Below are 115,343 nucleotides of genomic sequence, written 5' to 3'. Positions count from 1 at the left end.
TTTTTTATCATCAATTTCTAAATAAACTTCATCTGCATAATCTAAATATATGGCAAAGTCACCTATTATTAGACTATTTTGTATATTTCTTTTATTTAAATATACATTTTCAAAGCCATCAGATAAATCAGATAAATAGTATTCTACCATAGATGGTGCCATATTATTTATTACCTTATCTAATGAATTAAAATCATCTACCCCAAAAGTAGAATATAAAGATATTTTATTTAGAAGTAGTGTCATATTATTGTATTAAATCACCTTTATTTATTAAATCCATTTAGTAATGAAGCCATTCTGTTTAAATCAATTTTATCATCTGATTTTTTTTCCAATTGAATATCATCAACACTAACTGATTCTGCCTTTTGTTTAGGAAAGGTGTCGCTAGAAATAGTAGGTGTAGTTGAAAATTCTTCATCATCATCCTTTGATAAAGAATCATTATTATAGTTATTACTAGAATAATTATCCTTTTTCTTATCACCTACTTTTAGTATATTTTCAATTTTATGTAACATTGAATTTATATTACTTCCATGTTTTTCATTTGTAGAGTTTATATCATTTAATTTACTTTTTAAATCTCCATTTGAAGATTCTAAATCTTCAATTGTATTTTTTAATCCTTGGTTTTCTTTTTCTAAATCTTCTTTTTCTTTTTGTAAAGTTTCATATGCATTTATTAAATTAGAAAGAGCATCGCTCAATTTAGAAATTGTATCACTATTATTACTCATTAACTATCCTTATCTGATATTATATCAAGTCGTATTGTGCCAAAAATTAGCTAATAATTCCATCAATTTTTAATAAAGAGTCAACACTTGGCTCTCTTAGAGCAAATTCATAAAAAAGTTCATTCATATCAGAAGAACCCCCTTTTTCTAAAATTGCTTTTTTATATTTTAAAGCTAGTTCTTTATTGAATGTATTTTCTGATTCTATAAACATATAATAAGCATCTGCACTTAAAACTTCTGCCCACTTATAAGAGTAATATCCAGCTGCATATCCTCCTCCAAAAATATGGGAAAATCCATTTTGAAACTTGTTATAAACTGGTGGTTTTATGATCGAGATTTCATCTCTAATTTCATTTAATAATTTTTGCACATCATCTTCATTTTTGTATAATTTTTGATGAAGTTTAAAGTCAAAAAGAGCAAATTCTACTTGTCTAATCATATTTAATGAAGATTGGAAATTTCTAGCTTTTATGATTTTATCTATTGCTTCATCCGATAATATTTCACCTGTTTTATAATGTTTTGCAAACTGTTTTAATACAGTTTTATCATAAGAAAAGTATTCTAAAAACTGTGAAGGGAACTCAACTGTATCCCATGCAACACCAGAAATTCCACTAACAAAAGGTTCAGGAACTTTACTTAATAAGTGATGTAGAGCATGTCCCATTTCATGAAAAAGTGTTACAACATCTGAGTGTCTTAACAGTGATTTGGTATCCTTTGTTGATTGTGGAAAGTTACAAACAATGTAAGCAGTCGGTAAATGAATATTATTATGTTTATCAACATAATAAGAGTGCCAATTGTTCATCCATGCACCACCTCTTTTATCTTTTCTTGATTCTAAATCTATGTAAATTCTAGAAGATAATTTTCCACTTTCATAGATATCATAAGCAGTTGCTTTTTTATCCCAAGTAGGAGTATTTGATACTTTAAATTCAATATCAAATATAGAATTTAGAAATTCAAAAAATCCTTTTAAAACAGATTCTTTTTCAAAATATGGTCTATATAATTCTTCATCTAAATCATATTTTTCTTTTTTTAATTTTTCAGAATAATAAGATAAATCAAAAGATTTTAATTCTTCAATTCCATCTTTTTTAGCGAACTCTTTTATCTCTTCAACTTCATTTTTACCACCTTCTTTTCCTTTTTTAGCTAATTCATATAAGAAATCTATTACTTCATCCTCTGATTTAGCCATTTTAGTACTTAGTGAATACTGTGCATATGAGTTAAATCCTAGTATTTTAGATTTTTCATCTTTTAACGTAAGTATTTCTTCAATGATTTTTCCATTTTCTGGGGCTCTAGTGCAGTATGCTTTATATATCTCTTCTCTTTTATCTCTATTACTACCATATGTTATATAAGCAATATAAGAAGGCATTTGTAGAGTAAATTTATATTTTATTTTACCATCTTCTTCAAATTTGGCAAGTTCTAGGTCAGACTCTGGTATTTCTTTTACATCTTCATAATCTTCAATTATCATTTCATATGAGTTTGTTGCATTTAATAGATTTTGAGAAAACTTATGTGATAACTCACTTTGTCTTAAATTTATCTCTTTAAGTCTATTTTTTAAATTATTATTTAAATGACAACCTGATAATTCAAAGTCTCTAATTTCATTTTCTAAGACTTTTTTTTGTATATTATTTAAAGAGGTATTATCATTATCTTGTATATCTTTTAAAGATATATAAATATTTACATTTTGACTTAACTCAGTTGAGTAGTTTGAAATCAAAGGAAGACATTCTTCATGTACTTTTGTCGTTATTTCTGTATTTTTTACAGAATCAATGTGAAACATAGGAGTTAAGAATTCATTTATGCACTCCCCTATTTCTTGATATGGCTTTACAAAGTTATCATAAGTTTTATTTTCTAGTTTTAAAAGCTTCTCTATTTGCTCTTTTGACTCCTCTAATTTTATTTCTAATAATTTTTTCATTTTTTCTAAATTATTTACATTAAATTCTTCAAACATATTATTCCTTTTATTTAGTATTAAATTCAATTAAAAACCCTCTGTCAAAATCAGAATAGTCTTTATAAAACTCTAGTGATTTTACATTGAATTTTTTCATATAATTTTTTATAGATTCTCTTTGATCATATCCATATTCACAATATAGATATTTTATATTTTTTGATGTAACTTCTTCTATTAAATCTTTTAAAAGTTCATCACCAATTTCTCCTCCAAAAAGGGCATTTTTGGGCTCATATTTAACATTATGTGGTAAAACATAATTATTTGAAATATATGGTGGATTTGAAATACACATGTCAAAATCTCCACTAACCTCTTTTAATAAATCAGATTTTATAAAAGAAATTTGATTTTCTACTGAGTGTTTTTTTGCATTTTCTTTTGCTAATTCTAAGGCATCATCATTTATATCAACTGCAGTAACTTTTAGTTGGGGAAGTAGTTTTGAAAGCATTACTGAAATTATTCCACTTCCTGTTCCAATTTCTACTACTTTTGGATTTTCTATTTGTTTTAATTTTTCGAATGCTTTTTCAACTAATATTTCAGTCTCTGGTCTAGGTATTAAAACATTCTGTTTTATAATAAATGTTTCACCATAAAAAGAAACTCTATTTGTAAGATATTCTAGTGGAAAATGTGTGGCTCTTTTTTTAACTAAAGCTTTTAGTTCTTCCTCTTTTGTAAACTCAAAATTACCATTTAAATGCATCCAAATAACATTTTTTTCTAGTAGAAACATAATCAATATTTCTACTTCTTTTGCTGGTATATGTGTTACTTCTTTTAGCTCTTGTGAATATTTTTTAATGGTCTCTTTTATTGTCAATTAAACTCCTTTGAAAACCGTATTATACATATAGAGTATAAATTATTCTTTAATAGAAGCTAATCTAATATAAATAAAGATATCTCATCTGAGAGTAAAAAATTGTAATTATAGATTTTATTATCTACTTTGTATAGCTTTTTTTCTTCGATTAATATTTCTATTTTTTTTAATTCATTTTCATTAAAAATAGCTAAATTTACTCCCACATTAGATCTAAGACCTAATAGTACTTTCTCTGTTTTAATATCTACTTCATCCATATACTCTTTTTCATAAGAAATAGGGTTTTCTATATATTTTTCTATATTTTTATTGGGATAGTATCTGAAATTATCTACAAAGCCAACAGCGCCTGTTCCAATTCCTAAGTAGTTTGTATATTCCCAATAGCCAAAATTGTGTTTAGATTGAGTGTTTTTAGACTTTGAGAAGTTAGAAATCTCATATTGTTCATAGCCTAAGCCTTTTAAATAGTCAAATAGCTTGTAAGATAGCTCTTCATCATCTATTTTTACATGGGATTTATTAAAGAACTTTGTTCCCTCTTCTAAAGTTAAAGAATATGCACTTATATGATCAATATTTTGTTCATTTATCATATTAAAATCGTACTTTAATTTTTCAAAGTTATCACCTTGTACACCGTAAATAATATCACAGTTAATACTATTAAAACCTATACATTTGGCATTTTGTATAGCACTTATAGCACTATTACTATTATGCGCTCGATTTAAGTATCTTAGTTTTTTATCATTAAAACTTTGTACTCCAAAGCTGATTCTATTTACACCTAAATCTCTCATACCTTGAAGCCATTCTTTTGTTGCAGAATTTGGGTTAGCTTCACTTGTTATTTCGCAGTTTTCAATTAAATATGGTGATATGATTTTAAATATATTTTTATACTCTTTAAAATCTACACAACTAGGAGTCCCTCCACCAATAAATACCGTATCTATCTTTTCATCTTTTAAATAGTGTTCAATGTCGTAAATTAGTTGTTTTTCAATAGCTTTCATATAAGTTTGTTTCAAGTGAAATCTATCTACATATGAGTTAAATGCGCAATAAAAGCATTTACTATCACAAAATGGAATATGTATGTATAAAAGCAATTTTTAATCCTAAGTTTATTATAATATTTCCCTTATTATAAGGGAAAAGATATTTATGATTGATAAAAGTGAGAATATACCTACAAATGTAAGTGGTAAAAATTATAGACCTAATGTAGCAGCAATTGTTTTATCAGCAAAGTATCCTCAAAAATGCGAACTTTTCATAGCTTCAAGAACTGATGTCGAAAATGCATGGCAATTTCCTCAAGGTGGAATTGATGATGGTGAAACAGCCAAAGAAGCTTTATTTAGAGAATTAGAAGAGGAAATTGGTACTAGTGATATCAAAATCATTGCAGAGTATCCTGAGTGGGTAAGTTATGACTTCCCTCCAGCAATTGCCGAAAAAATGAAACCATATGATGGTCAAATACAAAAGTATTATTTAGTAAAATTAAATGATGGTGCTAGAATAGATATTTATACACATCACACACCTGAATTTAGTGAATATAAATTTGTTCCAACAAAAAATATTTATGATTATATAACTTTTTTTAAAAGAACAGTTTATAAGCAAGTATTGAAGTATTTTAAAAAAGAAGGTTATATTTAAAAAGGATTATGAATTAGATGTTAAAAGTATTAAAATTTGGTGGTACTAGCGTTGGCACATTAGAACGAATTCAAAATGTTGCAACTATTATTAAAAAAATTAAAGATGAAGGTCATGATGTTATTGCAGTAGTATCTGCAATGAGTGGTGAAACAAATAAGTTAATTGAATATGCTGAAAGTTTTTCAAAAATGCCTGCTTCTTCTGAAATGGATATGCTGTTAAGTTCTGGTGAACGAGTTACATCTGCTTTACTATCTATTGCTTTAAATGAAGCTGGGTATAATGCTATTTCAATGAGTGGTGGACGAGCTGGTATTGTAACAGATGAAAGACATACAAAAGCTAGAATTGAGTATATAGATACAAAAAATATGAAAGAATCAATAGCTCAAGGTAAAATTGTTGTAGTTGCTGGTTTTCAAGGTGTCACACAAAAAGGTAGAGTAACTACACTTGGACGAGGTGGTTCAGATTTAACAGCTGTTGCGATTGCAGGAGCAATAGAAGCAGATGTCTGTGAGATATATACAGATGTTGATGGTATATATACTACAGACCCTAGAATAGAGCCAAAAGCTAAGAAACTTGACAAAATATCTTATGATGAAATGTTAGAGTTAGCAAGTCTAGGTGCAAAAGTTTTACAAAATAGATCTGTAGAAATGGCAAAAAAATTAAATGTAAATTTAATATCAAGAAGTAGTTTTACTCCAGAAGTAGAAGGTACTTTAATAACAAAGGAAGAGAATATAATGGAACAGCCAATAGTAAGTGGTATTGCTTTGGATAAAAATCAAGTAAGAGTTGGTATGTATGGAGTTACAGATAGACCTGGAATTGCATCATATATTTTTACAGCACTAGCAGATGCAAATATTAATGTTGACATGATAGTACAAACAGTTGCAGTAGATGGAAAAACATCTTTGGACTTTACAATTCCTACAACTGATTTAGAAATTTGTAAAACTATTATGCATAAATTTGAAGATGAAGTTGAAAAATTTGACTACAATGAAAAAATTTGTAAAGTTTCAATAGTAGGCGTTGGTATGAAATCTCACACAGGTGTTGCTTCTAAAGCATTTACTGCTTTAGCTAATGAGAATATTAATATTAGAATAATATCAACTAGTGAGATAAAAATTTCAGTGATAGTTGAAGAAAAATATGCAGAATTAGCAGTTCGTGCTTTACATGATGCATATGAGTTGGATAAATAGAAGTGCAAGAGTTTTTAAATTGGACTGTTGATACAATCAGGGATGATAAGTTATTATCTCCTTGGTTAGAAGAAAAAAAATATGAATGGACACCTTTAGTTGCTAAGTCTGTATTAAGTATTTTAGATAAAGGTTGTTCTGTTATTGTTATAAGTGATGATGAGAGAAATTGGTTTTTAGAGTACATTCTTACAAATATAAATAAAAAAAGTTTAAATAGGCCATATTTGCCTTTTTATGATTTTAAATCATTTTATAAATTAATGGACAATGTTCAAAATGAAGATGATGTAAATTATTTAAAAGATATGTTAAATATCTCTTTTCCAAATGGATATTGTTTTTGGTACATAGGAAGAAGTCAAGATGCAAGAGCTTTTATACCAAAAGTTTCTAAATACTCTTTTCTTTGGCTTTTTGATGAAGAAAAACAAGATGCTTTTAATTTAAAAAGTAGCGATATAGCTTTAGATATGAAACTTTTACAGATGTTTAGATTATATAATAAAACCTTAAGTGCAGCTCTTTTTGCTGAGATTAATGTTGAGAGTTAAAATTGATTAATATTAATAGTTCAAGTATACTAATTGTTAATAATATAGATGAAACTTTAAATAGTCTAATTCCTTCCTTTCCTTCACATAGTTATAGGATTGTAAGAAATGAAGAAAAAGATGATTTTTTAACAGCTCAAGCTCAACAAGTTATTAAAGAAGCTTATATTTCATCAAATGAAACAAAATATATAGTTCTTTGTGGAAATAGCTTTAGAGTTGAGGCTCAAAACTCTTTACTAAAAGTATTAGAAGAACCACCCAGAAATATAGTTTTTGTTATTATCACAACATCAAAATCTAATATTTTACCTACTATTCTTTCACGAATGCCACATAAATATCTTAAAAGTAAAATAGATAGAGTTGATATTGATTTTGATTTTTTTAGAATGGATTTAAAAAGTTTATATCAATTTTTAAAGGATAATCAAAAAATTGGTAAAAAAGAAGCAAAAGCTATTATAGAATCAGTAATGATTAAAATTAATTTACAAAAAATAAAATTAACTCAAAAAGAGTTAGATGTTTTCTCAAATGGAATAAAACTTTTGGAGTTAAACTCAAGACCCATTAATATCTTAACTACTCTACTTCTAACAATTATTCATAGAAAACACAGATAATAAAACTTCAAAAAAGTGAGATTTCATGAAAACTAATAAAACAAAAATTATGGGTATTATTAATGCCAATGAAGACTCTTTTTTCAAAAATAGTAGATTTTACGGTTCAAGTGCAATTTTAAAAATAGAACAAATGATAAGTGATGGAGCAAATATAATTGATTTAGGTGGAGTTTCAAGTCGTCCAGGAAGTATTGCCGTTTCAGTTGAAGAAGAATTAAGTAGAGTAAAACCAATTATTGATTTAATCTATGAAGAAAAGTTATATGAAAAAGTTAAGTTTTCATTGGACTCATATGAACCAAAAGTGTTAGATTATGCATTATGTAAAGGGTTTAGTATGGTTAATGATATTACAGGACTAGAAAATGATGAAGTTTGTAAGGTAGCTTCAAAATATAATGCAGAGGTAATTATCATGCATATGCAAAATAATCCAGAAAATATGCAACAAAGCCCAAAATACAAAAATGTGATTTTGGATATTGATAATTTTTTTAAAAAAAGAATTGAAAAAGCAAAAAGTTTTGGAATAAAAGATATTATTTTAGATGTAGGTATTGGCTTTGGAAAAAATTTAGAACACAATTTATCACTTATCAAAAACTTAAATTATTTTAGTCATTTTGGATTTGAGTTATTAATGGCAGCAAGTAGAAAGTCTATGATAAATACTATTGTAGAGTCAAGTCCAGAAGATAGACTTCCTGGTACTTTAGCTATTCACTTGGAATCAATTAAAAATGGTGCTTCAATTGTGAGATGTCATGATGTAAAAGAACATTTTCAAGCGATAAAAGTTCAAGAAGCTATTAACGCTGTAGAGAGACTTTAAAGTATCTCATGTAAGCTATTAGCTTTTTTCATCCATAGAGCTAATGCTTCATAATCTTCTTTTTCAACCATATCTCTTACTTCTTTCATATGTGTTTCAAATAAATCTATTGATTTAAGTAGATTTTTTCTATTTTGTTTAAAAATATCAGTCCACATATTGGGACTTGATTTTGCTACCCTACTCATATCTTTAAAACCACCAGCAGCTAAGGCAATAATTGATCTTGGATCTTCATGACTCATCACTGTATTAGCTAGAGAGTAAGATATGGCATGTGGCAAGTGTGACATATAACAAGCATGAATATCATGATCAGAGGCTTTCATAAATACAAGTCTCATACCAATATTTTGAAATATTTTTATTGCTCTATTTTTATGTATTTCATCATTTTCCTCTAAATCACACAAAACAACAGTTTTACCTTCATATAAACCATCAATTGCAGCTTTAGGGCCAAAATTTTCAGTTCCTGTCATAGGGTGTGCTGCAATAAAGTTTTTTCTTATTTCTTTTGGAATATTTTTAACAATATACTCTTTTGTTGAACCTAAGTCCATTATAGTAGTATTTTTTGATGTATCTTTTAGTTCACCAAACATAGAAATTATTGAATCAACTGGAATAGCTAAAATAATTACATCTGAGTTCTTTTTTAAATCTTCTAAACTCATTAGTTTATCGACTAGTTTTAAATCCTCTATCTCTTTTGCAGTTTGTTCATTTCTTGCATAACCATATACATTTTTTGCAATTGCATATTTTTTTACAGCTTTCGCAATAGAACCACCCATAAGACCTAATCCAATAATTCCAATATTCACTATATTCCCTCTTGTTATTTATTATGAAAAAAGATTATATCTTAATCATCCTATAAAGTTTATTTAGTTATATTATCTGCTTTAATAAGAATAGTTATAAGGATACACGTGAAAAAAACTGCTTTATATACATCTTTAATGCTTGCTACATTTTTACATGGGCAAGAGATACAGTCAATAAAATATATTAACTTATCTAGAATTTCTCAAGATATCGCGGATGAAACAATAAACTTTAGAGTTGGTGATGACATAAATAATAAATCAATTAATAATGCAATTAAAAAGTTTTATAAATTTGGATATTTTGATGATATAAAAGTTAATAATAACAATGGAAATATTGAGTTTATATTTAAAGAAAAACCATCTATTGCTAATATAGAAATGAATAACTACAAAAGTAGAGATGAAGATAAAGAGGAATTATATTCAAGAATGGGTATAAAAAAAGGGAATATGTATACTCCTTCTAAAATTAAGCATGCAAAAGAAATTTTACTCAAAAATTTAGAAAGAGAAGGTTATGTAAATTCTGTTGTTGAAGTAAATGTAGAAAACTTAGATAATGATGCAGTGGCAGTTACTTTTGATGTAAATGTTGGTGATGAAATTCTAATTAAAAAAGTAAATTATTATGGTGCAACTAAATTAGACTCAGATGATTTTACAGAAGTAACTGCAAATAATGAACGGGATTTTATTCCTTGGTGGTTTGGAAATAATAGTGGAGAAGTTAATTTAGAGCAACTAGATTATGATGCTCCAAGAATTAGAGATCAGTATTTTAAAAATGGTTATTTAGATTCTGTGGTAAAAGATCCTTTTATGAAAGTTAATTTTGCATCAAATGATGCTGTTTTAGATTTCTTTATTCATGAAGGTGAACAGTACAAAACAAATGATATTAAAATATATGTTGATGCTTCAATAATCGATCCTAAAACTTTATATAGTGACTTAAAACTTGAAAAAGATGATATTTTTAATATTGAAAAACTTAGAAAAGATGTTGAATTCTTAAAAACAAAGGTATCTGATTTAGGATATGCATTTACACAAGTTAAGTATGATATAAACAAAAATGAAAAAAATGGTACAGCTGATGTAATATTTAACATAATTCCTGGTAAAAAAGTTTATATAAATGATGTAATTATTTCAGGAAATAGTAGAACATTAGATAGAGTTATAAGAAGAGATGTTTATCTAGCACCTAGTGATTTATTTTCACTTACAGATTTAACAGAATCTAAAAATAAATTAAAAAGAACAGGTTTCTTTGATGATGTAACAATTGAACAAAAAAGAATTACTGATACAACAATGGACTTAATAGTAAATGTAAAAGAGACTCCAACTGGAAATATTACGCTTGGTGGTGGATATGGATCATATGATGGATTATTAGTAAGTGCAGGAGTTAATGAAAAGAATGTATTTGGTTCGGGATTAGCACTTGGAGTAAATGTAGACTTTTCAGAAAAAAACCACAATTATAAAGTTTCGTTATCAAACCCTGCTATTAGAGATAGTAAATATAATGGATCAGTAGAAGTACATCAGTCAGAAGATGAGATAGATTATAGCGGTACTGATGATGGTGATTATGAATTAGATAAAACTTCAAAAGGATTTTCAGTTTCAGCAGGTAGAGAAGTTATAAGAAACTTATATGCAGGTGTAAAATATAGATTTGACATGATTGAAGAAAAATATTCAGATAATGATAAAAGTGATGGAATAGACTTGCCAGATAATGTTAATCAAGACTATATTACAAGTTCAATTACTCCATATCTAAATTTTGATAATACTGATGATTATTTAATACCAAGAAGTGGTATTAAAGCCGGAACTTCTTTCGAATATGCAGGACTTGGTGGTGATTCTGAGTATATGAAAAGTTTAACAAACTTTAAATATTTTCATTCATTAGAAGATTTAACTAATCATGACTGGATTTTTAGATATAGAGCAAATTTAAATTATCTAATAGATAATGGACACTTAAATAGAGGGGACTCATTGTATATGGGTGGACCAAAATCATTAAGAGGATATGAATCATATGCCTTTGGTCCAGATGACAACTTAATAAATAAAACAGTTTATAAACAAATGTTTGCAAATAGTATTGAGTTATCCTTTCCTTTAATTCCTAAATCTAAAATGAGATGGGGAGTTTTCTATGATTATGGTATGATAGGGAAAGATTCCTTTTCAGAAATAAAAAGAAGTGGTGCTGGAGCTTTATTTGAATGGATATCTCCATTTGGGCCACTTCAATTTATCTTCTCTCAAGCATTAGATGATGAAGCTGGAGATAAAACATCTTCATTTGAATTTGCTTTAGGGTCATCTTTTTAAAATTATAAAGAGTAAATTATGGTAAAAAAAATGAGTACAATAAAGAATAGAATTACAAAAAAAGAGGCTTTAGATCTAATTCAAAATACCTCTTTAGTTGAATTAGGAGAAATGGCTTCTAAAATTAAAGAACAATTACATCCCGATAGAATTACATCATTTGTAGTTGATAGAAATATCAACTATACAAATGTTTGTTGGGTAGATTGTAAGTTCTGTGCTTTTTATAGACATGGAAAAGATGGTGATTCATATGTATTAACATATGAAGAAATTGACAAAAAAATAGAAGAATTATTAGAAATTGGTGGAACTCAAATACTTATGCAAGGTGGAGTTCATCCAAAATTGAAAATTGATTATTATGAAGATTTAGTAGAACATATTCATACTAAATTCCCGCAAATCACCCTACACTCTTTTTCTGCAATAGAAATTGTTTATATTGCAAAGGTTTCTAAAATAACTATTTTAGAAGTTTTAAAAAGATTGCAAGCAAAAGGATTAAGTTCTATTCCTGGAGCTGGAGCTGAAATTTTAAGTGATAGAGTAAGGGATATTATTGCTCCTAAAAAAATAGATGCAAGTAAATGGTTAGAAGTTCATAAACTTGCCCATTCAATTGGTATGAAAACAACTGCTACTATGATGTTTGGAACTGTTGAAACAGATGAAGAAATTATAGAACATTGGGATTTAATTAGACAACTACAAGATGAAACAGGTGGTTTTAGAGCTTTTATTATGTGGTCTTTTCAAAGTAGTAATACTAAACTATTAGAAGATATTCCTGATTTGAAACCTCAATCATCAAATAGATATTTAAGACTTTTAGCAGTTTCAAGAATTTTTTTAGATAACTTCCCTAATATTCAAAGTTCTTGGGTGACTCAAGGAAGCTATATCGGTCAAATGGCACTTAAATTTGGTGCAAATGACTTAGGAAGTACAATGATGGAAGAAAATGTAGTTGCTGCTGCAGGTGCTAGTAATTGTATGAATCAAGATGAGATGATTGAATTAATTCGAGATATAGGTGAAAACCCAGCAAAAAGAAATACTGCATATGAGATATTAGAAAGGTTTTAATTCTAATATGAAAAAAATAGCATTAATTTTATTTATAATACAAGGATTTTTAATGGGTGCCCAAATAGAGCATATTAAAATAGAAAATACAAATATACCAATAATTTTTGAAGAACAACACTCTTTGCCAACTTTTAATTTACAATTAGTTTTCAAAAATAGTGGTTCAATAAAAGATAAAGATAAAAATGGATTAGCAGGTTTATCTGCAAGATTATTAAATGAAGGTACTTTAGAAGATGGAAGTACAAAATTTGCACAAAAATTAGAAAATTTAGCAATTTCACTAAATGTTTCTCATGGTTTTGAAACATTTGTTATTGAATTATCATCTATTAAAGATGTTTACAAAAATGGACTAGAATTATTAAAAGAATTGATAAAATCTCCCAACTATAAAGATGAATCATTAGAAAAAGTAAAAACAATTTTAACAGGTTCTTTAAAAAGAAAAGAAAATGATTTTGATTATGTATCAAGAAACGAATTAAATAAAATACTTTTTAAGGGTACTTCTTTAGAAAACCCATCAAGTGGGACAACAGAATCTATTTCAAAAATCTCACTTGATGATGTTAAAAACTTTATTAATTCAAATTTAGTTTTAGAAAATCTAATAATTGTAGCAGGTGGTGATATTACTTTAGACGAAGTAAAAAATGATTTAACCCCTCTTTTAAGCTCTTTAAAACATGGAAAAGAATCAAAAATGATTGATATTGAGGCTTCTGATAAAAAAGTTATAAAAGAACAGATAAAAGAGACAGAACAAGCATATATTTATTTTGGAAGTCCTTTTGATGTAAAAGTAAATGATGAAAATAATTATATTGCAAAAGTAGCTTCATTTATTTTAGGTGGAAGTGGTTTTGGTTCAAGATTGATGGAAGAAATAAGAGTAAAAAGAGGTTTAGCATACAGTGCTTATGGTCAAATTTCCATAAATAAATCTCATACATATTTTACTGGTTATTTACAAACAAAAAACGAAACAGCAAATGAAGCAAAAGACTTAGTAAACAAAATTGTTGATGAATTCGTAAAAAAAGGTATCACAAAAGATGAATTGGAAGCTGCTAAAAGTTTTTTAACAGGAAGTGAGCCTTTAAGAGTTGAAACTTTAAGTCAAAGATTAAATCGAGCGTTTACTCTTTATTATAGAGGTTTAAATCAAGACTATTCAACTAAAGAGTTAGAAAAAATAGAAGAATTAAGTTTAAAACAGATTAATGATTATGTTAAATCTCATACTGAGATAAAGAATTTATCATTTTCGATAGTAAGGAAATAGTTTGTTAAGATTTTCGCAAAGTCTTACAGAGCTTATGACTATAGGAAACCTAAGAGTTGCTTTATTCAATTATATTGTTGCTAAGCAGTTAAATGAAGAACTTTTGGTAAGAATAGAAGATACTGAAAAAGAAAAAAACATTGATGGAAATGAAAAAGAAATACTTGAACTTTTAAATCTTTTTTCTATTGATTATAAATCTGTTGTTTATCAAAGTGAAAATTTTAAATATCACCAAAAATTAACAATGCAATTAATGAGTTCAAAAAAAGCTTTTGTTTGTTTTTGTTCTAATGAAAAGTTAGAAGAAATAAAAGTTAAATGTAAAGAAAAAGGGAAACCAAATAGTTATGATGGTTTTTGCGAAACCTTATCAGATGAAACAGTTTTAAACTGCAATGCACCATTTACTGTTAGAATTAAAAAGCCAGAAAATATTATAGAATTTACTGATTTACTTAAAGGAAATTTTTCTTTTGAACCATCTAATGTTGATTCTTTTATCATTTTAAAACATGATAAAACACCAACTTATAACTTCTCTTGTTCTGTTGATGATATGCTTTATGATATCTCTACTGTAATAAGAGATGAAAGACACATAGAAAATACAGTAAAACAAATACATGTAAGAAATCAATTAAACTATACTAAAAGTATTGAATATATACACCTTTCTTCTATTTTAAATGTAAATAGTAATAAAAAAAATGCTGAAAATAGTGTAAAACAATTTATAGAACAAGGGTTTTTACCAAGTGCAATTGCTAATTATTTAGTCTTATTAGGAAATGAAACTCCAAATGAAATTTTTACAATTGAAGAAGCTATTGAGTGGTTTGATATTAAAAAAGTTTCAAAAGATACAGTTGAATTTGATATAGAAAAATTAAAACTTATCAACAAAAAACATATTGCTGATTTAGATGAAATGAGATTATCCAAAATATTAGGGTTTGCTGATACAGATATTGGAAAGTTAGGAAAACTATATTTAGATGAAGAAAGTACAATAAATGAGATTAAAGCTAAAATAGATTTGATTTTTAGTTCAAAAGTTTCTTTAAAAGGATTTGAAGATGAATTTTCTAACTTAAAAAAATGTTTGTCATATGCTCCTTTTATGGATGATTTTAATGAATTAGAAAAATATATTATAGAAAATACAAAATTAGATGATAAATCCTTATCAATAAACTTGAGATATCTTTTAACAGGAACACATACAGGTCCAAATTTATCAGCTATTTATTCACTAATTAAAAATTATATGGGAGAGATTGTAAAATGACAGATGCATTAATAGGCTCAATTGCTACAGTTGTAATGAGTGTTATATTTTTATATAAGTGGGTGGTGATTATTTCGGCACTTATTTCTTGGGTTAGACCAGATCCTTATAATCCAATAGTTCAAATGCTATATAGATTGACAGAACCTGCATATGCTTTAATAAGAAAGTATATTCCTACAGTATTTGGTGGTATGGATTTAGCACCAATGATTCTTATTTTAATACTTATTTTCCTAGAAACATTTTTAGGAAGATTATTTATGGGAATGTAAGGATTTTTTATGAGATTTAAGACTGTTTTGTGCTTTTTTCTCATAAATTCTTATGTATATTCCTCTGAGAATATTTCAAAAAATGATTTTGACAATTATGTAAAACTATCAAATAGTGAAAAATCATATGAAAATACTATAAATATATTAGAACATATCTCAAATGTAAATAAAATCATTTTTGATGAATATGCAAAAAAAATAGACCTTGATGAGACTTTGGCAGTTTCACAATGTCTAAATGCTCAAGCAAAAGAGTTAATTAATTCATATAGTGATTGTATTGCTATTGGACTTACACTAAAAAAAGCTTTATCTCTAAATGCCTTAGAATTAAATTCAATAATACAAAAGATTCAAGATACTTATCCTCTCTTAGCAAAAGAATTAAAAATTATAAACTCCCCTATTCCTTTTACTAAAGTTGTTTCATCTTCAAAAGATGTGATTTATAATTTATATTTAAATGTTAATAATAATTTTTTAAATGAAAAACTAAACTATAAATTTCCCTCTAAGACTATTGAAAAGATAAAGGATGATAAAAGATTTGAAAAGTTTTTATCAATAGTTATTTCAAATCCCAAGTTAAACTTCTTGCAATCTACTTTTTTAGAATTTGATGATACAAATTATAATTATGAGATATCATTTTTATTAGGTTTAAATAGAGTTTTAAACAAAAAATATGATCTTAAAACAAATATATACTTTGAAAATGCCCTATTAAAAGATATTACTCAAAAAGACAAAGATAAAGCTAACTTTTGGCTTTATTTATTAAACAAAGATGAAAAAAGCTTAAATGCACTAAAAGAATCAAATAACTTAAATATTTATACTTTATATATAAAGCAACAATTGAAAGAAAAAATAAAAGTTGGTGATGAATTTAAAGTATTAGATTATGATTTTTTAAGAAAATATCCTAATGATAAAAAAGTGTTGATTAACTCCTTTGCTAAGACTCTAAGCTCTTTTGATGAAAATAAAGTTTCACCTGATTTTAACTTAGGTTTAATGCAAATAAATCTAAAAAAAGCTGAAAAGATAATTGTTTTAAATAAGTTATCTACAAAAAAAGAAGAACTTCTTGACCCTAAGATAAATATTGATTATTTTACTTATATATTAGATGATTTAAAAACTGATTTTTTTCATCCTTTAATGTACTTTTATTCATATTCTAATAATAAAGAATATTTAAAAGATAAATTAAAATTTGATTTGTTTAATACAAAGAATTTGTATGAACCATACTTAAGTTTAGAGCTTATGGATAGTGAAAAAGCAAAAGATTTTATTGTAAACTTTATTGTTTATACTAAGATTATAGATAAAAAAGAACTAAGTTTAGATGAGTTTTTTAAAAACTTATCTCAACTTTCTGTTTCTCATTAAGACTATATGTTAATACTGGACTTTCTATATTCTTATTTTTTTCAAATTTGATTAAATAATATTTAGCCCATGGATTTTTTAAAGGTATTGATTCAATGATTTTTGAACCTTTTCTTATCTCTTCCATTTTTATATAATTTTCTTTATAACTTATATTATTTTCTTCTTCCTCTTTTGAATAACTTTGTTTATCTAAAGTTATATTAGGTGTTCCAGCTTTTTTATTATTTGCAACATAAACAGAAACTATGAAATTTTCGTACTTATCATCATATTTATCATCAACTTTATTTAAATATGTTGCAGTAAATATAGATATAACTTCATTATTTTCAACAACATCTGCTTTCTTTGTATATTGTAATGAATTAAGAAAAAATTCATCTTTATTAAAATATTTTGTTATAGAATAAGAGCTACAACCAGTTATAAAAAGTAAATAAGTAAATAAAATAATCGACAAAAGTTTGTTCATAAATTCTCCAAATTTATATAATAAGTTCGTGATTTTACACTAAAGATACTTTAACCATCATTTAGATAAAATCCCAAAATGAAATTAAATACAAAAAAACATTTGGCTGTAGCATTTACAGGTCCCTCAAATAGTGGGAAAACAACATTAGTAATAAAAGTATCAAGTATTCTTCAAGATATGGGATACAAAGTTTGCATAGTAAAGCATGATCCTAAAGATAAGGCTAGCTTTGATAGAGAAGGAAAAGATTCTTTCAAGTTTTTTCAAACAGGTGCAGATGTTGCAGTTGTAGGGCCTACTAGAACTACAATGTTTAAACAGACAACTTCTTCATTGGAAGAGATTATAAATATGTTTGAAGAATTTGATTATTTGTTAGTTGAAGGTCTTAAGACTTTACCTCTTCCAAGAATAGCAATATTTAGGGATAAAATTGAAGAATCTTATTTTGAAGTAACAGATGTAATTGCAACTGATGAGAGTATAAAAGATATTCCTGAAGGAATGAAAAAATTAGATTTAAATAATCCAGAAGAGATAATTGAATGGATTGAACAAAATGCGAAAAGAGTAAAGTGATGAATGAAATTTTTGATGCTATAAAAGAATCAGCTATAAAGATAAAATATCTTATAGAGACAGGTGATACAGGAAAAAGTGAACAAGAAAATTCAACTGGAGATACTCAATTAAAACTTGATATCCAAAGTGATGTAATTATTGAAAAGATATTTTCAAAAGTTAAATCAATAAAAGCGATAGTTAGCGAAGAACAAGAAAATATTGTAAATCTACATGATGATGGTAAGTATTTAATTGCTTATGATCCTTTAGATGGATCTTCTTTAGTTGATGTTAACTTATCAGTTGGTTCTATTTTTGGTATTTATTCAAATGAGTTTAATGCTGCTAATATAGTAGCTTCTGTTTATGTAGTGTTTGGACCTAGAGTTGAAATGGTAATTACAACAGATGATGTAAAAATGTATAGATTACTTAATGGAGAATTTAAATTTATTCAAGATATTAAATTAAATGATAAAGGGAAATTAAATGCTCCTGGTTCTACACAAAATTGTTGGGCTCCTTTTCATAAACAACTAATAGATGATATTTTTAATGATGGTTATAGATTAAGATATAGCGGTGGAATGGTTCCCGATCTTCATCAAATACTTCTAAAAGGTGGAGGGTTATTTTCATATCCTGGAACTACAGATAGACCAAAAGGAAAACTAAGACAACTTTTTGAAGTTTTTCCTTTTGCACTTACTTATGAAAAAGCAGGTGGTGGAGCAGTTGATGGGTTTAAAAGAGTTTTAGAAGTTCCTACTACTCATATTCATGATACAACTCCTTGTTTCTTTGGTTCAAAAGAAGAGATAAATAGAGTTTTAAAAGTTTATAGTGAAAATGGAAAATAATCAAAATCCTGATCATTGGGAAGAAGCTTTAGAAGAGCAAATAGTTGGATTAAAAGAGTGTCAAAAGTCTTTTGGTTTAGATTCTTGTAATCCTTGTGAGAAGTTTTTCGATTGTGAAATAAGAAAAAAATATGTTATAGCCGTGTATGAATCTATGAACAAAGGTTCTACAGGTGGATTTGAATTTTAATTAAAGGTAAAAAATGAATTGTCATAAAAATGTTTATATTACTACTCCAATTTATTATGTGAATGATGTTGCACATATAGGACATGCCTATACTACAATCATCGCTGATATGTTGGCTAGATACTCAAGATTAACTGGTAATAAAACTTTCTTACTTACTGGTACTGATGAACATGGACAAAAAATCGAAGAGAGTGCAAAATTAAGAGGTAAAACTTCTAAAGAGTATGCAGATGAAGTTTCTGGTAAATTTAGAGCTTTATGGGATGATTTTGATATTTCTTATGATAAGTTTATAAGAACAACTGATGAAGAACATAAAACTGGTGTTCAATTTGCCTTTGAAAAAATGTTTAACAAAGGTGATATTTACAAGGGTGAGTACGAAGGTTATTATTGTGTGTCATGTGAGACCTTTTTTACTGAAAAACAATTAATAGAAGATGAGTTCTGCCCTGATTGTGGAAAACCTACAAATATAGTAAAAGAAGAGAGTTATTTTTTTAAATTATCTGCTTATGAAGATAAACTTCTAAAATGGTATGAAGAAAATCCAGACTGTATCTTACCTCGTTCTAAAAAGAATGAAATTATAAATTTTGTAAAAAGTGGACTAAGAGACTTATCTATATCTAGAACATCATTTGATTGGGGTGTTAAATTACCAGAATCATTAAATGAACCAAAACATGTTATGTATGTGTGGTTAGATGCCTTATTGAATTATATTACAGCACTTGGATATGGGACAGATGATAAAAATATGGAATATTGGCCAGCAAATATTCATTTAGTTGGAAAAGATATTTTAAGATTTCATGCTATTTATTGGCCAGCATTTTTGATGTCATTAGATTTACCATTGCCAAAACACATTGCAGCTCATGGTTGGTGGACAAGAGATGGTGATAAAATGTCAAAATCAAAAGGGAATGTGGTAAATCCTAAAGAAGTAGCAGATGCTTATGGTCTTGATGCTTTTAGATACTTTATGCTTAGAGAAGTACCTTTTGGTCAAGATGGTGATTTCTCTCAAAAAGCTTTGATGGATAGAATTAACTCTGATTTAGGAAATGACTTAGGAAATTTACTTAATAGAATCATTGGTATGAGTGGAAAATATTTTGAACATAAAGTTACTTCAAAAGATGTAGTTAAATTTCATAATAAAGAATTAGATGAAGTAAATGAGATTTTAGCTGGACTTAAAGATTATATTTACAATATGCAATTAAATAGATATCTTGAAGAAATTTGGAAGGTTTTAACTATTGCAAACAAAGCAATTGGTGATTATGAACCTTGGAGTAAAATGAAAGAAGGAAAAGTTGATGAAGCTATGGCTTTAGTTGCTTTGATTACTAATATTATGGCTAAAGTTGCCCTACTTTTAGACTCAGTTATGCCTGAAAAGATTTCTAAGATAGCTCAATGTATAGGAGTAGAAATAAATACTGAAAACTATACAAAAATTATAGAAAATAAAGAATTACTTGAAGATGTTACTATTACAAAAATAGAACAGCTTTTTCCAAGAATTGAAGAGTTATTATTAGAGCAAGCAAAACCTGCTGATGTAGCTACACAACCTACTAAAAAAGAGGAAGTAAAAGAAGTTATAGAAGAGGATAATTTAATTACAATTGATAAGTTTTTTGAAACTACTTTAAAAATTGGTACAATAGTAGAAGCTGAAGAAGTTCCCAAATCTAAAAAACTTTTAAAACTTCAAGTTGATTTAGGAGAAGGAAGAAATAGACAAATTTTAGCTGGAATAAAAGAGTCTTACAGTGCTCAAGAGCTTGTGGGAACACAAGCTTGTGTTGTAGCAAACTTAAAACCTGCAAAACTAATGGGAATGATAAGTGAAGGTATGCTTTTAGCTGCTCGTGATGAAAATGGTTTAAATTTAGTTCGTCCTGAAAAACCAAAAGTTTCTGGAACGAAAATCTCTTAAGAAATATTGTGAATATTTCTTCTATCATTGATATTATAGATGGCGAGCTTCAAAACTCTCCATCTATTTCTTTTATATACAATATTAAAACTGATCCAAAAAAAGTAATTGAAGGTGATTTATTTTTAGTTAAAAATAAAGATGATATAGAAATTGCTATGCAAAATGGTGCTTTTGCTATTGTTTATGATTTTGAAATTGAAGTGTTAGATAAAGAAATTGCTTGGATAAAAGTACCCTCAGTTTATCAAGCTTTAGTCAAACTTTTTAGATTTAAGTTTTCTACGCTTAATTTAGAAGTTTATTATTGTGATAAAGTTACTTATGACTTAATAAACATATATAAGTCTTCAAAAAAAGAGATTCATCTTATCTCTTCTAATTTATTAAGAAGTACAAAAATTATGGAAAATCTAAGTGAAGAAGAGATATTTTTTTGTGCAGATGAAGAGCTTATCAAAAAAATATATCCAAATTATAAAGTTTTTTCTACAAAAGAGTACAAAATTGATAATCTTATCGAACACTCGTTATTTGAAACATCATTTTCATATGAAGAAAAATATTTTAACAAACTAAAAATCCCATCACTTTATATAAATCAATTTTTAGATGTTTACAATTTTTTAAATATAGATATTGATTTTCATAAACTAATAAAATTAACGCACTTTAAACCTATTTTTGTGGATAAATATTTAAATGTAATAGATTTTGGTAAGAGCAATAAGTTCATTGTTTGTCAAAAAAACTTAGAATTACTGGTAGATGAAATTAAATATTTAGAAAAAAAATATAAATATGGTAAAACTATATTCATAAGTCCTATTTATATTGAAGGTTTAGATGAAGCCCAAATTGTCTTAGAAAATTTAGATAATTTAAAACAAGTTATTAAAAAAGAAAATTTCAATGCAATTTATATAATGGGATATGATAAGTTTAAAGTCGAAGAGACTTTAAAGCTATCTTTGCATGAAAGTGCAGAACTCTTTTAGAATACCATTCCAAAAGAGCCAACAACTTTACCTAAAACCTCTAATTCATCGATTTTCATAACTTGAGCAGGATAGTCTTTATTATCTGAAATAATATCAAGTTTTCCATCAACTCTTTTTTGTATTCTTTTTACAAAAAGCCCATGTGTTGTAGTAAAAGCATAGATTCCATCTCTAAATCCACTTTTTATTGATTTATCTACAAAGATAATATTATTTGAATTTAATGTAGGCTCCATTGAGTCACCAATTACATTTATAGCTTCGATATTTTTTAAGTTTTGCTCTCCACCTAAAGTATCTACAAAATATGGTGGAACTTCAATATTTTCATAATTTTCATCACTATCATATGCCCCTCCCCCTGCACTAACTGAAATTTCCGGAAAATATTTTATCCAATATTTATCTGTTGAGTCCACAAGTGATCCAGGATTTTGATTATATAAAAGCCAATTTATCGAAATCTTTTTTATTGCACAAAAGTCTAGTATATTTGAAAAAGGTATTCTACTTCTGTTTTTCATAGTTGCAAAATTTGCTTGTGATAAATTTAATGCATCTGCAACATCTTTATCAAATATTTTTCCTTTGATACCATCTGTACTTAAAACATCTTTTAGTCTTTCAATTATTTCATTAACTAATAACATTTTGTCTCCTTTTTAAAATTATATTACAAAATGAAAGATTTTTCAATAGTTTTATAAAATTATATTAAGATTTGTCATATTTATAGGAGAATGACATGCAAACAATAATTTTAGATACAAAATCATCAATTTCAAGAGCTATTAAAAGAATAGACTATTTATTATACAAATATGGTAACAAAATATTGTAAATATGTATAAATAATGTAAATTTTAAAATTTTACATATATTTTCCAAAAAATTAATTTTAACAAAGGTTAATTACTATAGAATTTAATTTGAATTCGGTGTTTTGACGGAGAAATATATGGAAACAAATTTAGTCATGGAAGCATTAAAATTTATGGTTTTAGGAATGGGAATAGTTTTTTCTTTCCTTATAATTATGGTTTTAGCTTTGAAAGCTCAAGCAGGGCTTATAAAAAAGTATTTTCCTGAAAAAGAAAATATAAAACCTGCTAGAAAAGTTCAACCTAGTGTTGCAACATCTGATACTACTGCAAAAAAGATTGCTGCTATTACTGCAGCTATTCAACATCACAATAATCAAAAAGGTTAATTTTAATGTCAAAAAAATATATTGATATAATGGATACCACTTTTAGGGATGGTTTCCAATCAGTTTTTGGTGGACGAGTTTTAATGAATGACTTTTTTCCAGCTGTTGAAGCTGCAAAAGAGGCAGGTATAAATCATTTTGAGTTTGGTGGAGGAGCAAGATTTCAATCTCTATTCTTCTATTTACAAGAAAATGCATTTGAAATGATGGATAAATTTAGAGAAATAGTTGGCCCCGATGCAAACTTACAAACTCTGGCTCGTGGAATTAATACTGTTATGTTAGATACAGGTTCTAGAGATCTTATTGATTTACATGCAAAAATGTTTGCTAAACATGGAACAACAACAATTAGAAATTTTGATGCTTTAAATGATGTTCAAAATCTTGAATACTCAGCAGAATGCATCAAAAAATATGGATTGAACCATGAAGTTGTTGTAACACTTATGGATTTACCTCCAGGATGTGTTGGTGCACATGATGTTCCTTTTTACGAAAAAACATTAAGAAAAATATTAGACAGTGGTGTTCCTTATGATTCAATTTGTTTCAAAGATGCCTCAGGAACTTCTTCTCCTCAAAAAATCTTTGATACAATCAAAATGGCTAGAAAGTTAGTGGGTGAAGATACTCATATTAGACTACATACTCATGAAACAGCAGGGGTTAGTGTATCTTGTTATTTAGCTGCACTTGATGCTGGTGCTGATGGTATTGATTTAGCTGCAAATCCAGTTTCAGGTGGTACTAGCCAACCTGATATTTTAACTATGATGCATGCAGTTAAAGGAATGAATTATGATCTTGGTGGTTTAGAAATAGAAAAAATTCTAAAATATGAAGAAGTTTTAAATGATTGTTTAAAAGATTACTTTATGCCACCAGAAGCTACTCAAGTTTCTCCTTTGATTCCTTTCTCACCAATGCCAGGTGGTGCATTGACTGCAAATACTCAAATGATGAGAGATAATGGTACTTTACACAAATTTCCTGAAGTTATAAAAGCTATGAGAGAAGTTGTTGAAAAAGGTGGATACGGTACTTCTGTAACTCCTGTTTCTCAATTTTATTGGCAACAAGCATATGCAAATGTAATGTTTGGTCCATGGAAACAAATAGCACCTGGTTATGGGAAAATGGTACTTGGATACTTTGGTAAAACTCCTGTTGAACCAGATGCCGAGGTTGTAGCATTAGCAGCAGAAAAATTAAAATTAAAACCAACAAAAGAAAATCCATTAGATATTTCAGATAGAGATGAAAAGAAAACTATGAAATATTGGGAAAATAGACTTGTTGAAGAAAATATTGAAACTACTGAAGAAAATATCTTTATAGCAGCTGCTTGTGATGAAAAAGGAATTTCATTTTTAAAAGGAAATAGTCCTTTAAGTGTTAGAAAAAATAGTTTAGATATATGTGAAGATGATAAAGATTGTAAATTAGGAGAAAATAAAGTTATGGGTAATTCAACTGGAAACTATACTGTAGTAGTAGATGGACAAAAATTTAATGTAACTGTTGCAGAAGGAAATGCAGATATTCAAGTAACACCTGTGCAAAATACAACAACAACTCAAGCTGCTGCAGCGCCAGTATCAAGTGGTGATGGGGTAGAAGTTGGGGCAACTGTTAGTGGTAATGTATGGAAGATAACTAAAAATGTAGGTGATAAAGTTGCAAAAGGTGAAGTTGTTGCGATTTTAGAAGCTATGAAAATGGAAATTGATGTTGAAGCGCCAGTTGATGGTACAATAAAATCTTTCTTAGTTACTCAAAGTGAAGCTGTTGAAGAAGGTCAAGTTATTGCCATTATTGGTTAATAAACAAATTGGAGAAAATTTATGAATAAAAAATTAATCGCTTCTTTGTTAATTTCACTTATGTGTATATTTAGCATAAATGCATTTGCTTCTGATACCCAAAGTGGGACAGAAACTCAAACAAAAACTAAAGAGTATCACTCTAAAACTATTGGGCAACTAGTAGTTTCTTTTTTTAATACTACAGGTATTAATGCTTTAATTAATCCAAGTGATGATGTTATGACTTCAGAGCCAAATTCTGCTCATGAAAGACCCATGACATTTTTTGAACAATCATTTGGTAGAATTATAATGTTTATCATTTGTTTTGTACTATTTTATCTAGCAATTGCAAAAGGGTTTGAACCTTTATTACTTCTTCCTATTGCTTTTGGTGGATTATTAGCGAATATTCCTTTGGCCCACATGGGTGGTGAACATGGGATGTTAGGAATTATTTATAATATGGGAATAGCAAATGAATTTTTCCCACTATTGATTTTTATGGGTGTTGGAGCAATGACAGACTTCTCACCACTTTTAGCTAATCCAAAAGCTGCCCTACTTGGTGGTGCCGCACAATTTGGTATTTTTGGATCACTTGTTGGTGCAGTTATGATAGGATTTGACTTACAAACTGCATCTGCTATTTCTATTATTGGTGGAGCTGATGGTCCTACATCAATTTTTATTGCAAATAGACTTGCTCCTGAGATGTTAGGTGCAATTGCTGTTGCTGCATATTCTTATATGGCATTAGTTCCTGTTATTCAACCTCCTATTATGAAAGCTCTTACAACTGATGCTGAGAGAAGAATTAAAATGCCAAAATTAAGAAAAGTACATAAATTAGAAAAACTTTTTTTACCTATTTTGATTTTAATGCTCGCTGTTTTAGTACTTCCAGAATCAACTCCTTTAATTGGTGCATTTGCATTTGGAAATTTCTTAAAACAATCAGGAGTTGTTGAGCGACTTTCCGATACAATGCAAAATTCTTTAATTAATATTGTAACTATCTTCTTAGGTTTAGGAGTTGGTTCAAAATTAGCAGCGGATAAATTTCTAGTGTTAGATACATTAGGGATTATGGTTATTGGATTATTGGCATTTTCTGCAGGTACTGCAGCTGGTGTACTTATGGCTAAACTTATGAATAAATTTAGTTCTGAAGATAATCAAATTAATCCATTAATTGGAGCAGCAGGTGTTAGTGCTGTACCAATGGCAGCGAGAGTTGTTAGTAAAGTTGGTCAGGAATATGACAGATCAAATGTGTTATTGATGCATGCGATGGGTCCAAATGTTGCCGGTGTTATTGGTTCTGCAGTAGCGGCGGGTGTATTATTATCAATATTTTAATTTATTAGGAAAAAAAGAATAATGTCTGATATTAGAAGCCAATTAGGTTTAGAAAACGTTCAAACTGTATATAGAAACAGTGATGTAGATTTATTAATTAATCATGCAGTAAAAAATGAAGGTGCGCAAATATCTTCAACTGGCGCTTTAATGATTGATACTGGTATTTTTACTGGTAGAAGTCCAAAAGATAAATTTTTTGTAAATCAAGATCCTTCAAACAAATATATAGCTTGGGGTGATATAAATAGTGCTGTAACAAAAGATGTTTACGATGATTTATTATTAACTGCAAAAAAGCAGTTAAGCAATAAAGATTTATTTGTTACTGATGTATTTTGTGGTGCTTCTATTGATTCAAGAAGATCAGCTAGATTTATTACAGAAATAGCTTGGCAAGCAAATTTTATACAAAATATGTTTATAATGCCTGACGAATCAGACTTAGATGGGTTCGCTCCTCAATTTACAGTATATAATGCGTGTAAAACAATAGATAAATCATATATGAGCCATGGTCTTCACTCTGAAGTTTTTGTGGTATTTAATGTGGAAGAAAATATTGCAATCATTGGTGGTACTTGGTATGCTGGTGAGATGAAAAAAGGTCTTTTTTCTATGATGAACTATTGGCTTCCTTTAGAGGGAAAATTACCAATGCATTGTTCTGCAAATATTGGCGAAGATGGTGATACAGCTTTATTCTTTGGACTTTCTGGTACTGGGAAAACAACATTATCAACTGACCCTAAAAGAGCTTTAATCGGTGATGATGAGCATGGTTGGGATGATAATGGAGTTTTCAATTTTGAAGGTGGTTGTTATGCTAAAGTTATTAACCTATCTGCAGAACATGAGCCAGAGATTTATGGAGCTATTAAAAAAGGTGCAATATTAGAAAATGTTGTTGCTGATGAAAAAGGTGTTGTAGATTTTACTGATGGAAGTAAAACTGAAAATACAAGAGTTTCTTATCCTTTAAGTCATATCGAAAATCATACACCTGATATGAAGGGTGGACATCCCAAAAATATTATTTTCTTATGCGCTGATGCATTCGGTGTTTTACCTCCTGTTGCAAAACTTACCAAACAACAAGCAATGTACTATTTTCTAAGTGGATATACTGCAAAAGTTGCAGGAACAGAAAGAGGTATTACAGAACCAGTTGCTACTTTTAGTTCATGTTTTGGTGAAGCATTTTTACCTTTAAATCCAACTATTTATGCGGCACTTTTAGGTAAAAAAATTGATGAACATAAAGTAAATGTTTATTTAGTAAATACAGGATGGACTGGTGGTCCTTATGGTATTGGTACAAGAATGAGTATTAAAAATACAAGAGCTTGTATAAATGCTATTTTAGATGGTTCTATCACGCAAAGTGATTTTGAAACACTTCCAGTATTTAATTTAGCTGTTCCAAAAACACTTGATGGTGTTGAAACAAGAGTATTAAATCCTAGACATACTTGGGAAGATACAGAAGCTTATGATGAAATGTCAAAAAAACTTGCAGGAATGTATGTTAAAAATTTCAAAAAATATTTGACATTAGAAAGTGATTATGATTTTACAGCAGCTGGTCCACAATTATAAAAATTTGTAATTTTTATTAAAAAAGGGAGATGACTTTATCATCTCCCTTTTTTTATTTAAGGATAAAATAATGGAATTTAAAAGTATTTTAAAAGATATTGAGAGAAAATGTTCTAAAGTGGCATACTTATGTGCTGTTCATATGATTGATGAGAAGTTTAATAATAAAGATATAGAAAGTATCTCTTTAAAAGATTTTTTTATTGATTATGAGAATTATGAAATTTTTTTAAATGATTATGTAAATGTAATATATAATAAATTTGATTCATCAAAAGAGGAAGTTTATAATGAAATTTGTAGTTTTTTTGAAGAGACGCCTGATAATGAGTATCTTTTTTTATTTAGGTTAAAAAAACTTTCTAGCCAAAATCCATTAAGTTATATGAATATTGAAGATGAAGATACAAGAGCTAGTTCTATATTAAAACTTGAAAATAAGATAAATATAATTGAATCTTCTACATATTATAAAGAAAATGAAAAAGAATTAAGTGAAGATATTATAAAGATAAAAAAATCACTTGAAGTGGTTAAAACAGTAGCAGGGATAAAATAAGTCTCCCTACTACAACTTTTTAGCCCTCTATTTGAATCTCTTCAACAATTTCTAAACCAAAGCCTGTTAGACCTACAAATGAGTGCTTCCCACCACTTGTTAGTAGTTTTATATTTTTGATATCAAACAAGTTAAGTATTTGAGCACCTATTCCATAATCTTTTTTTGATTCTGGATGATTCATAAATTCATTAAGAAAAATTAAAATACCATTCTTTGCTTGTAGGAAATTTATTGTTTTAATCATAGAATTCAATTTATCATCATTTAAAAATAGTTGAATATCTGGAATTACTGAATGAAATTTAACATGTGTTGTATCTTCAAAATCTCCAAATATAATTGCAGTATGTACATTATTTAAATGATCCTTGAATTCTTTTTTTATAACTTCTTTTCCAAAAAAGTTTATATTTGAGGAAGAAACTTCTTCTACTAATATTTCATGTGATAATCTATACTCTACTAGATCAGAGATATAGATTTGTTTTAGATTATGTTTTTGAGCAAAAATATCTAAATCATCTCTTCTTGCCATTGTTCCATCATCTTTCATAATCTCACAAATAACAGCTTCACCATTAAACCCTGCTAGTTTACATAAATCTATAGAACCTTCTGTGTGACCTGTTCTAACAAGAACTCCCCCATCTTTTGCAATTAGAGGAAAAATATGTCCAGGTTTTACTAATTCTTTTGTATTACTTACTGGATTTGCTAATATTTTAATAGTATCATCTCTCTCACCTGCACTAATACCAGTACTTGCACTTGCTGCATCAACTGAAACTGTAAAAGCAGTTTCATAAGATGAAGTATTTGCTGCAACCATTGGATTTAGTTCTAATCTATTTGCTGTATTTTTAGTAATAGATACGCAAACAAGACCTTTCGCATGACTTGCCATAAAATTTACTTTTTGTGGAGTAGATAATGCTGCTGCATAAACTAAATCACCTTCATTTTCTCTATCTTCATCATCTAACATGATTACCATGTTACCTTTTCTTATCTCTTCAATAGCTTCTTGTACTCTTTTAATTGCTGACATTTTAAATCTCTTTTAATTGTTTTTTATATATAAGTGATTATATCAAAATATATAAAAATAAATATTAATTATCTTGACAAAAATGTAAAAATTTACTATAATTCCCATCTCAAAAAATTGGGGTATCGCCAAGCGGTAAGGCCTCGGCTTTTGGTGCCGATATTCGCAGGTTCGAATCCTGCTACCCCATCCAAAATTTTATTGGCGCGGAATAGAGCAGTCCGGTAGCTCGTCGGGCTCATAACCCGAAGGTCGTAGGTTCAAATCCTGCTTCCGCAACCAAAGAATAAAAATAACAAACTAATCAAAACAAATCTAATCTTTAATGTTCAAATGTCCCTTAATATAGTTAATTTCTTTAATAACATAAAAAGAAAATTTAGCAATTGGTAATAAAACTATAGTATTTAATAAACCAATAAAAGAAATAAAAAGCATAAGAAAATCATTGTTCATTTACAATTACATCCTCTACTGAATCATTATCTATAACAATCTTTAAAGAATCATCAACTTCTTTCCATTTATCAAGTGCATATTGATATTTAGTAAAAGGGACTTTCTTAAAAGGATAACTAGACTCTTCTCTCAATTCAAAACCTTTATGAAATTGAACAGCAGAAATTCCAACTAAAGAAACATCAATTTCATGTTGAACACCATCAACTATTACTTGATTATCAAAATAAGTAAATTCTTTAATATCTTTAAAATTCATTTTTAACCTTTCATAATAAATGCTAATTTATAATATGGTGGTAAATTTTTATTTATACCATCTTCACCACTTGAATTGATTGAAAGAGTGTGACTATGATTACCAGCCGAAGCTGTTGAAAAGTTTTTTGCACCAACTGGACCATAAACTTGTGCTATATTGTAGCCTGAACTTCCACTACTGCCACCATAGGTTGTGACACTATGGCTATGATTCCCCGTTGTATTAGTACTACCAGTATGACTATGAGCAATAACAACTGCATTTGCACTTCCACCAGTTTGTCCTATTTCCTCTTCAACTGTAGTTCCATAAATAAATCTATCTTGTAAATTTGGAGTTTCATTATTACCATCACACAAAAACCAACCATTTGGAAGAGTTGCGATACTTCCTGACCACATTGAGATTAAACCTTTTGGAATACCTACAACTAGATTACCCTCACCTAATATAGATTCATTATTAATTGTTTTTAAGGTACCATCAAAAGAACCATCTTTACCATCTTTACCATCAATCCCATCAATCCCATCAGAACCTTTTAGAGATTCTAACCACTCAGTTTCTGTACCAATAAAACCATCATTAACGGCAATTTGATATGCTGATTTACCATCATTTCCATCTATACCATCAATTCCTTTTAGAGATTCTAACCACTCAGCTTCAGTACCAATAAAACCATCATTAACGGCAATTTGATATGCTGATTTACCATTACTTCCATCTATACCATCAGTTCCTTTTAAAGTGGCTTTTTGTTCATCATTAAGTTCTTCAAATATAATTTTGCCATCTTTACCTTTAGTACCTTTTAGAGATTCTAACCACTCAGTTTCTGTACCAATAAAACCATCCTTAACGGCAATTTGATATGCTGATTTACCATCATTTCCTTTTAAAAGTGCTAATTGTGATTGTGAAAACATATCAAAAGTAAAAGGTTTACCATCTTCTCCATCTTTACCATTAAAAGAACCATTATTATATTTACCAACCATTTCATTAATAGTTGTTTCTAAATCTAATAATAAATCAATTTTTTGTTGTTTATTTTCTAAATCTGTTAATAATGATTTTAAATCATCAGAACTAAGACTGGTAAGTGATGTGTCTATTGAAATAAGAAGATTTAAGCAGTCGCCTAACTCTTTGTCTATTTCTTTTAGTTCATCTTTTGTGGTTTCATTTGCTGTTGATTGTTCTTTATATTTATCAACAAGATTAGAGATAGTATCACGGATATTATTTAAAATTTCTATTGATGTAGCCATTTTATACCTTTATATTATTTTGTTATTTATAAAATCTTTTATTTAAAACTTTAGAAATAACAAAGAGCGGTTAAGCTCTTTATTAATTATCCCTCTGAAGTACCTGCGTAAGTTTCACTTCTTTTTACAGTGATCTTAGTTGGAGTTTCTGAAGGAAGTAACTCAAAAGGTTTTGTTGTTCTAAGTGCTGCTGCAATATCATCTACTGAAGCAGTATTTTTAAAATGAATAGAACCTTCATAAGGTCTAATACTCATCATTTGATTTTTAGGACCATTTAAAAATATTGCACTAACTGGATTAGTAGTTGCATTATTAGTATCAACACCAGTAGTATCTGAAAGAGCATCATTAACTTCTTTAACTTCATAGCCACCAGCTAATAAAGCACCTATTGCTGATACATCATCTGCCTCACCAAACATTTGAAAAGGTATAGAAAGACTTTTACCATTTACAGTAACTTTTTGTGTAATTTGAAATTTTTTTGCCATTTTATTTTCCTCACTTATTTTATTTTTTTTAGGTTTATTTTTTGGCTAAATAAATCTGTATTGAAATTATGTAAAAAATAGAAAAGTAAATCAATAGGTAAAAAGTAGAATAAAAATGCCTATTTAAAGGCACTTAGAGAGTTTAAAAATACAATAGTACAAAAATCAATTAAATTTTGTAGCGATTTTTATACTATTTATCTTTTTATTGTTGATTAGAAGATGATTAAAAACTAGATTTTGTATAAGAATATCATTAACAGATTTTTTAATTTTAGGAATTCTAAGAGAATTAAAACCAACATCATTTTTTAGTGTTAAAGTTTTAGAATGAACATAATCTTTATCATCTTTTATAACTCTATTATCTTCATGCACGAATTCTCTTATATCTGTAATTTCACCGTTAATCATAGTCAAAGCAAAATCTCTAGCTTTTTGCCATGAATCGCTATCTAAATTCATAGTATGAGTTTTAGAATTATATTTATATTGTATTTGAAATTTTGGCATATTTTTTATCCTTTCGGGCAAGCCCTCAAATTATTTGTAAAATGTTATTGACGCAATATCAATAATTGGTTCATTGAAAATCATTAATTGTTTTAATTGTTTAATGATGTCCTGGTTAGTCACACTATCTTTAATATTAAAAAATTCAAAGATTTTAGAATAAGTTTTAGATAATGCAATAGCCTTAACAGATTTATGAGAAGTATTATTTTCAATAGTTTGAGGAATATAATTAATATCATATTCTTTTGAAAATACTACTTCTTTTATATTTGATATTACAGCAGTACTAACAGAAGAAAGAAAAGTTAATACATCACTTTTTGTATTTGCTTCTATATAAAAAGTATCTGCCCTACCTTGTGTTAATGTTACATGAAATATTTTAGTCATGACAATTTTGCTCCTTGAGCTTCCAACATCTTAACAGATGCCATTGTATTATTCATAATAACACCCTCAGCAGTTTTGGCAAATTCTGAAAACTGATTAAGTTTTGAATAAAGAACCGACCATGTAGCAGTACCACTTGATTTTACAGTTGTGTTTGTTGCTTTTTCATAGATTCTTTTATCTTCTGTTGTATTTAACCATGTACCAGTCATTGTTTTATGTGTAAATATTGTTATATATTTATTATCGCCATTTTGTTTAAGCCTAATTGCATTTGAGGTATTATTATCAGCTGATTTATGTTGATAACCTCTTATCATAATTTGATTTTGTCTTTCTTGTGACACAACTGTAGTCAAATTATTAGAAGTATTATTTGCCATTGTAGCTATTTGTTGTCTATCAGAAGAAAGAAAAGAGCCAGTAGCACTAACAACATTCCCTAAACCTTTACCAACAAATGGAACAGCACCCAAAGCCCCTGTTATTAATTTTCTTGCTTTTTGTGCAATATATGTAGCTTTTAAAAATGCTATTGTAGCAGTAGCAGTTAATGCAAGTTTAGAAAATGCATATTCAGTAACTGTTATCATAACTGCATTCATTATTCCAAATTGTAAAGTATTAATAGCACCTTCTAATGCTTCTCTTAATATACTATCTTCTTTACCACCTGAAATTTTATTTAAAAGTGGTTCAAAGGCTTGTTTCGTATACCAATATGTATAACCACTCACAGCTTCATCAATAAAATCTTCACTTGTACTACCCGCAATTTGCGAAACTTTACTATTAGCCATTATTTATATCTCCCCAGTTTATTTTTTTTATTTCATCATCTATTTTATTAATAGAATCTTCATCTAAGCTATGCATATTTATAACTTCATCAAGTAAATTACTACCATGATTATTAATTTCATCACTAGCACCCGTAAGAGAATCCAAATGATTACCCCAATCAAATTTATTCATTCTTTCTTCATCTTGTGCCTTTTCTTCATGGTAACGAGCCTTAGCCATTCTTGGAGCTATACGGTTATTACTTGTATCTTTTAAATTTTCAGCACCATTTTTATTAAAGTTATGATATTCATTTTGATTTACATTTGCTTTTACTTTTTCTTGCCTTGGGATTACTGGTTTTCCATTTACATCAACTATATTAGATAATGGTTTTGAGTCATACTCTAATTTATCTATTTGCAAAAAGTTCTTTTGAGTATTAACATTATTATGATAATTTTGAAGTCGATTACCAACTTCTTTATGACCATTTGCCACACTTAAAATATTTGCTAGTAAAGTCATAGCAGAAGTTATACTCTGAGCCATGTTCTGAGTAGCATTTACATGCTCTTTACTAACTAAATTACTTTTATTTAATACTTCTGCTACATTATTCATACTTTTAGAAATCGTATCAGCATTATTTTTCATAGTATTTAGTAAACCGCCACTTACTGTAGAAGTTGGAGCTGTTGGAGCTTCACCAATTCCTGAAATATCATCAAAAAAACTATTATTAAAATCAACAGAACCAAAATTAGAACCTTTTGATTTTACATTAGACATAATGCCTTTAGTAATATTATCTTCTGTTTTATCACCTTTAGAATTGGCAACAATTTCCATTCTATAATCTACACCATCACCCATTATTCCCTCCTAAAATATCAGTATTAATTTTATTCATTATTTCCATTACTTTTTCATTACTATCTTTTATATCATGTAAGCTATCACTAATAGTTGTTAATTTTTCAACCATTTTTTGTAGAAGTTCTTCACATCCCCCGCCTATATTTTCAGCCATTTTTTATCCTTTCTATCTAAAATCTAAATCTATATTTACATTATTATCAACAATTTTATATTTAAACCATCCATGAGAATCTTCAAATTCATTTAAAAAAGGCTTAAGCTTGTCAAATAAATAACTAATTGGACTATTAACTAAATTTTTACCTTCATTAAACATTCGCATAAATGTATCAAGTTTTATTTCTTGAAATTTATTTGATGGTGGTGAATATGGTTCATAATAACTACTATTTTTATACTTCTCAAATTCAATATCATCTTGTGTTTTTTGTTCTGATTCTTTATAAGGAACATCTTTCATTCTGTAATAGTCTTTATTGAAACAATATTCAATACAACAACTAGTTGGTTGTTTAGCATCATAAATTAAACCATTAGCAATTGGTACAAAATTATCACCCGTAACATTTCCAAAAATTGAATTAATAAAACCATCAAGCTCATAAGCTGAAACATTTGATATTGAAATAGGATACTTATTATTTTCAGAACCATTATCAGAACCCTCATATAAAAAAGGACGATTTAAGTCAATTAAAGTTTCACCCAAATTACCAACAAAATTTTGAAAATCCAATTCAGCTTGATTAAGAAGATTTTGAAGATAATTAAGATTTTCCTTTAAATATGGTTTTTGTTGATATTCTCTTGCTGGTAAATTATTTAATGTATTTTGGACAAAATTTCGTCTTTCAATTAACCAAGCGACAGTTTCAACATATTTCATATCTGCATTTTTTAAATAATTAATTGTTTCATCTGAAAGAGTAGTAAAATTCTTACCATCTTTTTGAACTGTAATTAATTCAATCTTCTTTTTATCAAATAACTTTGGATAGCTAGTAGGTGGAGAATGTATATCAGTAGGTACACTATGAGTACCAGGTGGCATAATATATTTTCTATTAGCAGGATCAAAATATTTTGGGTCAGTAAAAAGTGATTTAAAAGCAGGTCTTTCATTTTTTTTAATATATTCACCATTTCCCCAACCACCACTTCCATATGTGGTAGTAAGAGAATGATAACCTGCAGTTACTTGAGAATAAGCACCAGTTCCATATATATCGTAATAACTAGACATAAATTATCCTTGTATCTTACGCATAGATTCATTTTTTAATGAAACAGCAGTATTTGTACTAACAGTATTATTTGGCTTATTAGCTAAATAATTTGCACCAGTTTGAACAAGTTCTAAAACTTTATCATCTTTTTTTGATTCAGTAGAATTAATATAATTTTTAACTAAAGTAATTCCTAAATCTATTAATAAAGATTGCCACATTTTAATATTCCCCCTTTCTTAAGATTTGTGCTAATTCATTTGCTCTATTTGGAGTTTGTTTTGCCCATAAAGAATTAAGCATTTCTTTTGAAGCTTTTTCAAAATCAAAATCATTAATATATTTCAAAGTCTTTTTAAATTTTGAAAATCCCGTAAAACCTAATTGAAAACACATATTTATTAACACTTCTTGCCTAACATCATCTAAAGAATCATAAAAAGGTAATTCTAAAGATAATTTATTATGACATTCAACTATGTCGTTATTCAAAAGATATAAAGCTTCTTTTTTTGTGATACCTCTATCTTCTAAATTCCTACCTACACCAATAGTTAATTTATTTGCAGGGCAAGTATAAACCTTAGTTTGTAATCCCTCATGTTTAATTAACATTCTTTCAGTTCTATCCATTAACATCTTATCTCCTTTAATTTTTTAAGATTTGTTCTAACTGTTTTATAATCTCTTTTGATATGTTTTGAGATTTTAAAAGCATTGATATTTGTTTTTTTATTATTATTTGGTTCACTTTCTCTAATACAAATTAAATCAGAAATTGCGACTATTATCTCATGTTGAATTTTTGTAAGTGGAAGATATAAACTCATGCTATTAACCTTTTTTGGAATTGTTCAAAAGTTAAAATACTTGATGGTTCATTTTCTATTAATGCGAAAGTATGTTGTAGATTATTTGCTAAGTCTTTATTGAATTTATCAAATCCATCTTCTATAATTCCAGTTTTTTCATAGAATACTTTTGCATGGCTCATATAATCTAAGGCTTTTAATCTTGCATTATCAATAATATTTATATCTGTTTTTTCTCGTTGCTCTCTATCTGCTTCAAGTAATATTTCTGTAAGTTCATGTGAATTAAAATCCCCTCTTTTCAATTTTACAAAAGTTGAAATTATGGCTTTAAAAGCATTTTTAACATACTGTACTTCAGGTTTTTTAATATCTTTTACCTTTTGTAATTCATATCCAACATTACCCTCAAATGTTTGAATACTATCCCATACAATAGAAGTATCTGCCCTTTGAAATCTTTTTCTTAATGTTTCAGCTGATAAATATTTAAAAGTACCATTTTTTAATATTTTCATTTGTGTTATTTGTTCTTGTACTTGTGTATTATCTAGATTTTTATGAACAAATCTATTAATACAATAATTCCAAAGATTAGAGATAGATTTAAGAACATTATCAAGAGAATCTAAAAGACCATCATTACCAAGTAAATATTTAAGACTTTCTCTTCTTAATTGAAATTCTAAACGCCATACATTTTTTTTATTATCAAAATCAGGATTATTAGCCCACTTAAGAACCTCTATAAATGCTTTTTGTTTCTTTTGAGTGATTTCTACTGTTTTATTATAAACTCTTAGCATTTCGTCGCCCTTACCTACTGAAAAGCCAGTAAAACGATTACCGAAATAATATTCAGATGAAATATCATTATGAAATATTGTTTTAGTTTTTGAAAGTGTTTTTACTCTATGAAAATCAAAAGTACAAAACTCATAACCTTGTATATCTTTAGCCAAGTGAATTTCACTAACTTTTACATGATAATTTAATAAGAAGTTTTGAATAAGATTTTTAACAGATTGAATTGCTTTTATATAGCCGTATCTACAAAGAAATTCTGCTCTAAACTCTACTTTAATTAAAGGATTATTATGTTTAACTGAATGTTTTAAAAGTGATATTGAAACATCACCATTTTGAATAACTACATTAAAACCACTTTGAGCCGAAGCCATAACACGAAATTTATAACCATGAAATTCATGTGATATAAATCTTTTTTGTGTATCTGCATTTTTTATTTGCATAGCTTCAGATTTTATATCACAGAATAAAGAAACGATTTTATTATAATCTTCAAGTTCCTTTTCATCTGACAAATCAGAAGAATAGAAATGTAGCTTTAATGTATCTACTAAATCATTTAAAACTGTAATTTTTAAATTTCCTAAATGTCCCACTTAGACCCCCTTGTTAATCCAGCAAGGGGACTAACTTTTTTTTCTCTTTTTCTTTTTCGTTCTGCTCTTTTTCTGCATGAAAAATCGTAATATTTTTTGTTACCTGTTAAGACACGCTTACAACCACAAGCACAAAACCGTGACCGATCAGTCACATAAATTTTAATATCAGGATCAGTCACAATATTTTGTTGTGCTGCTAAGTCACTTTTATTTATTTGTACAGTTGTGTCACATTCTTTATAAAAATTAATCATTACTCTTTTTACTTCTTTTGCTAAAACATCACCAATAACAAAAGGTACAGCATTACCTACAAGTTTCTTTTTACCTTTTAATGTAAAAGAATCTAAATTAAAATCTTGTGGTAATCCTTGAAGCTTTAATAGTTCTTTATATGATCTATTATCTGATGCCAAAGCACAAGTATTATTTATATTTTTCATTTGACCCCTTGGAATATTTAAATAAAATTCTTTTTTACAATAAAATTGAATATGTCTTAATCTAGATGTATCAGAGTACCAACCTTGATTAATATCTATTCGTTGATGATAATAACCCTCTATATCTAAATCTGGAACACCTTTTACATTTTCTAAAAGAGCCCAGTCACAAGAACTTTCTAAAACAATTCGTTTAAACTCTTGTAACATTTCTAAAGAGTAATTTTTAGGATTTCGATTAAGTCCTGAAAAGTCTTGACATGGAGGACCACCAACAACACCACCAAATATATTTTTAATAGGTTTAAATTGTCTTATATCTTTTCCCCATTGTATATCACCTGCTGAAACAACACAAAAGCCATTATTTTGGAAAGCTTGGCCTAATAAATCTAGACCACTAAATATTGATAATGTTAAATAATTCACTATTTAAAACCTTATTTTTTATTAAGATAATTAAGATAATTTTCTAGTTGTGAGTCATCAACAGAAAAAAAAGATTCAGGATTATCAGAAGTAAAAACTCTAAAAAAACCATTATTTGATTTATCAATTAATAAAACATTCTCAAAAGAAATAAGAGTAGAACCAACTTCAAAATAATTTTTAGAATCTTTTAAAAGTTCTTTTAAATCTTTCTCAGAAAAATTATGTTTTATTTTTAACTCAAAATATGTATCAATGAGTTTTTTAAATGCTTCATAAACTTCTAATTCTTTTTTTGTCAAAATATATTCCTTTAAATAAACTAATTAAGGCAATTCAAATGATAAATGAATTTAAAAATCAAATTACCAATTTAAAACAGATAACTAAAAAGTTAACACCTGATGAATTAAAAGAGATAAAATCTGAATTAATTCTAGAAATAAATCAATCAACTGATTTAACGGAAAAAGAAAAAATTGAAATACAAAACTTTCTTTTATCGGTTTAGGGGCAAATTCAATCTTCCATTTTTACATTGATTTTCTCTTATGCAAAAACATTAGGATTTAAATTAATTGCGTCCGTTATCCTCAAACAAATTTTACTTTTGATAATTAATCGCCTAGCACATATATTCTTTAAAAAAGAATCAAAACTAGAATCAAAACTTTCAGAAAGTAAATAAAAACAATTAAATTCTACCTTTACAAGTTCGGGCAAGCCCTCACAAAATGACAAAAATAGAATTCAAAGAGACACAAAAGAAAAACATCACATATTAAAAATTCGTAGTAAAAAATAAAATGTTTCTTGTGTGCCTTTTTCAATTCTTAGTAAATAGGCAAAAGCCTAAATACTAAATTCTTGTAAATATTTTAAAAATTGGTTCTAAAACATCATTACCAAACTTATTAACTAAACCAATCCGACCCTCACAAAGGTACATTTTAAATTCTTCTAAAGAATCAAATACATCTTGTTTTACTTCTGTTTCTAATTCTAAACCCATAGTTTCAAGTTTTACGTAATATCTTGTTGGATAACGCATTGGAGAACCATCAACATTAGTTTTTGGTTGATTAGTTGATTTATCAATAATAATAGAACCCTCTTTACTAATTAATTCTTGAATTCTTGCACCTAAAACAATTTTATTTGTTTCTCTTTGTGCTTGTTTTAATTCTAACTCTTTGTTTTGTTGTGCAACTGCTTGTTGCATCATTAACTGAATTTCTGCTTCTTGCTCTTTTGTGAATGCTACTTTAGACATTTGTCTTTCCTTTTTTATTTTTGTTTTAAGGTTTTAACCCTTATATAAAAATTCAAATGAAAATTTATATAAAAATTAATACCAGGATCAGTCACAAAATTTATTATGCTGCCAAGTCACATTTTAATCCTGGTCAGTCACTAAAATTAAAAGATAAATGATTATCAATAACTTCAACTGGTTTTGGTTCTTCTATATAGAAAAAAGTATCATTTAATTTATGTGGGAAAACTTGTTTCATTTTTACTAAATTAAAGCATTGTTCAAATTCTGTATCAAGATTCATATTTAACAATTTAGTTTCAAAATTAACTTGAGTAAAAATATGAGAACAATTAAAAGAAACAAATAAATTTTCTTGATTATAAAATGCTTCAATAGCTTGTTCTTTTGTAATATGTATAAAGCCAGTTCTAAAAACATTGCTCATGTTAAAATCCAAACAATTCAAATAAAGAAGTTAAAACTTTTCTACTGTTTAAACTATCTTTATCACTATATATTTCAGTTGTTGTAACTGAACCATGTGCAAGTACATCTCTTATATTTTCTAGTGGTATACCTAAGTTTTGATATGCGACAGTTCCAACGACATGCCTAAAATCTTGACATCTAAAAGTTTTAGGAATATCTGCTTTCTTTTTGATAGTTTTAAAAAATGTATTTATTGAAGAATAAGGATTTTTAGTTTGTGGATTTATAAATAAAAAATCCTCACCATCATTTGATATAACTTTTAATTCCATCAATTCAAGTCTTAAAAAATCTGTCATTTTATGTTTTTGAGTTTTTTTAGTTTTTGACTTATGAGCGGGAATAATATATAAGTTTGAAATAAAATCAATCTCAGACCAACACAAATTTTGAGCTTCATTCCATCTTCTACCATGAATCATAAGGATCAACATTAATCTTTTTTTTCTATTATCTAAATTTGCACTATGATTAGGGGAACTATGACAATCTATATCAATAATAGTTTGATAGAATCTTATAATTTGCTCTAAAGTTAAAGTCATAGGTACATGATTATCATAGGCTTTAATATCAACATATTGTGCAGGGTTTCCAGTATTTAAATAACCCTCTTTTATACAGAATTTAAAAAATGATTGAATACTTGATTTTAAATTCTCTTGTGTTTTTCTTGCTAGAAGTTTTTTATCATCTATATCGTTTATAAACTTTTGAATATGCGAATATCTAACATCATGTATATTCATTTTTCCAAAGTGTGGTAATATCCATCTTTTAAACCTAGACTTTTTAGTTTTAAGCTCTTGTGTACTCCATTTTTTACCCTCTATATCTATATACTCAAAATATAAAACTTCAATAGAATGCTTATCATGAGTTTTTAAAATTTCTTTATTATAAACAAGTTTAGAAGAATCTTTTTTTGAAATACCTTTTTTTATAAGATTCATTTTTTTTATAGCAGTATTTAAAGAAGAACCTAAAGTAATAGTTTTTTGTTTTCTATCTTTATAATATCTACCAAAATATACTTTTTTATTAGTTTTAGGAGAAATATAATAATATATATTTGGATAACTAGTTGTATAGTTTTTAGGTCTAGTCATTTGATATCCCATTAATTTTAAATTCAAAAATTCTTAAAAGACTTCTAAATTTATAAGCTATTTCTTTTAATAATTTATTTTCATCATGTGATATATTTCCATCTTCTAAAGCTTGAAGAAAATTTGATGATAATTCACCATTAGTCGAAGTGATATTTAATAAAATATGTTCTAATGAAATATTATTGCTTTGAGTTATTGCAGAATCAAGACAAACGAAGTCATATTTTTGGCATAGATTATCTAGTATGATTTTTCTATGTTTTGTATCTAAATTATCTAATATTGAAATTAAATCTATTACTTTTAATTGTTTTAAATCATCATTTGGATTTAAGAATTTTGGTGCTTGTTTTTGCGAACAATTTAAAAACTGATGAAAGTATGTTTTATTAAATCCCAAAGAATCACAAAACTTTTCTATAGAGTAATTAATTGTGTTTAAAAATGTATTAGTCATTTAAAAACTTTACTATTGAAAGTTCATTTGACAATAGAGTTTTAGGAGAAAAATATCTTTTTCCATTGAACCAATTAATACAAATTGTTTTTTTATTTTCATATATGATTTTACATTTATAAGTATTACCTAGTAATGTCTTTACAATGCAGTAAACAAACTTTTTTGAAAATTTGTTATTTTTGTTAATTTTGTTATAATTATCAGTTATAGAGGTTTTATTTTGCATGGATAAACCTTTTTTTATATATTAGATTATGGAATTATAAAACAAAATGAATTATATGTCAAGGGAAATAATTAAAAATGAATTATTTTGATGAAGTCTTTAACAGATTAAAAGAAAAATTAAACATAAAAACAGATAAAGAAATGTACGAATATATGGGAATTATACAAGGTACATTTACCAACTGGAGAAGAAGAGAAAAAATTCCATATAAAGAAATAAATTCAATTTGTATTATTGAAAAATTAGATTTAAATTATATTTTAAATGGAGAAAAATCAGAAAAATTAATAAAAAACATTAATTTTAAAGAAGAAAACCACAAAATAATAGAAGAAGCAGATAATAAAATGAATGAAATTTTTTATCATATATTAAATGCTGAAAGATTAAAAATAAAGGAATAGATTGAAACCTTATAGACCATATTTAACAATACTATATTTAAGTGCATTTTCAGGAATGACTTATATGAGTATAAGAGAAAATGACACATCTATGATGATAATCATAGGAATAATGTATTTTATTTTATGGCTATATTGTTTTATAACTAATTTACTAACAGACTATGTAAAAGAATCTAATAAAATAGTTTGGACTATATCATTAATATTTTTACCACCTACTGCAATATTATTTGATGATATAAAAAGTACATTGAAAATAGAGAAAAAAGAAGAAGAAAAAGAAATTAATTATAATGAAAAGGTTATAAATATATGAAGATAATAATTACTTCAATAATAACAGCAAATATATTATTTAGTTCATCATTAGAAAACTCTTTAATTAATACAGATTTTAAACAAGTAGAAACTAAAAAAATAAAATACTATGTTGTAAGAGAAGAAAGAAGAACAAGAGCAAAAATAGAAACACAAAAAATTGATGAAGATACTATAGTAAAAGGAAGTGCTTTATCAAATAATTTAACTAACTTAGAAACAAGACAAAATAAAATAGATGCACAGCTAAACGAAGAACAAAAAAATAAAAAATATTTAAAACAAAACATAAATGAAATAATTGTATTAAAACATTTAACAATTCCTGAATTGTACAAGGAACATGGATTAAGAGAAAAAATAATAGTAGCTTTTAAAATAGATAAAAATAAAAATATAAGTGAAATAAAATACGAAAAAAAATCAAAATATCCCGAAATAAATAGAAATATAAAAAAAGCAATAATTGATTCAAGATTTGATTTAATTACAAATAATAAAGAAAAAATAACCCTATTCTACGACTTCCAAATATAAATAAATTTGAAAATACCCGTTTTCAATACAGGTAAGTCACAATCAATAAAAACAAATAAATCAATCACAAAACTTATTAAGCAGCTCTGTCACAAATAGATAATTTTTACCTCTTAAAATACCACTTAATGAGTAAAATTATTAAGTTTAAATTAAGTAATAAACAACGATAAAACCTTTATATTTTAAAACCAATAGCGTACTCATAACCCGAAGGTCGTAGGTTCAAATCCTGCTTCCGCAACCAATTATTACTAAAAAAAACTTCTTATTAACTCTTTATTAATTAAAATGTATTATCATCTAAATAAAATATAAAAGAGTATTTAAATGAAAAAAATTGAACAAATTATTCCAACACTTAAACTTATTTATTTTGACTATGATTATAAAAAAAACATTTTTTTAAATGAAGTAGATTATATTAATGAGAATATAAAAAAAGAATTTTTTAAAATTACTTATGTACTTTCAAAAAATAATATAAGATTTGATATTCTCGAAAATAATAATATGATAGTAATTAATAAAAGGTTTTCTATTTTTGATAGAATTAAAAATAAAATAAAAAATAAAATAGAAGATTATAATAATTCAAAAGAAAATATCTATCTATTGAATAATCAAAAGAGAAAATGGGCAAAAAACATTCCTTTATTTGAAATAAAATATTTAAAAAAAGATATAAATCTTACAAAATTTGATGCTTTAGTATTTAGCTCAAAACATGGTGTTATGGGTATTGATAATGTTAATAGTGATTGGAAAAATATCCCTTCTTATGTTATTGGAAAAGAAAGTGCAAAAAAAGTTAAAGAATTAGGTGGATATATTAGTTTAATTGCGAATAAGAGCAATACTTATGAATTTACAAACGAATTGATATATGAATTAAAAAATAAAAAAGTTTTATATATAAGAGGCAATAAAATTACATCAAATATATCAGATGATTTAAATAAAAATGGCATTTTATCAGAAGAAGTGATTATTTATGAAAACAATTATGTAGAACCTTTGATTAAAGAGATTTTGCCAAAAAATTCAAAGATAATATTTTCCTCACCTTCTACTGTAGAATACTTTTTTAAAACCTTTAAATGGCATCATAGCTTTAAGGCAATATCAATTGGAGAAACAACTTTAAAGTATTTTCCTTCTAATATTAAACCAATACTTTCAGAAAAGACTTCGATAAGTTCTTGTATAAAAAAAGCAATACTTTTATAAAATTATTTGAATAGGACAAAATAATATGAAAAAAATATATATTGCTGGATTTGATGTTTTTAAACAAGAATCTATACAAATAGGAGAAAACTACTCTAGCCTTTGTAAAGAGTATGGATATGAAGGATTGTATCCTTTAGATAATGTTGTTGATTTTAATCAAAATAAACAAAAGATAGCACAAGATATTTATAAAGCAAATGTTGAATTAATACATCAATCAGATATTGTTATTGCAAACTTGAATCAATTCCGTGGCAAAGAGGCTGATTCTGGCACAATTTGGGAGTGTGGATATGCAAAGGCTATAGGGAAAGATGTTTATGGCTATATGGAAAACAATCAAAGTTATTTAGATAGCTTTAAAGATGAGGAAAAGAAACTTCTTAATAATGTATATGTTGATAATGCCAATATGATTATTGAAGATTTTGATTATTCTATAAATTTAATGATTGCCTGTAGTGTTAAACAGATTATATCTGGAAATTTCGAAGATGTTTTAAAGTTTATAAATAATAAATAAATATATTTTATTCTTAATAGTTTCATAATAATTATTATTAAAGCATAAATTAATTTAAATTTTATAATAATATATTATTTAAATTAAGGAGAATAAATGAAAATTATTTTGGTACTAGTGCTGTTTTGTTTGGCTTTATTTGCAATTGACATGAATAAAGCTTCTGTTGAGGAATTAAAAACACTAAATGGAATTGGAGCTAAAAAAGCTGAAGCAATCGTTCAATACAGAACTGAACATAAGTGTTTTAAAAACAAAGAAGATCTTTTAAATGTAAAAGGTATAGGGAAAGGACTCTTGCAAAAAAATGAAGGTAAAATCTCATTTTCTACTTGTAAATAATAAAATAGAGTGAATTTTCACTCTATTTCTAAAAAATCACTCATACTTTCTTAAAAAAAGATTAGTTTGTTAATCTTCTGTTAACTAATGGATAATAAAATAATATAATAACAAATTTAAATAAAGTAATAACATGAAAGATATAAAAACACAAATCGATTCACTTAACTTAGCCTACTATGAATTTGACAATGAAAATAAGGTTTTAAAATTTGATTATGATAATGAATACGAATTAGCTAAAAGAGAATTAATAAAAATAACTTACACTTTAACAAAAAATAATATCAAGTTTGATTTTTTACCAAATAAATATATTGTTTTATATAAAAAATTTACTCTACTTCAAAAAATGTCTTTAAATATTTTATTTAAAATAAATAAAGACTATAAAATTTATTTACCATACTTTTAATAGTAAAACAACAAAGTAAACTAACTACTTTGTTGCATCATGAATAGCTTCTTTTGTCGCATCATAGGCATCAGAAGTGTCTTTTTTAACACCATTCCATGTAGCACATCCACTTAATACAACAATAAATGTTACCAATGTGATAAGAGCTAAAAATTTTTTCATTTGTAATCCTTATATTGTAATCTCTTTAATATCTGCGATATTTCTAAAAGCCTGATAAACAAGTCCTATTAGATTTTTTCTATTTGTTTTTATGTTTTCATTTTCATGATTTACAAAAACATTATCGAAAAATTTATCTAATTTTGGCTTTAAAGAAAATAGGGCATCAAGTTCTTCTTCATAAGAATTATATTTTTTATTTATTAACAGAGTATAAGTTTCATATAAATTTTTTTCTTCTTCTTGTTCAAATAAAGATTCATCAACACTTAATAAACTATTTATATTAATATCTTTAATGATATTTGCTACTCTTTTAAAAGTCGTTGATGATTCTTTAAAGTCATCGCTTAATACTATTGGATTAAGAGCACAAATTTTTTGAGAAATTTTATAAATATCCCCTTCTCTACTCCCTAATACTGCTTTTATTACAGATGGGTTTACATCAAATATTTTAAATAATCTTTCATTGAAAAATTCAATTAATTTTTCTTTTTTTAATCCATTGTAAGTATCTAATAAATTATCAATTATATTTGAAAGATTTACTTCAACTTTGTGTTCCATAGCAATTTTTACAATACCAGCTGCTGCTCGTCTTAATCCAAATGGATCTTTTGAACCAGTTGGAATCTTACCAACGCTAAAAAGTCCCATAAGGTTATCAAGTTTATAAGACAAGGCAACTATTGCAGAGAATTTATTTGAAGGTAAATCTGAGTCTTCACCATCAGGTAAATATTGTTCTTTTAAAGCTGTAAAAACTAACTCATCTTCTCCTGCAGCTTTTGCATAGTAATATCCCATAAGTCCTTGTAATTCAGTAAACTCATAAACCATTTCAGACATCAAATCAGCTTTTGAAAGCATCACTGCTTTAGTTAATAACTCTTTTTCTTTTACTTCAAATATTTGGGCTAAATATGAAGCTATTTTTACTTCTCTTTCACATTTTTCATACATAGAACCTAGTCCATCTACGAAAACTAGATTTTTCAAACCTTCATTTGATAATCCATTATTTAAATCATTTTTATAAAAGAACATAGCATCTGATAATCTTGGTCTTAAAACTTTTTCATTTCCAGCAACTATAAAAGAGAAATCTTCTGTTTTAGAGTTTGATACAACAATAAAGTTATTTGATAGTTTTCCATCTTTATAAACTGCAAAGTATCTTTGGTGTTCTTTCATTGAAGTTACAATTACTTCTTCTGGTAACTCTAAAAACTCTTCATCAAAACTACCCAATAGAGCTGTTGGATATTCTGTTATTGCAACAATCTCTTCTAATAATTCAGGATCTATATCTATTTTTAGATTGTTTTGTGATTCTATATCTTTCATTTGATTTAATATAATCTTTTTTCTATCTTCTGGATATAAAATTACTCCATTTTTATCTAACTTACAAAAGTAATCTCCTGCAAAATCAAAGCTAAATGCTTCATAAGAGACCATTCTATGAGCGAAAGATTTATTTGAACTTTTTACACCATAAATTTCACCCTCAACTATTTCTTCCCCTAACATCATTATTAGACTTCGTATAGGTCTTATAAAACTATCCGTTCTACTAGCCCATCTCATAGATTTTCCAAAATCAAGTGCATTAATAAATTCATTTATCATTTCATTTAATAAATCTTTTGAATCTTTTCCTTTCTCTTCTTTTTTAAAGTATAAAACTTCATCTTTTCCATTATTAATTGTTTTAATATCATCTACTTCTATTCCACATTTTTTTGCAAAACCAATTGCTGCACCTGTTGGTTTTCCATCTTTATAAGCAATTGCAATAGGAGCTCCGTATTGTTCAACAGTTGTATCTTCTTGCGTTAAATTAAATTCTCTATGCCAAAGAACCAACCTTCTTGGAGTATAAAAAAAGTCAAAATCAGTTGATAGTTTAAATTTTTCTAAAATATCACTCCATTTTTTTTCAATATTTGGTAACTCTTTTAAAAATGGTATAGCAGGTAGTTCTTCAACACCTATTTCAATTAATAATGGTTTATTCATTTTTCTCTTTTTCCCTTTTCTCGATTTCTTCTAATTTTTTTGTATGTTTTGCAATTTGTTGTTTATTGAAGCCTCTAATAAATCCAAAAACTATTATTACAAAAGCTATAATAACTATTATATCAAGTATATCTTTCATGTTTATCCTAACAAATTTTTATATATTGCACCATCAATTTTATTCATGGCTACTATTTCAAGTTCATCATTAGATTCAATTATTGTTAATATTTTAGAATCAAACATATAATTTTCAGCAATATCTTGAATAGTTTTATCTAGAGGTTTATTACATATAATATACTTAGCATGTAAAGCATTTGCATAAAGTGCTTCTTTTAATGTATGAACAATAACTCCTGTAAACAAGTTATTTTCATAAGAATATTTTAGATAATTTTCATTAAAATCAAATAAAATAGTAGAATTTGCTTTTGTATTTGTTATATTTTCAAGTTTATTTATAAATGAAGTCTCTTCATATGGTACTAAAGCATCGCCAAGTATTATCATTGTAGACACTCCTTTGAACAGTAGTATTTCCCATTACTTAATATGGCTTCTTTTTTTGAGACATAAGTTTTGCAAGTGGGACACTCTTCCATTATATCTGAGATAGATTCTTCTCTTTTTGTCTTTTTATTGCCGATTTCACTCTCTCTTCTTTTTTTAAAAAATAGAATATAAACAATAAATAAAATAATAAGTACTGCTAATGCTTTAAATACCATTACTTGTTTCCTTTATTTATATATAAGTAATTTCTTTTTTCATCTTTTTTGATTATTTCATAGTTATGTATTTTTGCTTCTTCAAGTTCTGATTCAAGCATACTACCTTTATAAAATAAATAAGATGTATTTTCACTTGAAATATCTTTTGTTAAGTCTAATAATAAAGAAGTATTCGTAACTGCTCTTGAAGTGATTAAATCAACTTTAATATCTTTTACATACTCTACTCTATTGCATAATATCTCTACATTATCCAATTTTAGTGAGTTTTTAATAAAATTTAAAAAAGCAACTCTTTTTGCTCTAGGTTCTATTAAATAAAATTTAATATTAGGTCTTGCCATTGCTAAAATAAGCCCAGGATAACCAGCTCCTGTTCCTATATCTGCAACAGTTTTATACTCTTTTATAAATTTTAAAACATAAATAGAATCATATATATTCTTTTCTATTTTCTCATCTTCTAATTCAGCTGAAAGATTATGTACTTTGCCCCAATGCTGTAAAGTCTTTTTAAACTCTTCACATTTTGGTAAAAAATCTTCTTCTAAATTTAACTCTTTTAAATTATTTATTTTCACTATAGCAAATGCCCCATTTCTTCTTTTTTGACTTTTAAATAGCCTTTATTATTCTCATTTTCTCCCACAACTACGGGAATTCTTTTTACAATTTCTATATTAGCTAAACTTTCAATTTTATGCGGATTATTTGTTATTAAATTTATTTTTTTGATATTAAATTTATTTAAAATATATTCTACTATTTCATAAGTTCTTTCATCAGCTTGAAAACCTAATTGATGATTTGCTTCGATTGTATTAAATCCTTTATCTTGTAGGGCATAAGCATTTACTTTATTAAGTAAACCTATATTTCTTCCTTCTTGTCTTAAGTATATAACCATACCACTATTTTTATTTATATAATCTAATGAGAAATTTAATTGGGCTTGGCAATCACACTTTAATGAGCCAATTGCATCTCCTGTTAAGCATTCTGAATGTACTCTTACATTTACAACATCACCTAAATTTTTTGAAAAAATTACTAAATGTTCTTTGTGATGTTCTTTAAAAGATTGTATTTGAAAATTACCATGTGTTGTTGGTAAATTTGCAATATTTGATTCTTCTATATTCATATCTTTTTAAACCTTAAACTGTTAAAATGGTGCAGATTATATCTAAAAGAGGTAAATAGAATGTTTAAAAGATTAAGAAGATTAAGAATTAATGAAAATTTAAGAGCACTAGTGCAAGAAACAAACCTAAGCCCAAATGATTTTATATATCCACTATTTGTAGTTGAAGGAAATGGTATTAAAACTGAAGTTGCATCTATGCCAGGTGTTTTTCAAATGAGTATTGATGAGATTTTAAAAGAGTGTGAATATATTCAAAGTATAGGTTTAAATTCAATTATTTTATTTGGTATTCCAGATGTTAAAGACTCTGTAGGAAGTGAATGTTTGTGTGATGAAAGTATAATAGCAAGAACAATAAGAGCTGTAAAAGAGAAGTTCCCTACTATGTTTGTATCTACTGATTTGTGTTTTTGTGAATATACAGACCATGGACATTGTGGAATACTTGACCCAAAAACTCAAACAGTTGATAATGATAAAACATTAGAAATATCTGCCCAACAAGCTCTTGTTCATGCACGTGCTGGTGCTGATATGATAGCTCCTAGTGGAATGATGGATGGTATTATTGAAACTTTAAGAACTGCTTTAGATGAAAATGGATTTACTGATTTACCCATCATGGCATATTCTACTAAATTTGCAAGTGCTTATTATGGTCCATTTAGAGATGTTGCTGATTCAACTCCATCTTTTGGTGATAGAAGATCTTATCAAATGAATCCAGCAAATAGAAGAGAAGCTATTGAAGAATCAATTCAAGATGAAAATCAAGGTGCAGATATACTTATGGTAAAACCAGCATTAGCATATTTGGATATTGTAAGAGATATTAGAAATAGTTCAAATCTACCATTAGCAGTTTATAATGTAAGTGGAGAATATGCCTTACTTAAAAATGCAGGAATTGCTGGGTTAATTGATTATGAAAGAACTATGATGGAAACTTTAGTGTCTTTTAAAAGAGCGGGTGCTGATATTATTATTTCATATCATGCAAAAGAAGCTTGTGAGCTTTTAAATAGAAAATAAAATGAGCCAAACTTATCAAGAGGCAATTGAAAATTCAAATATAGTATCAAAAACTGATATTAATGGAATAATAACTTTTGTCAATGATGAGTTTTGCAAAATTTCTGGATATAAATATGAAGAATTAATTGGTTCAAATCATAATATTGTAAGACATCCCGATATCCCAAAGAGTAACTTTACTCTACTTTGGGATACTATTTTAAATAAAAAACCATACAAAGCTACAGTTAAAAATCTCACAAAAGATGGGAAAACTGTTTATTTAAATACTACGATTACTCCTATTTTAGATGAAAATGATAAAATAAAAGAGTTTATTGCTATAAGATATGATGTAACAGAAGAAGTTGAATTAAAAAAAAGATTAGAAAAAAAAGAAATAGAGTTAGAAGAATTAAATAAAGATTTAGAAAATAGAGTTTTTTATAAAACAAAAGAGTTAAAAGAATTAAATAAAACTTTGGAACATAGAGTAAAAGAAGAAATTATAAAGAATGAAGAGAAACAAAAACTTCTATTTCTACAATCAAGAATGGCAAGTTTAGGTCAAATGTTAGGAAATATTGCTCACCAATGGAGACAACCTTTAACTGAGCTTAATCTTACACTTTTTAATATGAAAAAGTTCTTTAATACAAATGAAAAAGAGAAACTAGATGAGCTTTATATTGAGAGCAAAAATTTGATATCTAGTATGTCTTCTACAATAGATGATTTTTCAAACTTTTTTAATCCACAAAAAGATAAAAAAAGTTTTGAGATAAAAAAAGCAGTTGATGAAGCTATTTTAATTTTAAAGAAAGTTATAAAAGATATAAACTTAAATATAGATGTACCATTAAATTATCAAGTTCTAGGTGTATTAAATGAACTTACTCAAGTGATTATTAATCTAATTCAAAACTCAAAAGATGCCTTTATACTTAACCATACAGATAAAAAAATCATACAAATAAAGTTAAGTGAAGAAAAATTTTTAGGCAAAAAATATGCAAAGCTAGAAATAATAGATAATGCAGGTGGAATTAGTAAAGATAACTTAGATAAAATATTTGACCCTTATTTTACAACAAAACATAAAAGTCAAGGTACAGGATTGGGATTGTTTATGTCAAAAATGATTATTGAAAAAAGTTTAGAAGGTGAGCTAATTCATAAAAACTTTGAAAATGGTTCTAATTTTACAATTTTTATCCCCTTAAATAATTAGGAAGAATATGAAAGATAAGTTATTAAAATATTTAAAAATACTAATAGTTGAAGATGAAAAAAGATTAGCTCAACTTTTAAAAGATGCTATAAATGATTATTTTTTCTCTGTAATTATTGCTAAAGATGGTAAAGAAGGTTTAAAAAAGTTTAAATCATTTAAGCCTGATATTATAATAACTGATATTATGATGCCACTTTGTGATGGTTTGGAAATGACACAAAAAATAAAAGAGTTTGATGAATCAATTCCTATTATTGTATTAAGTGCTCATTCTGATAAAGACAAGTTATTAAAAGCTATTGATATAGGAATAAATAAATATTTTATTAAACCTTTTGATCCAGAAGAACTTATCGAGCATATTAGGAAAATAGCACCTAAGATAAATAAACAAAAAAGAGTACGATTAAAAGAGAATTTTACCTTTGATAATAATACTATGACTTTGTATGAAAATGGAAAAATTGTAAATATTACAAAGCGAGAAAAGGATTTTCTATATTTATTAATCAAGAATCAAAATACTATTGTAAGTCCTGAAGAAATCAAATCTACACTTTGGAGTGATGAAGTAAGTGATGAGAGACTTAGAACTTTTATAAAAAGATTAAGATTAAAAATGTCTAAAGATATTATTGAAAATGTCTTAGGTCAAGGATATTTAATTTCTCCATTGAATAGTTAAACTATTTTGTATAAGTTCTTCTTTATTTATATCTCTTTGTTTTTGAATATTTCCAATATTTGAACTAGTTTGTAAAAAATTTTGTAAATAGTATGTATTTTGATATCCCAAATTAGTAAGTATATTTATCATATTGTTTAGATCATTTTCATCTAACAAGCTTGAATTAACTGTAGTTCTAAGTTCAAAAGTGAAATTAATAGTTATTAAATATTTTATTATATTAATAAACTTAGTGTATGCATTTATGCCTGTTATTGTTTTGTATTTATATTTTGGTGCTTTAAAATCAATTGCCATATAATCTATAAGTTTTTCTTTTGTGAGTTTTTCTATTAATGTAAAATTTGTGCCATTTGTATCTAATTTTATTTTAAATCCTAATTCTTTTATTTTTTTGCAAAAATCACTTAAATCATAAAGTGTAGCTTCTCCTCCTGATAAAACAACAGCATCAAGCATCCCTACTCTATTTTTCAAAAAAGTTAAAATATCATTTAAAGTGTAATTACCATTTTTAGAAAATACAATATCATCATTATAACAATACTGACATCTCATATTACACCCTTTAAACCAGATTACACAAGATAAATATCCTGTGTAATCTGTAGTTGTAAATTTTGTAAAATCATAAACAATTTTTTGATTCAACAAATTTGAGTCTTTCTTTATGTTCACCTTTTTTACCTATATTAAAGCTTTCAACTGGTCTATGATAACCCATAACTCTAGTATAAACTATACATTTTGTTCTTTTTTCACTATTTTTTTTAAGCAATTCTTGATAATTCATCTTTAATCTCCTGTTTTAAAATTTCTTCATCACATTTTGGACAAAATTCATGTTCTCCACTTATATAACCATGTTTTTCACAAATAGAGAATAAGGGAGTAACTGTTATATACGGAAGCCTAAAGTTTGTAAGTACATTTTTTACAAATTTTCTACAAGCTTCAACAGATGAAATTTTTTCATTCATGTATAAGTGTAAAACTGTTCCACCTGTATATTTACATTGAAGGTCATCTTGTAGAGTTAATGCTTCAAAAGGGTCATCAGTATAATTTGCTGGAAGTTGAGAAGAGTTTGTATAGTAGATATTTTTATCAAATCCAGCTTGAATGATATCTTTAAATCTTTTTTTATCTTCTTTTGCAAATCTATAAGTTGTACCCTCAGCTGGTGTTGCTTCAAGATTATATAGATTACCAGTCTCTTCTTGATATTGAATCATTTTATCTCTCATAAAATCTAATATTTGGATACAAAAATCATTTCCAATATCTGAAGACATATCAACTTTATTAGAAAAATAGTTTTTTAACATTTCATTCATACCATTTACACCAATAGTTGAAAAGTGATTATTAAATCCTTTTAGATACCTTTTTGTATATGGGAAAAGACCCCTTTCATACATATCTTGAATAAAAACTCTTTTTTTCTCTAATGTAGATTTTGCTAAGTCCATTAACTCTTCTAGTTTTTTAAGTAGACTATTTATATCTCCTTTATACAAGTATCCCAGCCTAGCCATATTGATAGTAACGACACCAATACTTCCTGTCATTTCAGCACTTCCAAATAAACCACCTCCTCTTTTAAGAAGTTCTCTTAAGTCAAGTTGTAATCTACAACACATACTTCTAACATGACCTGGTTTATAAGCTTTTTCATTTGGAATTAAATTTCCATTTTCATCTTTGACATATTGGCTACCCACAAAGTTTTGAAAATATGAACTTCCAATCTTTGCTGTATTTTCAAATAATAAATCTGTATTTTCACCATACCAATCAAAATCTTCAGTGATATTAACTGTAGGAATAGGAAAAGTAAAAGGTTGACCTGTTTTATCCCCTTCTGTCATTATTTCATAATAGGCTTTATTTATAAGATTCATCTCATTTTGAAAATCTTTGTAGGTTAACTCTTCAAATGAGGTATAACCTTTAATTCTTAGTTTTTTTAAAAGAATTTCATCTTCAAAGTCTTTAAAAAGATGTTTCTGATTTCGTGTTGGAATTTGATCTTTTAAATCATTTGGAACAGTCCAATCAATAGTGACATTTGTAAAAGGGCTTTGTCCCCAACGCGCTGGAACATTTAGATTATAAATAAAACTTCGAATAGCTTTTTTTATCTCTTTATATTCTAAGTTATCTTTAAATACATAAGGAGCTAAATAAGTATCAAAGCTACTAAAAGCTTGAGCTCCTGCCCACTCACTTTGTAATATTCCTAAGAAATTTGCCATTTGTCCTAAAGCTTCTCTAAAATGATTTGGAGCAGTGCTTTCTACTCTTCCTCTAACCTGATTAAATCCTTCATCAAGTAAAATTCTTAAACTCCAACCTGCACAATATCCACTTAAACAATCCAAATCATGGATATGATAATCAGCATTTCTATGTGCATATCCCTCTTTTTTAGAGTATATTTTATCAAGCCAATAATTTGCAATTATTTTACCTGCACTATTATTTATAAGACCAGCATGTGAATATCCAGTATTAGAATTAGCATTTACTCTCCAATCACTTTTTAAAATATACTCTTCCACAGTTTGTGTTGAGTTTATAAAAGTTGTATCTTCACTTAATCCTAAAACATGCTCTCTTTGAAGTTTATGAGTATGTCTATATACCATAAATGACTTCATTACTTCATAATAATTAAAATTATAAAGTTCTTTTTCTATAATATCTTGAATATCTTCTACAAATAATTCTTCAATTAATCCTAATTTATTAACAACATTAAAAAATACTCTTTCATCATAATTTACTTGTACACTTTTAAATGCCTTTTTAATTGCATCTTTTATTTTATAAGATTGGTATTCCTCTTTTTCTTTATCCCTTTTGAATATATATTTATCCATTTTCTTCCCTTAAATCTAATAAGCAAAGTTTAAGTAATATTGTCTTAATTTGTCATTACTTAAAAAGTCACTAAAGTGTCATTTTAAGGTCTTTTCACAAGAAATTTATTTATATTTTTTAAGTAAACTATATTAATAATTAAGTTTAAAATAAAGCCAATTCTAATATAATATTTGCTTTTATAAAAACAAGGGATTAGAATGAGACATTTCTTAACAATTGCAGATTTTAGTAAAGAAGAATTATTAGAAATTCTAGAACTATCAAAGCAAATAAAAGCTGAAACAAAACAAAGAAATTTTAAAGAGTATTTACCTAAACAAGTACTTGGAATGATTTTTGAAAAAAGTTCAACAAGAACAAGAGTATCTTTTGAGACAGGTATTTATCAATTAGGTGGGATAGGACTATTCTTATCATCAAATGATATACAACTAGGACGAGGTGAACCAATGAGTGATACTTCACGAGTTATTTCAAGAATGGTTGATATGGTGATGATTAGAACCTTTGAACACTCAAAGCTTGAAGAGTTTACAAAATATTCAAAAGTACCTGTTATAAATGGACTAACTGATGATTTTCATCCAGTACAACTTATGGCTGATTATATGACAATTATGGAAGAAGGCAAAGATAAAGATTTGATTGCTGCATATGTTGGAGATGGAAATAATTTAGCCCATTCATGGCTTATGTTAGCATCAAAACTTGGATTTGAACTTAGAATTGCTACTCCTAAAGGTTATGAAGTTAAACAAGAGATTTTAAATAAAGCTTTAGAATTTGCAAAAGAATCAGGTGCAAAAATAATAATTGGAAATGATCCAATTGAAGCTATAAAAGATGCAACTGTTGTTACAACTGATACTTGGGTATCAATGGGACAAGAAGATGAAAAAGAAAAAAGAGTAAAAGATTTTGAAGGTTATATTGTAGATACAAAGCTTATGTCTTATGCAACTAATGATGCTATTTTCTTACACTGTTTACCTGCATATAGAGAATATGAAGTATCTGAAGAGGTATTTGAAGGACCTCAAAGTAAAGTATTTGAAGAAGCTGAAAATAGACTACATGCACAAAAAGGTGTTATGGTTTGGTTAGATGGAAAAAGAAATGATTGATTTTAAAAAATTCGAAAAATACTCAAAGCCAGGACCTAGATATACTTCATATCCAACAGCTCCTGAGTTTACAGAAGAATTTTCACAAGATGATTTAATAGATATTTTTTCAAAACAAGATTCATCAAGAAATCTTTCATTGTATCTTCATCTTCCATTTTGTAGAAGTGCCTGTTATTTCTGTGGATGTAATGTTATTTTCACATCTAAAGAAGATAAAAAAGTAAGATATTTAAAGTACTTGCAAAAAGAGTTAAAACTACTAGAAAAGAAGTTAGATACCTCAAGATTAGTGACTCAAATGCACTTTGGTGGAGGAACACCAACATATTTTTCTCCTGAACAATTAGATGAAGTTTTTACTATGATAAAAAGAAGTTTTCCAAACTTTAGTAGTGATGCTGAAATCTCATGTGAAGTGGATCCAAGATATTTTACAAAAGAGCACATGGATGTTCTTAAAAAAGGTGGCTGTAATAGACTTAGTTTTGGAGTTCAAGATTTAGATGAAGAAGTTCAAAAAACAATTCATAGAATCCAACCATATGAAACAACTCAAAATGTTGTGAATATAGCTAGGGAAGCTGGAATCAAATCTATAAATATAGATTTGATTTATGGTTTACCACATCAAAATAGAGAAACATTTAATGAAACACTTCGTAAAATAGTAAAACTTGATGCAGATAGATTTGCAGTATTTAATTATGCACATGTTCCTTGGCTTATGAAGACTATGAGGAAGTTTGATGAAACTACTTTTGCTCCACCTAGTGAAAAACTACTTATTTTAAAAGATACTATTGATTTTTTTACTAGTAATGGTTATAAAATGGTAGGTATGGATCATTTTGCAAAAGAAAATGATGAACTTTTTAAAGCAATTGAAAAAGGGGAATTACATCGAAATTTTCAAGGTTACACTACTAAAGGTGGAGCTGATTTAATAGGTATTGGTGTTACATCAATTGGTGATGGGGTTGATTATTATGCACAAAATTATAAAGATTTAAAACAGTATGAAGAGGCTTTAGATAATGGTAAACTACCTACATTTAAAGGTTATAAATTAAGTGCAGATGACCAACTAAGACAATTCGTAATTATGGAACTTATGAGTAATTTCTCTTTAAATATTAAAAGAGTTGAAGAGAAGTTCCATATTGATTTTTTTGAATACTTCAAAGAAGATGTGGATGCTTTAGATGAGTTTATTGAAGCTGAACTAATGACATTAGATAAAGAGTTTATAAAAGTAAATCCAACAGGTGCAATGCTAATAAGAAATATTTGTATGCCTTTTGATGCTTATTTGAAAAAAATTCCTGAAAATAAAAGAAGGTTTAGTAAAACTATATAATGAAAGAAATTAATAAATTTGATTATACAAGCATTAGCGATGATTGTGTTAAATGTGGAAAATGTAAACCTGTATGTACAATATTTAATATAAATCAAGATGAAGCAACAAGTCCAAGAGGATTTATTGATTTATTAGGTGCATATGAGAGAGATGAATTAGAGTTAGATAAAACAGCAAAAGATATATTCGAAAGCTGTTTTTTATGTACAAACTGTGTTGAAGTTTGTCCAAATGACTTACCAACAGATATGATTATTGAGCAAGTTCGTTCTGATATTGCAAAAAAATATGGAATAGCTTGGTATAAAAGAGCTTTTTTCTTTTTGTTAAGACATAGAAAGATTATGGACTTTATGTCTAAACTTGGATGGATGTTTCAAACATGTGCTATAAAAATAGAAGAAAAAAGTAGTTCAGCTGTTCCTAGATTTTCTTTACCAATTGTAAAAAAAGATAGAGCCTTACCTTATGCAGATAAAAGAACATTTTTAAATAAATATCCGGAAAATATACCTGCAAATGTTGTAAATAAAGATACTAATATCAAAAATAGAGTTGCTATTTTTATTGGTTGTATGGGAAATTATAGTTATACAAATATTGGTGATAGTTTAGTTGATATTTTAAAAAAATTAGAAATAGATATTTTTATTCCTAAAAAACAATTATGCTGTGGTGCACCTGCATATTTTACAGGTGATTTTGATACTGTTGATTATTTAGTTAAAAAAAATATAGAGTATTTTGAAACATGGATTGATGATGTTGATGCCATAATTATTCCTGAAGCTACCTGTAGTGCTATGATTAATCAAGATTGGGAACACTATTTACATAATCAACCCCAGTGGAAAGCAAGAGCTGTAAAACTATCTAAAAAAGTGTTTATGGCTACAAAATGGCTTGAGAATAATACAAAATTAAAAGAAGTACTAGCAAACTCTGGTAAAAAAATTGATGATGTGGTAACTTATCATGATCCCTGTCATGCTAAAAAGATGCAAAATGTTTGGAAAGAGCCAAGAGATTTATTAAAACAAAATTATATTTTAACAGAAATGAGTGATTCAAATAGATGTTGTGGTTTTGGAGGAGTTACTATGCAAACTGAAAAATATGACTTCGCAAAAGCAGCAGGTGCACCAAAAGCTGCAATGATAAAAGAGACTAAAGCTCAAGTTGTAAGTGCAGAATGTAGTGCCTGTAGAATGCAAATTACAAATTCTTTGTATCAAGCAGATGTTGATGTTGTATTTAAAAATCCAATTGAATTGATAGCTGAGGCATTAGATTAATGGAGTTTTGGCAAAATATTTATTCTCAGTTTAACCCAATAGCATTTCATTTAGGTCCTGTTTCAGTTCATTGGTATGGGATTATGTATGCGCTTGCATTATTAAGTGCAATTTATGTTGCTAAATGGTTTATAAACTATGACAAAATAAATATCAAACAAGAGATTTTCGATTCATATATTTGGTGGGCAGAGATCGGAGTAATTTTGGGTGCAAGAATAGGATATGTCTTATTTTATGATACACATACTAAATATTATTTAACTCATCCATGGCAAATATTTAATCCTTTTGTTGATGGAACATATGTTGGAATTTCAGGAATGAGTTATCATGGAGCTTTTATTGGTTTTTTAATTGCTTCTCTTCTTTTTTGTAAAAAAAATAAAATCTCTTTTTGGTTTATAACTGATATTGCAGTTCTAGGAATTAGTTTTGGATATATATTTGGTAGATTTGGAAACTTCTTTAATCAAGAGCTTGTAGGAAGAGTTACAGACTTACCTTGGGGAATATATGTCGATGGTGTTTTAAGACATCCTTCTCAAATATATGAAGCATTCCTTGAAGGTTTGGTTATCTTTTTAATATTAGTGTATTTTAGAAATAGGAAAAAATTTGATGGACAATTAGCTATTATTTATGCATTGTGTTATTCAACTGCTAGAATAACTGCTGAGTTTTTTAGACAACCAGATGTTCAATTAGGATTTTTATATGGTGGATGGCTTACAATGGGTATGCTACAATCATTTTGTATATTAATTGTAGCAGTTTTAATTTTATTTATTATGAAAAAGAAATTATCATAATTTTTAGATTATTTAAGATTTAAATGCTGATATTTTGTAGTTAATTAGAAACTTCTTTATTCTTTTAATCTAGTCAGTTGGTGAAACCATGTTCTATAGCTAATTCATCAATTTTATTCTTTAATAAATCTAATCGCCAACCATGTCTATCAGCGAAGTTTTCTATTTCTGCTTCTCTTTGTTCAGGATCACAAAACACAAATATTCTTTTTAAGAATGGTTTTGGAACTTGTATTGCTATTAGTTGAAAATAATTCTCTTTACAACTTCTTGAACAAAATGCTTTGCTCATAGCAATCTTTTTTTTACAGAACGGACAGTGTGACATTAATTACCTTTCGGGATTATTTTATAATATTTTGCATTTGTAATATCTTGTAGATATTTAGGTTCAACTTCATGTAAAGCAATAATTTCTACTACTTTTTTATCAAAGAGCCAACCTTTTTGAGTGTCTTCAAGAATATGATTTTCAAACATCTCGACTAATTCATCTTTTGTCAAAATTAGTTCTTCCATTTAGGCACCCTTTATTATTTAGAATCTCTTCATACCTGTTTCGTCAATTACATATCCCTTATTAGAATGATTTCTAATTATTTCATAATAAGTTTTTTGTCTTATTTTGTTTACAATATTCCTCATTGTATAAATAGACATATTTTTACCTTTCCATACAATTTCTTTTATTGTATCATAATCAGTAATTTCTCCTCTTCTTGTAATAAGGAGTTTTAAAAAGCCTTTTTCAAGTCTTGTGAAATCAATTGCTGCTCCACCAGATTTAAAGAACTGATCTCTATATTCATCAAAATAAATTCCATTTTGGAATTCAACTTTGTCACCTCTTTTTGTCTGATTTAAGCACATTATAATTGCTAGTTTTAAATCTTGTAATCGCAAGGGTTTAGAAATAAATGTGTATGAATTACAATTTACAGCTGTAACTATATCTTCACTATTATCCTCACTAGAAATTATTATTTTAGGAAGAGTTTGTGCAATTTCAGCTAATTCAAAACAAAAATCTTTGAAAATCATACCATCACATTGAGTATCTATAATTACAAGGTCATAAGTACTTTGGCTTGACAAGATTAATGCATCTTTATTATTTGAGACAAAACTAACTTCTTTAAAATAATTATCTAAATCTTGCTCTAAAGACTTTTTAACATTTAAATCACTACTTACAACTAATAATTTTGCATTATTTAGTTTTCTAATATTTTTTAATGTTTTAATCATTCATTACTCTTTAATTGATTTATTTAGTTTTATTATAGCTAAATTTATTTTTCTTGTCAAAAGAAAATTATTTTTTAATAAAAAACTTTTTTATTTTACTTTAAATCACCCCAGCTATTACCTATAGCCACAGATACTTTTAAAGGTATCTCTAGTGTAAATATATTTTCCATTATTTTTTTCAAATCATTCGTTATTTCATCCAAATTTTCATTTTTAACTTCAAAAATAAGTTCATCATGAATTTGTAAAATCATTTTTAAATTTTCATTATTTTTATATTTTTCAAAGATTTTTATCATAGATAATTTTATCAAATCTGCTGCACTTCCTTGAAATTTTGTATTAACTGCTTCTCTTAAATAACCTATTCTTTGCATTGTATTTGCTGTGTTAAAATCAAATATTCTTCTTCTTTTGATTAAAGTTTCAACATATCCATTTTCTAAAGCAAAATCTTCAATTGATTTCATATATTCTTTTACATTTGTAAAGGCTTCAAAATAAGAATCAATATAAACTTTAGCCTCTTTGGGAGTTATTTTAAGGGTATCTGCTAGTTTTTTACTTCCCATTCCATAAAGTAATCCAAAATTAATTGTTTTTGCAATATTTCTTTTTTGCTTTGCTTCTTCTTCTCCAAATATTTTTACAGCTGTTTGACTATGAATATCTAAATCACTATTAAAAGCATCTACTAAGGCTTTATCTTTACTAAAGTGAGCCAATAATCTTAATTCTATTTGAGAATAATCAATACCTACAAGTTTATATCCATTTCTTGCAATAAAGGCTTTTCTTATCTCTCTACCTGCACTACTTTTTACTGGAATATTTTGTAAGTTTGGATTTTTTGAGCTAAGTCTTCCTGTTGCTGTTCCTGTTTGTAAAAAAGAAGTATAAATTTTATTTTCTTTATCTTTAGAAGCCAATTCTAAAAGGGGTTCTATATATGTAGATTGTAGTTTATAAGCTTCTCTATAATCTAATATTACTGAAATAATTTCATGTGAGTCTACTAATTTATTTAATACAACTTCATTTGTGCTATATCCAGTTTTCCCTTTTTTAGAAGCAGTTAATCCTAATGTTTCAAAAAGTATTACACCTAATTGTTTTGGAGAATTTATATTAAATTTAGTTCCAGCAAGTGCATGAATCTTTTTTGTAAGCTCTTGAATATATTCTTGATTTTGAATTTTAAGATTTTCTAAGATTTGCGTATCTATTTTCACACCATTATTTTGCATATTTATTAACACATCAATAAATTTAAACTCATAATCATCTGCTATTTTTAAAAGATGTTCACAATTTTGTTTTTTAAACTCTTCTAATAGTTTAAAGTATATTTTATATGTCATTAAAGCATCTTCCGCTGCATAATTACAAGCATTTGAAATATCAACAGTAGAAAAGTCATCACCTTTTTTAACTACATCTTTAAAGGCAATCATTGTATATTCAAAATAGTTTTTTGCTAAAGCATCAAGTCCTACTTTTGAACTACTATCTAATAACCAAGCTAAGATAATAGTATCAGCGAATAGTTTTAACTCAATATCAAAATTAAATTTTATAATGTCAAAATCATATTTAAAGTTTTGAACAATTAATTTAAACTTGTTTAATTTATTAATAGCATTTTTAGCATCAGATAGTGAAACTTGTTCTGGAACACCTAAGTATTTGTGAGCTATTGGGATATAGTATGCTTTATTATCTTCATAAGAAAAAGAAAAACCAACTATTTTGGCTATTTTTGTATCTAAACTAGTCGTTTCTGTATCAAAAGCTACAATTGAATCTTTAGGAATAGCATTTATTACTTCTTCTAGTTTTTCTTTTGTATCTAATAATATAAAATCATAATTTATTTTTTCTTTTACTTTTGGAAGTTCTGTTTTATAGTTAAGACCATTTTGATGAACTCTTTCTACTATTTTATTTAAATCATATTTTAGTAAAGTATCCTGGATTATCAAGATTGGGTTCTCTTTTGGTAATTCAAATTCATCTAAAATATCTATGCAATGACAATCTTTTTTTAAAGTTACCAATTCTTTTGAAATAAACGCCATCTCTTTATTTTCTAAAAGAAGTGTTTTCCATCTAGGCTTTGGTACACTTTCAATATTCTCATAAATATTTTCTAAAGTTCCAAACTCTTTTATTAAAGCTTCTGCTGTTTTAGCACCTACTCCTTTTACTCCTGGAACATTATCTGCACTATCGCCTAAAAGTGATTGGTAATCCGTAAATTGTTTAGGATGAACACCATATTTTTCATAACATTTTCCCTCATTTATTATCACTTTTTTTATAGGGTCAAATAAATAAACTGTATCATCATCAATCAATTGGTATAAATCTTTATCATGACTTACAATTCTAACTTCAAGGTTTTTTTCTCTTGCATCATGAGCAATTGAGGCAATAATATCATCGGCTTCAAAGCCACTTTTAATTGCCGTTTTAAATCCCATCTGTTCTATCCAAGAGATTGCGATGGGAAGTTGTTTTAATAAGTCTTCTGGTACATCTGGTCTATGAGATTTATATTGATCGTATATTTCATTTCTAAAAGTATTACCTTTTGAGTCAAGTGCAAAAACAATATAATCAGTTTGAAAATCTTTTCCAACATTTGATATAAAATTCATAAATCCTGTTAATAATCCTGTTGGAAAGCCATCTTTTGATTTTAAAGGTGGTAGTGCGTAAAAACTTCTAAATAAAAAGCCAAATGTATCTATTACAGTTATCGTTTTTTTTGCACTTAAATTATCATTATCCATTAAATTTTCCCTAGTTTTAAAGTTTTTATATTATAATGAAAAGATATAAAAATAAGTTTATTTAGGTTTTTAATGGGTTCAGATTTAGAAAAATTGAAAAATACAAACTATGAATTAAAAGAAATAATTAATAACTCATGGGATGGAATTGCTATTATTGATTTTAAGAGTAAATTCTTGTATGTAAATGATGCTCTAAGTCCAATACTTGGATATACAAGTTTAGAATTACTATCTTTAAATTTTGTTGATTTAGTTAATGAATCATACAAAATCTCGTTTTTACAACTTTTAAAAAATAATATGATAAATTCATATGATACAGATATGAATCTTGTTTGTACAAGAAAAGATAAGAAACCAATTTATCTTAAAGTGACTGTTTCTCTTATGTTAAATAAAAAGCTTTTTGTTTTAAATACTAAAGATATTACAAAACAAATCTCAGATGACCAAATTTTAAATGAATATGTTATCTCAAGTCATACAGATAAGTTTGGTTTTATTACTGAAGTCTCTGATGCTTTTTGTAAATTAACAGGTTATTCAAAAAGTGAACTATTAGGAAGATCACATGCAGTTATTCAACATGAAGACTCTCCTAAAGAACTTTTTGAAGATTTGTGGAGTAGTATAAAAAGTGGCAAAGAATGGACAGGGAAAATCAAAAATGTAAAAAAGAATAATGACATTTTTTGGGTAGACCTTAAAATAAAACCAATTTATAATAAATATGGTGATATTACTGGATTTACAGCTCTTATGTTTGATATTACTCATACTTTAGAACAATCTGAAAAACTATTAGTTCAAGATAATAAGCTAAATATTATGACAGATACTATTAGAACTATTTCTCATGAATGGAGACAACCACTTAATACAATTTCTATTATTGCTCAGAAACTGTCTCTTGACATAGATGATAATGGACCTTTTTATGAAGGCTTAAAAAAAATAAATGAAAGTGTAAAAACTTTATCAAATACAATAGAAGAGTTTAAATCCCTAATAGAGTTTGAGGGACAAAAAGAGGTAGTAGAATTAAAAAAATTGTTTGAAACTTTAATCAAACCATATAAAAGGGTCGTTAACTTCGAAATAATATGTGATGAAACTTTAATACTAGAAACCTATCAAGATAGATTAGTAACTGTATTTAATAATCTTGTTCAAAATTCTATTGAAGCAATGCAAAAAAATATGATGGAAGATAATAAAAGGATATTTATAGAAGTTAAAAAAATAAACGATTTTGTTGCATTATCCTTTCACGATAATGCAGGTGGAATCCCTAAACATAATATTTCCAAAATATTCGAACCATATTTTTCAACAAAAGATGAGAAACATGGTGTAGGATTAGGATTATACATTGTTAAAAGTATTATCGAAATGCATTTAAAAGGTACAATAGAAGTTAACTCAGTCTCAAATGAAACAACTATTAAAATAAAATTGCCTATAATAATTTAAAGGAAACAAAATATGATAATAATACCTGCAAGATTAAATTCTAGTAGATTTCAAAATAAAATCTTAGTTGATATACTTGGTTTACCTATGGTTATAAGAACTGCAAAACAAGTAAGTAGTTTAGATGATGTAACAATCGCTACAGATTCTGAGGATGTAATAAGATTAGCAAAAGAACATGGAATAAATGCTATTATCACTTCAAATGAACATCAAAGTGGAACGGATAGGATAAATGAAGCAGCCAAAAAACTCAATTTAAAAGAAGATGATATCGTTATTAATGTTCAAGCTGATGAACCTTTTATAGAAGTTGATGTGATAAAAGCTGTTATTAGTAGAGTAAAAGAAGTTAGAGACAATAAAGAAGATATTATGATTGTATCTTGCCATAAAAAGATATCTTCACAATTAGCAGATGATCCAAATCATGTAAAAGTATTATTAAATGACAAGGGAAATGCCACATATTTTTCTAGAAGCAAAATTCCATACTACCGAGACCACTATGAGAATGCCACATATAATGGACATTTGGGAATTTATGGTTTTACTGTCAAAAGTTTAGATGAGTTTTGTAAACTTCCTGCAGCACAAACTGAAAGCATAGAAAAACTTGAACAATTAAGAGCAATTTATCATGAAAAGAAAATTGCGATGGTTGAAGTAGAGTCTAAATCCTTTGGTATTGATACAGAAGAAGATTTAAAAAATGCACTTAATATTTTTGCAAAATAAATTAATCTCAAACAAAATTTTAATATAAAATAGAAGGTATTATGAATAAAGATTTTTTTAAACAACTAAATATACTTTATGTGGAAGACCAAGAAGAAATAAGAAATTTCACTTCTAATATTTTAAATAGTATTATTGGTAAATTGTTTGTCTGCAACGATGGAGAAGAAGGTCTTGAATCATTTAAAAATAATCCTGATATAGATTTAATTATTGCTGATATTAATATGCCTAAAATGAATGGGTTAGAGATGATAAAAAGAATTAATGAAATTAATTCAAATATACCTAGTATCGTAACAACAGCACATACTGATTCTAGTTTTTATAAAAAATCTATTGAATTAGGTATTAGTTCATATTGTTTAAAACCTTTAGACTTATATGAATTAATAAAAAATATTACAAAATGTTTAGAACACAAGTTTTTAAAAAATATTATATATACTAGTAACAATAAATTTGATGACTCTATTCTTGAGTTACTAAATAAACAAGATAGTTTGGTAGCTATTATAGAAGATGGGGAAATAGTTGCACAGAATGATATATTTTCAAAAAACTTCAAAGTATTTGATATAAATTTAGAAAAAATATTATTAGACAAAGAACAATTTTCTACGAAAGAAGAGTTGAAAACTACTCCTTGGTATGAGTTTATATCTAATTTAGATAATGAAAATGTCTTAATAAAGATAAAAGTAGTTGATGTTACAAGAACTTTTAAATTAAATGTTACAAAAATAGAAAAGGAAAAGATATATTTTCTAGTCTCTTTATTTGATATTACAAATTTAAATGAAAAATCAAATCTATTCGAATATAAATATAACCATGACTTAATAACAGGCTTATACAATCTAAATAAATTTCACAAGATTTTTTCAATTGAATCAAAAAGAGTTAGAAGATATAGAAAAGATTTATCTTTAATAAAACTAAGCGTAAAAAATATAGATGAAAAAATTATCTCTTATGAAGACTTTTTAAATGATATTAGTGAATTAATTAAAAATAATATTAGAGAACATGATATTTGTTTTAAAGCTGAAAAATCACATTTTATAGTTTTACTTCCAGAAACTGATTTAGATGGTGCATTAAATGTATCTTATAAACTTGAAAATATTTTAAATACAATGCTTATGAATAAAAAACTTTCTCAACACAGTTTTTTTGGAGTCGTTGAATTGAAAAATGATGATAATGAAGATCTTATTTTACAAAGATTAAGTTCTGCTTTAAACAAAGCACTAGAAAATGAAGAAGAGAGAATTTTTTACTTCTAAAAAGTAAAACTTTCTCCTAGGTAGTGTTCTCTTACGCTTACATCATTTCTAATCTCATCACTATTTCCAGAAGCTAATAATGTCCCACTTTTCATAACATATGCCCTATCACATATTTGAAGGGTTTCTCTTACATTATGATCTGTTATTAATACGCCTATACCTCTAAGTGTCAATTGATTGATAATCTCTTGAATATCTTTAACCGCAATTGGATCAACCCCTGCAAAAGGTTCATCAAGCAATAAAAAAACTGGTTTTGATACTAAAGCTCTTGCTATTTCTGTTCTTCTTCTTTCCCCTCCTGATAAAGAAATTCCTTTTCTTTGTCTAATAGGTTCAATATTAAAAACTTCAAGTAACTCTTCTACTCTTTTAAATTGTTCTGCCTTATCATTTGTAACAATTTGTGCTGCAAGCATTAAATTATCTTCTACACTTAAGTCTTTAAAAATAGATGACTCTTGTGGTAAATAGCCAATTCCTCTCAATGCCCTTTTATGCAAAGGTAGATTTGTAATATCTGTTTCATCAAGAAAAACTTTACCTGAACTTGGTTTTACAAGTCCACAAACTGTATAAAAAGTTGTAGTTTTCCCTGCTCCATTTGGTCCTAGTAAACCAACTATTTCTCCAGATTTAACTTCAAGTGAAATACCATGTAAAATTTGAGTTTTTTTAATGTTTTTGGTTATGTTTTCTATTCTTAATTTATGCATTAATTATATATCGCCTTTTATTTTCTAATTTTTCAATATCTATTTTAATAGTATGGAAGCCATAAGAGTTAAGAAGTTCATTTAATCTATCATCCCCCCACTCTACAAAATGAATACCTTCTTTTTCAAACTCTTCTAATAAGCCTAAAGATATAAACTCTTCTAAACTCTTATTATAAACATCATAATGGTAAATATTTTCCCCATAAATTGTTTGAATTGAAAAAGTTGGTGATGTAACTAAATCATCGATTTTCAAAAACTTTACATAGTTTTTAACTAAAGTAGTCTTACCACTTGCTAAATCACCTCTTAATAAAATAATTGACTCTTTTTTATCAATTATTTTATCTAATTTATTAATGATTTTAATTAAATCATTTTCTTCTAAAACTAATTCTATTTTTTCCAAAATTATCCTATTTCATACTTTTAGAAAAATTAATGATTTGATCAAGTTTTTCTTTTGCTTTTCCAGAACTAATAGCCTCTCTTGCTATTTCAGTACCTTCTTTTATATCTTTTGCTTTATTATCAATAAATAGTGCTGCGCCAGCATTAAGTAATACAATATCAAGTTTTGCGCCAGTTACTTTGCCTTCTAAGATATCTCTTGAGATTTGAGCATTTTCTTTTGCATCACCACCTAAAATATCATCTTTTGAATACATACCTAAGCCAAAATCTCTAGGATCTATTATAAAATCACTTGTTCTTTGATCAATTAATGTAGTTGCATAAGTAACATCACTAATTGAAATTTCATCCATTCCATCTTTAGAACTGACCACCATAGCTCTTCTTGTATCTAAAAGACTTAGAGCTGTAATCATTCTATGGATATATTCATCACTAAAAACACCAATTAATTGTTTTGACACTGTTGCAGGATTACTTAAAGGTCCTAAAATATTAAAAATAGTTCTATGTGGTATTGATTTTCGTATAGGCATAATATTTTTCATAGAAGGATGATGATTTTGGGCAAACATAAATACAAAACCAGTATTTTCAAGCATTTTTACTTGATTATCAATATTTAAATTTAGATTTATACCAAGCTTTTCTAGCATATCAGCACTTCCTGACTTACTTGTAATACTTCTATTCCCATGCTTTGCTACTTTTGAACCACAAGCAACCAAAAGTAATGAAACTGTTGTTGAGATATTAAAACTATTTGATTTATCTCCACCTGTTCCACAATTGTCAATTAACTCATCTTTTAAAGAATAATCAACTGGTAAAGCAATAAGATGATCTCTCATTGCATCAGCTGCTGCTGCTATTTGTTCAGCGGTTTCTCCATCTTCATATAATTTGATTAAATATTCTCTAACTTCTTCCACTGGAAGTCTATTTTCAAATATATCATCAAATTTTAGTTTGTCTTTACTAAACATCATCTTTTCCTTTTAGTTTTTCTATATATTCTGTTTGTTTTGATTTTGGAGTTGATTTTGTTTGTGGAATTTGTAGTACTTTATACTCTTCTATATACTCTAAGTATTTAATTTCAATTAAATCCCCAACCTTAACTTCTTTTGCTTTTTTGACTGGCATACCATTTATATGAACTACTTTATGCTCCAGCATATCTTCAGCAACTGCTCTTCTTTTTGTTATATTAACTGCGTTTAAAAATTTATCTATTCTCATAAACAAGATTATAGCTAAGATAAGATAAAATAACTCCTTAAAATTACTATGATATAGGATATAAAAATGAGTAAAAAAGAAGTAAAAAAAGTAGTATTAGCCTATAGTGGTGGACTTGATACATCTACAATACTAAAATGGCTTCAAGATGAATATAATGCTGAAGTTATTACATTCACAGCTGATTTAGGTCAAGGTGAAGAAGTTGAACCAGCTAGAATTAAAGCTTTAGCTTGTGGAATTAAACCTGAAAATATATTTATACTAGATATCAAAGAAGAGTTTGTAAAAGATTATGTATTTCCTATGTTTAGAGCAAATGCAATTTATGAAGGTGAATATTTATTAGGTACTTCAATTGCAAGACCTTTAATTGCAAAAAAACAAATTGAAATTGCACATAAAATGGGTGCAGATGCTGTTTCTCATGGGGCAACAGGAAAAGGAAATGACCAAGTAAGATTTGAATTAGGTTATCTAGGACTTGATTCTGAGATTACTGTTATTGCACCTTGGAGAGAATGGGATTTAAATTCTAGAGAAAAATTATTAGCTTATGCTAAAAAAAATGGAATTGAAATAGACAAAAAACATCTTGATAAAGATGGAAACCCAGCTATTAGCCCATATTCTATGGATGCAAATCTTTTACATATTTCATATGAAGGTTTACATTTAGAAAATCCAAATAATGAACCAGAAGAATCAATGTGGTTATGGACAACTTCTCCTGAAAAAGCTCCTGATGAAGCTGAATACATTACTATTGGGTATAAAAATGGTGATCCAATATCAATCAATGGGGAAGAATTATCTCCTGCAACATTACTTAAAAAATTAAATGATTATGGTAATAAACATGGAATTGGAAGAGTTGATATTGTAGAAAATAGATATGTAGGTATGAAAGCAAGAGGATGTTATGAAACTCCAGGTGGAACAATTATGTTAAAAGCTCATAGAGCTATTGAATCTATATGTTTAGATAGAGAAGCTGCTCATTTAAAAGATGAAATGATGCCTAAATATGCAAAACTAATTTATCAAGGATATTGGTTTTCTCCAGAGAGAGAAATGCTTCAAGCTGCAATTGATGCAACTCAAGTAAATGTTGAAGGTACTGTAAGATTAAAACTTTACAAAGGTAATGTTATGGTTGTAGGAAGAGAATCTGTTAACTCTTTATATTCAGAAGCTCACTCTACATTTGAAGAAGACGAAGTATATAATCAAAAAGATGCAGAAGGTTTTATTAGACTTAATGCTCTTAGATTTATCATCGCAGGTCAAAAGAAAAAAAATAATTAACTAAGGTGGTTAAAAAATAACCACCTCTCCCCTTCCCAAATATATATTCTGTGCTATCATCTATATTATTAATTATATAAAAATTATTATATAACTCAAGATTATGATTTTCTATTAAATAGTTTAATTCTAGATCATTTGTAACTAAAATGCTACTATCTTATAATAAAATTATATATTAAGGATATTAAATGAACTATTTAAGCGATTTGATCACTATAATGAGTATAAACTCTTATACAAAAAATAAAGATGGTGTTGATAAAGTTGGCAAACACATGTCAAGATGGCTGGAAGATTTAAACTTTCAAAAAAATAGTTACTCTCGTGAATTAATAGGTGATCACTTACTTTTTTTATCAAAGAAAAGAAATGGCACAAAAATTCTACTTTTAGGACATAATGATACCGTATTCCCTCCTGATACTTTTGAATCTGTTACAGAAGATGAAGATTGGATTTATGGGCCTGGTGCTTGTGATATGAAAGGTGGGAATATTGTTGCTTTACAAGCTCTTAGAAATATTTTTATTACAAATAAAGAAATTCATAATATAGATTTTTTACTTGTATCAGATGAAGAGTCTGGAAGTGATGATTCTAAATTTGTAACTTCATATATTGCAAAAAATTATGATATATGTTTTGTTTTTGAAGCAGCTGGTGAAAATATGGAAGTTGTTACTCAAAGAAAAGGAGTAGGAACTTTTACAATATTAATTGAAGGAAAGGCTGCACATGCAGGGAATAGTTATGATAAAGGAATAGATGCAAATTTAGAAGCTAGTTTTAAATTACAAGATTTAGTTAAATTGACAAACCTTGATTTAGAAACTACTGTAAATGTTGGAAAGATTAATGGTGGAATTGGAGCAAATACAATATCCCCTAAATGTGAAATTACTTTAGAAATAAGATACACCTCAAATGATGAAAAACAAAGAGTTTTAAAGGGTATAGACAAAATAGTAGATAAATCTTATATAAATGGGACTATATCTACAGTAGCAGGTTCAATCCAAAGAGATGTTATGCAAGAAAATCCTAATCAATTAGATTTAATTACTCAAATAGAAAAAATTACCAATAGTAAAATATTAACTGAAAAAAGAGGTGGTGTAAGTGATGCAAATATTGTTGCCTCCTGTGGAGTTACAACCTTAGATGGATTTGGTCCATTTGGAGATGGTGATCACACAGTAAAAGAAAGAGCCTTGAAAAGTAGTTTTCAAGCTAGAATTGATTTAATGACTAAAATTTTAGCTCATTTTCAAAATAATGATTAAAAGGAATTATTATGGATAGAAAAATAGGTATGTGGCTTTATCAAAATGGTGGTGGAGATGTTATAGAAACAAAAATGATAGAAAAATTAAAAGAGAGAAATATAGAAACAATTTCTAATTTAAATTTGCGAAATGCAATTGCAAAAAATGGTCATATTGTTTATGATAAAATGAAATTAGATAAACTTGACTTGTTTTTTTCATATAATGCTGGAGAACAAACCCAATATCAAATGTATTTGTATAAAGCCTTAAATAGAGTTATTCCTATGATTAATAATTATGATTCTTTTGAATTAACAGAAGATAAGTTTCATACATCATTTTTGTTAAGAACAAATGGTGTAAAAACTGCAGATTATAAACTTTGTCATAGGGATGATACTCATCATTTAAATACTATTATGAAAAAATGGTCAAAAATGGTTTATAAACCAACTGATGGTTGGGGTGGAGTTGGTCTTACTAAAATAGAAAATGAAGAAACATTAGATATGCTTATTCCTTTTTTAAATCAAATGGATTTAAGATACTTTTATGTTGAAAAGTTTATTGAATATGATAATACTGATTATAGAATTGATATTGTTGATGGACAATTTGTAGGATGTTATGGTAGAAAAGCAGGTGGGAATGATTGGAGAACAAATGTCACAAGCGGTGGAAGTATATTTCTAAGAGAACCAAATGATGATGTAATCAATTTGGCACTAAAAGCAGCTAAAGTTACAGGACTTGATATTGCAGGTGTTGATATAATTTATGATAGAAAAAAAGAAGAATTTGTTGTTTTAGAAGTAAATGGAATACCTGCTTTTGCAACACCAGAACAAGAAAAATTAGGGTTAGATTTCAATGATAAAAAAATAGATTTGATTGTAGATTTAATTGATAGAAAAACTAAAAAAGGGGATAAAAAATGAAAAAATTGCCAAAAATAGGATTATTATATCTTGATTATGTAATGAGGTTTTTTGATAAATCAAATTTTAAAGGATGGCCTGATAAAATTGAAACTGTTACTTATCATTGGAAAAATGATAAAGCAAGGTTCATAAAAGAAATCAAAAGAAAAAAAATTAAAATATTAATAGGTAATATTCCTGCAACTGCTTATGAGACTTTTGTTCAAATATCAAAAGAACTCCCCGATGTGAGATTTGTACCTTCAATTGAAACACAATTTTCAAATAGATCAAAAGAGAATGTTACCCTCTTTTGTAAAAAGTATAAAATTTCTATTCCTAAAACAAAAATCTTTTATGATAAAGATGAAGGTTATGAATATTTAAAAAATAAAGCAACTTATCCTCAAATCATAAAAAGAAGTTATGGTCCATCAAATTATGGTGGTTATTTTGTCCATAAAGCAGATAGTTTTAAAGATGCAAAAAAACTTTTAGATGAAAAAAAATATAACCCAATTTATACTCAAAATGCTATTGATTTAAAGGATTCTGGAGATATAAGAGTAATGCTTATTGGGCATAAGCCAATTTGTGCCTTTTGGAGATATTCAGGTAAAAATCAATGGATAACAAATACTTCACAAGGAGGTTCGATGTCTTATGAAAATATCCCTATGAATGCTCTAGAACTTGCTGTAAAAGCAAGTAAAGCTGCAAAAGCAGAATACTGGGCTTGCGATATTGCAATTAGTGCAAAAACTGGAAAAGCATATATTTTAGAGTGTGCGACAGCATTTGCAGCATTTCCTTATATAAGAGATTGGATTTGTCAATATTTGATGTGGGATTTTTCAAAAGGAAGATTTAAAAAACCTCATGTTCCATTATTTTCATGGGAAGAATTAGGAAAAATTGATTCCTCTTTATTACGAACTATGAGAAACATTGGATTTAGTAAATATAAACCAAGCTTTGATGGAGAATATTATCTAAATGATACAAAAGATAATTTTGATATGTCTTTGACTGAAATAAGTAATAATGGGGATGTTCCAGATTCAATTGCACCTGATAAAAATGCTAATCAATCTAAAAATAGTAAAAAAACTGAAGATGAATATGAAAAGAAAAGAATAAATTTAAATGAAGCTACTTTAACTGATTTAATGTCTTTGTATGGGATGGAAGAGGATTTGGCTATAGAAATAAAAGAGTATTTAGAAGAAAATATTATCACTGATAGTTCTGATTTACTTGAATTAGAATCAATAGATTCTCAGATGTTAAAATCTTGGGATGAAAGTATCGATGATATGAGAATAGATATTAATACTGCTACTATAGAGATTCTAAAAAAAATAAATGGAATTGGGCCAAAACTTGCAAAAATTATTCTTGATTATAGAAAAAAAGTGACAAGTTTAAAAGATATCAATGAATTAAAAGAGCTAGAAGGTATTGGGAAAAATAAATTTAGTCAATTGAAGTCTAGATTAAAAATAGGAGAATGATTTTTTGAAAAGATTATACAGATCATACGAGGCTTCAACAACAATTTTTAAAGAATTAGAAGCAAAATATCCAGAATATTTCAAAATAGAATCCATTGGTCAAACTTGGGAAAAAAGGAATATTAATTTAATAACAATATCAAAAAATATTGAAACTGCAAATAGTAAACCTGCCCTATTTTATACAGGAACAATTCACGCTAGAGAGTGGATTGGACATGAGTTAGCTATAGAGTTTGCATCTTATATATTAAAAAACTTGGAAACCGATCCGACTTTACAGACATATTTAAATGAAAGTACTATTTATATGGTACCTTGTGCCAATCCTGATGGTTATGAATATTCAAGAAAGCATTTTTCTTTTTGGAGAAAGAATAGAAGACAGAATTTAGATGGAACATATGGAGTTGACTTAAATAGAAACTTCCCTATTGGATTTGTAAAATCTACAAATACCTCTTCAAATGTATATGGAGGTCCTGAACCTTTTTCTGAGCCTGAAACTCAAAGTTTAAGAGAATTTGTTTTATCTCATCCTAATATTACTATTGCCTTAGATTACCACAGTCAAGGTAATGTTTTCTTTCCAGCACATGACTTTAGACATGAAGATACAATTGATACAATTGATATGAATACTTTATGTGCAAATATGGCTGAAGAGATTAGAAAGATATCAGGGCGGGAATATGGTATACATCAAGGTAAACCACCTGCAAAATTGATATCAGGAAGTGGAAGAGAATTTTATTATTCACAAGGAATACTCTCTTCAGTTGTGGAAGTAGGAACTAGAAATATTAGTGATTATATGGAAGATATGAATGAAAATATAAGAGAACATATTCCGGCACTAATATATGCTTTAAAAGAAGTAGATAATTATGATAAAGCATCTTTAATGAAAAGAGTAGATAGTTTTGAAGCTAGTGAAATTGGTTCAAATCATGTAACATTAAAATGGAATTATAAATTAAACAAAAATATATATTTTGAAATATTTAGAAGCCAAAAAGATAAACAATTTTGTAACTCTTCTAACTTAATTGCCAAAACTCAAGCTTTAGAATTTAGCGATATAAATTTAGCTTCAAATAAAGATTATTATTACAACATTAGAGTTGTAAATAAAAAAACAAATCAAAAGTCACCTTTTTATCCTCAAATTAAGATTAGAACATTAGTTGAATATGATGAGTATAGTAGAACTTATTATGCTAATGCAAAAGGTACTGGTTATGTAGCAGAGAATTTAAACAATAATCCTAAACATTTTGGTGTCAATTCTTTATTTGTAGGAATTGATGAAAACAAAGGTATTTCATATGCTATTATTTCTATAAATGTAAAATCACTTCCTCAAAATGCACTTATAAAATTAGCTTCATTTAATCTATATCCTATAAACAGAGTTTCAACTACAATTGAAAAGTATGGTGAATGGAATGTAGGACTTGTTAATCAAGATACAATGGGTGATATTACAAATTTTGAAGATGTAAATAATATGGAGATAATCAGATATATTGGTCGCCCTACTGAGTCTCATCAACTTACACAAGGTATTTGGAGAAATTGGCATTTATCAGGTTTAGAGTGTGATGATTTAAAAAAATCTATAAAAGATGATACTATTATCTTAAGAGTTGAAGGTCCAAAAGAGTTAAAAATTGGACGAAATAAACAGATGATGCAATGGGATATTGGATATGGAAAGTTTGGTTTTGGATTAACATATAGACCAAGACTAGAATTAACTTATACTATTGAACCTACAAGTATAGCTTTGTTTCCAAAGTCTATTTATACAGTAAGTAAGAATGAAGTATTAGAAGATGTTATTGCTCCAGGTTTTGATGAAAATGGAAATAAAATATATTCTACCTTTCAATTTAATCTTTCATCTCTTCCTCCTTATAATGATACAATGATTACTAAAGCTTATTTTGAATTAAACTCTACAAAGATTTATATCAAAGATGACATTAGGTTCCATTTGGAGTTTGTAGACGATGATATAAATAAAAGTTATAGAAATATTACATCTAGGGAAGTTATTCAAAATATTGGTTATGATGTAAGTGCAACTGAACTTAAAAATAATCAAACCCAATACTTTATGTTTGATTCTTTTTCTGAAATCACTTTAAACGAAAAATTAAAAACTAAATCAGACATCTCTTTTGTATTAAAACCAACATCTGCCTTTAGAGTATTAAAAGATAAAACTGTTTCATGGGAAGCAAGTAATAATAGTACTTTATGTCCAAAACTTATTCTTGAATATATACCAAAAAGAAGATTTCCTGTTGAAAAAGTAACAAATGCTCAATTAACAATGGAAAATGGAAAAATAAAAGTCTCTTGGAATAATCCAAAAGATTCAGATTTTGTAGGAGCAAAAGTTATTAAAAATCCTTTTAGAAAACCTTTATCTGCACAAGATGGACAAAAACTTTATGCTGGGGTTGATGAGTATACTTTAGATGATTTTGGAGCAACTGATATTGATAAGTATTATGCAATATTTACTTATGATGATGTTCCAAATTACTCAGAACCAGTTATTTTAGAATATAAAGCTAAATAAATTTTTATTTAGCTTTTAATTTGTGTAGATATAATATTTCAAATTTATCTACAGGATATTAATATGATATTAAAATTTAAAGAGTTTTATCCAAAAATTGCCCAAAGTGCATGGATTGCTCCTAGTGCTGATTTAATCGGTAATATTGAAATTGGAGAAGATTCATCTGTTTGGTTTCAATGTGTTATAAGATCAGATGTAAATGAAGTAAAAATAGGTAAAAATACAAATATACAAGATTTGTCTTGTATTCATACAGATACAGATAGTAAAACGATAATTGGTGATAATGTAACAGTTGGTCATAAAGTTATGCTTCATGGTTGTAAAATAGAAGATAATTGTCTAATTGGTATGAGTGCAACCATTTTAGATAATGCTGTTATTGGTGAAGGAAGTATAGTTGGAGCTAATTCTCTTGTAACTTCTGGAAAAGTCTTTCCTCCAAGAAGTTTAATTATGGGTAGTCCTGCAAAAGTAGTAAAAGAGTTAAGTGAAGAAGATGTTGATAAGCTTATCAAACATGCAGCTCACTATGTTGAGTATAAAAATGACTATAGATAGAGTAAGTTTATTCTTACTCTTATGCTGAAGGGAAAGTCATAATAAATTTAAGCCCTTTATCACTATTCTCAACTTTCAATTCACCTTTAAAGCTATTTATTATTACTAATTTAACCATATAAAGACCAATCCCTGTTCCATCACTTTTTGTAGTAAAATATGGATCAAAAAGTTTTTCCATATTATTTTCATCAATTCCACCTGCAAAGTCGCCAATTGTCAAAATAACTTTGTCATTTTCTTTGTATACTTTTATTTCAATAGGCCTATTTTCTATCTCTCTTTCATTATATGCTTGAATTGAATTAGTAATAATATTTATAAAAACTTGTGCTAATTCCATCTCTACACCTACTATATAAGCATCTTCAATGTCAACTTTTAAGTCTATACCACTTTTTCTAATTTGAGCTTTCATTAAGTCAATAAAAGTAACAATTGCTTTTTTTATAGGTATTGTTGTGAGTTTTTTTTCAGAGTTAAAGAAGTTTAGAAAACTATCAATTGTATTTGTCATATGTTTAATTTGTTGCTTTGTATCTTTATCAAATTTATCTATTGTTTCCCTATCTAAATCATCTGTATCATATGAATATTTTATATCGTTACAATATAATGACATAATATTTAAAGGTTGTTTTAATTGATGTGATATAACACCAATCATTTCTCCCATACTAGCCATTTTTGCATTATGAACGAGAAGTTTATTTGCTTGGTCTAACTCTTCTTTTGAACTCTTTTTTTCTTCAAATATCTTTATAAATACTTTTAACTTTGATGTTAATAGATCATTATCAATTGGTTTTGAAATATATTCAATAACTCCTAAATCATAACCTTTTTTTTGATATGAGTCTTTATCATAAATTCCTGTAATAAAAATAACTGGAATATCTTTTGTTATTTCTAAACTTTTTATGTAATCAACAAATTGGAATCCATCTACATCAGGCATTTGAATATCACTTAGTATAAGATCTACTTTGTTATTCATAAGTATTGAAATTGCATCTTGTGCATTTAAGGCAGTATAAATTTCTGTATCAAAGCTATCTTCTATCATAAGTTTTAATGAATATATATTTTCTTCTACATCATCTAATATAAGAATACTAAACTTTTCCATCATGTTTTCCTTTTATTTAAATTAAAGAGTAATCAATATTTTCAAGCGATTTATCTATAGACAAAATTACTAAATCATCCAACTCTTTATTTATCTTTCCTTCTGTAATTAGAATTAAGTTATTTATTTTATACTCTTTTATATATATAATATCTTCTTCTTTTAAAGAAGATGCTTCCAAAATTATTTTTGTATCCTTACTTAAATTAATCTCTTTTAAATCTTTAATATAAATTATATTATATTTTGAAGATATTTGACTTATAATTTTAAAAAATAAAATTGGATTACTATTTAGAATATAAATTTCTTCATTGGGAGAAGTGTCTTTTATTGAATTAGAAGTTTCTGTACTTAAACTTAAAACTTCTAAACCTTGGATTAAATCAATATTTTTGCAAATAATAAGCTCAAAAGTAGAACCTTTACCAAGTTCACTAGTAACAGTAATATCACCTTTTAATAAATGTGCCAGTTCTTTACATATAGCAAGTCCTAATCCTGTCCCTCCATACTTCCTTGTAGTACTTCCATCTACTTGTTTAAATCTATCAAAAATATTTTCTAATTTATCTTCTGGTATTCCTATTCCTTCATCTTTTACTATTACTTTTATATCTTTATCTTCATCTTTTACTATTAAACTTATTTTACCACTTTCAGTAAACTTCAATGCATTACTCAATAAATTCTTTATTATCTGTTTTATCCTATCTTCATCGCTATACATTGTCTCTAAACTATCATCTACTTTTAATACAAAGTCAATCTCTTTTGCTTTTGTCTGTGGATAAAACATATCATAAATACTCATTATCAAATCTTTTATATTTATCGCATCATTATTAAGTATTATTTGCCCTGCTTCTAGTTTTGAAATATCTAATACATCATTTATTAAGTATAATAAATCTTTCCCACATTTATTTATTATTCCTATATTTTTGATTTGTTTCTCATCTAAATTCTCTGTTTTATTTCTCATCATTACATCACTAATTACATTTATTGAGTTTAATGGTGTTTTTAGTTCATGGCTCATATTTGCCAAAAAATCATCTTTTGATTTGGCTAACTCTTCTGCAAGTATTTTTGATTCATATAATTTATTTGTTCTTTCCTTTAACTCATTCATCATTCTTTCAAAGTTATTGTTTAGTTGTTGTATCTCCAATATATTAGTACTAATTAAATTGACTTTGGCACTTGTTGTTTTTATTTGAGAAGTTTGATTTGACAATTTTTTTATAGGCTTAGTTATTGTGTATGAAAATTTATTTATTTTATTAATTAGAAAATAGAAGAAAATAATATATAAGAACACTAATATGATGATAGTTATATATCCGATTTTATTAGATAAATTTTGTAAATAGACAATAGAACTAAATATTTCATCTTTATCTATTAAAATCATTAGTTTCCAATTAGTCTCTTTAATATCTTGTTTTAAGGTTAAGTATTCTTTATCTTTAATATTTAATGTAGAGTTATTCAAATTACTTTTAATAAGATTTTTAAAGTGTTCAGCAAAAGGACTTTTACTTTTAAGTATATTAAATTCTTCAGGTTTTTCTATTTTTTCTGACATAGCTATTATCATTGCATTTTCATCCATCAAAAACAAGTTTGCATTATATGATAGCTTTCTATTTAATATGTTCTTAACAAAACTATCAATTGTTATATCTAATCCTGTAACTCCTTCTAAAAAATCATTTTTATAAATTGGAACTATACATGATAACATCCAACCATTACCTGCTGGATCTAAATAAGGAGTTGTCCATACAGGTTTATGACTAGGATTGTGCTTATTATCTGCAAGATAATAAAAATTATAATCTTCCATTTGTATATGATTACCATATTGTTCATAAACTTTATTTATGAAAGGATAAAGTCGATTCATATTATCCCAACTATTAAAATAAGCTGCTACAATATTAGGATTAAAATTAACTATACTTTCTAAAGAGGTATCCATAGATTCTGTAAATAGTGCTTTATATTTTGTTTTTTTAGTCATTTTTGTTTTAGATGAATAATATAAACTAGCACCAATATGGTTTGTTTTGTAATAAACTCCATTACTAGCAACTTCAAAAGTAGGTTCTCCATTTGGGAGTATAAATTTTTTTGGATCTTGAAATAATTTTTCGTGCTCTCTTTGCAATATTTGGGCTAATCTTGAAACTTCTAACAATTTATCATTTATAAAATTTGCTTCATTTTTTAAAAGTTCATGACTATGAAATTGGGCTTCATTTAAAAGTAGATTAGTATTTTTTATCGAAATATATTGATTGATAGAAAAATACAATATTAATAAAGTAACTTCAACTATAATTATAGGAATCAAAGAAAATTTTAAAAAATGTGATGACAATATCTTTTGAAGTTTAATCTCCTTACTCATCTTAACTCTTTTTTATATTAATGATTTTTTCATAATTCAAAGGTTCTTGAATAACTTTGTATACTTTTTTACTTAATTCTAAATCAATTTCATTTTTATATATTAAAATTAAATTCTCTGCAAAAGTCTGTACAATATTATCTACTTCATAAGAATTTAAACTACTAATATCAACTATAACTTTTGATGTTTTTTTATTATAAAGTTCCTTTATTTCTGACAAATTGGCACTTTGTTTCACTTCATATAATTTATTTAAATCCATAATTACACTAAAGAATTTTATTGGTTCATTATTATAAACCAAAATTAACTCTTTTTTTATATCTTCACTATCATCAAAGTTAATAAATATATTTTCTCCATCAATTTCTTTAAGTACTGATGTTGAATTAGTACTTTGAGTTGATTCATCTTTTATATCCAGTAAGTTTAAAGTATTCATTAAATCAATATTTTTGCAAATAATAAGCTCAAAAGTAGAACCTTTACCAAGTTCACTAGTAACAGTAATATCACCTTTTAATAAATGTGCCAGTTCTTTACATATAGCAAGTCCTAATCCTGTCCCTCCATACTTCCTTGTAGTACTTCCATCTACTTGTTTAAATCTATCAAAAATATTTTCTAATTTATCTTCTGGTATTCCTATTCCTTCATCTTTTACTATTACTTTTATATCTTTATCTTCATCTTTTACTATTAAACTTATTTTACCACTTTCAGTAAACTTCAATGCATTACTCAATAAATTCTTTATTATCTGTTTTATCCTATCTTCATCGCTATACATTGTCTCTAAACTATCATCTACTTTTAATACAAAGTCAATCTCTTTTGCTTTTGTCTGTGGATAAAACATATCATAAATACTCATTATCAAATCTTTTATATTTATCGCATCATTATTAAGTATTATTTGCCCTGCTTCTAGTTTTGAAATATCTAATACATCATTTATTAAGTATAATAAATCTTTCCCACATTTATTTATTATTCCTATATTTTTGATTTGTTTCTCATCTAAATTCTCTGTTTTATTTCTCATCATTACATCACTAATTACATTTATTGAGTTTAATGGTGTTTTTAGTTCATGGCTCATATTTGCCAAAAAATCATCTTTTGATTTATTTGCTTGGATTAATTCTGCTTTTTGATCTTCTAGCTTATTTTTTTGAATCTCTTTTATCATGGATAACTGTTCCATATTGATATAAGCTTCATTGATTCTTTTTGACATTTTATTAAATACATTTGAAAGCTTATAAAACTCATTATTTTGTAAATCATCTAAGTTTATTTCAATAAATTCATGTTCTTCAATATCAAATTTATTTGTAGCATCAATAATTGTATTTAAAGGTTTTATTAAATATTTTGCAGTAAAAATAGAAAAAAGTACCCAAAGAATAATCATTCCAAAAATCATATTTAATAAAATAAGAAATACTGTATCCCAAACAAGGTTATAAATATCAGTTTTTTTGATAAATAGAATTAATTCTAAATCTTTTTTATCATAAACATCAATTTTTATTCTATGTTTAAAAAAATAATTATCTTCATAAAAGCTTACATCTTTATTTTTTTCATTTACATCTTTTGTAAATGATGTACCAATAGCTCCTTTAAAGAACTTAAAGTTTTTTGAACTATCAATTGCTACAAGTCCAGAAATATTACTAGTTTTAAAAATAGTTTTTGTTATTTCATCAAATGCAAAATTATCTTTATCAATATGATATTTTGAGAATAAATCTTTGTAAACTTTTTCTACTTTATAAAATTGTTTATAAGCCTCTTTTTTATTATTATCATATTCTGAGAATATTTGATAAAACATGAAAATTATCATGATAATAAAATATGTAAGATATACCTTTTTAATAAGAATATACCCAATGCTTTTTTTAAAATTTTTTATGAACTCTAACATTATTGACTCACATTTTAAATTTAATAGTAAAATACATTATAATACAAGACATTATATTTTATTATTATTATTTTAAATTAGCAAGTTTTTAGTTTAAGAATAATAAAATTAATAACTTTTATATTACAAAAGGATATCTATATGGAAAACATTAAAGACTTTATCAAAAAATTAAAGGTTTTATATGTTGAAGATGAAGACCAAGCAAGAATGATTTTTGGAAAATATTTAAATAAAAAATTTGATACATCAATCTTATGTAGCAATGGTTTTGAAGCCTATGATGCCTTTATTAAAGCTACAAATGATAAAGAACCTTTTGATTTAATTATTAGCGATATTAATATGCCTAAAATCGATGGCATAGAACTTCTTGAAAAAATAAGAGAATTAAATAAAGATATTCCTTTTATTTTTACAACAGCAAGAAGTGAATCTGAACAGATGATTAAAGCAATAAACTTAAATGTAAGTTCCTACTTATTAAAACCATTAGATTTTTCAATAATTGATAAAAGTGTAGAAAAAATTTGTAAAGAAATATATTATAAAAAGAATTTTGAATTACAAAAGAAAGAAATGGAAGCTTACTTATCTGTTTTAAATAAAGAAGCAATAGTTGTAAAAACTGATTTTGATGGAAATATCACCTTTGTAAATGATGCTTTTATTGATATATCAGGATATCTAGAAGATGAAATATTAGGTAAAAATCATAGTATTCTAAAACATCCAGATGTTCAAGCAAGTTTATACGAAGAGATATGGGAAACAGCAAGAAAAGGTAAAATATGGGAAGGAACGCTAAAACATCTATCTAAAGACAATGAAACATATTTTGTAAATACAAAAATAATTCCAATTTATGATGATGCAGGTAAAGAAATTACTCAATTTATTAGCATACGGTTTTTAGTGACAGAAGAAGAAAACCAAAGAAGAGCACAAAATAAAAAATTTTTAGAACAATTGACCTTATATAAAAAAGAGATTGCAAACCATAAAAAAGAAAAAGAAGATATATTATCAAAAGCAACTAGTTGTAATGATAATACAAAACTTTATAAAGACAAAATTATTACTTATGAAAATAAGATACGAAATCTTTTATCACAACTGGAGATTTATGAAACCCAAAACATTGAATATAATAAAATGGATTTAATGATGAAACAAGATAAAAAGAAACAATTTGACATAATGACAAAACAACTATTAATAATAAAAAATCATAACAAAACTATTACAAAAGAACTTGAAGATTTAAAAGCTATTATTCAATACAAAGAAGAACAAATAAAAGCTCTTGATAAAAAAAGAGTAGATCATGAAAAAAGAATAGCATCTTTATTAGATTTAGTGACTAATTTACAAGAGGAACTTAAAACATTTAAGAATGAAAATAATGAATAAAGATAAACAGTTTGATATTTTATATCCAATATTAAATAATATATCTCCCCTTTCAGATGAAAATTGGGAAATAGCAAAAAAATATTTTAAAACAAAAACATTAAAAAAAGGTCAACATCTTTTTTATGTAGATGACCATATTGATGATTTTTATTTTCTTATTAATGGACTAGCTAGATATTATTACCTTACTGATGATGGTAAAGAGTTCAATAAATCTTTTGCAGAAAAACAAGGACATCTATTAAGTAGTATTTCTTCAGTATCACAAGGAATTCCCTCTCCTTTTAGTGTGGAAGTTCTTAGTGACTTTATAACTTTACACATACCCTATAAAAAACTTTTAGAACTAGGTATGCAATATAAACAATGGAATGATTTACTTTTAAGAATATACGAAAATCTTGTAATCAAAAAAGAGAGACGTGAGGCTGATTTTCTACTTTTAAGTGCAAGAGAGCGTTATGAAAAGTTTTTGAATGATTATTCTATGATTGAAAATGCAGTTGCAAACTATCATATTGCTTCTTATTTAGGCATTACGGATGTTGCTTTATCAAGAATTAGAAAAGAGATGAAAAATTAACATAGGTTAATGAAAATATTTTTTTTTGGTTGTATACTTTCACTATTAATTTTACGGAGAAAAAAATGCAATTAAAAATCGCAGAACTTAAAGATATAGATAATATATTAAAACTACATGCAAAATACCAATTAGCAACTATAGCCCAAGAAGATAAAAAAGATGGATTTGTAACCACAGGATTTTCAAAAGAAGAACTTACTGCAATTATTGAAGAAGAACAAGGAATATTTATAGCAGTTGAAGCAGACACAGTTTTAGGATATGTTATGTCAGCTTCTTGGCAATTTTGGTCAAAATGGCCGATGTTTGTACATATGATAAAAGACTTACCAAAATTAAACTATTTAGGACAAACTTTAACTGTAGATAATTCTTACCAATATGGACCTGTGTGTATTGATAAAAGTGTTAGAGGAAGTGGTCTTTTAGAAAAGCTTTTTGATTTTGCTTTAGAGTCTATGTCTAAAAGATATCCTATTTTGGTAACTTTTGTAAATGTAATCAATGAAAGATCATATGCTGCTCACAAAAGAAAACTAGGACTTGATGTTATTCAAGAGTTTGAATTTAATAATAACAGATACTATGAAATGGTTTTTGATACATCAAAAAGAGTTTTAGGAAAATAATGATAAACAACAATTTAAAAAACAAAGATTTATGTAAAATAAGAACTATAACTTCTTTTTTAACTCTTACAAAAGATAAATCAACTTGGGAAAAGAAAATAAAAGAGGCTTCATTATTTGGGGGAAAATTATCAAAAGAATTTAACCAAAATGAATATACAGTTCAAAGTATAAGAATAGTAACAAATGCTTTTGGAGAGTATCTTGATACATCAACTTTGCAAAGTGCTATAAAAGATATGCAATTTTTATCTGATTTGCTAAAAAGTGATTCTATGCCTGATATTAGAATACGATTTGCCATCGGTGAAGCAAAAACTTCAAATGAAATACAAATGTTGCCAATACTAGTCCAAAAATTTGGAGACTTATGTAATGTTTGTGTTAATATTGGAGTTGATGATTTGGGAATTCCAGATGCAGTTAAGACCTTGGAATGTGCAAAAGTAGTCAAAGAAATAGCCAAAATAACACCAAATGGTGAAGGTAATTTTAACTTTACTATAAATTATAATTGTAAACCATTAATTCCCTACTTTCCAGCTTCTTATCATAATAGTAGCGATGAAGATTGTTTTGCTTTAGGACTTGAAACACCTGATTTACTAGTAGCTGCTTTAAAAAGTCTGCCTGAAGAAAAAGACCATAATAAAAACTGGCAAAAATCATATGAAATCATGAGTAATTCTTTACAATATCATATAAATGATGTTTTAAAAATTCTTAATAATTTTAAACATGACTTTAAAAGAAAGTTTGCAGGAATTGATACCTCTGCTGCTCCTTCTAAAAACTGTTCATCTATGGTAGATGTATATAAACTTTTGGGTGTTCCATACTTTGGAGCTTCTGGTACTATTGAAGCATCTGCACTTTTAACAAAAGTCTTTAAAGGTCAAAAAGGCTGTGAGCTTATTGGCTTTTCTGGACTAATGCTAGCAGTTGTTGAAGATGAAGGTTTAGCACTTGCCACAAAGAATAATGAGTTTGAGATACGCTCACTTCTTACATATTCATCAGTTTGTGGAATAGGACTTGATACTGTTCCTATTGAGGGAGATATTAGCGTTGAAAAGATTGCTGATATTTGTAGAGATACTGGAACTATGGCATTTAGATTAAATAAGCCATTAACTGTAAGATTATTCCCCGTTCCAGGATTAAAAGCTGGAGATATTACAAACTTTGAAAGTGATGATTTGTGCAATAGTGCAGTTTTATTGGTACCTTAAAAGGTAAGAAACTGCACAAGACCCATATAAAAAAGAGTTCCTAATATAATTGATACTAAATAGTTATTAAATTTTAGGTGTAAAAATACTGTAAATCCTATAGCTAAAAGTTCTTTTAATCCATAGGGAGCTGATTTAAAATCTACACTTGTAAGTGTATAAAATATCAAAATAGTCATAATTATTGGAGGAAAGTTTTTCTCAATAAATACAACCCAAGCTGGTGGTTCATGCTTTACAAAAAATAAAAAAGGGAATACCCTTGTAATATAGTTTGCTATTGCCATTACTGCTATTGCTAAATATATTTCATTATTTGTCATTATTTAGCCTTTTTCTAAGAATAAACATTCCTAATAAAGAACAAACAATAGCAAATATAAGCATATTATTTATTGGTACAAGAATAATTGCCAAAATAGAAGTAACAGCTCCAATTACAAAAGGTGTAATATTTTTATTTGTTTTATATTGTTCGATAGCTAATATAACAAATAGTGCTGTTAAGGAAAAATCTAAACCTTTTGTATCAAAAGATATATTTGTTCCAAAAACAGCTCCCAAAAGTGTCCCTATCACCCAATAAAATTGATTAAGACCGCATAAATATAAGTAATAATATTTTTTCTTTAATTGCTCATCATCTTTTATACTAGTAAGTAAAGCGTAAGTTTCATCGGTAAGTCCAAAAATTAAATAGGGTTTGAGCTTTCCAGATTTTTTAAACTTTTTAAGCATTGATAAGCCATAAAAAGATTGTCTTATATTTACAAAAATAGAGGTAATAAAAATATCAATCAAGCCAAGTTTTGAACTAAAAAAACCAATAGCCAAAAACTGTAAGGCACCTGCATAAATAAATATTGACATCAAAAGTGCCAAATACCAAGGATAATCTAAACTAGTAATTAATAAACCAAAAGCAAAACCAAGTACACAATAACCCATCATAACGGGAATTGATACTTTAAGGGCTGTTTTAAATTCTTTTGATTTTATCATTATGTAGATTCACAGTAAAGAGAAAATCTCTTTACAGTTTTGAATAAGCTTCTGTTAGTTTTGTATATAAAAGGTTAAAATCAATATTTTCATACTCTTCTAATATTGATACCATAATTACATTATCTTCTTTTCCATTCCATTCTTTGATATATGTTCCTTCTTTATAACCATTGTCTTGTCTAAATTTATTTAAACAGTTTTTTCCAATATAAAGTTTTTGCAACCAAGTAAATGATAATCCAGAAATCTTACAACATCTAAAATATTGATCGATAAATCTCTCAATCCCTGAAAAAGATGGCATATTCCCAGTTTGAATAGCTAGTGAAATATAAGAAAGCTTTTCAGATTCTTTTACCATAAGTTTTACATCTACTTCACTATTTGCTTCATAAATACAATGTGTATTTACCAATGAAACGGCTTTTGGAATATTTGTTTCTTGTAAAATATAAGACATTAAAAAGTGCCAAATATCGACTAACTCTACATGAATATTATTCATATCAGGTGCTGCATTGATATTTTTCCAGTGTTTCCAAGGAGTTGATTCAATTAGTTCTGAAACTTCCATGTGAATACATCTTAACCAATTAATCTCTTTACCATATTTATTAGTTCCTAATTCCCAATTTTTACCATTTGTTGAGTCATTTAATTCTTTTTGTAATAAAAACATCTCTTCTAATTTATGTGGAAAACTAGATGCTTCTTCTAATAGTGTTGCAAGAGGCAAACACTCTTCTACTAAAGTATCTAAACTAGTACTTTCTGGTAATTTTTCTTCACCTTTTAATAAATGAATAATAAAAGAGATAGTATATGGTATTTCATCTTTCTCTTCCCATTTTAAAATTTCTGATGTTGTAACACCTATATATTTTGCAAAATCTTCAATAGTATAAAATCCTAAAGATTTTGTAGCAATTTTTAAATCCTCATATAACAATATTAACTCCTATTCCCTTGGTAATTCAATTTTAAATAATGCACCATCTGAACCATTTTTTACACTTAGTTTCCCTAAACTATGGTCTTCAATAATAATTTTATTCATATACAATCCAAGACCGGTACCTTTTTCATCATTTTTAGTTGTAAAATATGAATCAAAAACTTTTTTTAAATTTTCTTTAGGTATTCCGCCTGCATTATCTTCGATTTCAATTATTACATAATTTTCGTTAAAATCACATCTAATAATTATTTTCTTTGATTGGATATTTCTTTCTAAAAGTACATCAATAGAATTTTTAATAATATTAATTAAGACTTGAATTAAATTATTTTCAATTATACTGATTTCATAATCTTTTTTTATATCTAACTCAAAATCAATATTATTAATAGTTAATACATAATGCAAAAATTTTACAGCTTTTTCTATAATAGTACTAGGTTTAGCGTTAACACTAATACTTTCTGGTTTAAAAAAATTTCTAAAATCATCAATTGTTCTAGACATATAGTTTACTTGAGTATCTATTTCTTTAACCGATTTTTCTAATATCTCATTATTAATATGTCCTTCTGTCGTTTTAGTTATGATTAATTTTTGTGCTAATATTGAAACAGTCTGTAATGGTTGTCTCCATTGATGAGCTATCATTGATATCAATTCACCCATAGCTGCCGTTTTTGATTGTTCTAAAAAGGCTTTTTTATGTTTTTCTAGGTTTTTTTTATAAGTTATATCTTTAAAAATTAGTGTGAGGGTATCTTCTTTTCTAATAGAACTTATATTTACCCAAAAAACTGTTTTATCACATTTTTGGACTTCTACTTCACTAACAAAGTTGTTATGTTTTAAAATATTATTTAAAAAATTTATAGCATTTTTTTTATAAATAATTAAATCTAAAATATTAAGATTTGAGCTTTCTTCTTTGTATAAAAAAAGTTCATCAAAACTTTTACTTGATTCTATAACTTTTCCATCAAGTGATATATCAACTAATGGTAGATGCTCATCTAAAAGAGTTAATAAATAAGTTATTTTTTCTTTATCTTCTACTTTTATTTTATCATCATTTTTATTTAGTAAATATAAGTAGAAAGAATCAAAGATTTCATCTGTAGTTTTTCTAAAAAGATAATCATCAAGTTTCTTATTTTTCATATGCAAATGTATAGAATTTTTTAGATTTCGTAGAATATAAAAGTACTCACTTTTATCAAATTTCATCTTAGATAAAAAAGATAATTCATTTGTTTGTTCATTTAAATATGAAACTATATTCTCAAAAATCTTACTTAAAAGTTTTTTTATAAAATCATCAATACTAATTTCATATTTATCAAGAATATTTAGGATTTCTTCATTAGCAAGTATGTATCTAAAAATTTTGATTTTGTTAATTTCTAAATATAATATATGCTCCTTAAATGACAATAAAACTTCCTATTTAGTATTTGGTTTTTTTTGATAAAACTTACAGTCTAATCTACTAGAATTTTTTACAACTATGCTTGGCAGTGTTTGTGATTTAAAGCCATATGCTTTACATCCATGTGCTCTACCACCCTGCCAAGTAACATAATAGTAAACACACTTTTGACAAATAATTCGTTCTTCCATTTTAAATTAACACTTTACTTTGTATTGCTTTTGCTAATGATAAGATATCAACATTTTCTAAACTAACCCCTGTTGGGACACCTTGCGCTATTTTTGTAAAATTTATATTAAATTCTTTTAATTTATCTTCAATAAATAAAATAAAAGCATCATTGGATAATGAAGGAGATATAGCAAAAAGAATATCTTTTACTTTATTTGTTTTTACATATGAGATTAATTGGTCAAGAACTATTTCATCTAAATGTGATATAACAAAATATTTTCCATTAAATTGTTTTGATTCTTCAATTGTAAAAATATCTTTTGCAGATTGAACAACACAAATAAAACTAGACTCTCTCTCATCATCTAAACAAATTTCGCAAATTTCATGTTCACTCATGCAACCACACTTTGAACATTTTCTTATTGATTTTAATGCATTTTCTATGCTATGTGCAATTTTAATCCCACAATAATTATCATTCATAATAATATGATAAGCTAGTCTTTGTGCTGATTTTTTACCTATTGTAGGTAAGTTTTCAAATGCTTCTACTAAGTCGTAAAATTTATTTAATCCAAGTTTCATTTGGCGATTATATCAAAGATTTATGATTAATTAGATAAAATCGCGCAGTTTTTAAAATAATTTGAGGAGAAATACTTTGTTAGACATAGATTATTATGAATTATTAGAAGTGACAAAAAGCGCTGATAAAAGTACGATAAAAAAAGCTTATAGACAAATGGCAATGAAATATCATCCTGATAAAAATCCAGATGATAAAGAGGCTGAAGAAAAATTTAAAGCAATTAATGAAGCTTATCAAGTTTTAAGTGATGAAGAAAAAAAAGCTTTATATGATAGATATGGAAAAGCTGGATTAGAAGGACGAGGACAAAGTAGAGGTGGTTTTAGTGGTGGTTTTGACGACTTAAGTTCTATTTTTGAAGAGATGTTTGGACAATCAGGTTTTGGCGGTGGTCAAAGAAGACAACAAAGAAAAACATATAGTTATAATTTAGATATTGGGGTTGAATTAAAAGTTGAATTTAATGAAGCAGCTTTTGGTGCTAAAAAAGAAGTTGTATATAAATACAAAACTGCATGTAAACCTTGTAAAGGAACTGGAGCAGAAGATGGTAAATTATCTACTTGTAAAACTTGTGCAGGTCAAGGACAAGTTCATACAAGACAAGGTTTTATGACCTTTGCACAAACATGTCCTACTTGTAACGGAAGTGGAGAATCAATAGCTAAGAAATGTAAAAAATGTTCTGGAACAGGATATGAAACTCATGAAGAGAAGTTTAATGTTGATATTCCTGAAGGTGTAAATGATGGGAATAGAATTAGAGTATCAAATAAAGGAAATATTGCCCCAGATGGTACAAGAGGTGATTTATATTTACAAATAAATGTAAAAGAAGATCCTCATTTTATAAGACATGATGATGATATTTATATTGAAGTTCCATTATTCTTCACACAAGTAGCTCTTGGTGATAATATTACTATTCCTGGGTTAAGAGGAAAATTATCTCTTGATATTCCAATGGGAACAAAAGATAAAGAACAATTTAAGTTCAAAGGTGAAGGTATCAAATCTGTTCAAGGATATGGTAAAGGTGATTTAATTGTTCAAGTAAAAATTAAATATCCTAAAAGCATAAATGAAGAACAAAAAGAGTTATTAGAAAAACTTCAAGAAAGTTTTGGAATTGAGAGTAAACCACATGAAAGAAATTTTGAAAGTATGTTCGATAAAGTAAAAAAGTGGTTTAAGTAAAGTAAGGAACTCTCCTTACTTTAATATTTACAATTAAATAAATATTATTCAGTTATATTTTATATTTTATGTTACAATTATTAAATTTTAATAAAAAGATTTATTATGAAATATTTATTATTTATTTTATTATTTTTAATTAATATTTTTGCAAATACAATAAATAAAGACATTAAAAAAGAAAATATATATTTTACTTCTGATTTAAATTGGATTCCCTACAGCTTTTATGACAACCAAGTAGCCAAAGGTTATATTCTCGATTATATTAAATTATTAGGCGAAAAAGGAAATTTTAAACCTATATTTTTACCTGATGAATGGTCTAATAATATAGAAAAATTAAAATCACAAAAAGCAGATGTATTAACTGGCGTTTTATATAAAAAAAGTAGAGAAGACTTTTTACTATTTACAAATGTGTTTTTGAAACAGAAACTAGCCATAGTTACTAGTATTAATAGATTAGAACTAAAAGACATAAAATCATTAAATAATAAAACTATTGGAATGATTAGAGGCTGGGCTAATACAAATTTAATTTTAAAAAATTATCCGGAAATAAAAATTAGATTTTATAACTCATTGGATGATATATTTGCAGATATAAAAAATCAAAAAATTGATGGAACAATTCAATACAATCTTACAGCAAAACACTATATTAATAATGCATTTTTAAATACATTAAAAGTTTCACTAATACCTAAAATAAAAGACTTTAATGAAAATATATTTTTAGGTGTAAGAAAAAACCGTCCAGATTTAGTTGAGACATTAAATAAGGCAATTAAAAGTATTACTCCTGATGAAATTGAATATCTTAATGAAAAATGGGAATCAAATAAAGATGCAATATATTTAACTAAAAAAGAGAAAGAATTTATTAAAAATCATACAATAAGAGTATCTTTTACAACCAATTGGGCACCAATTAGTTTTATTGACAATGGAAAAGCTTATGGACTAGGATTTGATTTTTGGTATAACATAGTAAAAAAAACAAATTTAAAAGTTGAATATAAAACTGAAGATAAATTTTATAAATCTTTAAATGAGATTAAAAATAAAACTCAAGATGTTATTGTTACAACTTCAAAAACAAAAGATAGAGAAAAATATGCAATTTTCTCAAAAGTTTATTTTAAAATTCCTATTGGAATTGTTACAACCAAAGATCAAAATTATATACCAAATGTGGAATCTTTAAAAGACAAAAAAATAGCAGTTGGAAGAAATTATACTGCTTACAAATTACTTCACGAAAATTATCCTTATCTAAATTTTGTCTTTGTTGATAATATAACACAAGGATTAGAACTTGTTTCATCTAATAAAGTGTTTGCAGTAGTAGATAGTATGCCTGTGCTTGCTTATAATATTAAAAAAAATAGTTTGCACAATCTTAAAATTTCGGGTAACACTAATATTGACTATAACTTACAAGTAATGATAAGAGATGATTATGTAATTTTAAAAGATATTATAAATAAAGCATTAGATAGTCAAAAACTAGAAGAAAAAGAGAATATATATAATAAATGGTTAGACTTAAAATTTGTTAAACCTTTTGATTATGAACTTATGTTTAAAATCTTAATTCCTATAATAATCATATTTTTTATAATTATTTACAAAAATAGACAATTAACTAAATATCAAAAAGAGTTAAATTTGGCTAAATCAGAACTTGAACTTTCATTAGAAAGTTTTAAAAGTTTACTTGATTTTACAGTAGATGGAATTTTTATTTTAAAAGATAGAAAAATTATTTTTGTAAATAATCAAGCTATAAAAATGTTTCAATATCCTAAAGAAGAATTATTTTATTTTCCTATAGAAAAACTTTTTATTTTAGATAAAGATATAGATCTTATAATAAAGGACTCAAGAGAAAATTCAATTGAACTAAATGCCATAAATTCTAAAAATGTTACTTTCCCAATTATGCTTAAATCAAAAAATATACTTTTTGAAAACAATAATACAATTATATTATCAACTATTGATATGACAGAAATAAGACAAAGAGAAAGACTTTTACTACAACAATCTAAAATTGCAAGTTTAAGTGAAATGTTAAGTAATATTGCCCACCAATGGAGGCAACCACTTAGTTTCATTTCTACTGCAGTTACAGGGTTAAAGATTCAAAAAGAGTATAATCAATTAGATGAAGAATTATTTTTTAAAACAATAGATGAGATAGAGGATAAGACACAATATTTATCTAAAATCATTAATGATTTTCAAAATTATTTAAATGGAGAAAAAACTATTAAAGAATTTGATTTATCTAAATGCATAAACCAAGTTCTAAGTATTTTAAATGATAGCTTTCTTGAAAATAGAATAAAGATAACAAATAATTCAACAAATAAATTAACAATTATTTCAAATGAGAATGAGTTAAATCAAGCTTTAATTTATATCTTAAATAATGCAAAAGATGCTTTGGTTGAAAAAAATATAGAAGATAAAAATATTGAAATTAATACTTATCTTAAAAATACTGATTATGCAATTATTGAAATAATAGATAATGCAGGAGGAATTGATAATAAAATTATAGATAAAGTCTTTGAACCATACTTTACTACAAAACATAAATCACAAGGAACAGGTCTTGGCTTATATATGACTCATAAAATCATAACGCAAAACTTAAAAGGTAATATAGACATCCAAAACTACAAGACTACTTTTACTAAAGTAACTATTGAATTACCACTTAAATAATATAATCTTTATTTAACTCCTATTTCCTTATAATACGCATAGTAATTAAAAAAATGAGGTAAAAATGAAAGATTCATATTTAAGTTCATATCCTGATAAAAAAGGGTATTTCGGTAGATTTGGTGGTTCTTATATTCCAGAACAACTAATAAAACCATTTGAAGAAATTACTAAAGCATATAATGAAATTAAAAACTCAGAAGAATTTATAAATGAGTTAAAATATGTAAGAAGACATTATCAAGGAAGACCCACTCCTATTTCATATGCCAAAAATTTAACGCAATTTTGTGGTGGTGCGAAGATATATTTAAAAAGAGAAGATTTAAACCATACGGGAGCCCATAAACTAAATCACTGTATGGCTGAAGTAATATTAGCTAAGCATTTAGGTAAGAAAAAAGTTATAGCAGAAACAGGAGCTGGACAGCATGGTGTTGCACTTGCAACTGCAGCTGCATATTTTGGATTAGAGTGTGAGATTCATATGGGTGAAGTTGATATAAAAAAAGAGCACCCAAATGTACTTAGAATGAAAATACTGGGTGCAAAAGTAGTACCAGTAAGTCACGGTTTAAAAACTCTAAAAGAAGCAGTCGATTCAGCTTTTGAGGCATACTTAGCAGATACAGAAAACTCTATTTATTGCATTGGTTCAGTTGTAGGTCCGCATCCTTTTCCTATGATGGTTAGAGATTTTCAAAGTATAATTGGAATTGAAGCTAGAGAACAGTTCTGGGGGCATGAGAATAAACTTCCTAATTATGTAATTGCCTGTGTTGGTGGTGGTTCAAATGCTATGGGAATATTCTCAGGTTTTATTGATGATGAAGGTGTTAATTTATATGGAGTTGAACCTTTAGGTAGAGGTGAAAATTTAGGTGAACATGCAGCTAGTTTAACATATGGAAGTGAAGGAATTATGCATGGATTTAATTCTATTATGTTAAAAGATGAGAATGGGGAACCAGCACCAGTTTACTCTATAGGAAGTGGAATAGACTATCCATCTGTTGGACCAGAACATGCATTTTTAATGGATAGCGGAAGAACAAAAGTTGGATTATGCGATGATAAAGAAGCTGTAAATGCCTTCTATAAATTATCTCAACTAGAGGGAATAATTCCAGCATTAGAATCTGCTCATGCAGTTGCATATGCTATGAAATTAGCACCAAGTTTAAGTAAAGACGAAACAATATTAGTTAATTTAAGCGGTAGAGGAGACAAAGATATCGATTTTGTTATTGAGAACTACCCTCTTTGTGATTTTCAATAATTTATTAACTAACATATAAAGCATACAAAAAAATATAAAACACAGTTAAACTTCTCAAATAAAGGTTTAACTATGAAAAATATTTGGATAATAGGTTCTAGTAGTGGCATTGGATTAGATCTTTTAAATATATATTTAAAACTAGATTACAAGATAATAGCCTCTTCTAGAACAATAGAATCATCAAAAGAATTACTAGCTTTACAAAAACAATACCCAAAAAAATTAAATTTATTAAATATTGATGTGTCTAATACACAAAGTGTAGAATCATCTGTAAAAAAAGTTTTTAATATATTTGATACAATTGATATTACTATTTTTAATGCAGCTGTTTATGAAGTTATGTCTATGGAAAATTGGAATATTAAACATTATGAAAATATGACAAATATCAATTATCTAGGAGCATTAAGAGTAACTACAACCCTTATACCTTTTTATGAAAAACAAGGATATGGACGATTGGTTTTTAATGCCAGTTTATCAAGTTATTTTGGTCTTCCTTATGGTGGAGGATATAGTGCAAGTAAAGCTGCTCTTGTAAACTTTGCCCAATCTATTCAAGCAGAACTAATCGTAAAAAATATTGAAGTTCAAATTATCAATCATGGTTTTGTAAAAACTAGATTAACCAAAAAAAATGATTTTGATATGCCTGATTTAATTACTAGTGAAGTTGCTGCAAAGAATATTTATGAAGGAATAAATAAAAAATACTCTTTTGAGATAAGATTTCCTTTTAAGATATCTTTATTTTTAAGATTAATGGCAATGTTACCTTATAAAATATCACTAGCAATAAATAAGAAGTTATTAAAATGAATTATAAACAACATGCCCAAAATTACGCTTTATTTTTTGAAAATTTGAATAAAGATTTAGATATAAATGATTATAAAATTATATTTGCAGAAGATATCTATTTTGAAGATCCCTTTCAAAAAATAAATGATTTAAGTTCTTTAATAAGAATCTTTAATCATATGTATCAAACATTAGAAGAACCAAGTTTTAATGTTACTGAAATAATTACAAAAGATAATATTGCATATCTTAGATGGATTTTTAAATATAAAACTTCAAGAGAAAGTAAAGAATATGAACTGTTCATAGGTGTAAGTAGAGTTGAATTTTCTTCAAAAGGTAAAGTTATCTCACATATTGATTATTGGGATAGTGGAGTAAACATTTATGAAAAGATACCGCTATTAAAATATATTATTAAATATATAAAAAATAAGCTAAAAGCATGAATAAAATATTTGAAAAGATTGCTTATGGAATACTAGCTATTCCAGTAGCTTTTTTGGGACTACCTATATATATTTATTTACCAAATTTTTATGTAAATGAAGTAGGATTGAATATTGCACTTGTGGGTATTGCACTTTTTTTATCAAGATTACTTGATATGATTAGTGATCCTTTTATTGGACTTATTAGTGATAAAAAAATAAAAAAAAGCTATTTAATAGCAGGAGGAAGTATAGTTTTACTTTTCAGTTTTTATTTTCTTATTCATCCTGCAAGTTCAAACTCCTTTTGGTGGTTATTTCTTTTTTCTGCTTTAACTTATATCTCTTGGAGTTTTATAAATATTCCCTATCTTGCTTTAAATGCAGAACTTGGAAAAGATTATTATGATAATACAAAACTATCATTTTCAAGGGAAGTTTTTACAATAGTTGGTGTAGTTATAGCACTTCTATTACCTTACATTTATAGTATTTCTGAAGATGCAAAGCAGAGTTTGAATTTACTTTTAAAAAGTTCTGTAATAGTTTTTCCTATAGTTATATTAATTTTTATTTTATCTATAAAAGAAGATAAAGATAAAATTGAAACCTTAGCTTTTTTTGATAGTTTGAAAAAGTTTAAAAAAGACTTTTCAAAAGCAAATAATATTTTTATAGCTTTTATATTAAATAATCTCGCAAATGCTATTCCTGCAACTTTGTTTTTATTTTATGTGCAATTAGTACTTAAAACACCAGAATACACAGGAGCTCTTTTATTAGTTTATTTTTTATCAGCTGTAATTGCTTTGCCTTTTTGGATATATTTATCTAAGAAAATCAATAAACAAAAAGTTTGGATAAGTTCAATTCTTTTTGCAGTTATATCTTTTTCTTTTGTTCCATTTTTAGGAGAACAAAACTATATATTATTTGGAATAATCTCATTTTGTACAGGAATAAGTCTAAGTGCAGATATGGCAATACCGGCTTCCATTCAATCTGACATTGCTCAAAAATCAAAAACCTTAGGCAACCAAATATCAGGTGTACTCTTTGGTTTTTGGAATATGATTACAAAACTATCTTTAGCCTTAGCTGTATTTATAACTTTTATTGTGTTAGAATTAGTTGGTTTTGATGCAAATAATGTCTCTACCATAGCTTTAAATACTCTTATAATGCTTTATTCTATTCTTCCCATATTATTTAAACTTTTAGCAGTATTCTTTATAAAAAAGTACAAAGACCAATAATAATTTATGAAATGACAAAAACTAACTATTAAATTATTTATTCTATTTATATAATCATAATAATAGAATTTTAGGAGTTAATATGCGTATGGTTTTTGTATTAATGTTTTTTTTCATTTATTTATATTCAAAAACTCCACAAAGTGTTAGTTTTGTTGACCCTAAACTTTTTAGTGGCACTTGGTTTGAGATTGCACGCACATATAATTATTTTGAGAAAAATTGTTTGTCACCTACTGTTGAATATAAACTAGTCGATAGCAATGCGTTTAAAGTATTTAATAGGTGTTATGACAAAAATGATACTAATAATATTATTCAGTATGAAGGCAAAGCAGTTCCAAAAGAAAAAGATTCTATGTCAAAGATAGATATGACATATTTTTTCATATTTACAAGTGAATACAGAATTATTTATATAAATGACTATCAAACTGCCGTAATGGCAAGTAGTGATTTTGAGAATATTTGGATAATGAGTAAATCAAAAGATATAGAAAAAGAAGAACTAAATAAGATTTTGGATTTTTTAGGTAGCTTTATGGATACCTCAAAACTTATTTACTCAAAACATTCATAAGGATTAAATATGAAAATTGCCGTATTAGGTGCTGGAATAAGTGGACTTGGAAGCGCTTATTTATTAAGTAGTAAACATGAAGTTGATTTATATGAAAAAGATAATCGATTTGGTGGACATGCAAGAACTACACAAGTTGAAGAAGATGGTAAGAAATTTGGAGTTGATACTGGATTTTTAGTATTTAATTATGCAACCTACCCTCTTCTTACAAAACTATTTGAGGATCTTGATGTAAAAATAGAAAACTCAGATATGAGTTTTGGCTTTTGGGATACTAAATCAAATGTAGCTTACAATGGAGAATCACTAAAAGGAATGTTTTTTCAAAAGAAAAATCTATTTTCTCTAACCCATTATAAAATGATAAAAGATATATTAAATTTTAATGAAAGAGCAAATTTTGATTTAGAAATAAATTCACCACAATTAAACAAATCATTAGGTGAATATATAGAAAACTACTCAGAAGCATTTAAAAATAGATATCTAATTCCTATGGGGGCAGCTATTTGGTCAACGCCTAGTGATAAAATGCATGACTTTCCAGCTTATACATTTATAAACTTTTTCAAAAATCATGGATTACTGGGAGTAAATAGTCATCATCAATGGTTAACTGTATCAAATGGAAGTATAAATTATGTAAATAAAATCATTGAAAAAATCTCAGGAAAAACAATATTAAACTCTGATGTTATTTCTGTTACAAGAGAAAATAACAAAGTAGTATTACACCATGCAAATAATACAAAATCAATCTATGACAAAGTAATATTTGCAATGCATGCTCCTGAAGCTTTAGAGTTAATAAAAGATACAACTTCTATTGAAGAAGAGATATTAGGTACTTTTAAATATAAAAATAATAGTGCCCTACTTCATAATGATAATAATGTTTTATATCCAAATAAAAAAATCTATGCAGCTTGGAATTATAAAAGTAATAATGGAAATGCAAATGTTACTTTATCATATTGGATAAATAGATTGCAAAATTTAAAAAGTAAAAAAGACTATTTTGTATCTTTAAATGAGATAGATAATGTAGAAAATATTATTGAAAAAATTGAATATTCTCATCCTCAATTTGACATAAATACAATAAATATGCAAAAAAGAAGAGAAGAAATAAATGGAGTAAACAATACATATTTTGCAGGTGCTTATTGGAGATATGGCTTCCACGAAGATGGTTTATGGAGTGCTAATACTATTGCTCAAGATTTAGGATGTGGATTATGAGTCATAAATTTTTTGATGGAATAATATATCATAAAAGATTTTTACCAGTTGAACATACTTTTAAGTATAAATTTTTTATGTTAGACATTGATTTAAGCGATATAAATTCATTAAAAAACACCCTGTTTTCGACTAATAAATTTAATTTATTTTCTTTTTTGTCAAAAGATCATTTTGGACAAAAGAAAAGTTTTTTAGATAATGTGGAGTATCTATTAAAAGCCCATAATGTGGAAAAATCTTTAAGAATGCATTTTATAACACTTCCTAGAATAATGAATTTTGTTTTTAATCCAATAAGTCTTTTAATTATAAATGATGAAAACAATAAACCAAGTAAACTTTTAGCAGAAGTACATAACTACAATGGTGGTAGAGTTATTTATAATCTTGACTTAGAAGAAACAAAAGGAAATAAATATAAAGCAATAGTAAAAAAAGATATGTATGTCTCTCCTTTTTTTAGTAGAGTTGGAGAGTATGAATTTACTTTTAAGTATGCTGAAAAATCGATGTTAGTAAAAATCGATTTATATGAAAATAAAAATCGAGTACTTTGTGCATATTTTAATGGAAACTCATTGGAGTTTTCATCAAAGAATGTATTAAAACTATTCTTAAAACATACATTTTTAACTTTTTTTGTAGTAACCCGAACAATCTGGCAATCAATAAAACTAAAAAGATTGGGACTAGTTTGGAAAAAACCTATAAAAGAAGATCAAATAAGGAGATACTAGTGAAAAAGTTATGGCATAAATTTGGTGAGAATTTATTATCTAAAATCCAAATAGGAAATTTAAAAGTAATATACCCAAATAGTCAAATAAAATATTATGGGAATAAGTTAGATGAAGAAATTTGTTTAGAAATACATGATTATAGTTTCTTTAAAAACCTTCTTTTTTATGGAGATATAGGTTTTGCGGAGAGTTATATGAATAAAGAATTTTCTGTAAGTAATTTAACAAATTTAATAAAAATAGCTTTATTAAATTCAAAACACATAGGAATAAAAAGTGAAGATAATGCAAAAAATTTCTTAATAAATCTTCTTCCTCATTTTAACAAAGTAAAACATCTCCTAAGAAAAAATTCAAAAAAGAATTCGAGAAAAAATATCTCAGAGCATTATGATTTATCAAATGACTTTTATAAACTTTTTTTGGATGATACAATGATGTATTCAGCTGCAATATTTAAAGACAAAGATGAAGATTTATATACAGCACAAAAAAGAAAAATAGAACACCTTGCCAATAAATTAAACCTAAAAAAAGGTGATAATGTACTTGAAATTGGCTCAGGTTGGGGTTCTATGGCTTTACATTTAGCAAAAGAAAAACAATGTAAAGTAACAACAGTAACACTTAGTACTGAACAAAAAAGACTTTGTGAGGAGAAGTTTAAAGAACATAAAGTGGAGGAAAGCATAGATATTTTGCTAAAAGATTATAGGGATTTAGAAGGTAAATTTGATTCAATTATCGCTGTAGAGATGTTTGAAGCTGTAGGAAAAGAGTACTTTGATATTTTCTTTAAAAAGTGTGAATCATTACTAAAACCAAGTGGTGTTGTTGTTTTACAAATAATAACAATGCCAGACCAAAGATATAAACACTATAGTAATAGTACAGACTTTATTCAAAAATATATATTCCCTGGTGGACATTTGCCAAGTGTTTCTAAAATATTAGAAACAACTACAAAACATACAAACCTAAATTTATTACATATGGAAGAGTTTACAGAAGATTATGCAAAGACTTTAAATATCTGGTATCAAAACTTCTTAAATAAAAAAGAAGAGATAAAAAAACTAGGATTTGATGAGTACTTTTTAAGAATGTGGGAAATGTATCTTAATTATTGTGAAGCTGCATTTTTAACTAGAAATGTAAACTTAGTACAAGTTACACTAACAAGAGATCAAAATATAGATTTAAACAAAGGATTAGTAGCATGAGATTTATAAAATACACTTTACTTATCGTTTTAACTTTATTAATTACAGGATGTACTTCTATGAAAATGAGTGACTTTAAAGATACAAAACCAGTGTTTATTCCAAAAGATTATTTTAATGGAGATTTAAAAGCTTATGGAATAGTAAAAGATATGGGTGGAAAAATCATAAAAAGCTTCAAAGCTGATATGCATGGTTCTTGGGATAAAAATGGTGTAGGAACTTTAGATGAAAGATTTGTTTATAGTGATGGTACAAAACAAACAAGAATTTGGACTTTAACTCCCCAAAAAGATGGTACTTACATAGGAACTGCTTCTGATATAGTTGGTGATGCTGTTTTAAGAAGCTTAGGAAATACAGTTATGATGGACTACACTATGAGAGTTCCTTATGGAAGTGGAACAATAGATATAAATGTAAAAGATTGGTTACATTTACAAGAAGATGGTATAATAATAAATCATTCGAAAATGAAAAAGTTTGGTTTTACGGTTGGAGAGTTAGTTATTACAATCATAAAACAGTAAAGAATTATAATGAAAGACCTATCTAAATTAAGACAAGAGTATACAACAAAAGGTTTAAGAAGAGAGGATTTACTTAACTCTCCAATCAAACAGTTTGAAGTATGGTTTGAACAAGCATTAAGTGCAGAAATTTTAGAACCAAATGCTATGAGTTTGGCAACAGTTGGAAAGGATATGAAACCATCTATTAGGACAGTTTTATTAAAACTGTATGATGAAAATGGTTTTGTATTTTTTTCAAATTATAAGAGTAAAAAAGCGTGGCAAATAGAAGAAAATCCATATGCTGCAATTCATTTTGCTTGGTTAGGATTAGAAAGACAAGTTAAAATAGAAGGAACAATTGAAAAGATTAGTAAAACTGATTCTTTAAAATACTTTCTTTCTCGACCTAAAGGTAGTCAAATAGGAGCTTGGGTCTCTCACCAAAGTGAAATTATTACTTCAAGAAGTCTACTTGAAGCAAAATTTGATGAAATAAAAAATAAATTTGTAAAAGGAGAAATACCTTTCCCCTCTTTTTGGGGTGGATATATAATAAAACCAAAAGTTTTTGAGTTTTGGCAAGGTGGTAAAGATAGGCTTCATGATAGATTTGAGTATAAATTAAATGAGAAAAATAATTGGGAAATAAATAGATTAGCACCATAAAGGAGATACTATGATTCAATGTTCGTGTAAAGAAGAGTTTAATATTTGTGGAAGTGAATCAACTGTTCATTTTATTTCAAATATAGATGAGTTATTAAAAAAAACACAGATGTATGTGAATGAATTAGGACTAGAAACAAATATAAATGAAAATATATGCTCTTTTATCTCTTTAAATCCAAATTTGTTTTTTGAAGAAAATGCTAATTTATTAATTGAAAAGTTCTCAGAAGAAGAACAAAAAGAGATAAGAGTTTTTATAGAAAATCATAGACATCCACTTACTATAAATACTGTATTAAAGTCAAAACCACTCTTCTTATATCTAAATTTTATAAAAGATGCTTCTTTTTTTGATATATTATATAATAAAAGTTTTACTTCACATTTTCAACCAATCATTGATATGAAAAAAAACTCTATTTTTGGATATGAAGCTTTGATAAGAGGTGTTTACCCAGATGGATCACTAATGTATCCAGATGAAATTTTTAAAAAATCAACTAGAAATAATACAAACTTTAAACTTGATCAAATATGTAGAGAAACAGCTCTTAAAACAGCTGCAACTAAAAGAATAAATAAAAAAATATTTATTAATTTCTTGCCAACTTCTATATACGATCCTGAATTTTGTCTTCAAGCCACAGTTAAATGGGCAAAACAATTAGATTATGATCCCAAAAATATCATTTTTGAAGTAGTTGAAACAGAAAAAGTACAAGATAAAGAGCATTTGAAAAAAATACTTAATTTTTACCGAGAAAAAGGCTTTTTAATTGCATTAGATGATGTAGGGGAAGGATATTCATCTTTAAATATGATTATCGATATAAAACCAGATATTCTAAAAGTAGATAGAAATATAATTGACAATATACAAAATGATACTATGAAACAATCTATTTACAAAGCTCTTAGACAAATATCACATGAAAATGGAATAAAACTTCTAGCAGAAGGTGTTGAAACGATTGAAGAGTTAAATACCGTAAAAGAAATTGGAGTTGATTATATACAAGGGTACTATTATGCAAAACCTTTAGCTGAGCCAATTAGAAGATTGAACTTGTAAACTACTTCTTATTAAAATCAAAAAGTCCTTTTTTTGATTTCTCATTTTCTTTATTTAGAAGTATTTCATTTAAATCATTTATTTTAATATTTTTATTTTTTATCTCTTCTTCTAAATTAGTATTTTTTTCTTTTAAATTATTTACTAATTCTAAAAGTTCATCATATTTAAATATTAATTTTTCATTTTTTTTCTTTTCAATATTTAAGCTTTTAATATAAACTTCTACTTCTTCTTTTTTTGAATTCATAAATTTTTCATATTTTTGAGTTAAGTTATCACCTTGAAGTTCATAATGATTTAATTGTCTTACATTTGATATGTTTTTGTCTTTAAGGACTTTTAATGCATTTAATGTGCCTTCATACAAATTTTTTAATTTTTCAAATTTTTCTTCTAATTCACTATTTTGAGTCTTTAATTCAAATTCTCTTTTATTTGATTCTTGAAATTTCAATATTACTTTTCTTTGAAAATCTCTTTTTTCTAAATTTTCTTTTGTTGTTAAAAAAGCTATAGTAATAAAATCTTCCATATTTGTCTTAAAAATAGTGTTATTTAGGTAAAAAGTTTCACCCTCTTTTGTTATAAATTTTGTATTTCCTTTCCATAATTTTCCATTTTTCAATTCATCCCATGTTCTATTAATATATTTTTTAGGTATTTCAGGATGAATAATATCATCAAAATTTAATGATGTAATTTCTTCTTTATCATATCCACTAACTTCACACATTGCAGTATTCATGTATGAAATTTCACCTTTAGCATTCATTCTAAAAATAAGAGCTGCAACATCCACTGCTTCAAGTAAATAAGCTATTTCTTTTCTCTTTTCTTCTAATCTTGATTCAAAGTGTTTATTCTCACAAAGTGAATCTATTTTTTGTAGTAGAATTCCTATATCTATTGGCTTAGGAATATAAGAACTAACATTTAAATTTATAGCTTCAATCATTGTATCTACTTCAATTCTAGCAGTTGTAACAATAAATGGAATATTTAAATTAGATGCTCTTATTAACTTAAGAAAATTTATTCCAGATAATTTTTCTACATTTAAATCTGAAATTATAATATCTATATTTTTATTCTCTTTGTAAATTTCGTAACCTTCTTCACCATTTGAAGCTTCTAAAATATTTGGAAAATATTTTTTAAGAGCATCAACTAATATTTTTCTATCTATTTGTGAATTTTCTACAATTAATATTATTATTTTATTTAAAAAATTATTATTCATAAGTGACCTTTTCTAAATTCATTATATTATTTTGATTAACTTATATAAATTTGAAATTATTATATAGAGTTTAATATTAAGTGATTATTATATTTCTTTTTATTATTTAATATAAAATATTAGTTGCATTCATTTCTATTTGATAGTCTTTTTAATTCATCACAAGAAAATCCAGCTTTTTTTCTAGCTTCAAAATTCATATCTAGTTTTTTTCCTTGTGTACTTCCTGGATAATATTTTTCTAATAATTCCAAATATGTATTTTCAGTATCAAGATTATTTTTTTTACAAGCATATTTAAACCATTTATCACCTTTATATACATGATCAACTTCTTCTTCTAATATAATACTAAGTGCTTTTAAAATCTCATTATTAATTTTATCAGGGTTTGATTCTAGTTTTTTCATAATTTTGGGATTTTGGTCAAGTCCATTTGCTTCTAAATATCGTGGAACAATTGCCATCCTTTCAACTAATGTATTAGTTTTTTTCATAGCTTCAAAAAGATTTGTATGCACTTCAAAATCTCCATATTTATACCCTATCTTTTCCATAAGTTCTTCTATCATTAAAAAATGTCTAATTTCATCACTTGCAACTTCTAACCAATCTTTATAATACTCTCTTGGTAAGTTTTTAAACCTTAATGCAGCATCAAGAGCTAAATCAATAGCACTATATTCAATATGAGCTATAGTGTGAAGTAAACTAGCTTTACCTTCATCTGTATTAAAATATTTTCTTATTTTTACATTTTTTGGAAGAACAATTTTCATAAAATCTTTATACGACGGTTCATTTAACTCAACAACTTTATAATTATCATTAAAATCTACATCTTCATTTATAAATTCTTTGTAAAAAAAATTAAATTTTCTAAACTTTTCATTTGGATTAACTGTTAATAAAATCTCTTCTAAATCCCTAAAATAATTCACTTATTACCTCTAAATTGATATAATCACAAAAATAAAATAGATTCTATCTAATAAGGTTTAAAATGGATATAAAAAGAAAACCAATGGGTGAGTATCAAACAAATTGTTATATTGCGACAGTTGATAATAAAGACTTTATAATAGATCCAGGTGTTGATGCAATAGAATGGATAAAACAAAATGTTACAAATCCTGTTGTTATATTAAATACTCATGGACACTTTGATCATGTGTGGTCAAACTATGAAGTTAGTCAGGAATTTGGGTTGAAAATTTATTGTCCTAAAGATGATGCATTTTTACTTGAAAAAGATCCATATGGATTTGGAATGACACCAAGTCATCCAGATATTTTAGTAAATGAAGATGAAGAGTTTGATTTTGATGGTACAATTGTAAAATATCATTTTTTTCCAGGACATACACCTGGTTGTTCTGCTATAGAAATAGATGGTAATCTTTTTAGTGGTGACTTTATATTTAAAGGCACAATTGGAAGAGTAGATTTTCCTTTTTCAAATCCTCAAGATATGAAAAATAGTATTAAAAAAGTTTTATCTTGGGAAAGAAATATTAAGATTCATCCAGGACATGGTGAAAGTACAACATTAAGGGATGAAAATCATTCATTAAAAGGTTGGTTAAATTATTTATAAATAGGATTAAAATTAAGTTTTAATCCTATTTTCAATAAAAAATACTTATAATATATATAAAATTAGAGAAAGAAGAGTCATGTTAAAAAATTCTATACTAAATTTGATTAAATCATCATGCAATCGTGAAAAAGATTTTACTTCTTTAGAAAAGATTTATGAATTATATGAACAACTACAATACTCTTCAAACCTAAAACAAATGGCAGAAGATATTTATTTGTGGCTAAATAGAAATTATAATGTCGACAATGTGACATTTTCTTTATTTGATATGAAAAACAATAGAAAAGAAAATATTTATGTAAAAGGAGAAGAGTTTTATTTAGATGACGATAAATCTTTTTTCTTTATAATTAATACTCACACTTCTCAAAATGCTATAGTGTCTTTCTCTTCTACTTCAAAAACTCATTTTACAGTACTAGAAGCTGAATATAATGCAATTGAGTCAGCATTTTTTCAAATATCACCTATTATCCAAAGTGGTATTTTAAAGAAAAACTATGTTCAATCAAACTCAATTGATTCTGTTACAAATGTTTATAATAGACAATATTTAACAGAGCATGTTAATAAATTGATTAACTTATCACATACTGATACAAGTGATATATTCTTTTTAATGATAGGAATAGATAGATTTAAAGCTGTAATTGATGAATTTGATTATGATATTGGAGATAAGGTTTTAATAGAACTTGCGAAAGTTATTCATACAAATATCTCAGAATTTGATTTAGTAGCAAGACTTTCAGGAGATGAATTTTTAGTTTCTATTTTAAGTAGTGACAATGAAAATGAAATCAGAGTTATATGCGAAAAGATTATTGAAGACTTTGCAAATGTTGAAATACAAATAAATGAAAAAGCTACTCTTAAAAAAACAATATGTATTGGTTATGATAAGTTTAATACAAAACATTCATCACTAGATCAAATTATAAAAAATACTGATACAGCACTTTATGAAGCTAAAAATAAAGGAAGAAGTTCATTTTTAGCTTTTACTGATATAAAAGAAGAAGATAATATAGATTTATTCTAATTCTTTCTTCTTGCTTTTACATATACCCTTTTAGGTGCTGGATAACCTTCCACTGTTTTATTTTTGTCATTTGGGTCTAAAAAGTCTTCCAAACTTTGATCAAAAGACCATTTTGTTTTTCTTTGCTCTTCACTTGAAGTAGTTGTGACTGCAAGAACTTCAATATCACAGAACCCTGCTCTATTTAACCAATTTTTAAGTGCTGGGATTGTAGGTACAAAATAGATATTTGGTATTTTTGAGTATCGTCCATTTGGAGTTAAAGCAACTTCATCTTCACCATCTATCATAAAAGTATCAATTAAAACTTCACCATCTTTATTTAAAGAGTTTCTTAAAAGCTTTAATGTCCCAACAGGATCAGCTCTGTGGTACAAAACACCTAACATAAAAATAAAATCAAAACTATGATTATATATTTCTAAATGTTCAACTCCAAGTTTTTCATAAACTATATCACTTTTTATAAAATGATTAATAAACTCAAATTGAAGCATAGTAAGTGGACTTGGGTCAAATCCTATAAGTTTTTTAGGCTTATCCTCAAGCATTCTAAACATATAATAACCATTGTTACAACCTATATCAGCGACAACTTTATCTTTTAAATTAAAATGTGGTCGAATAAGATTATACTTTATATTACTTTGCCATTCACTATCAATTTCCAATCCAAAAAGATTAAAAGGTCCTTTTCTCCAAGGTATTAATGTTTTTGCTGTTTGTAAAATAATCTCTTTTTCTTCATCATTTAAATCTGATTCTTTTCCAATAGTAAGCCAATCTTCAAGTTTAACTTCACAAGGTCTTTTTTGGATTTCTTGTGCTTTTAAAAGTTGCTCATGCCATGGTTTAATATTTTTCCAAGAAAGACACTCTATTCTCTTTTTTTGTAATTCTTCTAATTGTTTATTTTGTTCATTCATAATGCAATTATAATCATAATTTCTTAAATATCTTTTGATATAATTACAAAATCTTATTATACTTGAAATAGTTAATATTTTATTAATAATGCATCATTATAATGAAACAGAAAAAAGATACAAAAGGACTTATATTTTGAATAAGATATTAGATATATTATTTTCATTTAAAACTACACTTTCCCTGCTTGCTTTATTAGCAATTGGTGCAGCTGTAGCTACATTTATTGAAAATGATTATGGAACTTCAACTGCTAGAGTTTTAGTTTATGATAACTTGTGGTACGAAGCTATTTTAGTTCTTACAACAGTTAATTTAATGGGAATTATATACAGAAGAAAAATGTGGAGACAAAAAGCAAAATTTTTGTTTCATTCATCTTTTGTTTTGATTTTAATAGGTGCCGCAGTTACAAGATTTGCAGGATATGAAGGTATTATGCAAATAAGAGAAGGTCAAACTCAAGATTTAATGTATTCTTTAAATCCATACTTACAAGTACAGATTAAACAAAAAGATGGAAGTTCTTTTTACAAAGAATATCCATTAGAATTTGCAGCATCAACTTTAAGAAAAGGTATGGATGATGGTTATAATACAGGCTTAGTTGAATATTTTGCCCAAAAGTTAAATAATTTTAGTTATGACATAAAATTTAACAATAAAGATTTGAATTTAAATTATATTGATTATACTGTAAGTAAAAAAGGCAAATCAGAAATGGGTATCTTATCTGTTGATTTAACTTTAAATGGGGTAACAAAAACAGTTAGATTACCAGGGAAAAGAGGACAAAAAGGTTTTCCAAAAATTGAAGACTTTGGTGATACTATTGTAACTTTAGAATATGGTTCTAAATTATTAAAATTACCTTTTTCAATTAAACTAAATGACTTTCAACTTGATAGATATCCAGGAAGTATGTCCCCTTCTTCTTATGCTTCAGAAGTTACAGTTAATGAAGCAAATGGAAAATCATATGATTATAGAATTTTTATGAATAGAACACTTCACCAAGGCAATTTTTTATTCTTCCAAAGTTCTTATGACCCAGATGAAAAAGGAACAGTTTTGTCAGTAAACAATGATCCAGGTAAATGGCCAACTTATGCAGGATATTTTTTCTTAACTTTAGGACTTATTTTAAACCTATTTAGTAAACAATCGAGATTTTGGATACTTGCTAATAAATTAAAAAATAAAAACTTTGCATCGTTGGTTGTTGCTCTAAGTTTATCTTTTACGGCCTGTAATCTACATGCAGCAGAACAACAAACACAAGAAGAACAAATATCTCAATCTCAACATCAAGTAGTAATAAAAGAGTACAAAAATCCAGAAGAATATATAAATATGCTTAAAAAAGATTCATCTTCTGTTGCAAATAAATTTGGATTACTCACTGTTCAAAGTAATGCAGGAAGAATGAAACCTATTGATACATTAGATAGAGAAATACTTTTAAAATTATCAGGAAAAACAAGTATGTTTGATCTAAATGCTGATCAAATAGTTCTAGGAATGATTTCTCGACCAGAAATCTGGAGAGATGTGAAAATGATAAAAATCACTACTCCAAGATTAAAAAAATTCTTAGGAATTGATAATTCACGAAAATATATTGCATTTTCGGAAGTTTTCAAAGATGGAAAATATATTTTAGCTAACGAAATAAATAAAGCAATTACAACAAAACCTTCTGATAGAGGTACATATGAAAAAGATGTAATTAGAGTTGATGAAAGATTAAATATCGCTTATATGACTTATAATGCAAACTTATTTAACATGTTCCCTAACCCTGATGATAATAAGTCAACAAAATGGCTTAATCCGGTAGATGCAATGCAAACTTTTCAAGGAAGAGCTCAAAAAGCTGTTGAAACGATGGTTAGAGGATTTATTAATACAATAATTATTGAAGATTGGGAGAATGCAGGAAAATATTTAGATTTTATTAACTCTTATCAAAGAAAAGTTGGTGAGAAAATTATTCCTAGTGAAAGAGAAATCTCTAATGAAATATTATTTAATAAAATTGATATATTTCCAAAACTAACACTAGCTTATTTATTTGTAGGATTTATTATGTTAATTACATCATTTATTGTTGTATTTAACCCTAAAATAAAACCTAAGAAAACTACATTAGTGGCATTTATTGTTTTAGCAATATTATTTGCGACTCACACTTTTGGAATGGGATTTAGATGGTTAATTGCTGGGCATGCTCCTTGGTCAAATACATATGAATCTTTACTTTATATATCATGGTCTGGTGTTTTTGCAGGTGTAGTTTTCTTTAGAAAATCATTACTTGCTTTAAGTGCCTCAGTTATAGTGGCTGCTATATTTATGTTTACAGCTCACTTAACAAGCATAGATCCACAAATTACAAATTTGGTTCCAGTACTTAAATCATATTGGTTAACAATCCATGTTTCAATTTTAACAGCATCTTATGGTTTCTTTGGATTAAGTGCTATTATTGGATTTATGACACTTATACTCTTTATATTTAGAAAAAATAGACCTCACTTAGATGAGACAATTAAACATATAACTTATATAAATGAAATGTCTTTAATCATTGGATTAAGTGCAATTACAATTGGAAACTTCTTAGGTGGAGTTTGGGCAAATGAATCTTGGGGAAGATATTGGGGCTGGGATCCAAAAGAGACTTGGGCTTATGTATCAATAGTTGTTTATGCCATAGTTATTCACTTAAGATTTGTTAAATCATTAAATAATCCATTTGTTTTAACAACTGCTTCTGTTTTAGCATTTAGTACGATTTTAATGACATATTTTGGAGTAAACTTCTATTTATCTGGAATGCATTCATATGCGACAGGAGATCCTGTGCCAATCCCTATGTGGGTTTATGTTGTAACAACTTTTGTATTAGTTACAATTGCAGCTGCATATAGAAATAGAAATCTAAAAGCCTAAGTTTTTACTTAGGTTTTTATGAATTTTCTTTTGATATTTTAACTAACTCTTCAAAGCACTCTTCAAAAGCATCTACAATTTTTGGATCAAAAAATGTACCTTTTCCTTTTAAAATAATATCTTTAGATTTATTTTCACTAAATGCCTCTTTATAACATCGTTTAGACATCAAAGCATCAAAAACATCTACAATAGATACAATTCTAGCAAATAATGGTATTTCTTCTGCTTTTAAGCCTTTTGGATAACCAGTCCCATCCCATTTTTCATGGTGATATAAAGAGATATCTCTTCCCATTTTCATAATATTAGAAGTAGGATTCTTCAATATAGCAGCTCCTATTGCAGGATGTGTTTCAACTATCTTTCTTTCTTGCTCATCTAATTTCCCTGGTTTTAACAATATTCTATCTGGAATACCAAGCTTTCCAATATCATGCATGGCACTGGCATGTTTTAATATATATATTTCATCTTCAGACAATCTAAGCCTTCTAGCTATTGTTTCTGAATATAATCCAATTCTATTTATATGTTCTGCTGTATCACTATCTTTATATTCAGAAGCTACAGCTAATCTGTACAAAGTATCTAAATATGACTCTTTTAGATTTATTTTCATCTTATTAAATGAAGTAATTAACTCATTTATTTCTTTTATTGGATTTGGATGAACATCTGATTGATTTAGATTTAGTACCTCAATTTTTTTAGTCATATTTCTTAATTTTAATATTGGACTTGAAATATAGTTTGATATTTTAAGACTAATAAATAAAGATATAAATCCAATAATTATTATAAATAAAATATTAAAAATATTGTTATTTTTTAATATTCCTAGAAAATCATCTTCTAGAACATACATACCAACCGTCCATTGTAATTCCCCAATTTTAAAAGGTAAAAACATGGCTTGATAAGTATCATCACCTTTTTTAAGTGTTAAAAAAAGTTTATTTTTTATAGACTTAACATCTGTTTGTTTTTTTAGTTCATTATATGCAAGTTTTATAATACTATTTTTTTCTAAACTATCCATTGTAATAATCTTATTTTTTTCTGTGGGCAATGATAATATTTTTAAGGCTTTATTTATTAAAAATACTTTTCCATTATCTCCTAGCTTTAGATTATTAATAAAAGTAGATAAACTTTCTATTTCTATATCAATCCCTATTACTCCTAAAAGTACATTTTTATTATTATAAATTGGTGTTGATATTGTTATTCCAGTTTTTTTTGTAGTATAAAAAATATACGGCTCGGTCCAAGTTGATTTTTTATGTTGAATCGCATTTATATACCAAGCCCTAAGCCT

At 26.7% G+C, this 115,343-nt stretch carries 125 protein-coding genes and 2 tRNA genes (2 of these 127 cut by a window edge); 67 read left to right on the top strand and 60 right to left on the bottom strand.

Going from position 1 to position 115,343, the window contains the following annotated elements; translation table 11 throughout:
- The 5 genes in view from CRU95_RS01060 to hemW are tightly spaced (at most 59 nt apart) and all read right to left on the bottom strand, a layout consistent with a single transcriptional unit that may run on beyond the window.
- Positions 1-246, bottom strand: the 5' portion of a protein-coding gene (locus CRU95_RS01060) for a hypothetical protein (RefSeq protein WP_129099296.1). 30 nt of this gene lie to the left of the window's left edge; the window shows 246 of its 276 coding nt (coding positions 1-246); its start codon is at positions 244-246; its stop codon lies off the left edge, out of view.
- 20 nt (positions 247-266) lie between these two features.
- Positions 267-743, bottom strand: a complete 477-nt coding sequence (locus CRU95_RS01055; RefSeq protein ID WP_129099295.1) for a hypothetical protein — start codon at positions 741-743, stop codon at positions 267-269.
- 46 nt (positions 744-789) lie between these two features.
- Complete coding sequence (locus CRU95_RS01050) at positions 790-2,757, bottom strand: M3 family metallopeptidase (RefSeq protein WP_129099294.1); 1,968 nt, start codon at positions 2,755-2,757, stop codon at positions 790-792.
- A 10-nt stretch (positions 2,758-2,767) separates the two neighbouring features.
- Positions 2,768-3,592, bottom strand: a complete 825-nt coding sequence (gene prmC, locus CRU95_RS01045; protein ID WP_129099293.1) for a peptide chain release factor N(5)-glutamine methyltransferase — start codon at positions 3,590-3,592, stop codon at positions 2,768-2,770.
- Between the two features lie 59 nt (positions 3,593-3,651).
- Positions 3,652-4,713, bottom strand: coding sequence for a radical SAM family heme chaperone HemW (hemW, locus tag CRU95_RS01040; RefSeq protein WP_129099292.1), 1,062 nt, complete (start codon positions 4,711-4,713; stop codon positions 3,652-3,654).
- A 55-nt stretch (positions 4,714-4,768) separates the two neighbouring features.
- Between hemW and CRU95_RS01035 the strand changes: the two genes are divergently transcribed.
- Genes CRU95_RS01035 through folP form a run of 5 tightly spaced genes read left to right on the top strand, consistent with a single transcriptional unit; the run spans position 4,769 to position 8,513 of the window.
- Entirely contained in the window at positions 4,769-5,272 is a 504-nt protein-coding gene (locus CRU95_RS01035; protein ID WP_129099291.1) for an RNA pyrophosphohydrolase, read from the top strand.
- 17 nt (positions 5,273-5,289) lie between these two features.
- Complete coding sequence (locus tag CRU95_RS01030; RefSeq protein WP_129099290.1) at positions 5,290-6,498, top strand: aspartate kinase; 1,209 nt, start codon at positions 5,290-5,292, stop codon at positions 6,496-6,498.
- A gap of 2 nt (positions 6,499-6,500) precedes the next feature.
- Positions 6,501-7,052, top strand: coding sequence for a HobA family DNA replication regulator (locus tag CRU95_RS01025; RefSeq protein WP_129099289.1), 552 nt, complete (start codon positions 6,501-6,503; stop codon positions 7,050-7,052).
- 2 nt (positions 7,053-7,054) lie between these two features.
- Positions 7,055-7,678, top strand: coding sequence for a DNA polymerase III subunit delta' (locus CRU95_RS01020; RefSeq protein ID WP_129099288.1), 624 nt, complete (start codon positions 7,055-7,057; stop codon positions 7,676-7,678).
- Between the two features lie 25 nt (positions 7,679-7,703).
- Positions 7,704-8,513: a dihydropteroate synthase gene (gene folP, locus CRU95_RS01015; RefSeq protein ID WP_129099287.1), complete on the top strand. Its 810-nt coding sequence runs from the start codon at positions 7,704-7,706 to the stop codon at positions 8,511-8,513.
- Here the strand turns inward: folP and CRU95_RS01010 are convergent.
- Entirely contained in the window at positions 8,510-9,340 is an 831-nt protein-coding gene (locus CRU95_RS01010) for a prephenate dehydrogenase (RefSeq protein WP_129099286.1), read from the bottom strand. The two genes, folP and CRU95_RS01010, sit on opposite strands and share 4 nt — an antisense overlap.
- A gap of 108 nt (positions 9,341-9,448) precedes the next feature.
- Here CRU95_RS01010 and bamA point away from each other — a divergent pair, with 108 nt between their 5' ends.
- Genes bamA through CRU95_RS00980 form a run of 6 tightly spaced genes read left to right on the top strand, consistent with a single transcriptional unit; the run spans position 9,449 to position 17,057 of the window.
- Complete coding sequence (bamA, locus tag CRU95_RS01005; RefSeq protein ID WP_258238580.1) at positions 9,449-11,710, top strand: outer membrane protein assembly factor BamA; 2,262 nt, start codon at positions 9,449-9,451, stop codon at positions 11,708-11,710.
- Between the two features lie 18 nt (positions 11,711-11,728).
- A complete protein-coding gene (locus tag CRU95_RS01000; RefSeq protein ID WP_129099285.1) occupies positions 11,729-12,799 on the top strand; it encodes a dehypoxanthine futalosine cyclase in 1,071 nt (356 codons plus the stop codon).
- A 52-nt stretch (positions 12,800-12,851) separates the two neighbouring features.
- On the top strand, positions 12,852-14,090 hold the full coding sequence (locus CRU95_RS00995) for a pitrilysin family protein (RefSeq protein ID WP_129099427.1): 1,239 nt from the start codon (positions 12,852-12,854) through the stop codon (positions 14,088-14,090).
- Position 14,091: 1 nt separating this feature from the next.
- Positions 14,092-15,381, top strand: a complete 1,290-nt coding sequence (gltX, locus tag CRU95_RS00990; protein WP_129099284.1) for a glutamate--tRNA ligase — start codon at positions 14,092-14,094, stop codon at positions 15,379-15,381.
- Positions 15,378-15,656 (top strand): YggT family protein, encoded by a 279-nt coding sequence (locus CRU95_RS00985; protein WP_129099283.1) that lies wholly within the window; start codon positions 15,378-15,380, stop codon positions 15,654-15,656. The genes gltX and CRU95_RS00985 overlap by 4 nt, the downstream gene beginning before the upstream one ends.
- Positions 15,657-15,665: 9 nt before the next feature.
- A complete protein-coding gene (locus CRU95_RS00980) occupies positions 15,666-17,057 on the top strand; it encodes a transglycosylase SLT domain-containing protein (RefSeq protein WP_129099282.1) in 1,392 nt (463 codons plus the stop codon).
- Here the strand turns inward: CRU95_RS00980 and CRU95_RS00975 are convergent.
- Positions 17,023-17,532 carry a hypothetical protein gene (locus CRU95_RS00975; protein WP_129099281.1) on the bottom strand — a complete coding sequence of 170 codons (510 nt, stop codon included), beginning with the start codon at positions 17,530-17,532 and terminating at the stop codon, positions 17,023-17,025. The genes CRU95_RS00980 and CRU95_RS00975 overlap by 35 nt on opposite strands.
- Positions 17,533-17,610: 78 nt before the next feature.
- Here CRU95_RS00975 and mobB point away from each other — a divergent pair, with 78 nt between their 5' ends.
- The 5 genes from mobB to CRU95_RS00950 are packed head-to-tail and all read left to right on the top strand — an operon-like array spanning position 17,611 to position 22,104.
- On the top strand, positions 17,611-18,114 hold the full coding sequence (gene mobB, locus CRU95_RS00970) for a molybdopterin-guanine dinucleotide biosynthesis protein B (protein WP_129099280.1): 504 nt from the start codon (positions 17,611-17,613) through the stop codon (positions 18,112-18,114).
- Positions 18,114-18,959 carry a class 1 fructose-bisphosphatase gene (locus tag CRU95_RS00965; protein WP_129099426.1) on the top strand — a complete coding sequence of 282 codons (846 nt, stop codon included), beginning with the start codon at positions 18,114-18,116 and terminating at the stop codon, positions 18,957-18,959. The genes mobB and CRU95_RS00965 overlap by 1 nt, the downstream gene beginning before the upstream one ends.
- Positions 18,949-19,149 carry a hypothetical protein gene (locus CRU95_RS00960; protein WP_129099279.1) on the top strand — a complete coding sequence of 67 codons (201 nt, stop codon included), beginning with the start codon at positions 18,949-18,951 and terminating at the stop codon, positions 19,147-19,149. The genes CRU95_RS00965 and CRU95_RS00960 overlap by 11 nt, the downstream gene beginning before the upstream one ends.
- A 13-nt stretch (positions 19,150-19,162) precedes the next feature.
- On the top strand, positions 19,163-21,106 hold the full coding sequence (metG, locus tag CRU95_RS00955; protein WP_129099278.1) for a methionine--tRNA ligase: 1,944 nt from the start codon (positions 19,163-19,165) through the stop codon (positions 21,104-21,106).
- A gap of 8 nt (positions 21,107-21,114) precedes the next feature.
- A complete protein-coding gene (locus tag CRU95_RS00950) occupies positions 21,115-22,104 on the top strand; it encodes a peptidoglycan synthetase (RefSeq protein ID WP_129099277.1) in 990 nt (329 codons plus the stop codon).
- On the opposite strand, the gene CRU95_RS00945 is transcribed toward CRU95_RS00950, so the two are convergent.
- Positions 22,101-22,757, bottom strand: coding sequence for a S24 family peptidase (locus CRU95_RS00945; protein WP_129099276.1), 657 nt, complete (start codon positions 22,755-22,757; stop codon positions 22,101-22,103). The genes CRU95_RS00950 and CRU95_RS00945 overlap by 4 nt on opposite strands.
- A gap of 308 nt (positions 22,758-23,065) precedes the next feature.
- On the opposite strand from CRU95_RS00945, the gene CRU95_RS00940 reads away from it, so the two are divergent.
- From CRU95_RS00940 to CRU95_RS00920, 5 genes are all read left to right on the top strand, one after another.
- Positions 23,066-23,317, top strand: a complete 252-nt coding sequence (locus tag CRU95_RS00940) for an OadG family protein (protein WP_129099275.1) — start codon at positions 23,066-23,068, stop codon at positions 23,315-23,317.
- Positions 23,318-23,322: 5 nt separating this feature from the next.
- Positions 23,323-25,143 carry a biotin/lipoyl-containing protein gene (locus CRU95_RS00935; protein WP_129099274.1) on the top strand — a complete coding sequence of 607 codons (1,821 nt, stop codon included), beginning with the start codon at positions 23,323-23,325 and terminating at the stop codon, positions 25,141-25,143.
- 21 nt (positions 25,144-25,164) lie between these two features.
- Positions 25,165-26,487 (top strand): sodium ion-translocating decarboxylase subunit beta, encoded by a 1,323-nt coding sequence (locus CRU95_RS00930; RefSeq protein WP_129099273.1) that lies wholly within the window; start codon positions 25,165-25,167, stop codon positions 26,485-26,487.
- Positions 26,488-26,508: 21 nt separating this feature from the next.
- Positions 26,509-28,086 (top strand): phosphoenolpyruvate carboxykinase (ATP), encoded by a 1,578-nt coding sequence (pckA, locus tag CRU95_RS00925; protein ID WP_129099272.1) that lies wholly within the window; start codon positions 26,509-26,511, stop codon positions 28,084-28,086.
- Positions 28,087-28,156: 70 nt separating this feature from the next.
- Positions 28,157-28,645 carry a hypothetical protein gene (locus CRU95_RS00920; RefSeq protein WP_129099271.1) on the top strand — a complete coding sequence of 163 codons (489 nt, stop codon included), beginning with the start codon at positions 28,157-28,159 and terminating at the stop codon, positions 28,643-28,645.
- Between the two features lie 19 nt (positions 28,646-28,664).
- Here the strand turns inward: CRU95_RS00920 and CRU95_RS00915 are convergent, their stop codons facing one another.
- The gene (locus CRU95_RS00915) at positions 28,665-29,696 is read right to left on the bottom strand and encodes a bifunctional 3,4-dihydroxy-2-butanone 4-phosphate synthase/GTP cyclohydrolase II (protein WP_129099270.1); all 1,032 of its coding nucleotides are present in this window, start codon (positions 29,694-29,696) and stop codon (positions 28,665-28,667) included.
- Between the two features lie 118 nt (positions 29,697-29,814).
- Here CRU95_RS00915 and CRU95_RS00910 point away from each other — a divergent pair.
- Positions 29,815-29,889: transfer RNA gene (locus CRU95_RS00910), tRNA-Gln, on the top strand.
- Positions 29,890-29,901: 12 nt separating this feature from the next.
- A tRNA-Met gene (locus CRU95_RS00905) sits at positions 29,902-29,978 on the top strand.
- A gap of 163 nt (positions 29,979-30,141) precedes the next feature.
- On the opposite strand, the gene CRU95_RS00900 is transcribed toward CRU95_RS00905, so the two are convergent.
- The 15 genes from CRU95_RS00900 to CRU95_RS00825 form a co-directional block, all read right to left on the bottom strand.
- Positions 30,142-30,414: a hypothetical protein gene (locus CRU95_RS00900; protein WP_129099269.1), complete on the bottom strand. Its 273-nt coding sequence runs from the start codon at positions 30,412-30,414 to the stop codon at positions 30,142-30,144.
- A gap of 2 nt (positions 30,415-30,416) precedes the next feature.
- A complete protein-coding gene (locus tag CRU95_RS16750) occupies positions 30,417-31,691 on the bottom strand; it encodes a hypothetical protein (RefSeq protein WP_258238578.1) in 1,275 nt (424 codons plus the stop codon).
- 86 nt (positions 31,692-31,777) lie between these two features.
- Positions 31,778-32,185, bottom strand: coding sequence for a hypothetical protein (locus CRU95_RS00880; RefSeq protein WP_129099268.1), 408 nt, complete (start codon positions 32,183-32,185; stop codon positions 31,778-31,780).
- Positions 32,186-32,350: 165 nt separating this feature from the next.
- Positions 32,351-32,698, bottom strand: a complete 348-nt coding sequence (locus CRU95_RS00875) for a hypothetical protein (RefSeq protein ID WP_129099267.1) — start codon at positions 32,696-32,698, stop codon at positions 32,351-32,353.
- Between the two features lie 30 nt (positions 32,699-32,728).
- Complete coding sequence (locus tag CRU95_RS00870; protein ID WP_129099266.1) at positions 32,729-33,091, bottom strand: hypothetical protein; 363 nt, start codon at positions 33,089-33,091, stop codon at positions 32,729-32,731.
- A complete protein-coding gene (locus CRU95_RS00865; protein WP_129099265.1) occupies positions 33,088-33,891 on the bottom strand; it encodes a hypothetical protein in 804 nt (267 codons plus the stop codon). The genes CRU95_RS00870 and CRU95_RS00865 overlap by 4 nt, the downstream gene beginning before the upstream one ends.
- On the bottom strand, positions 33,884-34,750 hold the full coding sequence (locus tag CRU95_RS00860) for a hypothetical protein (RefSeq protein ID WP_129099264.1): 867 nt from the start codon (positions 34,748-34,750) through the stop codon (positions 33,884-33,886). The genes CRU95_RS00865 and CRU95_RS00860 overlap by 8 nt, the downstream gene beginning before the upstream one ends.
- Positions 34,743-34,907 carry a hypothetical protein gene (locus CRU95_RS16545; RefSeq protein WP_164969694.1) on the bottom strand — a complete coding sequence of 55 codons (165 nt, stop codon included), beginning with the start codon at positions 34,905-34,907 and terminating at the stop codon, positions 34,743-34,745. The genes CRU95_RS00860 and CRU95_RS16545 overlap by 8 nt, the downstream gene beginning before the upstream one ends.
- 12 nt (positions 34,908-34,919) lie before the next feature.
- Entirely contained in the window at positions 34,920-35,999 is a 1,080-nt protein-coding gene (locus CRU95_RS00855) for a hypothetical protein (protein ID WP_129099263.1), read from the bottom strand.
- 3 nt (positions 36,000-36,002) lie between these two features.
- Positions 36,003-36,203: a hypothetical protein gene (locus CRU95_RS00850; RefSeq protein ID WP_129099262.1), complete on the bottom strand. Its 201-nt coding sequence runs from the start codon at positions 36,201-36,203 to the stop codon at positions 36,003-36,005.
- A 1-nt stretch (position 36,204) separates the two neighbouring features.
- A complete protein-coding gene (locus CRU95_RS00845) occupies positions 36,205-36,621 on the bottom strand; it encodes a glycoside hydrolase family protein (protein WP_013135496.1) in 417 nt (138 codons plus the stop codon).
- Positions 36,615-36,812, bottom strand: coding sequence for a hypothetical protein (locus CRU95_RS00840; protein WP_129099261.1), 198 nt, complete (start codon positions 36,810-36,812; stop codon positions 36,615-36,617). The genes CRU95_RS00845 and CRU95_RS00840 overlap by 7 nt, the downstream gene beginning before the upstream one ends.
- Positions 36,809-38,200 (bottom strand): hypothetical protein, encoded by a 1,392-nt coding sequence (locus CRU95_RS00835; RefSeq protein ID WP_129099260.1) that lies wholly within the window; start codon positions 38,198-38,200, stop codon positions 36,809-36,811. The genes CRU95_RS00840 and CRU95_RS00835 overlap by 4 nt, the downstream gene beginning before the upstream one ends.
- Positions 38,188-39,075, bottom strand: a complete 888-nt coding sequence (locus CRU95_RS00830; protein ID WP_164969693.1) for a DNA cytosine methyltransferase — start codon at positions 39,073-39,075, stop codon at positions 38,188-38,190. Before CRU95_RS00830 ends, CRU95_RS00835 begins: the two co-directional genes overlap by 13 nt.
- An 11-nt stretch (positions 39,076-39,086) precedes the next feature.
- On the bottom strand, positions 39,087-39,377 hold the full coding sequence (locus CRU95_RS00825) for a hypothetical protein (RefSeq protein ID WP_129099258.1): 291 nt from the start codon (positions 39,375-39,377) through the stop codon (positions 39,087-39,089).
- 38 nt (positions 39,378-39,415) lie between these two features.
- Here CRU95_RS00825 and CRU95_RS16540 point away from each other — a divergent pair, with 38 nt between their 5' ends.
- On the top strand, positions 39,416-39,586 hold the full coding sequence (locus CRU95_RS16540) for a hypothetical protein (protein ID WP_164969692.1): 171 nt from the start codon (positions 39,416-39,418) through the stop codon (positions 39,584-39,586).
- A 348-nt stretch (positions 39,587-39,934) separates the two neighbouring features.
- Here CRU95_RS16540 and CRU95_RS00820 read toward each other — a convergent pair whose 3' ends face one another.
- The 5 genes from CRU95_RS00820 to CRU95_RS00800 form a co-directional block, all read right to left on the bottom strand.
- A complete protein-coding gene (locus CRU95_RS00820) occupies positions 39,935-40,348 on the bottom strand; it encodes a hypothetical protein (RefSeq protein ID WP_129099257.1) in 414 nt (137 codons plus the stop codon).
- A gap of 133 nt (positions 40,349-40,481) precedes the next feature.
- Positions 40,482-40,778, bottom strand: coding sequence for a hypothetical protein (locus CRU95_RS00815; RefSeq protein WP_129099256.1), 297 nt, complete (start codon positions 40,776-40,778; stop codon positions 40,482-40,484).
- 1 nt (position 40,779) lies between these two features.
- On the bottom strand, positions 40,780-41,931 hold the full coding sequence (locus CRU95_RS00810; protein WP_164969691.1) for a tyrosine-type recombinase/integrase: 1,152 nt from the start codon (positions 41,929-41,931) through the stop codon (positions 40,780-40,782).
- On the bottom strand, positions 41,924-42,391 hold the full coding sequence (locus tag CRU95_RS00805; RefSeq protein ID WP_129099254.1) for a phage regulatory CII family protein: 468 nt from the start codon (positions 42,389-42,391) through the stop codon (positions 41,924-41,926). The genes CRU95_RS00810 and CRU95_RS00805 overlap by 8 nt, the downstream gene beginning before the upstream one ends.
- Entirely contained in the window at positions 42,384-42,620 is a 237-nt protein-coding gene (locus CRU95_RS00800) for a hypothetical protein (protein WP_129099253.1), read from the bottom strand. The genes CRU95_RS00805 and CRU95_RS00800 overlap by 8 nt, the downstream gene beginning before the upstream one ends.
- Positions 42,621-42,697: 77 nt before the next feature.
- On the opposite strand from CRU95_RS00800, the gene CRU95_RS00795 reads away from it, so the two are divergent.
- The 7 genes from CRU95_RS00795 (at position 42,698) to CRU95_RS00765 (ending at position 46,398) form a co-directional block, all read left to right on the top strand.
- Positions 42,698-43,027: a helix-turn-helix domain-containing protein gene (locus CRU95_RS00795; protein ID WP_129099252.1), complete on the top strand. Its 330-nt coding sequence runs from the start codon at positions 42,698-42,700 to the stop codon at positions 43,025-43,027.
- A 1-nt stretch (position 43,028) separates the two neighbouring features.
- On the top strand, positions 43,029-43,346 hold the full coding sequence (locus CRU95_RS00790) for a hypothetical protein (RefSeq protein ID WP_129099251.1): 318 nt from the start codon (positions 43,029-43,031) through the stop codon (positions 43,344-43,346).
- A complete protein-coding gene (locus CRU95_RS00785; protein WP_129099250.1) occupies positions 43,343-43,885 on the top strand; it encodes a hypothetical protein in 543 nt (180 codons plus the stop codon). The genes CRU95_RS00790 and CRU95_RS00785 overlap by 4 nt, the downstream gene beginning before the upstream one ends.
- Before the next feature lie 330 nt (positions 43,886-44,215).
- The gene (locus tag CRU95_RS00780) at positions 44,216-45,115 is read left to right on the top strand and encodes a uroporphyrinogen-III synthase (RefSeq protein WP_129099249.1); all 900 of its coding nucleotides are present in this window, start codon (positions 44,216-44,218) and stop codon (positions 45,113-45,115) included.
- 25 nt (positions 45,116-45,140) lie between these two features.
- Complete coding sequence (locus CRU95_RS00775; RefSeq protein ID WP_129099248.1) at positions 45,141-45,641, top strand: nucleoside 2-deoxyribosyltransferase; 501 nt, start codon at positions 45,141-45,143, stop codon at positions 45,639-45,641.
- 96 nt (positions 45,642-45,737) lie between these two features.
- A complete protein-coding gene (locus CRU95_RS00770; RefSeq protein ID WP_129099247.1) occupies positions 45,738-45,983 on the top strand; it encodes a ComEA family DNA-binding protein in 246 nt (81 codons plus the stop codon).
- 133 nt (positions 45,984-46,116) lie between these two features.
- Entirely contained in the window at positions 46,117-46,398 is a 282-nt protein-coding gene (locus tag CRU95_RS00765) for a hypothetical protein (RefSeq protein ID WP_129099246.1), read from the top strand.
- A gap of 24 nt (positions 46,399-46,422) precedes the next feature.
- Here the strand turns inward: CRU95_RS00765 and CRU95_RS00760 are convergent, their stop codons facing one another.
- Genes CRU95_RS00760 through ribA form a run of 7 tightly spaced genes read right to left on the bottom strand, consistent with a single transcriptional unit; the run spans position 46,423 to position 50,466 of the window.
- The gene (locus CRU95_RS00760; RefSeq protein ID WP_129099245.1) at positions 46,423-46,563 is read right to left on the bottom strand and encodes an entericidin EcnAB; all 141 of its coding nucleotides are present in this window, start codon (positions 46,561-46,563) and stop codon (positions 46,423-46,425) included.
- A 9-nt stretch (positions 46,564-46,572) separates the two neighbouring features.
- On the bottom strand, positions 46,573-48,588 hold the full coding sequence (gene glyS / locus CRU95_RS00755; RefSeq protein ID WP_129099244.1) for a glycine--tRNA ligase subunit beta: 2,016 nt from the start codon (positions 48,586-48,588) through the stop codon (positions 46,573-46,575).
- The gene (locus CRU95_RS16535) at positions 48,581-48,727 is read right to left on the bottom strand and encodes a hypothetical protein (RefSeq protein WP_013135477.1); all 147 of its coding nucleotides are present in this window, start codon (positions 48,725-48,727) and stop codon (positions 48,581-48,583) included. The genes glyS and CRU95_RS16535 overlap by 8 nt, the downstream gene beginning before the upstream one ends.
- 2 nt (positions 48,728-48,729) lie before the next feature.
- A complete protein-coding gene (locus CRU95_RS00750) occupies positions 48,730-49,101 on the bottom strand; it encodes a hypothetical protein (protein ID WP_129099243.1) in 372 nt (123 codons plus the stop codon).
- Positions 49,098-49,319, bottom strand: coding sequence for a PP0621 family protein (locus CRU95_RS00745; RefSeq protein WP_129099242.1), 222 nt, complete (start codon positions 49,317-49,319; stop codon positions 49,098-49,100). Before CRU95_RS00745 ends, CRU95_RS00750 begins: the two co-directional genes overlap by 4 nt.
- Positions 49,319-49,903 carry a 16S rRNA (guanine(527)-N(7))-methyltransferase RsmG gene (gene rsmG, locus CRU95_RS00740; RefSeq protein WP_129099241.1) on the bottom strand — a complete coding sequence of 195 codons (585 nt, stop codon included), beginning with the start codon at positions 49,901-49,903 and terminating at the stop codon, positions 49,319-49,321. Before rsmG ends, CRU95_RS00745 begins: the two co-directional genes overlap by 1 nt.
- Positions 49,903-50,466 (bottom strand): GTP cyclohydrolase II, encoded by a 564-nt coding sequence (ribA, locus tag CRU95_RS00735; RefSeq protein WP_129099240.1) that lies wholly within the window; start codon positions 50,464-50,466, stop codon positions 49,903-49,905. The genes rsmG and ribA overlap by 1 nt, the downstream gene beginning before the upstream one ends.
- A 60-nt stretch (positions 50,467-50,526) precedes the next feature.
- Between ribA and hemB the strand changes: the two genes are divergently transcribed.
- Genes hemB through CRU95_RS00720 form a run of 3 tightly spaced genes read left to right on the top strand, consistent with a single transcriptional unit; the run spans position 50,527 to position 53,402 of the window.
- Positions 50,527-51,501, top strand: coding sequence for a porphobilinogen synthase (gene hemB, locus CRU95_RS00730; RefSeq protein ID WP_129099239.1), 975 nt, complete (start codon positions 50,527-50,529; stop codon positions 51,499-51,501).
- A gap of 1 nt (position 51,502) precedes the next feature.
- On the top strand, positions 51,503-52,714 hold the full coding sequence (locus CRU95_RS00725) for a PAS domain-containing sensor histidine kinase (protein ID WP_129099238.1): 1,212 nt from the start codon (positions 51,503-51,505) through the stop codon (positions 52,712-52,714).
- 7 nt (positions 52,715-52,721) lie between these two features.
- Positions 52,722-53,402 (top strand): response regulator transcription factor, encoded by a 681-nt coding sequence (locus tag CRU95_RS00720; protein ID WP_129099237.1) that lies wholly within the window; start codon positions 52,722-52,724, stop codon positions 53,400-53,402.
- On the opposite strand, the gene CRU95_RS00715 is transcribed toward CRU95_RS00720, so the two are convergent.
- From CRU95_RS00715 to CRU95_RS00705, 3 genes are read right to left on the bottom strand one after another with little or no spacing between them, the layout of a single operon-like run.
- Positions 53,379-54,056, bottom strand: a complete 678-nt coding sequence (locus CRU95_RS00715; RefSeq protein ID WP_129099236.1) for an anaerobic ribonucleoside-triphosphate reductase activating protein — start codon at positions 54,054-54,056, stop codon at positions 53,379-53,381. The genes CRU95_RS00720 and CRU95_RS00715 overlap by 24 nt on opposite strands.
- Positions 54,034-54,198, bottom strand: a complete 165-nt coding sequence (nrdD, locus tag CRU95_RS00710; RefSeq protein ID WP_129099235.1) for an anaerobic ribonucleoside-triphosphate reductase — start codon at positions 54,196-54,198, stop codon at positions 54,034-54,036. Before nrdD ends, CRU95_RS00715 begins: the two co-directional genes overlap by 23 nt.
- Positions 54,176-56,290 (bottom strand): ribonucleoside triphosphate reductase, encoded by a 2,115-nt coding sequence (locus CRU95_RS00705; protein ID WP_129099234.1) that lies wholly within the window; start codon positions 56,288-56,290, stop codon positions 54,176-54,178. The genes nrdD and CRU95_RS00705 overlap by 23 nt, the downstream gene beginning before the upstream one ends.
- Positions 56,291-56,491: 201 nt before the next feature.
- On the opposite strand from CRU95_RS00705, the gene argF reads away from it, so the two are divergent.
- Genes argF through lgt form a run of 4 tightly spaced genes read left to right on the top strand, consistent with a single transcriptional unit; the run spans position 56,492 to position 60,888 of the window.
- Complete coding sequence (gene argF, locus CRU95_RS00700) at positions 56,492-57,418, top strand: ornithine carbamoyltransferase (RefSeq protein ID WP_129099233.1); 927 nt, start codon at positions 56,492-56,494, stop codon at positions 57,416-57,418.
- The gene (gene hemN / locus CRU95_RS00695; RefSeq protein ID WP_129099424.1) at positions 57,411-58,778 is read left to right on the top strand and encodes an oxygen-independent coproporphyrinogen III oxidase; all 1,368 of its coding nucleotides are present in this window, start codon (positions 57,411-57,413) and stop codon (positions 58,776-58,778) included. Before argF ends, hemN begins: the two co-directional genes overlap by 8 nt.
- Positions 58,778-60,076 (top strand): (Fe-S)-binding protein, encoded by a 1,299-nt coding sequence (locus tag CRU95_RS00690; protein WP_129099232.1) that lies wholly within the window; start codon positions 58,778-58,780, stop codon positions 60,074-60,076. The genes hemN and CRU95_RS00690 overlap by 1 nt, the downstream gene beginning before the upstream one ends.
- The gene (gene lgt, locus CRU95_RS00685; RefSeq protein ID WP_129099231.1) at positions 60,076-60,888 is read left to right on the top strand and encodes a prolipoprotein diacylglyceryl transferase; all 813 of its coding nucleotides are present in this window, start codon (positions 60,076-60,078) and stop codon (positions 60,886-60,888) included. Before CRU95_RS00690 ends, lgt begins: the two co-directional genes overlap by 1 nt.
- Before the next feature lie 73 nt (positions 60,889-60,961).
- Here lgt and CRU95_RS00680 read toward each other — a convergent pair whose 3' ends face one another.
- The 4 genes from CRU95_RS00680 to polA all read right to left on the bottom strand — a co-directional run bounded on the left by CRU95_RS00680 (position 60,962) and on the right by polA (position 64,934).
- Positions 60,962-61,216 carry a DUF2116 family Zn-ribbon domain-containing protein gene (locus tag CRU95_RS00680; RefSeq protein ID WP_129099230.1) on the bottom strand — a complete coding sequence of 85 codons (255 nt, stop codon included), beginning with the start codon at positions 61,214-61,216 and terminating at the stop codon, positions 60,962-60,964.
- Positions 61,216-61,407 carry a hypothetical protein gene (locus CRU95_RS00675; protein WP_129099229.1) on the bottom strand — a complete coding sequence of 64 codons (192 nt, stop codon included), beginning with the start codon at positions 61,405-61,407 and terminating at the stop codon, positions 61,216-61,218. The genes CRU95_RS00680 and CRU95_RS00675 overlap by 1 nt, the downstream gene beginning before the upstream one ends.
- An 18-nt stretch (positions 61,408-61,425) precedes the next feature.
- Positions 61,426-62,136: a response regulator transcription factor gene (locus CRU95_RS00670; RefSeq protein WP_129099228.1), complete on the bottom strand. Its 711-nt coding sequence runs from the start codon at positions 62,134-62,136 to the stop codon at positions 61,426-61,428.
- 95 nt (positions 62,137-62,231) lie between these two features.
- Positions 62,232-64,934 (bottom strand): DNA polymerase I, encoded by a 2,703-nt coding sequence (polA, locus tag CRU95_RS00665; RefSeq protein WP_129099227.1) that lies wholly within the window; start codon positions 64,932-64,934, stop codon positions 62,232-62,234.
- Positions 64,935-65,006: 72 nt separating this feature from the next.
- On the opposite strand from polA, the gene CRU95_RS00660 reads away from it, so the two are divergent.
- Genes CRU95_RS00660 through CRU95_RS00650 form a run of 3 tightly spaced genes read left to right on the top strand, consistent with a single transcriptional unit; the run spans position 65,007 to position 68,437 of the window.
- The gene (locus CRU95_RS00660; RefSeq protein ID WP_129099226.1) at positions 65,007-66,410 is read left to right on the top strand and encodes a PAS domain S-box protein; all 1,404 of its coding nucleotides are present in this window, start codon (positions 65,007-65,009) and stop codon (positions 66,408-66,410) included.
- A 12-nt stretch (positions 66,411-66,422) separates the two neighbouring features.
- A complete protein-coding gene (kdsB, locus tag CRU95_RS00655; protein WP_129099225.1) occupies positions 66,423-67,148 on the top strand; it encodes a 3-deoxy-manno-octulosonate cytidylyltransferase in 726 nt (241 codons plus the stop codon).
- 41 nt (positions 67,149-67,189) lie between these two features.
- Entirely contained in the window at positions 67,190-68,437 is a 1,248-nt protein-coding gene (locus tag CRU95_RS00650) for a response regulator (protein WP_129099224.1), read from the top strand.
- Here the strand turns inward: CRU95_RS00650 and lptB are convergent.
- From lptB to CRU95_RS00630, 4 genes are read right to left on the bottom strand one after another with little or no spacing between them, the layout of a single operon-like run.
- Positions 68,434-69,156 (bottom strand): LPS export ABC transporter ATP-binding protein, encoded by a 723-nt coding sequence (gene lptB, locus CRU95_RS00645; RefSeq protein ID WP_129099223.1) that lies wholly within the window; start codon positions 69,154-69,156, stop codon positions 68,434-68,436. The two genes, CRU95_RS00650 and lptB, sit on opposite strands and share 4 nt — an antisense overlap.
- The gene (gene tsaE / locus CRU95_RS00640; protein ID WP_258238577.1) at positions 69,149-69,568 is read right to left on the bottom strand and encodes a tRNA (adenosine(37)-N6)-threonylcarbamoyltransferase complex ATPase subunit type 1 TsaE; all 420 of its coding nucleotides are present in this window, start codon (positions 69,566-69,568) and stop codon (positions 69,149-69,151) included. Before tsaE ends, lptB begins: the two co-directional genes overlap by 8 nt.
- Before the next feature lie 7 nt (positions 69,569-69,575).
- Positions 69,576-70,559, bottom strand: coding sequence for an anthranilate phosphoribosyltransferase (gene trpD / locus CRU95_RS00635; RefSeq protein WP_129099221.1), 984 nt, complete (start codon positions 70,557-70,559; stop codon positions 69,576-69,578).
- Positions 70,552-70,815 carry an RNA-binding S4 domain-containing protein gene (locus CRU95_RS00630; RefSeq protein ID WP_129099220.1) on the bottom strand — a complete coding sequence of 88 codons (264 nt, stop codon included), beginning with the start codon at positions 70,813-70,815 and terminating at the stop codon, positions 70,552-70,554. Before CRU95_RS00630 ends, trpD begins: the two co-directional genes overlap by 8 nt.
- A 66-nt stretch (positions 70,816-70,881) precedes the next feature.
- Here CRU95_RS00630 and CRU95_RS00625 point away from each other — a divergent pair, with 66 nt between their 5' ends.
- The 6 genes from CRU95_RS00625 to CRU95_RS00600 all read left to right on the top strand — a co-directional run bounded on the left by CRU95_RS00625 (position 70,882) and on the right by CRU95_RS00600 (position 78,985).
- A complete protein-coding gene (locus CRU95_RS00625; protein ID WP_129099219.1) occupies positions 70,882-72,123 on the top strand; it encodes an argininosuccinate synthase in 1,242 nt (413 codons plus the stop codon).
- Positions 72,124-72,314: 191 nt separating this feature from the next.
- Positions 72,315-73,409, top strand: a complete 1,095-nt coding sequence (locus CRU95_RS00620) for a M20 family metallopeptidase (protein ID WP_129099218.1) — start codon at positions 72,315-72,317, stop codon at positions 73,407-73,409.
- Between the two features lie 8 nt (positions 73,410-73,417).
- On the top strand, positions 73,418-74,332 hold the full coding sequence (locus CRU95_RS00615; RefSeq protein ID WP_129099217.1) for a RimK family alpha-L-glutamate ligase: 915 nt from the start codon (positions 73,418-73,420) through the stop codon (positions 74,330-74,332).
- The gene (locus tag CRU95_RS00610; protein ID WP_129099216.1) at positions 74,329-75,828 is read left to right on the top strand and encodes a helix-hairpin-helix domain-containing protein; all 1,500 of its coding nucleotides are present in this window, start codon (positions 74,329-74,331) and stop codon (positions 75,826-75,828) included. Before CRU95_RS00615 ends, CRU95_RS00610 begins: the two co-directional genes overlap by 4 nt.
- 4 nt (positions 75,829-75,832) lie before the next feature.
- Complete coding sequence (locus tag CRU95_RS00605) at positions 75,833-78,421, top strand: M14 family zinc carboxypeptidase (RefSeq protein ID WP_129099215.1); 2,589 nt, start codon at positions 75,833-75,835, stop codon at positions 78,419-78,421.
- A gap of 63 nt (positions 78,422-78,484) precedes the next feature.
- The gene (locus CRU95_RS00600; protein ID WP_129099214.1) at positions 78,485-78,985 is read left to right on the top strand and encodes a gamma carbonic anhydrase family protein; all 501 of its coding nucleotides are present in this window, start codon (positions 78,485-78,487) and stop codon (positions 78,983-78,985) included.
- A gap of 19 nt (positions 78,986-79,004) precedes the next feature.
- On the opposite strand, the gene CRU95_RS00595 is transcribed toward CRU95_RS00600, so the two are convergent.
- The 3 genes from CRU95_RS00595 to CRU95_RS00585 are packed head-to-tail and all read right to left on the bottom strand — an operon-like array spanning position 79,005 to position 84,379.
- Complete coding sequence (locus CRU95_RS00595; RefSeq protein WP_129099213.1) at positions 79,005-80,114, bottom strand: hybrid sensor histidine kinase/response regulator; 1,110 nt, start codon at positions 80,112-80,114, stop codon at positions 79,005-79,007.
- Between the two features lie 16 nt (positions 80,115-80,130).
- On the bottom strand, positions 80,131-82,533 hold the full coding sequence (locus tag CRU95_RS00590) for a sensor histidine kinase (RefSeq protein ID WP_129099212.1): 2,403 nt from the start codon (positions 82,531-82,533) through the stop codon (positions 80,131-80,133).
- Position 82,534: 1 nt separating this feature from the next.
- Entirely contained in the window at positions 82,535-84,379 is a 1,845-nt protein-coding gene (locus CRU95_RS00585; RefSeq protein WP_164969689.1) for a HAMP domain-containing sensor histidine kinase, read from the bottom strand.
- A gap of 234 nt (positions 84,380-84,613) precedes the next feature.
- On the opposite strand from CRU95_RS00585, the gene CRU95_RS00580 reads away from it, so the two are divergent.
- From CRU95_RS00580 to CRU95_RS00565, 4 genes are all read left to right on the top strand, one after another.
- A complete protein-coding gene (locus tag CRU95_RS00580; RefSeq protein WP_129099210.1) occupies positions 84,614-85,885 on the top strand; it encodes a response regulator in 1,272 nt (423 codons plus the stop codon).
- Positions 85,869-86,471, top strand: a complete 603-nt coding sequence (locus tag CRU95_RS00575) for a Crp/Fnr family transcriptional regulator (RefSeq protein WP_258238576.1) — start codon at positions 85,869-85,871, stop codon at positions 86,469-86,471. The genes CRU95_RS00580 and CRU95_RS00575 overlap by 17 nt, the downstream gene beginning before the upstream one ends.
- Before the next feature lie 65 nt (positions 86,472-86,536).
- Positions 86,537-87,103: a GNAT family N-acetyltransferase gene (locus tag CRU95_RS00570; protein ID WP_129099208.1), complete on the top strand. Its 567-nt coding sequence runs from the start codon at positions 86,537-86,539 to the stop codon at positions 87,101-87,103.
- A complete protein-coding gene (locus CRU95_RS00565) occupies positions 87,103-88,335 on the top strand; it encodes a DUF711 family protein (RefSeq protein WP_129099207.1) in 1,233 nt (410 codons plus the stop codon). Before CRU95_RS00570 ends, CRU95_RS00565 begins: the two co-directional genes overlap by 1 nt.
- Here CRU95_RS00565 and CRU95_RS00560 read toward each other — a convergent pair.
- From CRU95_RS00560 to recR, 6 genes are read right to left on the bottom strand one after another with little or no spacing between them, the layout of a single operon-like run.
- Positions 88,332-88,658, bottom strand: a complete 327-nt coding sequence (locus CRU95_RS00560) for a branched-chain amino acid transporter permease (RefSeq protein ID WP_129099206.1) — start codon at positions 88,656-88,658, stop codon at positions 88,332-88,334. The two genes, CRU95_RS00565 and CRU95_RS00560, sit on opposite strands and share 4 nt — an antisense overlap.
- Positions 88,648-89,337, bottom strand: coding sequence for an AzlC family ABC transporter permease (locus CRU95_RS00555; RefSeq protein WP_129099205.1), 690 nt, complete (start codon positions 89,335-89,337; stop codon positions 88,648-88,650). Before CRU95_RS00555 ends, CRU95_RS00560 begins: the two co-directional genes overlap by 11 nt.
- A gap of 31 nt (positions 89,338-89,368) precedes the next feature.
- The gene (locus CRU95_RS00550; RefSeq protein ID WP_129099204.1) at positions 89,369-90,289 is read right to left on the bottom strand and encodes a dUTP diphosphatase; all 921 of its coding nucleotides are present in this window, start codon (positions 90,287-90,289) and stop codon (positions 89,369-89,371) included.
- A 9-nt stretch (positions 90,290-90,298) separates the two neighbouring features.
- Positions 90,299-91,732 (bottom strand): sensor histidine kinase, encoded by a 1,434-nt coding sequence (locus tag CRU95_RS00545; RefSeq protein WP_129099203.1) that lies wholly within the window; start codon positions 91,730-91,732, stop codon positions 90,299-90,301.
- A 9-nt stretch (positions 91,733-91,741) separates the two neighbouring features.
- Entirely contained in the window at positions 91,742-91,918 is a 177-nt protein-coding gene (locus CRU95_RS00540; RefSeq protein WP_129099202.1) for a uracil-DNA glycosylase, read from the bottom strand.
- Between the two features lies 1 nt (position 91,919).
- Entirely contained in the window at positions 91,920-92,492 is a 573-nt protein-coding gene (recR, locus tag CRU95_RS00535) for a recombination mediator RecR (protein ID WP_129099201.1), read from the bottom strand.
- A 76-nt stretch (positions 92,493-92,568) separates the two neighbouring features.
- Here recR and dnaJ point away from each other — a divergent pair, with 76 nt between their 5' ends.
- The 13 genes from dnaJ to CRU95_RS00470 all read left to right on the top strand — a co-directional run bounded on the left by dnaJ (position 92,569) and on the right by CRU95_RS00470 (position 106,252).
- Positions 92,569-93,693 (top strand): molecular chaperone DnaJ, encoded by a 1,125-nt coding sequence (gene dnaJ / locus CRU95_RS00530; RefSeq protein WP_129099200.1) that lies wholly within the window; start codon positions 92,569-92,571, stop codon positions 93,691-93,693.
- Positions 93,694-93,798: 105 nt separating this feature from the next.
- Positions 93,799-96,432 carry a transporter substrate-binding domain-containing protein gene (locus CRU95_RS00525; RefSeq protein ID WP_129099199.1) on the top strand — a complete coding sequence of 878 codons (2,634 nt, stop codon included), beginning with the start codon at positions 93,799-93,801 and terminating at the stop codon, positions 96,430-96,432.
- A 64-nt stretch (positions 96,433-96,496) separates the two neighbouring features.
- Positions 96,497-97,711, top strand: coding sequence for a tryptophan synthase subunit beta (gene trpB, locus CRU95_RS00520; RefSeq protein WP_129099198.1), 1,215 nt, complete (start codon positions 96,497-96,499; stop codon positions 97,709-97,711).
- A gap of 72 nt (positions 97,712-97,783) precedes the next feature.
- Positions 97,784-98,536, top strand: a complete 753-nt coding sequence (locus CRU95_RS00515; RefSeq protein WP_129099197.1) for an SDR family oxidoreductase — start codon at positions 97,784-97,786, stop codon at positions 98,534-98,536.
- Entirely contained in the window at positions 98,533-98,967 is a 435-nt protein-coding gene (locus CRU95_RS00510; RefSeq protein ID WP_129099196.1) for a nuclear transport factor 2 family protein, read from the top strand. Before CRU95_RS00515 ends, CRU95_RS00510 begins: the two co-directional genes overlap by 4 nt.
- Complete coding sequence (locus CRU95_RS00505) at positions 98,964-100,205, top strand: MFS transporter (protein WP_129099195.1); 1,242 nt, start codon at positions 98,964-98,966, stop codon at positions 100,203-100,205. The genes CRU95_RS00510 and CRU95_RS00505 overlap by 4 nt, the downstream gene beginning before the upstream one ends.
- Positions 100,206-100,287: 82 nt before the next feature.
- On the top strand, positions 100,288-100,785 hold the full coding sequence (locus CRU95_RS00500; protein ID WP_129099194.1) for a lipocalin family protein: 498 nt from the start codon (positions 100,288-100,290) through the stop codon (positions 100,783-100,785).
- Between the two features lie 9 nt (positions 100,786-100,794).
- The gene (locus tag CRU95_RS00495; RefSeq protein WP_129099193.1) at positions 100,795-102,030 is read left to right on the top strand and encodes an NAD(P)/FAD-dependent oxidoreductase; all 1,236 of its coding nucleotides are present in this window, start codon (positions 100,795-100,797) and stop codon (positions 102,028-102,030) included.
- Positions 102,027-102,770, top strand: coding sequence for a DUF1365 domain-containing protein (locus CRU95_RS00490; protein ID WP_129099192.1), 744 nt, complete (start codon positions 102,027-102,029; stop codon positions 102,768-102,770). The genes CRU95_RS00495 and CRU95_RS00490 overlap by 4 nt, the downstream gene beginning before the upstream one ends.
- Positions 102,770-103,996: a cyclopropane-fatty-acyl-phospholipid synthase family protein gene (locus CRU95_RS00485; RefSeq protein ID WP_129099191.1), complete on the top strand. Its 1,227-nt coding sequence runs from the start codon at positions 102,770-102,772 to the stop codon at positions 103,994-103,996. The genes CRU95_RS00490 and CRU95_RS00485 overlap by 1 nt, the downstream gene beginning before the upstream one ends.
- A complete protein-coding gene (locus CRU95_RS00480; protein WP_129099190.1) occupies positions 103,993-104,526 on the top strand; it encodes a DUF3833 domain-containing protein in 534 nt (177 codons plus the stop codon). Before CRU95_RS00485 ends, CRU95_RS00480 begins: the two co-directional genes overlap by 4 nt.
- 9 nt (positions 104,527-104,535) lie before the next feature.
- Positions 104,536-105,177, top strand: a complete 642-nt coding sequence (gene pdxH / locus CRU95_RS00475; RefSeq protein ID WP_129099189.1) for a pyridoxamine 5'-phosphate oxidase — start codon at positions 104,536-104,538, stop codon at positions 105,175-105,177.
- A 10-nt stretch (positions 105,178-105,187) separates the two neighbouring features.
- On the top strand, positions 105,188-106,252 hold the full coding sequence (locus CRU95_RS00470; protein ID WP_129099188.1) for an EAL domain-containing protein: 1,065 nt from the start codon (positions 105,188-105,190) through the stop codon (positions 106,250-106,252).
- 1 nt (position 106,253) lies between these two features.
- Here CRU95_RS00470 and CRU95_RS00465 read toward each other — a convergent pair whose 3' ends face one another.
- Together CRU95_RS00465 and CRU95_RS00460 are read right to left on the bottom strand one after the other, a co-directional pair.
- Positions 106,254-107,495 (bottom strand): response regulator, encoded by a 1,242-nt coding sequence (locus CRU95_RS00465; RefSeq protein ID WP_129099187.1) that lies wholly within the window; start codon positions 107,493-107,495, stop codon positions 106,254-106,256.
- A 119-nt stretch (positions 107,496-107,614) separates the two neighbouring features.
- On the bottom strand, positions 107,615-108,436 hold the full coding sequence (locus CRU95_RS00460) for a ferritin-like domain-containing protein (RefSeq protein ID WP_129099186.1): 822 nt from the start codon (positions 108,434-108,436) through the stop codon (positions 107,615-107,617).
- Positions 108,437-108,498: 62 nt separating this feature from the next.
- Between CRU95_RS00460 and CRU95_RS00455 the strand changes: the two genes are divergently transcribed.
- Both CRU95_RS00455 and CRU95_RS00450 read left to right on the top strand, forming a co-directional pair.
- Positions 108,499-109,092: an MBL fold metallo-hydrolase gene (locus tag CRU95_RS00455; RefSeq protein ID WP_129099185.1), complete on the top strand. Its 594-nt coding sequence runs from the start codon at positions 108,499-108,501 to the stop codon at positions 109,090-109,092.
- Between the two features lie 79 nt (positions 109,093-109,171).
- On the top strand, positions 109,172-110,140 hold the full coding sequence (locus tag CRU95_RS00450) for a GGDEF domain-containing protein (RefSeq protein WP_129099184.1): 969 nt from the start codon (positions 109,172-109,174) through the stop codon (positions 110,138-110,140).
- Here CRU95_RS00450 and cmoB read toward each other — a convergent pair.
- Positions 110,137-111,066 carry a tRNA 5-methoxyuridine(34)/uridine 5-oxyacetic acid(34) synthase CmoB gene (gene cmoB, locus CRU95_RS00445; protein ID WP_129099183.1) on the bottom strand — a complete coding sequence of 310 codons (930 nt, stop codon included), beginning with the start codon at positions 111,064-111,066 and terminating at the stop codon, positions 110,137-110,139. The two genes, CRU95_RS00450 and cmoB, sit on opposite strands and share 4 nt — an antisense overlap.
- Positions 111,067-111,202: 136 nt before the next feature.
- Here cmoB and ccsA point away from each other — a divergent pair, with 136 nt between their 5' ends.
- Entirely contained in the window at positions 111,203-114,022 is a 2,820-nt protein-coding gene (ccsA, locus tag CRU95_RS00440; RefSeq protein ID WP_258238575.1) for a cytochrome c biogenesis protein CcsA, read from the top strand.
- Between the two features lie 16 nt (positions 114,023-114,038).
- On the opposite strand, the gene CRU95_RS00435 is transcribed toward ccsA, so the two are convergent.
- Positions 114,039-115,343, bottom strand: the 3' portion of a protein-coding gene (locus CRU95_RS00435) for an HD domain-containing phosphohydrolase (RefSeq protein WP_164969688.1). The gene runs 483 nt beyond the window's last position; only the last 1,305 of its 1,788 coding nucleotides appear in the window; the start codon falls outside the window, past its right edge; its stop codon occupies positions 114,039-114,041.

This window comes from Arcobacter sp. F2176 (assembly GCF_004116465.1).
In the GTDB taxonomy this organism is placed as follows: Bacteria; Campylobacterota; Campylobacteria; order Campylobacterales; family Arcobacteraceae; genus Arcobacter; species Arcobacter siniprincipis.
Note: the sequence above shows the minus strand (reverse complement) of the source record. Positions and strands in the feature narration are given on the sequence as shown.

Coding starts and splice junctions, on each gene's coding strand:
- CRU95_RS00465 (WP_129099187.1), bottom strand. CDS start 107,495: ATGAATAATAATTTTTTAAATAAAATAATAATATTAATTGTAGAAAAT.
- CRU95_RS00585 (WP_164969689.1), bottom strand. CDS start 84,379: ATGTTTTATCAAATATTCTCAGAATATGATAATAATAAAAAAGAGGCT.
- CRU95_RS01055 (WP_129099295.1), bottom strand. CDS start 743: ATGAGTAATAATAGTGATACAATTTCTAAATTGAGCGATGCTCTTTCT.
- CRU95_RS00570 (WP_129099208.1), top strand. CDS start 86,537: ATGCAATTAAAAATCGCAGAACTTAAAGATATAGATAATATATTAAAA.
- CRU95_RS00975 (WP_129099281.1), bottom strand. CDS start 17,532: ATGAACAAACTTTTGTCGATTATTTTATTTACTTATTTACTTTTTATA.
- CRU95_RS00840 (WP_129099261.1), bottom strand. CDS start 36,812: ATGAGTTTATATCTTCCACTTACAAAAATTCAACATGAGATAATAGTC.
- pdxH (WP_129099189.1), top strand. CDS start 104,536: ATGAAAGACCTATCTAAATTAAGACAAGAGTATACAACAAAAGGTTTA.
- CRU95_RS00610 (WP_129099216.1), top strand. CDS start 74,329: ATGAAAAAATTGCCAAAAATAGGATTATTATATCTTGATTATGTAATG.
- trpD (WP_129099221.1), bottom strand. CDS start 70,559: ATGTTTAGTAAAGACAAACTAAAATTTGATGATATATTTGAAAATAGA.
- CRU95_RS00960 (WP_129099279.1), top strand. CDS start 18,949: ATGGAAAATAATCAAAATCCTGATCATTGGGAAGAAGCTTTAGAAGAG.
- CRU95_RS00650 (WP_129099224.1), top strand. CDS start 67,190: ATGAATAAAGATTTTTTTAAACAACTAAATATACTTTATGTGGAAGAC.
- CRU95_RS00810 (WP_164969691.1), bottom strand. CDS start 41,931: ATGACTAGACCTAAAAACTATACAACTAGTTATCCAAATATATATTAT.
- CRU95_RS00495 (WP_129099193.1), top strand. CDS start 100,795: ATGAAAATTGCCGTATTAGGTGCTGGAATAAGTGGACTTGGAAGCGCT.
- argF (WP_129099233.1), top strand. CDS start 56,492: ATGAGACATTTCTTAACAATTGCAGATTTTAGTAAAGAAGAATTATTA.
- CRU95_RS00480 (WP_129099190.1), top strand. CDS start 103,993: ATGAGATTTATAAAATACACTTTACTTATCGTTTTAACTTTATTAATT.
- kdsB (WP_129099225.1), top strand. CDS start 66,423: ATGATAATAATACCTGCAAGATTAAATTCTAGTAGATTTCAAAATAAA.
- CRU95_RS00660 (WP_129099226.1), top strand. CDS start 65,007: ATGGGTTCAGATTTAGAAAAATTGAAAAATACAAACTATGAATTAAAA.
- pckA (WP_129099272.1), top strand. CDS start 26,509: ATGTCTGATATTAGAAGCCAATTAGGTTTAGAAAACGTTCAAACTGTA.
- CRU95_RS00775 (WP_129099248.1), top strand. CDS start 45,141: ATGAAAAAAATATATATTGCTGGATTTGATGTTTTTAAACAAGAATCT.
- CRU95_RS00900 (WP_129099269.1), bottom strand. CDS start 30,414: ATGAATTTTAAAGATATTAAAGAATTTACTTATTTTGATAATCAAGTA.
- CRU95_RS00875 (WP_129099267.1), bottom strand. CDS start 32,698: ATGCCAAAATTTCAAATACAATATAAATATAATTCTAAAACTCATACT.
- CRU95_RS00455 (WP_129099185.1), top strand. CDS start 108,499: ATGGATATAAAAAGAAAACCAATGGGTGAGTATCAAACAAATTGTTAT.
- CRU95_RS00795 (WP_129099252.1), top strand. CDS start 42,698: ATGAATTATTTTGATGAAGTCTTTAACAGATTAAAAGAAAAATTAAAC.
- CRU95_RS00945 (WP_129099276.1), bottom strand. CDS start 22,757: ATGTTATTAGTTAATGAAATAATTGAAAGACTAAAAGATGTTTTAAGT.
- CRU95_RS00820 (WP_129099257.1), bottom strand. CDS start 40,348: ATGTCTAAAGTAGCATTCACAAAAGAGCAAGAAGCAGAAATTCAGTTA.
- folP (WP_129099287.1), top strand. CDS start 7,704: ATGAAAACTAATAAAACAAAAATTATGGGTATTATTAATGCCAATGAA.
- CRU95_RS01030 (WP_129099290.1), top strand. CDS start 5,290: ATGTTAAAAGTATTAAAATTTGGTGGTACTAGCGTTGGCACATTAGAA.
- CRU95_RS00565 (WP_129099207.1), top strand. CDS start 87,103: ATGATAAACAACAATTTAAAAAACAAAGATTTATGTAAAATAAGAACT.
- CRU95_RS00880 (WP_129099268.1), bottom strand. CDS start 32,185: ATGGCAAAAAAATTTCAAATTACACAAAAAGTTACTGTAAATGGTAAA.
- CRU95_RS16540 (WP_164969692.1), top strand. CDS start 39,416: ATGATAAATGAATTTAAAAATCAAATTACCAATTTAAAACAGATAACT.
- CRU95_RS00760 (WP_129099245.1), bottom strand. CDS start 46,563: ATGAAAAAATTTTTAGCTCTTATCACATTGGTAACATTTATTGTTGTA.
- CRU95_RS00850 (WP_129099262.1), bottom strand. CDS start 36,203: ATGTGGCAATCTTTATTAATAGATTTAGGAATTACTTTAGTTAAAAAT.
- CRU95_RS00780 (WP_129099249.1), top strand. CDS start 44,216: ATGAAAAAAATTGAACAAATTATTCCAACACTTAAACTTATTTATTTT.
- CRU95_RS00690 (WP_129099232.1), top strand. CDS start 58,778: ATGAAAGAAATTAATAAATTTGATTATACAAGCATTAGCGATGATTGT.
- CRU95_RS00745 (WP_129099242.1), bottom strand. CDS start 49,319: ATGGTATTTAAAGCATTAGCAGTACTTATTATTTTATTTATTGTTTAT.
- CRU95_RS00580 (WP_129099210.1), top strand. CDS start 84,614: ATGGAAAACATTAAAGACTTTATCAAAAAATTAAAGGTTTTATATGTT.
- hemB (WP_129099239.1), top strand. CDS start 50,527: ATGTTTAAAAGATTAAGAAGATTAAGAATTAATGAAAATTTAAGAGCA.
- CRU95_RS00800 (WP_129099253.1), bottom strand. CDS start 42,620: ATGCAAAATAAAACCTCTATAACTGATAATTATAACAAAATTAACAAA.
- CRU95_RS01000 (WP_129099285.1), top strand. CDS start 11,729: ATGGTAAAAAAAATGAGTACAATAAAGAATAGAATTACAAAAAAAGAG.
- CRU95_RS16545 (WP_164969694.1), bottom strand. CDS start 34,907: ATGGCTGAAAATATAGGCGGGGGATGTGAAGAACTTCTACAAAAAATG.
- CRU95_RS00540 (WP_129099202.1), bottom strand. CDS start 91,918: ATGGAAGAACGAATTATTTGTCAAAAGTGTGTTTACTATTATGTTACT.
- CRU95_RS00935 (WP_129099274.1), top strand. CDS start 23,323: ATGTCAAAAAAATATATTGATATAATGGATACCACTTTTAGGGATGGT.
- CRU95_RS00630 (WP_129099220.1), bottom strand. CDS start 70,815: ATGAGAATAGATAAATTTTTAAACGCAGTTAATATAACAAAAAGAAGA.
- CRU95_RS00845 (WP_013135496.1), bottom strand. CDS start 36,621: ATGTTAATGGATAGAACTGAAAGAATGTTAATTAAACATGAGGGATTA.
- lptB (WP_129099223.1), bottom strand. CDS start 69,156: ATGCATAAATTAAGAATAGAAAACATAACCAAAAACATTAAAAAAACT.
- CRU95_RS00575 (WP_258238576.1), top strand. CDS start 85,869: ATGAAAATAATGAATAAAGATAAACAGTTTGATATTTTATATCCAATA.
- CRU95_RS00500 (WP_129099194.1), top strand. CDS start 100,288: ATGCGTATGGTTTTTGTATTAATGTTTTTTTTCATTTATTTATATTCA.
- CRU95_RS00620 (WP_129099218.1), top strand. CDS start 72,315: ATGAACTATTTAAGCGATTTGATCACTATAATGAGTATAAACTCTTAT.
- CRU95_RS00815 (WP_129099256.1), bottom strand. CDS start 40,778: ATGAGCAATGTTTTTAGAACTGGCTTTATACATATTACAAAAGAACAA.
- CRU95_RS01035 (WP_129099291.1), top strand. CDS start 4,769: ATGATTGATAAAAGTGAGAATATACCTACAAATGTAAGTGGTAAAAAT.
- CRU95_RS16750 (WP_258238578.1), bottom strand. CDS start 31,691: ATGGCTACATCAATAGAAATTTTAAATAATATCCGTGATACTATCTCT.
- CRU95_RS00670 (WP_129099228.1), bottom strand. CDS start 62,136: ATGATTAAAACATTAAAAAATATTAGAAAACTAAATAATGCAAAATTA.
- cmoB (WP_129099183.1), bottom strand. CDS start 111,066: ATGAATGAACAAAATAAACAATTAGAAGAATTACAAAAAAAGAGAATA.
- CRU95_RS01050 (WP_129099294.1), bottom strand. CDS start 2,757: ATGTTTGAAGAATTTAATGTAAATAATTTAGAAAAAATGAAAAAATTA.
- CRU95_RS00725 (WP_129099238.1), top strand. CDS start 51,503: ATGAGCCAAACTTATCAAGAGGCAATTGAAAATTCAAATATAGTATCA.
- CRU95_RS00720 (WP_129099237.1), top strand. CDS start 52,722: ATGAAAGATAAGTTATTAAAATATTTAAAAATACTAATAGTTGAAGAT.
- CRU95_RS00625 (WP_129099219.1), top strand. CDS start 70,882: ATGAGTAAAAAAGAAGTAAAAAAAGTAGTATTAGCCTATAGTGGTGGA.
- CRU95_RS00750 (WP_129099243.1), bottom strand. CDS start 49,101: ATGATAATACTTGGCGATGCTTTAGTACCATATGAAGAGACTTCATTT.
- CRU95_RS00510 (WP_129099196.1), top strand. CDS start 98,533: ATGAATTATAAACAACATGCCCAAAATTACGCTTTATTTTTTGAAAAT.
- glyS (WP_129099244.1), bottom strand. CDS start 48,588: ATGAATAAACCATTATTAATTGAAATAGGTGTTGAAGAACTACCTGCT.
- CRU95_RS00985 (WP_129099283.1), top strand. CDS start 15,378: ATGACAGATGCATTAATAGGCTCAATTGCTACAGTTGTAATGAGTGTT.
- CRU95_RS00980 (WP_129099282.1), top strand. CDS start 15,666: ATGAGATTTAAGACTGTTTTGTGCTTTTTTCTCATAAATTCTTATGTA.
- nrdD (WP_129099235.1), bottom strand. CDS start 54,198: ATGAATTATCAAGAATTGCTTAAAAAAAATAGTGAAAAAAGAACAAAA.
- trpB (WP_129099198.1), top strand. CDS start 96,497: ATGAAAGATTCATATTTAAGTTCATATCCTGATAAAAAAGGGTATTTC.
- CRU95_RS00770 (WP_129099247.1), top strand. CDS start 45,738: ATGAAAATTATTTTGGTACTAGTGCTGTTTTGTTTGGCTTTATTTGCA.
- CRU95_RS00595 (WP_129099213.1), bottom strand. CDS start 80,114: ATGGAAAAGTTTAGTATTCTTATATTAGATGATGTAGAAGAAAATATA.
- CRU95_RS00855 (WP_129099263.1), bottom strand. CDS start 35,999: ATGTCTAGTTATTACGATATATATGGAACTGGTGCTTATTCTCAAGTA.
- recR (WP_129099201.1), bottom strand. CDS start 92,492: ATGAAACTTGGATTAAATAAATTTTACGACTTAGTAGAAGCATTTGAA.
- CRU95_RS00450 (WP_129099184.1), top strand. CDS start 109,172: ATGTTAAAAAATTCTATACTAAATTTGATTAAATCATCATGCAATCGT.
- CRU95_RS00515 (WP_129099197.1), top strand. CDS start 97,784: ATGAAAAATATTTGGATAATAGGTTCTAGTAGTGGCATTGGATTAGAT.
- CRU95_RS16535 (WP_013135477.1), bottom strand. CDS start 48,727: ATGAAAGATATACTTGATATAATAGTTATTATAGCTTTTGTAATAATA.
- CRU95_RS00995 (WP_129099427.1), top strand. CDS start 12,852: ATGGGTGCCCAAATAGAGCATATTAAAATAGAAAATACAAATATACCA.
- CRU95_RS00490 (WP_129099192.1), top strand. CDS start 102,027: ATGAGTCATAAATTTTTTGATGGAATAATATATCATAAAAGATTTTTA.
- CRU95_RS00870 (WP_129099266.1), bottom strand. CDS start 33,091: ATGACTAAAATATTTCATGTAACATTAACACAAGGTAGGGCAGATACT.
- CRU95_RS00860 (WP_129099264.1), bottom strand. CDS start 34,750: ATGGGTGATGGTGTAGATTATAGAATGGAAATTGTTGCCAATTCTAAA.
- CRU95_RS00505 (WP_129099195.1), top strand. CDS start 98,964: ATGAATAAAATATTTGAAAAGATTGCTTATGGAATACTAGCTATTCCA.
- CRU95_RS00965 (WP_129099426.1), top strand. CDS start 18,114: ATGAATGAAATTTTTGATGCTATAAAAGAATCAGCTATAAAGATAAAA.
- CRU95_RS00765 (WP_129099246.1), top strand. CDS start 46,117: ATGAAAGATATAAAAACACAAATCGATTCACTTAACTTAGCCTACTAT.
- CRU95_RS00705 (WP_129099234.1), bottom strand. CDS start 56,290: ATGGATAAATATATATTCAAAAGGGATAAAGAAAAAGAGGAATACCAA.
- CRU95_RS00940 (WP_129099275.1), top strand. CDS start 23,066: ATGGAAACAAATTTAGTCATGGAAGCATTAAAATTTATGGTTTTAGGA.
- CRU95_RS00470 (WP_129099188.1), top strand. CDS start 105,188: ATGATTCAATGTTCGTGTAAAGAAGAGTTTAATATTTGTGGAAGTGAA.
- CRU95_RS00590 (WP_129099212.1), bottom strand. CDS start 82,533: ATGAGTAAGGAGATTAAACTTCAAAAGATATTGTCATCACATTTTTTA.
- CRU95_RS00525 (WP_129099199.1), top strand. CDS start 93,799: ATGAAATATTTATTATTTATTTTATTATTTTTAATTAATATTTTTGCA.
- CRU95_RS00560 (WP_129099206.1), bottom strand. CDS start 88,658: ATGACAAATAATGAAATATATTTAGCAATAGCAGTAATGGCAATAGCA.
- CRU95_RS00555 (WP_129099205.1), bottom strand. CDS start 89,337: ATGATAAAATCAAAAGAATTTAAAACAGCCCTTAAAGTATCAATTCCC.
- ribA (WP_129099240.1), bottom strand. CDS start 50,466: ATGAATATAGAAGAATCAAATATTGCAAATTTACCAACAACACATGGT.
- CRU95_RS00600 (WP_129099214.1), top strand. CDS start 78,485: ATGATATTAAAATTTAAAGAGTTTTATCCAAAAATTGCCCAAAGTGCA.
- CRU95_RS00930 (WP_129099273.1), top strand. CDS start 25,165: ATGAATAAAAAATTAATCGCTTCTTTGTTAATTTCACTTATGTGTATA.
- CRU95_RS00805 (WP_129099254.1), bottom strand. CDS start 42,391: ATGACTAATACATTTTTAAACACAATTAATTACTCTATAGAAAAGTTT.
- mobB (WP_129099280.1), top strand. CDS start 17,611: ATGAAATTAAATACAAAAAAACATTTGGCTGTAGCATTTACAGGTCCC.
- metG (WP_129099278.1), top strand. CDS start 19,163: ATGAATTGTCATAAAAATGTTTATATTACTACTCCAATTTATTATGTG.
- hemN (WP_129099424.1), top strand. CDS start 57,411: ATGATTGATTTTAAAAAATTCGAAAAATACTCAAAGCCAGGACCTAGA.
- lgt (WP_129099231.1), top strand. CDS start 60,076: ATGGAGTTTTGGCAAAATATTTATTCTCAGTTTAACCCAATAGCATTT.
- CRU95_RS00920 (WP_129099271.1), top strand. CDS start 28,157: ATGGAATTTAAAAGTATTTTAAAAGATATTGAGAGAAAATGTTCTAAA.
- CRU95_RS00675 (WP_129099229.1), bottom strand. CDS start 61,407: ATGGAAGAACTAATTTTGACAAAAGATGAATTAGTCGAGATGTTTGAA.
- CRU95_RS00785 (WP_129099250.1), top strand. CDS start 43,343: ATGAAGATAATAATTACTTCAATAATAACAGCAAATATATTATTTAGT.
- CRU95_RS00680 (WP_129099230.1), bottom strand. CDS start 61,216: ATGTCACACTGTCCGTTCTGTAAAAAAAAGATTGCTATGAGCAAAGCA.
- polA (WP_129099227.1), bottom strand. CDS start 64,934: ATGGATAATGATAATTTAAGTGCAAAAAAAACGATAACTGTAATAGAT.
- CRU95_RS00915 (WP_129099270.1), bottom strand. CDS start 29,696: ATGTCAGCAATTAAAAGAGTACAAGAAGCTATTGAAGAGATAAGAAAA.
- CRU95_RS00865 (WP_129099265.1), bottom strand. CDS start 33,891: ATGGCTAATAGTAAAGTTTCGCAAATTGCGGGTAGTACAAGTGAAGAT.